The 115,343-nt window shown below is 69.3% G+C and carries 95 protein-coding genes and 1 riboswitch (1 of these 96 running past the window's edge); of the genes, 67 read left to right on the top strand and 28 right to left on the bottom strand.

The annotated features are described in order from the left end of the window. The 11 genes from uraD to alc form a co-directional block, all read left to right on the top strand. Positions 1-462, top strand: partial view of a 2-oxo-4-hydroxy-4-carboxy-5-ureidoimidazoline decarboxylase gene (uraD, locus tag JK358_RS18905; RefSeq protein WP_201949058.1) — the 3' portion only. Its footprint begins 36 nt before the window's first position; 462 of the gene's 498 nt are visible here — the last part of the coding sequence; its start codon lies beyond the left edge, outside the window; the stop codon is at positions 460-462. Beyond that, complete coding sequence (uraH, locus tag JK358_RS18900; RefSeq protein ID WP_201949057.1) at positions 459-791, top strand: hydroxyisourate hydrolase; 333 nt, start codon at positions 459-461, stop codon at positions 789-791. Before uraD ends, uraH begins: the two co-directional genes overlap by 4 nt. A gap of 5 nt (positions 792-796) precedes the next feature. Then, entirely contained in the window at positions 797-1,702 is a 906-nt protein-coding gene (pucL, locus tag JK358_RS18895; RefSeq protein WP_201949056.1) for a factor-independent urate hydroxylase, read from the top strand. Between the two features lie 15 nt (positions 1,703-1,717). Further along, positions 1,718-3,112, top strand: coding sequence for a nucleobase:cation symporter-2 family protein (locus JK358_RS18890; RefSeq protein WP_201949055.1), 1,395 nt, complete (start codon positions 1,718-1,720; stop codon positions 3,110-3,112). A gap of 122 nt (positions 3,113-3,234) precedes the next feature. Continuing rightward, a complete protein-coding gene (locus tag JK358_RS18885; protein ID WP_201949054.1) occupies positions 3,235-3,615 on the top strand; it encodes an allophanate hydrolase-related protein in 381 nt (126 codons plus the stop codon). Then, complete coding sequence (locus tag JK358_RS18880) at positions 3,612-4,409, top strand: hydroxypyruvate isomerase family protein (protein WP_201949053.1); 798 nt, start codon at positions 3,612-3,614, stop codon at positions 4,407-4,409. Before JK358_RS18885 ends, JK358_RS18880 begins: the two co-directional genes overlap by 4 nt. Next, the gene (locus tag JK358_RS18875) at positions 4,406-5,281 is read left to right on the top strand and encodes an NAD(P)-dependent oxidoreductase (protein WP_201949052.1); all 876 of its coding nucleotides are present in this window, start codon (positions 4,406-4,408) and stop codon (positions 5,279-5,281) included. The genes JK358_RS18880 and JK358_RS18875 overlap by 4 nt, the downstream gene beginning before the upstream one ends. Then, positions 5,278-5,463, top strand: coding sequence for a hypothetical protein (locus JK358_RS18870; RefSeq protein ID WP_201949051.1), 186 nt, complete (start codon positions 5,278-5,280; stop codon positions 5,461-5,463). The genes JK358_RS18875 and JK358_RS18870 overlap by 4 nt, the downstream gene beginning before the upstream one ends. 1 nt (position 5,464) lies before the next feature. Then, positions 5,465-7,267, top strand: a complete 1,803-nt coding sequence (gene gcl, locus JK358_RS18865) for a glyoxylate carboligase (protein WP_201949050.1) — start codon at positions 5,465-5,467, stop codon at positions 7,265-7,267. Then, the gene (locus tag JK358_RS18860) at positions 7,264-8,439 is read left to right on the top strand and encodes a glycerate kinase (protein WP_307817617.1); all 1,176 of its coding nucleotides are present in this window, start codon (positions 7,264-7,266) and stop codon (positions 8,437-8,439) included. The genes gcl and JK358_RS18860 overlap by 4 nt, the downstream gene beginning before the upstream one ends. A gap of 11 nt (positions 8,440-8,450) precedes the next feature. Next, positions 8,451-9,476 carry an allantoicase gene (alc, locus tag JK358_RS18855; RefSeq protein WP_201949049.1) on the top strand — a complete coding sequence of 342 codons (1,026 nt, stop codon included), beginning with the start codon at positions 8,451-8,453 and terminating at the stop codon, positions 9,474-9,476. A gap of 133 nt (positions 9,477-9,609) precedes the next feature. Here alc and JK358_RS18850 read toward each other — a convergent pair whose 3' ends face one another. Beyond that, entirely contained in the window at positions 9,610-10,707 is a 1,098-nt protein-coding gene (locus tag JK358_RS18850; RefSeq protein ID WP_307817616.1) for a lycopene cyclase family protein, read from the bottom strand. Between the two features lie 92 nt (positions 10,708-10,799). Here JK358_RS18850 and JK358_RS18845 point away from each other — a divergent pair, with 92 nt between their 5' ends. Beyond that, complete coding sequence (locus JK358_RS18845) at positions 10,800-11,741, top strand: hypothetical protein (RefSeq protein WP_201949048.1); 942 nt, start codon at positions 10,800-10,802, stop codon at positions 11,739-11,741. A gap of 195 nt (positions 11,742-11,936) precedes the next feature. Then, positions 11,937-12,902 (top strand): TerC/Alx family metal homeostasis membrane protein, encoded by a 966-nt coding sequence (locus JK358_RS18840; protein WP_201949047.1) that lies wholly within the window; start codon positions 11,937-11,939, stop codon positions 12,900-12,902. A 67-nt stretch (positions 12,903-12,969) separates the two neighbouring features. Here JK358_RS18840 and JK358_RS18835 read toward each other — a convergent pair whose 3' ends face one another. Continuing rightward, positions 12,970-13,731 carry an SDR family oxidoreductase gene (locus tag JK358_RS18835; protein WP_201949046.1) on the bottom strand — a complete coding sequence of 254 codons (762 nt, stop codon included), beginning with the start codon at positions 13,729-13,731 and terminating at the stop codon, positions 12,970-12,972. A gap of 58 nt (positions 13,732-13,789) precedes the next feature. Between JK358_RS18835 and JK358_RS18830 the strand changes: the two genes are divergently transcribed. The 7 genes from JK358_RS18830 (at position 13,790) to JK358_RS18800 (ending at position 19,625) form a co-directional block, all read left to right on the top strand. After that, complete coding sequence (locus JK358_RS18830) at positions 13,790-14,848, top strand: ATP-binding cassette domain-containing protein (RefSeq protein ID WP_232851536.1); 1,059 nt, start codon at positions 13,790-13,792, stop codon at positions 14,846-14,848. Beyond that, entirely contained in the window at positions 14,845-15,624 is a 780-nt protein-coding gene (locus tag JK358_RS18825) for an ABC transporter permease (RefSeq protein WP_201949045.1), read from the top strand. The genes JK358_RS18830 and JK358_RS18825 overlap by 4 nt, the downstream gene beginning before the upstream one ends. A 92-nt stretch (positions 15,625-15,716) precedes the next feature. Beyond that, on the top strand, positions 15,717-16,880 hold the full coding sequence (locus tag JK358_RS18820; protein ID WP_201949044.1) for a sensor histidine kinase: 1,164 nt from the start codon (positions 15,717-15,719) through the stop codon (positions 16,878-16,880). Continuing rightward, a complete protein-coding gene (locus JK358_RS18815; protein ID WP_201949043.1) occupies positions 16,877-17,539 on the top strand; it encodes a response regulator in 663 nt (220 codons plus the stop codon). Before JK358_RS18820 ends, JK358_RS18815 begins: the two co-directional genes overlap by 4 nt. Positions 17,540-17,733: 194 nt before the next feature. Beyond that, complete coding sequence (locus tag JK358_RS18810; protein ID WP_201949042.1) at positions 17,734-18,198, top strand: lipoprotein; 465 nt, start codon at positions 17,734-17,736, stop codon at positions 18,196-18,198. Between the two features lie 159 nt (positions 18,199-18,357). After that, the gene (locus JK358_RS18805) at positions 18,358-19,395 is read left to right on the top strand and encodes a LacI family DNA-binding transcriptional regulator (protein WP_232851535.1); all 1,038 of its coding nucleotides are present in this window, start codon (positions 18,358-18,360) and stop codon (positions 19,393-19,395) included. Positions 19,396-19,415: 20 nt separating this feature from the next. Beyond that, positions 19,416-19,625, top strand: coding sequence for a hypothetical protein (locus tag JK358_RS18800; protein ID WP_201949040.1), 210 nt, complete (start codon positions 19,416-19,418; stop codon positions 19,623-19,625). Positions 19,626-19,686: 61 nt separating this feature from the next. On the opposite strand, the gene JK358_RS18795 is transcribed toward JK358_RS18800, so the two are convergent. Continuing rightward, the gene (locus tag JK358_RS18795; protein WP_201949039.1) at positions 19,687-20,286 is read right to left on the bottom strand and encodes a TetR/AcrR family transcriptional regulator; all 600 of its coding nucleotides are present in this window, start codon (positions 20,284-20,286) and stop codon (positions 19,687-19,689) included. A 64-nt stretch (positions 20,287-20,350) separates the two neighbouring features. On the opposite strand from JK358_RS18795, the gene JK358_RS18790 reads away from it, so the two are divergent. Then, the gene (locus JK358_RS18790; protein ID WP_201949038.1) at positions 20,351-21,208 is read left to right on the top strand and encodes an alpha/beta fold hydrolase; all 858 of its coding nucleotides are present in this window, start codon (positions 20,351-20,353) and stop codon (positions 21,206-21,208) included. A 142-nt stretch (positions 21,209-21,350) separates the two neighbouring features. On the opposite strand, the gene JK358_RS18785 is transcribed toward JK358_RS18790, so the two are convergent. After that, positions 21,351-21,521, bottom strand: a complete 171-nt coding sequence (locus tag JK358_RS18785; protein ID WP_201949037.1) for a CsbD family protein — start codon at positions 21,519-21,521, stop codon at positions 21,351-21,353. A gap of 144 nt (positions 21,522-21,665) precedes the next feature. Here JK358_RS18785 and JK358_RS18780 point away from each other — a divergent pair, with 144 nt between their 5' ends. Genes JK358_RS18780 through JK358_RS18770 form a run of 3 tightly spaced genes read left to right on the top strand, consistent with a single transcriptional unit; the run spans position 21,666 to position 23,909 of the window. Next, positions 21,666-22,274, top strand: a complete 609-nt coding sequence (locus tag JK358_RS18780) for a class I SAM-dependent methyltransferase (RefSeq protein WP_201949036.1) — start codon at positions 21,666-21,668, stop codon at positions 22,272-22,274. Positions 22,275-22,309: 35 nt separating this feature from the next. Next, positions 22,310-23,440 carry a trans-sulfuration enzyme family protein gene (locus JK358_RS18775; RefSeq protein WP_307817615.1) on the top strand — a complete coding sequence of 377 codons (1,131 nt, stop codon included), beginning with the start codon at positions 22,310-22,312 and terminating at the stop codon, positions 23,438-23,440. Positions 23,441-23,468: 28 nt separating this feature from the next. After that, complete coding sequence (locus JK358_RS18770; RefSeq protein WP_232851583.1) at positions 23,469-23,909, top strand: transglutaminase-like domain-containing protein; 441 nt, start codon at positions 23,469-23,471, stop codon at positions 23,907-23,909. Positions 23,910-23,927: 18 nt separating this feature from the next. Here JK358_RS18770 and JK358_RS18765 read toward each other — a convergent pair whose 3' ends face one another. Next, positions 23,928-24,149, bottom strand: coding sequence for a hypothetical protein (locus tag JK358_RS18765; protein ID WP_201949034.1), 222 nt, complete (start codon positions 24,147-24,149; stop codon positions 23,928-23,930). A 74-nt stretch (positions 24,150-24,223) separates the two neighbouring features. Here JK358_RS18765 and JK358_RS18760 point away from each other — a divergent pair, with 74 nt between their 5' ends. Continuing rightward, positions 24,224-24,937, top strand: coding sequence for a cutinase family protein (locus JK358_RS18760; RefSeq protein WP_201949033.1), 714 nt, complete (start codon positions 24,224-24,226; stop codon positions 24,935-24,937). 25 nt (positions 24,938-24,962) lie between these two features. Here JK358_RS18760 and JK358_RS18755 read toward each other — a convergent pair whose 3' ends face one another. Further along, complete coding sequence (locus JK358_RS18755) at positions 24,963-25,910, bottom strand: alpha/beta fold hydrolase (RefSeq protein ID WP_201949032.1); 948 nt, start codon at positions 25,908-25,910, stop codon at positions 24,963-24,965. A gap of 301 nt (positions 25,911-26,211) precedes the next feature. On the opposite strand from JK358_RS18755, the gene fabD reads away from it, so the two are divergent. The 14 genes from fabD (at position 26,212) to JK358_RS18685 (ending at position 39,776) form a co-directional block, all read left to right on the top strand. Then, positions 26,212-27,183 carry an ACP S-malonyltransferase gene (gene fabD / locus JK358_RS18750; protein WP_201949031.1) on the top strand — a complete coding sequence of 324 codons (972 nt, stop codon included), beginning with the start codon at positions 26,212-26,214 and terminating at the stop codon, positions 27,181-27,183. A gap of 32 nt (positions 27,184-27,215) precedes the next feature. Next, the gene (locus JK358_RS18745) at positions 27,216-27,656 is read left to right on the top strand and encodes an acyl carrier protein (RefSeq protein WP_201949030.1); all 441 of its coding nucleotides are present in this window, start codon (positions 27,216-27,218) and stop codon (positions 27,654-27,656) included. Then, positions 27,653-28,930 (top strand): beta-ketoacyl-[acyl-carrier-protein] synthase family protein, encoded by a 1,278-nt coding sequence (locus tag JK358_RS40370; RefSeq protein ID WP_307817614.1) that lies wholly within the window; start codon positions 27,653-27,655, stop codon positions 28,928-28,930. Before JK358_RS18745 ends, JK358_RS40370 begins: the two co-directional genes overlap by 4 nt. Beyond that, positions 28,927-30,225: a beta-ketoacyl-[acyl-carrier-protein] synthase family protein gene (locus JK358_RS18735; RefSeq protein WP_232851534.1), complete on the top strand. Its 1,299-nt coding sequence runs from the start codon at positions 28,927-28,929 to the stop codon at positions 30,223-30,225. The genes JK358_RS40370 and JK358_RS18735 overlap by 4 nt, the downstream gene beginning before the upstream one ends. A 14-nt stretch (positions 30,226-30,239) precedes the next feature. Further along, a complete protein-coding gene (locus JK358_RS18730) occupies positions 30,240-31,370 on the top strand; it encodes a 3-oxoacyl-ACP synthase III family protein (protein ID WP_307817613.1) in 1,131 nt (376 codons plus the stop codon). Then, entirely contained in the window at positions 31,360-31,800 is a 441-nt protein-coding gene (locus JK358_RS18725) for an ester cyclase (RefSeq protein ID WP_201949029.1), read from the top strand. The genes JK358_RS18730 and JK358_RS18725 overlap by 11 nt, the downstream gene beginning before the upstream one ends. Further along, complete coding sequence (locus tag JK358_RS18720) at positions 31,797-33,002, top strand: FAD-dependent oxidoreductase (protein WP_201949028.1); 1,206 nt, start codon at positions 31,797-31,799, stop codon at positions 33,000-33,002. The genes JK358_RS18725 and JK358_RS18720 overlap by 4 nt, the downstream gene beginning before the upstream one ends. Before the next feature lies 1 nt (position 33,003). Then, positions 33,004-33,714, top strand: a complete 711-nt coding sequence (gene ubiG / locus JK358_RS18715) for a bifunctional 2-polyprenyl-6-hydroxyphenol methylase/3-demethylubiquinol 3-O-methyltransferase UbiG (protein ID WP_201949027.1) — start codon at positions 33,004-33,006, stop codon at positions 33,712-33,714. 14 nt (positions 33,715-33,728) lie between these two features. After that, the gene (locus tag JK358_RS18710; protein ID WP_201949026.1) at positions 33,729-34,559 is read left to right on the top strand and encodes a class I SAM-dependent methyltransferase; all 831 of its coding nucleotides are present in this window, start codon (positions 33,729-33,731) and stop codon (positions 34,557-34,559) included. A gap of 105 nt (positions 34,560-34,664) precedes the next feature. Continuing rightward, on the top strand, positions 34,665-36,482 hold the full coding sequence (locus JK358_RS18705) for an AfsR/SARP family transcriptional regulator (protein WP_201949025.1): 1,818 nt from the start codon (positions 34,665-34,667) through the stop codon (positions 36,480-36,482). 94 nt (positions 36,483-36,576) lie between these two features. Continuing rightward, positions 36,577-37,257, top strand: a complete 681-nt coding sequence (locus JK358_RS18700; protein ID WP_201949024.1) for a DsbA family protein — start codon at positions 36,577-36,579, stop codon at positions 37,255-37,257. 143 nt (positions 37,258-37,400) lie between these two features. Further along, positions 37,401-38,069 carry a hypothetical protein gene (locus JK358_RS18695; protein ID WP_201949023.1) on the top strand — a complete coding sequence of 223 codons (669 nt, stop codon included), beginning with the start codon at positions 37,401-37,403 and terminating at the stop codon, positions 38,067-38,069. Positions 38,070-38,119: 50 nt separating this feature from the next. After that, entirely contained in the window at positions 38,120-38,743 is a 624-nt protein-coding gene (locus JK358_RS18690) for a carbonic anhydrase (protein ID WP_201949022.1), read from the top strand. A gap of 7 nt (positions 38,744-38,750) precedes the next feature. Then, positions 38,751-39,776, top strand: a complete 1,026-nt coding sequence (locus JK358_RS18685) for a GAF domain-containing protein (RefSeq protein ID WP_201949021.1) — start codon at positions 38,751-38,753, stop codon at positions 39,774-39,776. 462 nt (positions 39,777-40,238) lie between these two features. On the opposite strand, the gene JK358_RS18680 is transcribed toward JK358_RS18685, so the two are convergent. Beyond that, entirely contained in the window at positions 40,239-41,414 is a 1,176-nt protein-coding gene (locus JK358_RS18680) for an FAD-dependent oxidoreductase (RefSeq protein WP_201949020.1), read from the bottom strand. A 57-nt stretch (positions 41,415-41,471) separates the two neighbouring features. After that, complete coding sequence (locus JK358_RS18675; RefSeq protein WP_201949019.1) at positions 41,472-41,978, bottom strand: flavin reductase family protein; 507 nt, start codon at positions 41,976-41,978, stop codon at positions 41,472-41,474. Positions 41,979-42,153: 175 nt separating this feature from the next. On the opposite strand from JK358_RS18675, the gene JK358_RS18670 reads away from it, so the two are divergent. From JK358_RS18670 to mbp1, 10 genes are all read left to right on the top strand, one after another. Next, complete coding sequence (locus JK358_RS18670) at positions 42,154-42,720, top strand: RNA polymerase sigma factor (protein WP_307817612.1); 567 nt, start codon at positions 42,154-42,156, stop codon at positions 42,718-42,720. Next, entirely contained in the window at positions 42,717-43,304 is a 588-nt protein-coding gene (locus tag JK358_RS18665; RefSeq protein WP_201949018.1) for an Asp23/Gls24 family envelope stress response protein, read from the top strand. The genes JK358_RS18670 and JK358_RS18665 overlap by 4 nt, the downstream gene beginning before the upstream one ends. Continuing rightward, positions 43,301-43,681: an Asp23/Gls24 family envelope stress response protein gene (locus JK358_RS18660; protein WP_307817611.1), complete on the top strand. Its 381-nt coding sequence runs from the start codon at positions 43,301-43,303 to the stop codon at positions 43,679-43,681. Before JK358_RS18665 ends, JK358_RS18660 begins: the two co-directional genes overlap by 4 nt. After that, the gene (locus JK358_RS18655; protein WP_201949017.1) at positions 43,678-43,992 is read left to right on the top strand and encodes a hypothetical protein; all 315 of its coding nucleotides are present in this window, start codon (positions 43,678-43,680) and stop codon (positions 43,990-43,992) included. The genes JK358_RS18660 and JK358_RS18655 overlap by 4 nt, the downstream gene beginning before the upstream one ends. Then, positions 43,989-44,477 carry an Asp23/Gls24 family envelope stress response protein gene (locus JK358_RS18650; protein ID WP_201949016.1) on the top strand — a complete coding sequence of 163 codons (489 nt, stop codon included), beginning with the start codon at positions 43,989-43,991 and terminating at the stop codon, positions 44,475-44,477. Before JK358_RS18655 ends, JK358_RS18650 begins: the two co-directional genes overlap by 4 nt. A gap of 27 nt (positions 44,478-44,504) precedes the next feature. Then, complete coding sequence (locus tag JK358_RS18645) at positions 44,505-44,693, top strand: hypothetical protein (RefSeq protein WP_201949015.1); 189 nt, start codon at positions 44,505-44,507, stop codon at positions 44,691-44,693. Then, entirely contained in the window at positions 44,690-45,025 is a 336-nt protein-coding gene (locus tag JK358_RS18640) for an Asp23/Gls24 family envelope stress response protein (RefSeq protein WP_201949014.1), read from the top strand. The genes JK358_RS18645 and JK358_RS18640 overlap by 4 nt, the downstream gene beginning before the upstream one ends. Next, positions 45,022-45,363 carry a hypothetical protein gene (locus JK358_RS18635; RefSeq protein WP_201949013.1) on the top strand — a complete coding sequence of 114 codons (342 nt, stop codon included), beginning with the start codon at positions 45,022-45,024 and terminating at the stop codon, positions 45,361-45,363. The genes JK358_RS18640 and JK358_RS18635 overlap by 4 nt, the downstream gene beginning before the upstream one ends. After that, positions 45,360-45,929 carry an alkaline shock response membrane anchor protein AmaP gene (locus JK358_RS18630; RefSeq protein ID WP_201949012.1) on the top strand — a complete coding sequence of 190 codons (570 nt, stop codon included), beginning with the start codon at positions 45,360-45,362 and terminating at the stop codon, positions 45,927-45,929. The genes JK358_RS18635 and JK358_RS18630 overlap by 4 nt, the downstream gene beginning before the upstream one ends. Before the next feature lie 73 nt (positions 45,930-46,002). Continuing rightward, positions 46,003-46,245, top strand: a complete 243-nt coding sequence (gene mbp1 / locus JK358_RS18625) for a microaggregate-binding protein 1 (protein ID WP_201949011.1) — start codon at positions 46,003-46,005, stop codon at positions 46,243-46,245. A gap of 62 nt (positions 46,246-46,307) precedes the next feature. Here mbp1 and JK358_RS18620 read toward each other — a convergent pair whose 3' ends face one another. After that, complete coding sequence (locus JK358_RS18620; RefSeq protein WP_201949010.1) at positions 46,308-47,696, bottom strand: DoxX family protein; 1,389 nt, start codon at positions 47,694-47,696, stop codon at positions 46,308-46,310. 459 nt (positions 47,697-48,155) lie between these two features. On the opposite strand from JK358_RS18620, the gene JK358_RS18615 reads away from it, so the two are divergent. From JK358_RS18615 to JK358_RS18600, 4 genes are all read left to right on the top strand, one after another. Continuing rightward, positions 48,156-49,856 carry a fatty acyl-AMP ligase gene (locus JK358_RS18615; protein WP_201949009.1) on the top strand — a complete coding sequence of 567 codons (1,701 nt, stop codon included), beginning with the start codon at positions 48,156-48,158 and terminating at the stop codon, positions 49,854-49,856. After that, positions 49,853-51,202, top strand: a complete 1,350-nt coding sequence (locus tag JK358_RS18610; protein ID WP_201949008.1) for a MupA/Atu3671 family FMN-dependent luciferase-like monooxygenase — start codon at positions 49,853-49,855, stop codon at positions 51,200-51,202. Before JK358_RS18615 ends, JK358_RS18610 begins: the two co-directional genes overlap by 4 nt. A 23-nt stretch (positions 51,203-51,225) precedes the next feature. Continuing rightward, a complete protein-coding gene (locus JK358_RS18605; protein WP_201949007.1) occupies positions 51,226-79,755 on the top strand; it encodes a non-ribosomal peptide synthase/polyketide synthase in 28,530 nt (9,509 codons plus the stop codon). Between the two features lie 94 nt (positions 79,756-79,849). Beyond that, entirely contained in the window at positions 79,850-80,797 is a 948-nt protein-coding gene (locus JK358_RS18600) for a glycosyltransferase family 2 protein (protein WP_201949006.1), read from the top strand. A gap of 10 nt (positions 80,798-80,807) precedes the next feature. Here the strand turns inward: JK358_RS18600 and JK358_RS18595 are convergent, their stop codons facing one another. From JK358_RS18595 to JK358_RS18585, 3 genes are all read right to left on the bottom strand, one after another. Continuing rightward, positions 80,808-81,824: a fused (3R)-hydroxyacyl-ACP dehydratase subunits HadA/HadB gene (locus JK358_RS18595; RefSeq protein ID WP_201949005.1), complete on the bottom strand. Its 1,017-nt coding sequence runs from the start codon at positions 81,822-81,824 to the stop codon at positions 80,808-80,810. Between the two features lie 67 nt (positions 81,825-81,891). Continuing rightward, positions 81,892-82,872 (bottom strand): AurF N-oxygenase family protein, encoded by a 981-nt coding sequence (locus JK358_RS18590; protein WP_201949004.1) that lies wholly within the window; start codon positions 82,870-82,872, stop codon positions 81,892-81,894. 32 nt (positions 82,873-82,904) lie between these two features. Continuing rightward, positions 82,905-84,050, bottom strand: a complete 1,146-nt coding sequence (locus tag JK358_RS18585) for an acyl-CoA dehydrogenase family protein (RefSeq protein ID WP_201949003.1) — start codon at positions 84,048-84,050, stop codon at positions 82,905-82,907. Between the two features lie 105 nt (positions 84,051-84,155). Here JK358_RS18585 and JK358_RS18580 point away from each other — a divergent pair, with 105 nt between their 5' ends. From JK358_RS18580 to JK358_RS18560, 5 genes are all read left to right on the top strand, one after another. Then, entirely contained in the window at positions 84,156-84,827 is a 672-nt protein-coding gene (locus tag JK358_RS18580) for a TetR/AcrR family transcriptional regulator (RefSeq protein WP_307817610.1), read from the top strand. Further along, positions 84,824-86,182, top strand: coding sequence for a TIGR01777 family oxidoreductase (locus JK358_RS18575; RefSeq protein WP_201949002.1), 1,359 nt, complete (start codon positions 84,824-84,826; stop codon positions 86,180-86,182). The genes JK358_RS18580 and JK358_RS18575 overlap by 4 nt, the downstream gene beginning before the upstream one ends. Positions 86,183-86,360: 178 nt before the next feature. After that, positions 86,361-87,587 (top strand): PP2C family protein-serine/threonine phosphatase, encoded by a 1,227-nt coding sequence (locus JK358_RS18570; RefSeq protein ID WP_201949001.1) that lies wholly within the window; start codon positions 86,361-86,363, stop codon positions 87,585-87,587. After that, complete coding sequence (locus JK358_RS18565; RefSeq protein ID WP_201949000.1) at positions 87,584-89,203, top strand: sensor histidine kinase; 1,620 nt, start codon at positions 87,584-87,586, stop codon at positions 89,201-89,203. Before JK358_RS18570 ends, JK358_RS18565 begins: the two co-directional genes overlap by 4 nt. Further along, the gene (locus JK358_RS18560) at positions 89,200-89,640 is read left to right on the top strand and encodes a response regulator (RefSeq protein WP_201948999.1); all 441 of its coding nucleotides are present in this window, start codon (positions 89,200-89,202) and stop codon (positions 89,638-89,640) included. The genes JK358_RS18565 and JK358_RS18560 overlap by 4 nt, the downstream gene beginning before the upstream one ends. A gap of 4 nt (positions 89,641-89,644) precedes the next feature. Here the strand turns inward: JK358_RS18560 and JK358_RS18555 are convergent, their stop codons facing one another. The 4 genes from JK358_RS18555 to JK358_RS18540 form a co-directional block, all read right to left on the bottom strand. Further along, positions 89,645-90,475 (bottom strand): RNA polymerase sigma factor SigF, encoded by an 831-nt coding sequence (locus JK358_RS18555; protein WP_201948998.1) that lies wholly within the window; start codon positions 90,473-90,475, stop codon positions 89,645-89,647. 120 nt (positions 90,476-90,595) lie between these two features. Then, the gene (locus JK358_RS18550) at positions 90,596-90,943 is read right to left on the bottom strand and encodes an STAS domain-containing protein (RefSeq protein WP_201948997.1); all 348 of its coding nucleotides are present in this window, start codon (positions 90,941-90,943) and stop codon (positions 90,596-90,598) included. Between the two features lie 79 nt (positions 90,944-91,022). Beyond that, positions 91,023-91,181: a hypothetical protein gene (locus tag JK358_RS18545; protein WP_201948996.1), complete on the bottom strand. Its 159-nt coding sequence runs from the start codon at positions 91,179-91,181 to the stop codon at positions 91,023-91,025. A gap of 120 nt (positions 91,182-91,301) precedes the next feature. Then, the gene (locus tag JK358_RS18540; RefSeq protein ID WP_307817609.1) at positions 91,302-92,291 is read right to left on the bottom strand and encodes an anti-sigma factor RsbA family regulatory protein; all 990 of its coding nucleotides are present in this window, start codon (positions 92,289-92,291) and stop codon (positions 91,302-91,304) included. 141 nt (positions 92,292-92,432) lie between these two features. Here JK358_RS18540 and JK358_RS18535 point away from each other — a divergent pair, with 141 nt between their 5' ends. Further along, positions 92,433-92,858, top strand: coding sequence for an ATP-binding protein (locus tag JK358_RS18535; RefSeq protein ID WP_201948994.1), 426 nt, complete (start codon positions 92,433-92,435; stop codon positions 92,856-92,858). Between the two features lie 9 nt (positions 92,859-92,867). Here the strand turns inward: JK358_RS18535 and JK358_RS18530 are convergent, their stop codons facing one another. Beyond that, entirely contained in the window at positions 92,868-93,305 is a 438-nt protein-coding gene (locus tag JK358_RS18530; RefSeq protein ID WP_201948993.1) for an ATP-binding protein, read from the bottom strand. Between the two features lie 241 nt (positions 93,306-93,546). Here JK358_RS18530 and JK358_RS18525 point away from each other — a divergent pair, with 241 nt between their 5' ends. Genes JK358_RS18525 through JK358_RS18515 form a run of 3 tightly spaced genes read left to right on the top strand, consistent with a single transcriptional unit; the run spans position 93,547 to position 98,686 of the window. Next, complete coding sequence (locus JK358_RS18525; RefSeq protein WP_307817608.1) at positions 93,547-94,155, top strand: PAS and ANTAR domain-containing protein; 609 nt, start codon at positions 93,547-93,549, stop codon at positions 94,153-94,155. Between the two features lie 8 nt (positions 94,156-94,163). After that, positions 94,164-94,547: an STAS domain-containing protein gene (locus JK358_RS18520; protein WP_201949381.1), complete on the top strand. Its 384-nt coding sequence runs from the start codon at positions 94,164-94,166 to the stop codon at positions 94,545-94,547. Next, complete coding sequence (locus JK358_RS18515) at positions 94,547-98,686, top strand: SpoIIE family protein phosphatase (protein ID WP_201948991.1); 4,140 nt, start codon at positions 94,547-94,549, stop codon at positions 98,684-98,686. Before JK358_RS18520 ends, JK358_RS18515 begins: the two co-directional genes overlap by 1 nt. A gap of 35 nt (positions 98,687-98,721) precedes the next feature. Here the strand turns inward: JK358_RS18515 and JK358_RS18510 are convergent, their stop codons facing one another. The 10 genes from JK358_RS18510 to JK358_RS18465 all read right to left on the bottom strand — a co-directional run bounded on the left by JK358_RS18510 (position 98,722) and on the right by JK358_RS18465 (position 108,419). Continuing rightward, positions 98,722-99,336, bottom strand: a complete 615-nt coding sequence (locus JK358_RS18510; protein WP_307817607.1) for an HD domain-containing protein — start codon at positions 99,334-99,336, stop codon at positions 98,722-98,724. 188 nt (positions 99,337-99,524) lie between these two features. Further along, positions 99,525-100,403, bottom strand: coding sequence for an alpha/beta fold hydrolase (locus JK358_RS18505; RefSeq protein ID WP_201948990.1), 879 nt, complete (start codon positions 100,401-100,403; stop codon positions 99,525-99,527). Continuing rightward, on the bottom strand, positions 100,400-100,990 hold the full coding sequence (locus JK358_RS18500; protein WP_201948989.1) for a TetR/AcrR family transcriptional regulator: 591 nt from the start codon (positions 100,988-100,990) through the stop codon (positions 100,400-100,402). The genes JK358_RS18505 and JK358_RS18500 overlap by 4 nt, the downstream gene beginning before the upstream one ends. An 87-nt stretch (positions 100,991-101,077) precedes the next feature. After that, entirely contained in the window at positions 101,078-101,290 is a 213-nt protein-coding gene (locus JK358_RS18495) for a hypothetical protein (protein WP_201948988.1), read from the bottom strand. A 126-nt stretch (positions 101,291-101,416) separates the two neighbouring features. Then, the gene (locus JK358_RS18490; RefSeq protein ID WP_201948987.1) at positions 101,417-102,055 is read right to left on the bottom strand and encodes a (2Fe-2S) ferredoxin domain-containing protein; all 639 of its coding nucleotides are present in this window, start codon (positions 102,053-102,055) and stop codon (positions 101,417-101,419) included. Next, complete coding sequence (locus JK358_RS18485; RefSeq protein WP_201948986.1) at positions 102,052-102,840, bottom strand: ABC transporter ATP-binding protein; 789 nt, start codon at positions 102,838-102,840, stop codon at positions 102,052-102,054. Before JK358_RS18485 ends, JK358_RS18490 begins: the two co-directional genes overlap by 4 nt. Next, positions 102,837-103,964: a FecCD family ABC transporter permease gene (locus JK358_RS18480; protein ID WP_232851533.1), complete on the bottom strand. Its 1,128-nt coding sequence runs from the start codon at positions 103,962-103,964 to the stop codon at positions 102,837-102,839. The genes JK358_RS18485 and JK358_RS18480 overlap by 4 nt, the downstream gene beginning before the upstream one ends. 86 nt (positions 103,965-104,050) lie before the next feature. Beyond that, positions 104,051-105,049, bottom strand: a complete 999-nt coding sequence (locus JK358_RS18475; protein ID WP_201948985.1) for a FecCD family ABC transporter permease — start codon at positions 105,047-105,049, stop codon at positions 104,051-104,053. Beyond that, a complete protein-coding gene (locus tag JK358_RS18470; protein ID WP_201948984.1) occupies positions 105,046-106,083 on the bottom strand; it encodes an ABC transporter substrate-binding protein in 1,038 nt (345 codons plus the stop codon). The genes JK358_RS18475 and JK358_RS18470 overlap by 4 nt, the downstream gene beginning before the upstream one ends. Positions 106,084-106,112: 29 nt before the next feature. Continuing rightward, a riboswitch (cobalamin riboswitch) is annotated at positions 106,113-106,307 on the bottom strand. A 57-nt stretch (positions 106,308-106,364) separates the two neighbouring features. Further along, positions 106,365-108,419, bottom strand: a complete 2,055-nt coding sequence (locus JK358_RS18465; protein WP_232851532.1) for an AMP-binding protein — start codon at positions 108,417-108,419, stop codon at positions 106,365-106,367. A 349-nt stretch (positions 108,420-108,768) separates the two neighbouring features. Between JK358_RS18465 and JK358_RS18460 the strand changes: the two genes are divergently transcribed. Beyond that, complete coding sequence (locus JK358_RS18460) at positions 108,769-109,167, top strand: DUF4189 domain-containing protein (RefSeq protein ID WP_201948983.1); 399 nt, start codon at positions 108,769-108,771, stop codon at positions 109,165-109,167. 325 nt (positions 109,168-109,492) lie between these two features. Here JK358_RS18460 and JK358_RS18455 read toward each other — a convergent pair whose 3' ends face one another. Next, positions 109,493-109,798 carry a hypothetical protein gene (locus tag JK358_RS18455; protein WP_201948982.1) on the bottom strand — a complete coding sequence of 102 codons (306 nt, stop codon included), beginning with the start codon at positions 109,796-109,798 and terminating at the stop codon, positions 109,493-109,495. 413 nt (positions 109,799-110,211) lie between these two features. Here JK358_RS18455 and JK358_RS18450 point away from each other — a divergent pair, with 413 nt between their 5' ends. The 4 genes from JK358_RS18450 (at position 110,212) to JK358_RS18435 (ending at position 114,852) form a co-directional block, all read left to right on the top strand. Further along, positions 110,212-111,801: an amidohydrolase gene (locus tag JK358_RS18450; protein ID WP_201948981.1), complete on the top strand. Its 1,590-nt coding sequence runs from the start codon at positions 110,212-110,214 to the stop codon at positions 111,799-111,801. A 12-nt stretch (positions 111,802-111,813) separates the two neighbouring features. Further along, positions 111,814-112,782, top strand: coding sequence for a 50S ribosomal protein L11 methyltransferase (locus JK358_RS18445; protein ID WP_201948980.1), 969 nt, complete (start codon positions 111,814-111,816; stop codon positions 112,780-112,782). Between the two features lie 493 nt (positions 112,783-113,275). After that, positions 113,276-114,244: an alpha/beta hydrolase gene (locus JK358_RS18440; protein ID WP_201948979.1), complete on the top strand. Its 969-nt coding sequence runs from the start codon at positions 113,276-113,278 to the stop codon at positions 114,242-114,244. A gap of 101 nt (positions 114,245-114,345) precedes the next feature. After that, positions 114,346-114,852 carry a hypothetical protein gene (locus tag JK358_RS18435; protein WP_201948978.1) on the top strand — a complete coding sequence of 169 codons (507 nt, stop codon included), beginning with the start codon at positions 114,346-114,348 and terminating at the stop codon, positions 114,850-114,852. Positions 114,853-115,343: the final 491 nt, after the last annotated feature.

Here is a 115,343-nt window from a genome sequence, read left to right as displayed (position 1 = left end):
GGCCTCCTCCGCCCCACCCTGCTCGACTGCTGCGATGCCCCCGATTGGGTTGACGCCCTGCTGAACTCGCGGCCCTACGCGAACCTGGACAGCCTGCTCACCACCGCCGACAAGGCCGCACGAGCACTCACCCCGGCCGATGTCGACCGCGCGGTGGCGGCCCATCCACGCATCGGTGAACAGGCTCCCGGCGCGAGCCGAGGCTCGTCCTGGTCGCGGGAAGAGCAGTCCGGCATCGAAACCGACGTGGCGACCGTCGCGCACCTGAAATCGGCGAACCGCCTGTACGAGAAGCGATTCCACCGCGTCTTCCTGATCTGCGCGACCGGCCTGTCCACCTCGGAGATCCTCGCGACGCTGCTGCTGCGCCTGTCCAACGACGAGGCCACCGAGGCCGAGGTGGTGGCCGTCGAACTCCGCAAGATCGCCCTGCTGCGGTTGCGACGGGTGATCGTCGAATGAGCGCCGTCACCACCCACGTCCTCGACGCCGCCCTCGGCAAGCCCGCACAGGGCCTGCCGGTCCGCCTGGAACACCTGGGCGACACCACTTCTCGCGTGCTCGCCGAAGCCGTCACCGACGCCGACGGCCGCATCCGCGACCTCGGCCCCGACGCCCTCGAACCGGGCCGCTACCGCCTGAGCTTCGACGTCGAGACCTACTTCGCCGCCACCGGGCAGCGCCACTACTTCGCGGCCGTGGACCTCACCTTCACGCCGCCCGACAGCGGACACCACCACGTCCCGCTGCTGCTGAGCCCTTTCGCCTGTTCCGCCTATCGAGGGAGTTGATCGCCATGGCCATCCAGCTGGGAGAGAATCAGTACGGAAAGGCCGAGAACCGGATCGTGCGCGTGTACCGGGACACCGACCGGCACACCATCCGGGATCTCAATGTCTCCAGTGCCCTGCGCGGCCGCTTCGAGGACGCGCACATCACCGGCGACCAGAAGGACATCCTGACCACCGACACCCAGAAGAACACCGCCTTCGCCTTCGCCAAGGAGAAGGGTGTGGAGGCGATCGAGGATTTCGCGCTCACCCTGGCCGATCACTTCATCTCCCGCACCCCCGGCGCGGACGGCGCGCGCATCGAGATCGAGGAGTACGGCTGGAACCGGATTCCGATCGACGGTGCGGGGCACGATCATTCGTTCATCCGGGCGGGCGGCGAGGTGCGCACCACCGTGGTGAACATGGACGGCTACGGCAGCGACCGCAAGGCGCACGTGGTCTCCGGCCTGAAGGACCTGGTGCTGTTCAAATCCACCGGATCGGAGTTCCACGGCTACTTCGAGGACAAGTACACGACCCTCGAACCGACCAAGGACCGCATTCTCGCCACCTCACTGGTGGCCCGCTGGCGCTACGACCACACCGACGTGGAGTGGGACAAGTCCTACGCCGCCATCCGCACGACCCTGCTGCGGCAGTTCGCGGCCGTGCACTCCCTGGCGCTGCAGCAGACGCTCTACAGCATGGGACGCGCTGTGCTGGAACAGTTCACGGAGGTCGCCGAGATCAAGTTCTCCGCGCCCAACAAACACCACTTCCTGGTCGACCTGAGCCCATTCCACGTGGAGAACAACGGTGAGGTGTTCATCGCCGCCGACCGGCCCTACGGCTTGATCGAGGCCAGTGTGCACCGCGACGACGCCTCCGACGCCGGCTCGGCGTGGCACGCGGTACCCGGATTCTGTTGAGCGCGAGGCGGTTCCATGAAAATCTTCACGTACCGGCATCGTCCCGGTCCGGAGGATGAGCGGTATCCGCTGCCGCAGCTGGTCGCCTACGGGGCACAGCACATCCTCACCATGTACGGCGGTGTCATCGCACCGCCCCTGATCGTCGGCGGCGCGGCCGGACTCTCGGCCGGAGATATGGCGCTGCTGGTCACCGCGGGCCTGTTCGTCTCGGGGCTCGCGACACTGTTGCAAACGCTGGGCATCGGCAACTTCGGCAGCAGATTGCCCATCGTGCAAGGGGTTTCGTTCGCGAGCGTCTCCACCATGGTGACCATCTCGCAGAGCGACGGGCTGCGCTCGGTATACGGTGCGATCATCGTCGCCGGGGTGATCGGGCTCCTGCTGTCCTCGGTCTTCGCCCATCTGGTGCGGCTGTTCCCGGCGGTGGTCACCGGCACGATCATCACGGTGATCGGGCTGTCGCTGCTGCCGGTGGCATTGCGCTGGGCCATGGGCAACGACTCGAAACACCCCGAGTACGGGTCGATGGGCAATATCGGCTTCGCGGGCCTGACGCTGCTGGTGATCCTGGTGATCAGCCGGGTCTTCCAGGGCGCGGTCTCCCGGCTGTCGATCCTCATCGGCCTGGTGGTCGGTACGATCGTCGCGGCGCTCGCCGGGCACGCCGACTTCTCGAAGGTCGGCGACGCGAAACTGGTGGCGCTACCGCCGATCCTGCCCGTGGGCGCACCGACCTTCGAAGTCGGAGCCATCGTCGCCATGACCATCGTGATCCTCGTGATCATGACCGAGACCACCGCCGACATCCTCGCCATCGGCGAAATCGTCGGCAGCGACGTGGATTCCAAGCGTGTTGCCGCGGGCCTGCGCGCCGATATCGCCTCCACGACCGTGGCGCCGCTGTTCGGGACCTTCCCGTGCAGCGCCTTCGCACAGAATGTCGGCCTGGTCGCCCTCACGGGTATCAAGAGCAGGTTCGTGGTGGCCATGGGCGGTCTCGTCCTGCTTCTGCTGGGTCTGGTGCCCGTCATCGGTGCGGTGGTGGCCGCCATCCCGTACCCGGTCCTCGGCGGCGCTGCCGTGGTCCTGTTCGGATCCGTTGCGGCAAGCGGCATCCGGACCCTCGCCCGGGTCGACTACCACGACAACCTGAATATGGTGATCGTCGGCGTAGCGCTGGCCTTCGGCGTGATTCCGATTGCCGCACCGCAATTCTGGGACGCGTTCCCCGAATGGATTCGCGTCGTCATGCATTCCGGAATCAGCGCGACCGCCGTCGTGGCCATTCTGCTCAACCTGCTGTTCAACGAGATCACCCTCGGCAATCGCGCGGGCGCCTCGGTCTTCGCCGCGGCGGAGGACGAACGCGACGGTCTGGGTGAACGGCTCGACGACGACATCCGCTGAACCCGGCTGGATGAATCTACGAAATCGGCCCCGAAACGCCACGAACCTTTGGTGCTGACATCGCTATCGCAGGCGGTGTGACCCGCACCATAATTTCGGCCGACGGGGAGGAAGGAACTCGTATGCCTCTCATTTTCCTGAACGGTGGCGCCATGCGCGGCGGACCGCTCAACCATCTGCTGGCGGGTGCACCGTTCGCGGGCGAGGTGACCACCGCGCCGCAATATCGGTTCTACTCGGTCGGCGACCGGTTCCCGGGCCTGCATCCCGTCTCCGACGGCGGCGCGCCCATCACCGGCGAACTGTTCGACGTGCCCATGGAGGTGCTGCGCACCAGCCTGCTGCCGGCCGAACCGCCGGAACTGGAGTTGGGCGTCATCGAACTCGACGACAACCGGTCGGTGCTGTCCATGGTGCTGCGCCGCCCGCCCGTCTCGTATCCACAGCTGATCGACATCACCGAATTCGGCAGCTGGACGACGTATCGCGAAGGAACACGATGAAATACACGACCGGGGGTGCGCCCCGGAAATTCGATGTCAATTGTTCGATTCTCTTCACCGACCTGCCGTTGCTGGAACGACCGGCGGCCGCCAAAGCGGCCGGATTCGACGGCGTGGAATTCTGGTGGCCCTTCGGCGGCGACCCGGTACCGGGCGACAAGGAGATCGACGCCTTCGTGCGGGCGATCGGCGACGCGGGCGTCGAACTCATCGGGTTGAACTTCATCGATCTCATTCCCGAAGGGCGCGGACTGGTTTCCGTACCGGGAGAGCAGAACCGCTTCCGCGACAATATCGACGTCACCGTGGGAATTGCCGAACGCACCGGCTGCACGGCGCTGAACGCGCTGTACGGCAATCGGATTCCCGGTGAGAGCCCGGAGAAGCAGGACGAGCTGGCACTCGAGAACCTGGGCCTCGCCGCCCGCGCCGCCCAGCGGATCGGCGCGACGGTACTGCTCGAAGCGCTGAACTCGATCGAGTCACCGGCCTATCCGATCGTGTCCTCCGAACACGCAGTGCGCGTGATCGAACAGGTCGGGCAGCCGAATGTGCGCTTCCTGTGCGACCTCTACCACCTGGCGCGGATGGGGGAGAACCTCACCGGCGTCATCGACAGCTGGGCCGGGTACCTCGGCCACGTGCAGATCGCCGACTCACCGAACCGCGGGCGGCCCGGCAGTGGCGAACTCGACTTCGAGGCCCTGTTCGGCGCGCTCGACGCCGCCGGATACGACGGCTGGATCGGCCTGGAATACAAAGACCCCGAACTGGATTGGGAGTGGATCAAGTGAGCACCATCGGATTCGTCGGACTCGGCATCATGGGCGGCCCCATGGCGGGCCATCTGGTGCAGGCGGGCCACGATGTCACCGGCTACGACCACAGCCCGGCCGGGGTCGAGAAGCTGAAGGCCGCAGGCGGCAATGCGGCGGGCAGTGCCGCGGAAGCGGTGCGCGACAAGGACATCGTCATCACGATGCTGCCGCAGGACGAGCACGTCCGCGACGTCTTCGGCACGGTGCTCGAGCACGCCGCCCCCGGCACGCTCTATATCGACTTCTCCACCGTCACCCCGGCCACCTCGGAATGGACTGCGGCCGAAGGCAAGAAGAAGAACCTGCGGGTCCTCGACGCGCCTGTCAGCGGTGGCGAGCCCGGCGCGGTGAACGGCACGCTGTCCATCATGGTCGGCGGTGCGGAAGCCGATTTCGACGCTGCCGAAGCCGTATTCGACGCGGTCGGCAAGACCATCGCCCTGGTCGGCCCGAACGGCGCGGGCCAGGTCGTGAAGGCCGCCAATCAGCTGGTCGTCGGCGGTATCTACGCCCTTGTGTCCGAGGCGATCCTGCTCATGGAGAACCTGGGCGCGGACGCCGCCAAGGGCCTCGACGTGCTGGCCGGCGGCCTGGCCGGCAGCAAGATCCTCGACCTGAAGCGAAAGTCCATGCTGGAGCGCAGTTTCCAGCCCGGCTTCCGCATCGACCTGCATCACAAGGATATGGGCATCATCCTGGCCGCCGCCCGGCAGGCCGAGGTGTCCATCCCCATGGGCGCGCTCACCGCGCAGTTGATCGCCGCCGCGCGCGCCATGGGTCACGGCTCCCTGGACCACTCCGCGCTACTGCTGGTCGCGGAGGCGCTGTCCGGGAAGGAACGGGCATGACGACAGCGGTACCCCGGCTGGTGTTCGGGCACACCGGCTGCGCTGTCGGTGTGCCCGAGGGGTGGGTGGTGGAGCGTTGCACGGTGCAGCCGATCGAAGGTTCGGGCCTTTCGACCGGTGTCGCCCCGCAGCTCCACCACCCTGCCCGCAAGACATTGACGTACGCGACGGAAGGGGCCTGACATGGCACGCATGCGGACCGTGGACGCCGCGGTTCTGATCCTCGAAAAAGAAGGCGCGACACAGGCATTCGGCCTGCCCGGCGCGGCCATCAACCCGTTCTACAGCGCCATGCGGGCGCACGGCGGGATCAAGCACATCCTGGCCCGGCACGTGGAAGCCGCCTCGCACATGGCCGAGGGGTACACGCGCGCCGCGCACGGCAACATCGGGGTGTGCATCGGTACCTCCGGCCCCGCGGGCACGGACATGATCACCGGGTTGTACTCGGCGAGCGCGGATTCCATTCCGATTCTGTGCATCACGGGTCAGGCTCCGGTGGCCAAGCTGCACAAGGAGGATTTCCAGGCCGTCGACATCGCCTCCATCGCCGCGCCGGTGAGCAAGTGGGCGGTCACGGTCATGGAGCCCGCGCAGGTGCCGGGCACCTTCCAGAAGGCGTTCCACCTCATGCGCTCCGGGCGACCCGGACCGGTGCTCATCGATCTGCCGATCGACGTGCAGCTCGCCGAGATCGAATTCGATATCGAGAGCTACGAGCCCCTCGAAGTGCACCGCCCCGCCGCCACCCGGTTGCAGGCGGAGAAGATCATGGCGCTGCTGGCGGCCGCCGAACGGCCGCTGATCGTGGCCGGCGGCGGCATCGTGAACGCCGACGCCGCCGATCTGCTCGTCGAATTCGCCGAGCTGACCGGCATTCCCGTGGTGCCGACACTGATGGGCTGGGGCACCATCCCCGACGATCACGCCCTGCACGCGGGGATGGTCGGACTGCAGACCTCGCACCGCTACGGCAACGCCACCATGCTGGAGGCCGACTTCGTGCTCGGCATCGGCAACCGGTGGGCCAACCGGCACACCGGCGGCGTCGAAACCTACACCAAGGGACGCACTTTCGTGCACATCGACGTCGAGCCCACGCAGATCGGCCGGGTGTTCGCACCGGACTACAGCGTGGTCTCCGACGCCGGTGCGGCGCTGGGCGTACTGCTCGAGGTGGCCTACGAGCTGTCGCGCGACGGCTGGCTGCCCGAGCGCGGCGACTGGGCGCAGCGCTGCCGCGATCGCAAGCGAACCCTGTTGCGCAAGACCCACTTCGACGCGGTGCCGATCAAACCGCAGCGGGTGTACCAGGAGATGAACGCGGCCTTCGGACCCGACGTCCGCTACGTCACCACCATCGGGCTCTCACAGATCCAGGCGGCGCAGCTGCTGCACGTGTACAAGCCGCGGCACTGGATCAACGCCGGACAGGCCGGGCCGCTGGGCTGGACGCTGCCCGCGGCGCTGGGCGTGGCCACCGCCGTGCCCGACGAGACCGTGGTCGCGCTGTCGGGTGACTACGACTTCCAGTTCCTCATCGAGGAATTGGCGGTCGGCGCGCAGTTCAACATCCCGTACATCCATGTGGTGGTGAACAATTCGTACCTCGGGTTGATCCGGCAAGCGCAGCGGCAGTTCGATATGGACTACTACGTGCAGCTGTCCTTCGACAACATCAACAGCCCCGAGGTCGGCGGCTACGGTGTCGACCACCTGCGGGTGGCGGAGGGACTGGGCTGCAAGGCGATTCGCGTCACCGAACCCGACCGGATCGGTGCGGCGCTGGACGAGGCCAAGAAGCTCATGGCCGAATTCCGGGTGCCGGTGCTGGTCGAGGTGATCCTCGAACGCGTCACCAATGTCTCGATGGGTCTCGAGATCGACAGCATCAACGAATTCGAGGAGCTCGCGGACAGCACCGAGGACGCACCCACGTCCATCGCCGCGCTGGCCGCCTTCGAATCCGCCGGGAGCACACCGTGATTCACGGTCGGCGGGCGTCCGGGCGCGGCTGGCAGGAGGGCCACATCCTGGTGGCCCCCGACAAGTTCAAAGGCTCGCTCACCGCCCCCGAGGTGGCCTCGCACCTGTCCGCCGGACTGCGCCGGGCCCGCCCGGACATTCCCGTGGTGACGGTCCCGGTCGCCGATGGCGGGGACGGCACCGTGGACGCCATGGTCGCCGCCGGCTTCGCCGGACTGCAGACCGGCGTCACCGGGCCGGTCGGGAATCCCGTGGCCGCCTCGTTCGCGATGAGGGGCGAGACGGCCGTGGTGGAACTCGCCGAAGCCTCCGGGCTGCGGCGACTACCCGGCCGGCCCACCCCCGTCACCGCCCGCACCGCCACCAGCCTCGGCACCGGTGAGCTCATCCGCACCGCGGTCCTGCGCGGCGCGTCGCGAATCGTGCTGGGGCTGGGCGGAAGTGCGTGCACCGACGGCGGGGCGGGCATCCTCACGGCCCTGGGTGCGCGCCTGCTCGACGGCGACGGGCAACCGTTGCCGCCGGGCGGGGTGGCCCTGCAGCGGCTCGAGCGCATCGATGTGGACGGCTTGATCCGGATACCGATCGTGGTCGCCTCCGATGTGGACAATCCGCTGCTCGGGACCCGCGGTGCGGCACACGTCTACGGGCCGCAGAAGGGCGCGGCCCCGGACGATGTGGAGGAGCTGGAACGCGGCCTCGCCCGGCTCGCCGAGGTGGTCCGCCGCGATCTGGGCGTGGACGCGTCCTCCCGGCCGGGCGCGGGGGCGGCCGGGGGAGTCGGCTACGCCGCCCTGGCCGTCCTCGGCGCGCGCATCGAGCCCGGAATCGACCTCGTGCTGCGGGAACTCGATTTCGACAGGCGGCTCGCGGGAGCCCGGCTGGTGATCACCGGCGAGGGCTCCCTGGACCGCCAGACCCTGCAGGGCAAGGCCCCCATGGGCGTCGCGCGGGCCGCCGCCCGCGCCGAGGTGCCGGTGATCGCGGTGTCCGGGCAGCGCACGGTGACGCGAGAAGCCCTGCGCCGCTTCCGGATCGAGGACGCCTACGCGCTCACCGATATCGAACCCGATCCCGAGCTGTGCATGCTGCACGCCGCGGATCTGCTCGAGCAGTTGGCCACCCGCATCGCCGTCACCAGGCTCGGAGACCTGCCCGTACGAAACCCCTAGTGAGAGAAGATATGTCGGATTTCACCACCCTTCCCGATCTGGCGCTGCGCAGCTACCGCGCCGCCGTGGTCGCCGCCAGCGACGAATCCTTCGAAGAGCGCGAAAACCTCATCCACCCGTGGGAACCGCGCTTCTCCGCCGAAACCTTCGGCCCCAAGGGGCAGGAGTACGACGGCTGGGAGACCCGGCGGCGCCGCAGCCTTGGGCACGACTGGGCCGTGATCCGGCTCGGCATGCCCGGCGTCATCCGCGGGGTGGTGATCGACACCGCGTGGTTCAAGGGCAACTACCCGCCCTTCGCCTCGGTCGAAGCGGCGCGGATCTCCGGGTATCCGACTGTGGCGGAACTGGATTCGGCCGACTGGGTGGAGATCGTGCCGCGCAGCCCGCTCACCGGGGACACCCGGCACGAGATCCCGGTGGCCGACGAGCGCATCTTCACCCATGTGCGGCTCAATATCCATCCCGACGGCGGTGTGGCGCGCCTGCGCGTGCACGGTGAGGTGACGCCCGATCCGGCGCTGCTGACCGGGCTGACCATCGACCTGGCCGCGCTGGAGAACGGCGCGGGTATCACGGGCTGCTCGAACTGGTTCTACTCCGCGCCGAACAATATGCTCGCGCCGGGACTCGCCCGTAATCAGGCCGAAGGCTGGGAGACCGCGCGGCGTCGCGACGACGGGAACGACTGGGCCGTGGTTCGGCTTGCGGCGCAGGGTATTCCGGATCTCATCGAGCTGGACACCACCAACCTGGTATTCAACTCGCCGGGGGAATTCCGGGTGCTCGGCATCGACCATGCCGGTGATGACGCGCTGCCGCCCGCGGACGGGGACGAGTGGTTCGAACTGCTGCCGCGCACCAGCGTTCAGCCCGACACCCCGCATCGCTTCCGTCTGGCGCAGGACGCACGACGCCCGGTTACCCACGTGCGCGTCGACATCTACCCCGACGGTGGCATCGCGCGACTGCGAATCCTGGGTTCGCTCAGCGTATCCGGTGCCGAAGCACTGACCCGCCGATGGAATGCGCGCTAGCGCGCCACGGTGATGAACTCCGATCTCGGTCAGCGACAATGATGGCGTCTACCGGCTGAGATCGGCTGGTAGCGGCGACCGATTCCTTGTCCGGTCGCCGCTACCTTTATGTCAGGGTTCGAAAAGGCTTGGGTCACAGGCCCATCGAGGCCGCCGCGATGGTCCGGCGCAGCCGCCACGGCACCGCCCGGAACAGGGCCGTCATGGCCGCAGCGGTACCGCGCAGGTCGTCGCGACCCGAGAGATAGGCGCGCTGCCGGTCGACGGGCAGGGCGAAGAAGGCGTCGAAGAACACCGGCAGCTGTGCGGGCGGCAGCGCCAGCAGTGCACGGAGTCCGGCCAGGCGCAGCCGATGCACAGCTCGGGCCGATGCGGGCCACAGCGAGTCGCCGGACACCATCGCATCCGTCAGCCGCAGCGCGGCCGCCACGCTGTATCCCGTGGCGGGATGGGTGAAACCGCCTGCCGCACCGAAGGTCCCGACTCCTGGTCGGCCGCCGTGCACCGGGAACCGCACCCGTTCGATCTCCTCGTCGCCCGTGAGTTCTATTCCGCGCGACCGCAATCGGTGGCCGAGGCGCTCCTGGAGTTCGCCGATGCCGAGTGCGGGGCGTCCCGCCAGGCAGGTTTCCTCGAACAGCATCCGGTCGTCGTCGAGCGGGATCGCGTAGAGGAACGAGCGCGGGTGGTCCTCGGCCGCGCCGTTGTCGAGCCGCCAGTCCATGAACAGGGTGTCCGAGTCCGCGCACCGCGTGCGTTCGACCACGACCCCGAAGGCCGTTTGCTCGGCGAGGGCGGGGGAGCGCTGTAGGCCCCGCGCGTCGACGATCCGCCCGCCCGGCAGAACCGCGCCCGAAGCCAAGCGCACGGACGGTAGATCCAGCGTCGACCCGGACCGCGACGGCGGCGCGATCGCGGTCACCCGGTCGCGCACGACACGCGCACCGGTGAGGTCGAGTGAGTCCTGCAGCCGTGTCGTATCGAATACGACGTAGCGGCGATCCAGTTCGGCGCGGTCGAGAGCCCAGACGACGGGGCGCGCCACGTCGACGGCAATGGCCGTCGACTGCAGCCAGCCGGGAAGTTCATCGGCCCATGCCCCGTATGTCGCATTCCATCGCCGTGTCGGTTGCGGATCGATCACCGTCACCGATAACCCATGGGCGAGTGCGCGATGGGCCAGGGCCCGCCCGGCCGGGCCCATACCGCAGACGACTAGATCGGAGGTCACCTCGTGATTGGATCATGAAGGCCGACCGTCCTACGCTTTGGTAACGACTGTCCGGGTCGGGAGGGTCCGGCACGGTGCGAAAGGTTGACTACATGACGTATCCCCCCGGACCGCCGCAGGGTCCCGGCTACGGCGGAGATCCCCATGCCCACGGGCAGCAGCCACCGGAGAACCCGACCTGGTGGGATCAGCCCGCGACACCGCCGCCCGCGGAGTATCCGGCCCAGCAGGGCTGGCCGGGGCAACCGGCCGACCAGTCCGGCGGCTGGCAACAGCAGCAGCCCGGATGGGACGGACAGCAGGGATATGGGCAGCAGGGCGGCTACCAGCAGCCCGGCTATCAGCAGCCCGGCGGTGGCTATCCGCAACCGCCGAAGAAGTCCAACACCGGCCTGATCGTGGGCATCGCGGCCGCCGTGGTCGTGGTGCTCGCGGCGGTGGTCGGCGCAGCGGTCTTCGTAACCCGCGAGGACAGCGGCGATCAGGCGATCGCCACCTCGACGACCACGACCACCTCGACGTCGAGCAGTGCGCCCACCACGACGAAGTCCACCACCACGACCTCCAGGTCGGCACCGGCGGGCGCGAAGTTCTCCTACACCGAGTACGGCAACTTCTGGAACTTCAAGCTCGGCGACGTCGCCCTGCAGGCCGACTGGGTCAAGGGCAACGACTACAACGACTGCGGCAACTTCGAAGAGGCCGGCAAGATGACCGGACTCGGCTGCCAGTACGGCTCCGAACTGGTGTGGAAGGCCGAAGGCGGTGAGCTCATGCTCACCCAGTTCGTGCTCACCATGTCCGACGCCGCCAAAGCCGAAGCCGCCAGTGGCCAATTCGACGACGGCGACCTGAAACTCCGCCCCGGCAGCTACATTTCGGACTTCGAGACCGGAAAGTGGAAGGACGGCAGCGAGAAACAGTTCCTCGTCGTCACGGTCGCCACCGCCACCACCGCGGTCCCGGTCGAAACCGTCGAAAAGTACCTGCGCTACCGGCACAGCGACACCCTCGGAGCGCTGATCTTCCGCTAGCGTCGCGCGGCGAGACGATCCGGGCGCGTGTTCCGTGGCCTCGGCTCACCGTGATCGTTTCGGTGAGCCTTGGGCATTCACTGGCTTAAATTTGGGAATTCCTTTACCTTGGTGGCGGCCCCCCGTAGCCTCGAGCGCGGTGGGGCCGATCCCGTTTGCTGGTGTTGTAGCGATCTGCCCCCGGAGGCGTACGCAGTGGATGTTTCGTTAACCGTTTGGGTGCTCACCGTCGTCGGCTTAGGGGTGCTCATCGCCGCCGACTTCTTCATCGGCCGCAAACCCCACGACGTGTCGATGCGCGAAGCCGGCATCTGGACGGTGGTGTGGATCGCGCTCGCGGTCGCCTTCGGCCTGGGCCTGCTCGCCTTCGGCGAAGCGCAAGCCTCGACCGAGTTCTTCGCCGGATTCATTACCGAGAAGTCGCTCAGCGTCGACAACCTGTTCGTCTTCGTGCTGATCATGGCGAAGTTCTCGGTGCCCTCGCACCTGCAGCAGCGTGTGCTGCTGTTCGGCGTGCTCATCGCCCTGGCTCTGCGCGCGGTCTTCATCGGCGCGGGCGCGGCGATGATCTCCAGCTTCTCGTGGGTGTTCTACATCTTCGGCGCATTCCTCATCTACACCGCGTGGAAGCTCATCAAGGAGGCCAGAGCCGAGGAAGAGGACGAGGAGTTCGAAGAGAACCGGCTACTGAAGTCCATCGAGCAGAAGTTCGGTGTCGCCGACCGCTACCACGGCACCAAACTCTTCATCGAGAGCAACGGCAAGCGGGTGCTGACCCCGCTCATGGTTGTCATGCTCGCGATCGGCACCACCGACATCCTGTTCGCCCTCGACTCCATCCCGGCGATCTTCGGCCTGACCCAGGACCCCTACATCGTCTTCACCGCCAACGCCTTCGCGCTGATGGGCCTGCGCCAGCTGTACTTCCTGCTCGGCGGACTGCTGAAGAAGCTCGTGCACCTCAGCTACGGCCTGTCGGTGATCCTCGGCTTCATCGGCGTCAAACTGGTGCTGCACGCACTGCACGAGTCCGGCGTGGACACCCCCGAGATCTCCACCCCGCTGTCTTTGGGCGTCATCTGCGGCGTCCTGGTGATCACCACCATCACCAGCCTCCTCGCCTCCCGGAAACAGGCGGCAACCGAACCCGCCGACCGCTGAGACAGATATCGGCGGGGTCGTGGCGCAACGCCGCGACCCCGCCGATATGCTTGTCCTACAACTCGATTCAGATGCCGCCGGTAGCCAGCAGGCCACCGTCGACGCGCACGGTCTCCCCGGTGATCCACGCCGCCTGATCCGACACCAGGAACGCCACCAGCCCCGCCACGTCCTCCGGCGCACCCAGCCGCTTCATCGGATACGCATTGGCCGCCGCCTCTTCATCCGCCGAGTACAGCGCATCCGCGAACTTGGTCTTCACCACGCCCGGCGCCACCGCGTTCACTCGAATCGTCGGCCCCAACTGCCAGGCCAGCTCCTCGGTCAGCCGAATCAACGCCGCCTTCGAAGCCCCATACGCCCCGATCACGCCGGTAGACCGAATCCCGGCCACACTGGCCAGATTCACCACGGCCCCACCGTGATCCCGCATCCACGCCTTGTAAGCCTCCTGCACATACCCCAGCGCAGCGACCACATTGACGTCGAAGATCTTCCGCACGGCATCCAGATCAGCATCCATCAGCGACCCGTACACCGGATTGATCCCCGTATTGTTCACCAGAACATCCAGTGACCCGAACTCCGCCACAGCGGTGGCAACCTGCGCGGCCCGAGCCTCCGTATCCCCCGAATTCCCGGCCACCGCAACAACTTTCCCGCCACCCAGGGCGCGCAGCTTCTCAGCCGCCTCGTCCAGAGCGTCCTGCTTGCGCGCCGTGATCAGCACATTCGCGCCGCGCCCCACCAACTCCGCGGCCACCGCGAAACCGATACCCCGGCTCGCCCCACTGACCAGCGCGCCCTTGCCCTCGAGATCATTGCTCATGTGACGGCACGCTACTTCAGTCATTGTCTTGGATCGAATCTGCCCCGGAATGGGGTCCATGCAGTCACGTGATGCCGATAGGTGTATCCGTGTCGAGCCGAGGCCGATTGTCAGCGGTGGCGAGTCGCGCGTGATCACCTGTACGGGGGATATCCGAATGCCGCTCCGTGGAGTGATGTGCGGATACCCGGCACGGACCTACGGTCGAATCGTGATCGACGCGCAGGGTTTGACCAAACACTACGGCCGGACAGCAGCCGTCGACGAGGTGAGCTTCCGCGTCGGTCCGGGCCGAGTGACCGGATTTCTCGGCCCGAACGGATCGGGGAAGTCGACGACCATGCGATTGATTCTGGGGCTCGATACGCCGACGCGCGGCACTGTGACTGTTGGTGGGCTGCGATTCCGGGATCTGGCGCGGTCGCTGCATGTCGTCGGGGCGGTGTTGGATGCCGGTGATGTGCTCGCCGGTCGCACGGCTGCGGCACATCTGGCAATGCTGGCCGCGGGCAACGGCATTCGGCGTCAGCGGGTCGATGAAGTGCTGGGCGTGGTGGGGTTGGCCGATGTCTCCGGGCGACGGGTCGGCGGGTTCTCGCTGGGGATGCGTCAGCGACTCGGAATCGCGGCGGCGCTCCTGGGGGATCCGGGGGTGCTGATTCTGGACGAGCCGATGAACGGATTGGACACCGAGGGCATTCGTTGGATCAGGCGGTTGCTGCGGTCGATGGCCGACGAGGGCCGCACCGTGCTGCTGTCGAGTCATCTCATGAGCGAGATGGAACTGGTCGCCGACCACCTGCTGGTGATCGGGGCCGGCCGACTGCTCGCCGACGAGCCGATCGGTGAATTCGTCTCTCGCCGTGGCGAATCCGTGGTGCGAGTGCGCGGGGAAAGGCTGAATGTGCTGTCGGCTGTTCTGGGTGCGCGAGCCGATATTCATGGCGAGATCGGCGTCGTGCGCGGGGTTTCGGCGCGTGAGATCGGCCGGTTGGCGCTCGAACACGCCATTGTGCTCGAGGAGTTGACTCCGGTGCAGGCGTCGGTGGAGGACGTGTTCACCGAACTCGTGGCCGCACACCAGCAGTACCGTCATCAACACTGGGAGAACGCATGACGACCCCGCTGCCATCCATCCACACCGGCGAGATCGTGCGCGACCTGATGCGGTCGGAGCTGATCAAAATACGCTCGGCCCGCACGCTGCGACTGTTACCCGTGCTGGCACTGATCATTCCGCCGCTGCTCGCCGCGGTGGTGGGCTCGACCGGCAGCCTGGAACCCGAGGACACGGTGCTCGGTGCGGCGCTGACCGGCACTTCGATGGCGCTGGCGGTGGTCGGGGCCTGGAGCGCGCTGATCGTCACCACCGAGTTCGGGTCCGGCACCATCCGGCCGGTACTGGCGGCGTCGCCGCGGCGCGATCTGGTACTGGCCGCGAAGGCGCTGGTGGTCGTGCTCGTGTCGATCCCGCTCGGGTTGGTCGCCACCACTGCCGCTTATCTCGTCGGCCGTGCGGTGATCGAATCGCCGGAATACGCTGCCGGACAGGTATTTCCGGGAATTCTCGGGATAGTCTGCTGTTTCCCTGCGGTCGCGCTGTCGGGTGTGGCTTTCGGTGTGCTGCTGCGCAATTCGGCCGGCGCGGTCGCCGTGGTGGGCGGGTATCTCATCGTGCCGCAGATCAGCGCCGCGCAGGCTTTCGGTGATCTGCACAAATGGCTGACGGTGGGTGCGCCGAGCGCGGTCGTGGCAAAGCTGTCGCAGAGTTCGGATGCCGCACCGCAGATCATGGGAACATTGGGCGGCTGGCCGCGTTTGGCAGTCGTGGTAGCGGGCGCGCTCGGCGCATTGTCGATGGCCAGGCGGGTGTTCGACCGCATCGACCTGTGAGCCCGAGGTGGCAACCCCTGCCGGAAACCTGTGAGCCACACTCACTTTCGCCGCGGCAGACTGACTGCGAGGAGGAGAGACCGGTTTCCGACATGGGCACAGGCGTTTTCGAGTTGACCGCAGCGGATGTATCCCGTCCCCGCTGGGGGCGAGCGGGCGTGTCCGCGATCCTGGTGCTGTTCGCGGCGGCGATGTTCGCGATAGTTCTCCATACCCTGATGTCGGACACCGGGTTGTCGAACCGGCAGGCGATCGGACTGGCCTTGGCCCAAGCCTTGGCGCTCGTGGTGGCGGCCCGGCTGCCCTCCCCGGCCTGGGCGGGGTCTATTACCGCGATCGTGCTGGCCTCCTGGTGGACCGAGACCTGGTGGGTCGACGCGATGGGCAACAGCTACCTGCTGGTCCTGGGCATGCTCGCCCTCCACGCGCCGGTGCGCAGCCTCCTTGTCTACTGGGTGGGAACTGTGGTGATCGCGGTCCTGCTCGCCGCTGCGCTTCGCCCGCCCGCATGGCTCGCCGATCTGGTCGAGGTCACGGTGTTGGCGGCGCTCGTGCTGGTGGCCGGCGCGGCTCTGCGCGCGCTGGCGGCCGCGCAGAGCCGACTGCGTGCTGAACAGCAGGCGGTCCGGCGGGAACAACAGCGGGCCGCGTTGCTGGAGGAGCGGACCCGGATCGCGCGAGAACTGCACGATGTGGTGGCACACCATATGTCGGTGATCGCGATTCAGGCCGAAGCCGCCCAATACCGTGAACCCGATACCGCGCCACAAACTTTCGCCGCTATCCGCGACAGCGCTGCGACCGCGATGGGAGAGATGCGCCGGATTCTCGGCGTGCTGCGCTCCGAGGACACCGGTGCGGCGCCACAACCTTCCGTGCCCGACATCCCCGCCCTGATCGAATCGGTGCGCGCCACCGGCACACCGATCGAGCTGGACATGAACGGCGACTTCTCGGCCACCCCCGCGGGTATCGGGTTGACGATGTACCGGATCGTGCAGGAAGCGTGCAGCAATGCCGTCCGGCACGCACCGGGCGCACCTCTCACCGTGCGAATTCACCGAGATGACAGCCACATTCACCTCGACCTCGACAACCCCGCGACAGCCGGATCCGGAGCGACGCCAGAAGCCGGACACGGGCTGATCGGCATGCGCGAGCGGGCAGCGGCGTGCGGCGGAACGCTCACCGCCGACATGATCGACAGCCAGTTCCGGGTCCACGCCAGCCTGCCCATCGAGGAGCCGCGGCCATGAGCGTTGTCCGCATCGTGGTCGCCGACGATCAGCGGCTCGTCCGTGAAGGGCTGGTGGTACTGCTCGACGCCCAGCCCGGCTTCGAAGTCGTCGGCCAGGCCACAGACGGACTCGAAGCCGTTACCGCGGTCGAACAGCTGCATCCCGACATCGTGCTGATGGATGTCCGCATGCCCGGCGTCGACGGACTGGAAGCCACCCGCCGCATCGCCGCGACCGGCAGCAACGCCCGAATCATCATGCTCACCACGTTCGATCTCGACGAATACGTCTACACGGCACTGCGATTGGGTGCCAGCGGATTCCTCCTCAAGGACGCTTCAGCGCACCTGCTCGCCGAAGCCGTCCGAGCGGTCGCCCGCGGCGACGCCATGCTCGCCCCCACGGTGACCCGCCGGCTGCTCGGGCAGTTCACCCGCCGCCCCGCGGCACACCGGGCGGCCGACGCGTCGCGGCCCACCGACCTCACCGCCCGCGAAACCGAGGTCCTCATCCACGTCGCGCGCGGCCTGTCCAACGCCGAGATCGCGCACGAACTGGTGATCTCGGACCAGACCGTCAAGACGCACGTGGCCCGCATCCTCGACAAACTGCGGCTACGTGACCGCACCCAGGCCGCCGTCTACGCCTACGAGACCGGACTCGTCCAACCCGAATGACCCGGCGAGCAATCGCGGACCGACAGATCCGCAGGGCCACCGGCACATCGTCGGAAATCCGCAGATCACGGTGGGTACTCATCAATGTGTGCTGTACGTGCCGACCCGGGGGACATTGCATCTGCGGTTCGAGGTCGGATCCATGGAAAGGTACGCTGAATTCCGCACAGTCGAGCCCGATCTCGGAGGTTGGCATGCGGCGCTTCATGATCGGGCTGGCGGTCATTGCCGGGCTCTTCGCACTGTCGGGATGTGGGCCCGAGTACCAGCGGATGCGGTTCGGGGAGATGGCCCAGGTGCCCGGCACCGAAGGCCATATCAACCTAGCCGTAATCCGGATCGAGGCCGGTAGCAATGCCGACCTCGCCGCCCTCGAGGACGCCTCGCAGTACGCCGGGCAGACCCCGTACTACGTGCACTATGCGCAGGTAGGCGCCGGTGCCGCCGATGGCGACTTCAGGGCGTACCAGGGCGACAACCAGCTGGCCCGATTGACCGTGCCGGGCGACTTCGACAAGTGCCTGCCGGGAGAAAGCCCGACCGCGGACGACCAGCGGGTCGAGGGCTGCATGATCTTCCTCGCCGACTCGGGCACCGGCCGCCCGGACCGCGTGGATCTGGCTGTCGATCACAATTATTCGGGCGCCCGCTGGACCTGAAGCGCCTGGTCGAAATCTCTCTCCGTCGTTCCGGGATGACGAACGATGGTTCTGATGATGCGCTTGCCCTGCGCATTGGCCCGCAGTCTTCTGTATCGTTTTAGTAGAACGATACAGAAGACGGTGCGGAGGAGCTCACAGGTGTCTTCGGGAGCGACTATGAAGTCCGTTGCCGCCGCGGTCGGCGTCTCGATGTCGACAGTGTCCAACGCCTACAACAAGCCGGATCAGCTCTCGGCCGACGTCCGTGAGCGGATTTTCGCGGCGGCGCGCGATCTCGGCTACTCCGGCCCGCATGCCGCGGCGCGTTCACTGCGCAGCCGCCGTGCCGGCGCGATCGGCCTGCTTCTCACCGAGCAACTGTCCTACGCGTTCTCCGACCCGTTCGCGGTCGGGCTGCTCGCGGGGCTGAGTGAGATCGCCGAGCGGACCCGCACGGGGCTGCTGCTCATCCCGTTGGCCCGTTACGAACCGGGGGCGGACGAGGAAACCATGCACGAATCGGTCGAAACCATGCGCAATGCCGTCGTGGACGGCGTCGTCGGCTACTGCGTCGACGCCGGACATCCTGCCCTCGAGGTGATTTCGCACCGCGGCTTGCCGTTCGCGCATACCGAAGACCACATCGCTGCTGGGCGACGCGTGCTGATCGACGAGGCGGAGGCCATGCGTGGACTCGGCGAGTACCTGGCCAGACTCGGCCACACCCACATAGCGATGGTGGTCGACTCCGGGCGGGCCACCACCGTGCCGCACGAGATCACCGATGCCACAGCGCTGTACAACAACGCGCGAATGCGGATGCAGGGCCTGCGGGAGGGGATCGGGGCAGACGCTCGTCTGACGGTTGTGTCGGGCGGGCACAACTCCGTCGAATCCGGAATCGCCGCCGCCGCAGTGGCTCTCGATCGCCGTGATCGGCCGACCGCGATCGCCGCCGGAGGCGATGTGCTCGCGTTCGGTGTCATCGAGGCGATGCGGCAGCGGGGCTTGGAGCCGGGACGAGACATTTCCGTCACCGGGTTCGACGACATTCCGGCCGCGGAGAGCATCGGGCTCACCACCGTCCGCCAGCCGATTCGAGAGAAGGGCCGCCTCCTCGGCCGCATGCTCCTGGATCCGTCCTATGCCGAAGACCGCGTCGTCCTACCCACTGAACTGGTCATCCGCTCCAGCACCGGCCCGATGCGGAGCTGACACTCGTACAGGAGATCTACATGCATCCCATCGCCGGCCATCTGGCCGTCAAAGCCCTACGAGCCCAAGCCAATTCGGCCTTGCCCATGGCTCCCGTCCTACCTGATGCGCCGCCGCGCGAGGCCCGCCTGCGCAAACACGTCGCCGCATTCCTGCGCGGCTCCGCCGAGCGCCGAACCCGCCTGGCCAACCGCCTCGACCCCGGCGTGGACCAACCGATCCCTTGCTGACCGCTACCCGGATCTGAATGAGATACGTACCCCGCACGCCGAATTCGACTCCCGAGCGGCCTCAGGTGCAGTCGAAGAGTCGGTCGAGGTAGTAATCGATGGCCACCAGCGCGGCCTGAGGATCGATAACGTCGAAGTCGAGCAGCGGGGTGAAGCCGGTCAGGGCGAGCAGAAGGTTCGTCTCGATCGCCGGTTCACGATCCGGGGGGAGGTGGCCGTCGGTGATCGCCTGCCTGATCAGGCGTTCGGTGAGTGCTCTGCCGTCATGGAGTCCGAGGCGGGCCTGCTCGTGCAGCTCCGGGTCGTGGAGTGCCTCGAGGGTGTAGGCGGCGCTCATCCGGCTGGTGGCGCGGGCGTCGGGGTGCAGGGGGAGCATCTCCGTGAGTGTCACTCGCAGCACGTCTCGCGGGTGTGGAGGTGAGCCGAGACGGTCGAGGCCCTGGGTGACGCGCTGTGCGGTCTGTTCGGCGGCGAATTCCATCGCGAAGACGAGCATCGCTGTCCGGGAACGGAAGTAGTGCTGGACCTGTCCCAGGGAGGCATCCGCCTCACGGGCGACCTCGCGCATCGTCGCGCGGGACCAGCCTTGTTGTTCGACTACTCGCCACAGGGCGCGCGCGATGGTTTCGCGACGTTCTCGGTGGTCGACCTGTTTCGGCACCCGAACCCCTTCCCTTCGTTTCCATACATCTGACATAATACAACTGACTTGCAAAGGAGATGCGATGAGTACCTTCGCCACCCCTGAGCTGGAGGCAACATATTTCGGGGCCTACGACGCGGTGCTGGCCCAGTGGCCGGTAGCGGTCGAGACGGCAGATCTTCCGGGCCGGTACGGAACGACACGGGTCACCTCCACCGGCCCGGCCGCGGCGCAGTCGCTGGTCCTGCTGCACGGATACGGTGGCACGGCCGGGATGTGGTACCCGGTCGTCGGTGCGCTGGCCGAGGAACATCGCGTGCGAGCCGTGGACACCATGGGCGAGCCGGGCCGCAGCCGGCATACCGGCGCGGCCTTGACCAGCATGGACGATCTCGTGGACTGGCTGGCGGAAACCTTCGATCTGCTCGGGCTTCCCGCGGCCGACCTGTGCGGCCAGTCCCTGGGCGGTCACCTCGCGCTCCGGTTCACCCTCGCCCATCCCGACCGGGTGCGACGGCTGGTCCTGCTCGACCCGCCCCTGGTCTTCGCCGGGCTCAGTCCCGAATTCGAGGAGCTGGGCCGAAACCGCGACCCGCACCCCACCTTCGAGGCAGCCCGCGCGATGCTGGCACCGGGCAGCCCCGGCAGCGGACCGGCGCACGTGGAGGCCTACCTCGATCTGCTCGCGCACGGAGCCGCACACTTCCCGGCCTCGCCGATCGTCTATCCGCACCTGCCGGATGGGCTGACCCAGCTGCCGGTCCCGACCCTCGTCGCACTGGCCGGGGCGAGCCAGGTGCACGATTCGGCGGTGGCAGCGGCGGCCGCGCGGCGTGCCGGGGCCCGTACCGTGGTCCTCCCCGGTGCCGGGCACGGCCTGCTGGCCGATGTCGACCCCGTCCGTAGCCTCGTCCTGGAACACCTCCGGCTGCACGACTAGGCGGCCCCGCCCGCCCGGGTACAGGCGTCGCCTCACCTCGCGAGGGTGAACCCAGCGACGCGACCAGCGTTTCGGGTTCTCACCCTCTCGAGGTGAGCGCTGCAGACGAGTGGATGCGCCTCGATAGGCGTCCCTGTTCCGGCTAGGTGCCGAACTTCTTCTTCACCTTGTCGACGGCGTCGCCGACGGCTTCTTTCACGTCATTGGCGGCATCTTTCAGCCCGACGGCCAGCTGATCGCCCTTGCCCTCGGCCTGCAGAGCCTCGTCGCCGGTGAGGTTCCCGGCGGCCTCCAGGGAGAGAAACGAGCACATTCTTCAGACACCCGAATCCCTGAATCATCACGCAGCAGGCTGTGAGACAGCGGTCACAGCTACATCGGGTCCGGCTCGGTGGATCGCTGTCGGTGAGCCGGTGGCACAGTGGAGCGGGACCGGACCGAGCGAGGAGGATCAGACGTGAGTGGACGTACCCCGAGTCAGTGGGAGGAACTCACCGCGGCCGACCCGGCGCATTCGACCTGGTACGTGGAGCGTTTCCGGGCGCTGGCGGCTCAGGGTACCGATATCTCCGGTGAGGCGCGCATGGTCGATGCGATGCTCGCGCGCGGCAGCCGAGTGCTGGACGCCGGCTGCGGTCCGGGCCGGGTGGGCGGCTATCTGCACCGGGCCGGTCACACGGTGGTCGGGGTCGATGTCGATCCGGTGTTGATCGCGGCCGCGGAACAGGATCATCCCGGCCCGACCTGGCTGGTCGGCGATCTTGCCGAACTGGATCTCCCGGGACGTGGGATCGCGGCGGAGTTCGATGTCATCGTGTGCGCGGGCAACGTCATGACATTTCTGGCGCCATCCACCCGCGTAGCGGTCCTGCAGGGATTCGCCCGCCACATCGCGCCCACCGGTCGGGTGGTGGTCGGCTTCGGCGCCGATCGTGGATATGAGTTCGCGCAGTTCCTGGCCGACGCGGCGCAGGCCGGGCTGCACTGCGATGTGCGCCTTTCCACCTGGGATCTGCGCCCGTTCACCGACGAATCCGATTTCCTGGTGGCAGTGTTCTCCCGATAGCGAGGCTGACCTTCAGCTGAGCTGGGTTCCATGTCGTGGCGGCTGACACAATCGCGGGCATGATCAAGGACCTCGATCCCTCCACCGTCGTCGTGCACGCCGGACGACCCGAACGCGTACCGAATGCGCCGCTCGGCGAGTCACCGGTGTTCAGCTCGACCTACATCGCCGGCGGCGACCGCGGCTACGGGCGGTTCGGCAATGACGCGTGGGCGGCGTTCGAGCAGACTCTCGGCGAGCTCGAAGGCGGTCGCGGGCTGGCCTTCGCCTCCGGCATGGCGGCCGCCGCGGCGATCTGTGACCTGGTTCCCGTCGGCGGCCGCGTCGTCGCCCCGCGGCACGCCTACAACGGCGTCCTCGGATTGCTCGACCAGCAGACCTCGACCGGACGGCTGCACGTGCAACGCGTCGACATCGCCGACACCGCCGAGGTGTCCGACGCCGTCACCGGCGCGGACCTGCTGTGGATCGAGTCGCCGACCAATCCGGCGATGGAGGTCGCCGACCTACCGGCAGTGTGCGCGGCGGGCCGGGCCGCCGGTGCGACCGTCGTGGTCGACAACACCTTCGCCACGCCGCTGCTCCAACAGCCGCTGGCCTGCGGCGCCGACGCGGTGATGCACTCGGCCACCAAGTTCATCGCCGGCCACTCGGACGTCGTCCTGGGCGCGGTCGTCACCGCGAACGACAACCTGTGGGCCGCCCTGGAATCCAGACGCCGCGGCCTCGGCGCGATCCCCGGACCGATGGAGGCCTGGCTGGGACTGCGCGGCCTGCGGACCCTCGCCCTCCGGCTGGACAGAGCCCAGTCCAACGCCGCCCTGCTCGCCGAGCGTCTGCTCGCGCATCCCCGCGTCAGCCGGGTCCGGTACCCCGGGCTGGCCGACGACCCGGGCCACGCCCGCGCGGCGGCCCAGATGTCGGGCTTCGGCGCGATCCTCGCGATCGAGCTCGGCGGCGACGCCGAAGGCGCACAGCGAGTCTGCGAGAGCACCACACTGTGGGTGCACGCCACCAGCCTCGGCGGCGTCGAGTCGATGCTCGAGCGCCGCCGCCGCTGGCCCATCGAAGTGCCGACCATTCCCGCCGACCTGATCCGGTTGTCCGTGGGCATCGAGCACCCCGACGATCTCTGGACGGACCTGGAGCAGGCCCTGAAGGCTTAGAGCTTGCAGAGAACGGCCGGCGGTGCCGATGCGATCGTCAGAAGCCGACCGGAATCCCGGAGATCGCGGCCTCTTCGATCACCGGGCGTCGGATGTTCTCGCCCAGCGAGTCGGCCTCTGCTACGCGAAATCTCATCTGCTTGCCGCGATTCTGCGAGGGAACGGAATTCCCACCGCACTGTGCTATCAGCGCTTGATCCATGGTGATGGCTACGTTCTGCACGGTCTGGTTGCCGTACACCTCGAGGGCGCCTGGCACCGGCAAGACCCGCGCGGCAATCGTGCCGATGTTGCGGCGGAATTCTCACTGGATGAGGAACGGCTCGCATTCCCCGTCGATCCTCGACTCGGCGAGGTCGACTATCGAGAGCTGTACCGCACCCCAGCCGGGTCCGTCGTCGACGCGCTGTCGAACGCAACCGACATACTCGCGATCTATGACCGGGGCCTGCCGTCTCAGCTCGCGTGATCCGTGTATGGAGGCGGTTCAGAACAATCGGTCGTCCGGAGGCTCCGGTACGGGTGTTGTGGTCGTGGGTAGGAGCGTCTTGTTGATGCCGTCCTGGATCGCGTCGATCTGGTCCTGTACCACTGCGGCGCGGGCCACCAGCTCGACGCGGTCGGGTTCGGTGAGGCTTTCGGCGCCGAGCTTCTCGACGACGCATGAGAGCAATGACCGTAAGTCCTCCAGCTTGCTGTCTGATTCCACGGGACGTCACCCTACTTGCGAATACTGCCGAGGAGCACTGGCGGTGTGGCCGCTGATCGCAATAGATTGGGCGCATGCACGGACGATCTCGAATTCTGTTGTGCTCGACCGCAACTGTCGCCGCGGCGCTGGCCCTGCCGGTTCTTCCGGCGGTGTCCGCGGAGTCGTCCGCCGGTCCGACCGGTTGTGCGCAGGTTCGCGTCGTCACCGTTCGTGGGACGCTCGAACCGCAGAGTGGCAGTCGGCTGTTGACCCCGCTGGCCGACCGGATCGCTGCGGACTCCGGCCGTGGCGCGGTGGTGACAGAACTCGAATATCCCGCCTCGATGGTCCCCGACAGCCCGGTGCGCGGCGTCGAGAACCTGACGGAATTGGTGAACCAGGCCGCGGCGGACTGCCCGGATCAACGGCTCGTCCTGCTCGGCTATTCGCAGGGCGCCCGGGTCATCGGTAATACGCTGCGCACGCCGAGCGCGTTGACGGACGTGGCTGCCACACGGATCGACGCCATCGCGTTGTTCGGCAGTCCACTGTTCAACGGCGGAGACTCCTTCAACCGCGGCGACTACGATCCCGCTCTGTCGGGCACGGCCGCACTGCCCGTCGGCGCGCTCGGCGAATTCACCGACCGTGTGCGCTCCTACTGCGCGACGGGCGACCGTGTCTGCCAAGGTGGCGATCCGGCCGCCGGATTCGGAAATGCGTTGAGCCCTGGCCATTTCGCGTACTTCGTCAACGACTACCGCGACCAGGCGGCGGCGTTCGTTCACGAGCGGCTGGACTCGTGATCGGCCTTTGACTCGAGAAGCACCGTCAGGCGGCTGCGAGTCTTGTGCGCGGGCTCGCGATATCGCTCGCCCGCGCGATGAGGCGCAGCAGCGCGTCGGAGACCTGCGCCGGCTGCTCCATGATCACCGAGTGCCCCGCGCCATCGATCAGAACCAGGTCCGAATAGTCGACCGCGGCGGCCATCGCGATGGAATGCGACGGCGGGGTCATCAGGTCGGCGGAGCCGCAGAGCACCAGGGTGGGGATCTTCGACAGGACATTCAGGGCGGCGGTGCGGTCGTAGGAGGTGAACGCGTCCAGGAAGGCGGCCATCGGCACGATCGGGGTCTGATTGTGGATCGCGTTCGCGAGGGTGAGAACCTGCGGGCTCACCGTGCGTTCGCCGAGTTCCGCCGCGCGCACGATCGGCGCGAAAGCCTTGCCCGCCAACTGCTTCGCGTGATGCATAAGGCCCGGAGCCCATCGGACCGCAGCCTGGAACAGTGAGATGACGGGGTGGCGGAGGAACCGTCCGAGCCCGGCGTCGCCGATCCCGCTCGCCGCGGTCGCGATGAGCCCCATCCCGACGATGCGGTCGCCGACCTCGTGCGAGTTCTGGCCGACGTAGGTCAGTGCGCTCATCCCGCCCATCGAATGCCCGACGAGGACAACGGGACCGTCGGGCGCCACTGCCTCGAGCACGTCCCGCAGGTCGTGCCCCAGCCGCTCCAGGTTGTAGGTATGCCGCGCGGCCACTTCCGAATCACCGTGCCCGCGATGGTCGTAGCACACGATCCGGACCTGCGGGCACTCCCGCCGCAGCGCATCGCGCACCTGCACCCAGGATCCGCTCCGCCCGCAATGTCCGTGCAGCAGAACGACTGTCAGTGCGGCATCGCGGGGCCCGGACACCTCGACCGCGAGTCCCACCCGGTCTTCGGTGCACACCGTCACGGTCCGGGGCGTCGAGTGCGCGATCGCGGCGACTGACATCGGACCTCCCATTGGTGTGCTGGACACCTCCTACTATCCGTTGCGCCGGCCCGCGGAATCAGACCCCCGAGTACTACCCGGCGCGGACCAAGGTGGAACAAATCCCCACCTAGGTGGCACCCGGGTCGCAGGCTGACATCGCCTTCAGCGGGTTGGTGGTGCGTACCTATCACGCCGAGGTTCCGCCCCGGGGAGTACGAGATCAGTGCGCGATCGCGCACCACCCTGTTGCGCAGGGTGTTTAGATCCGCTCGAGGTCGGCTCGAGGACTGCGCCCAGAGGCGGGCGACAGAGTCGGGACATGACTTCCAGCCTTGCTTCCACCACCTCGGCGGTGCCGTCGCGGACGCGGCGGGTGCTTGCCATGTTCCCCGGTCAGGGATCGCAGCGGGCGGGAATGGCGGCTCATCTCATCGAGGAATACGCGGACGCCGCACGGGTTTTCGACCGTGCGGGGGAACTGCTGGGGGTGCCGCTGGCCGAGCTGTGCACAACCGGGTCGGTCGAGGACCTCACCCCGACCGAGGTCGCCCAGCCCGCCATCGCGGTGACCGGCCTGGCGACCTATGGGGTGCTGCGGTCGGCGGGCGTCGAGGTGGACGCCGTGGCCGGGCACAGCCTGGGCGAGTACGCGGCCCTGGTCGCGGCGGGGGTGCTCGGATTCGACGACGCGGTCCGGCTGATCGGAGTGCGCGGCACGCTGATGGCCCGGGTGGCGCAGCGGACGCCGGGGGTCATGGTGGCGGTCTCCGGGCTCGAAGCCGAAGTGCTGGAACGATTGTGCGCCGAGACGAACGGGATCGCGGAGGTCGGCAACTACAACGAACCGCATCAGTCCGTGCTCTCCGGGGAGAGCGCGGCGGTGCGGGCGGTCGCCGAGCGTGCCCGGACGGCCGGGGCCGAGCGGATAGTCGAGTTGCGGGTGGACGCGCCGTTCCACTGCTCGTTGATGCGGGTGATCGAGGCGGAGTTCACCGCCGCCACGGCCGAGATCGATTTCTCGGATCCGGTTGTGCCGCTGTTCAGTTCGGTCACCGGCGCGCCCGTGACCGATGGACCGCAGGCGCGTGCGCTGCTGTGCAGGCAGCTGGCGGCGCCGGTGCGCTGGGTGGCCGTGCTGGGGGCGGCCGCCCGGGCGGGGATCACCGACTACCTGGAGGTCGGACCGGGGCGGGTGCTGAGCGGTCTGACCTCTCGCACGGTGGCCGAGCCGACCGTGCGCAGTACCAACGACGGCCGCCGGTTGGCGGCGGTCGTGCGGGCCTACCGCTGAATTCTGTTTCCCTACACAAGATTAGGACCATCATGACTGGAAATGCCGACGATCTGACGGCGCTGGTGCTCACCTCCATCTCGGACGCCATCGGGGTCGAAGAGGACGAGATCCGCATGGATTCCACCCTGATCGACGAATTGGGCGCGGAATCGATCGACATGCTCGATGTCATGTTCCGCATCCACCGCGACTCCGGGGTGGACATCTCGGTCAACGATGTCGCCGCCATGCTGCAGGGCGGCATCCCGGACGACGAGTTCGGCGACGAGGACGAGGTCGTCACCGAGGTGGGTCTGGCGCACCTGGAAAAGGTGCTGCCGCAATTCGATCGCAGTCAGCTGAACGGGCGTCCGCTGCGGGGCGAACAGGTGCTGGGCCTGGTGACGGTGGGCAACCTGGTGGATCTGGTGCATCTGCTGGCGGCCCGGCAGCAGGTCGAACAGCCGGCCGAGGCGGGAGCCGCCCAGTGAACAGGCGCGTCGTCATCACCGGGATGGGCGCGGTCACGCCCCTCGGGGTCGACGCGCCGACCACCTGGGCGAACCTCATTGCCGGGCGCAGCGGAATCCGGCGGTTGACCACCTTCGACAGCACCACGTTCCCGGTGCGCATCGCCGGTCAGGTTCCCGAGGAGTTCGATCCCGCGTCCGCCATCGCCGCGCAGGCGGACCGCCGCTGGGTCAACCGGCCCGGCCTGTTCGGCCTGGCGGCGGTGACCGAGGCGATCCGCGATGCGGGACTGGCGGATTCGGCGCCGGGCAGCTATGACCCGGATCGCCGCGGTGTGGCCATGGGCGCCAGCGTGGGGCGTCCGAGTGTCGAACTGCTGCTGCGAATCGCCCGCGCCCGCAGCGACTCCGGACGATCGGACGCGTTCGTCACCCAGGCCCCCGGCGAAGTGCTGACCGGTGATCAGAATGTGCCGCTCAATGCCATGGCGCGCCTGCTCTGCGCCACCGGGCCGATGGTCGGAATCCATACGGCCTGTGCGGGTTCCGGGCACGCCCTCGGCGAGGCCTTCCGGCTCGTGCAGGAGGGCGATGCCGACCTGATGGTGGCGGGCGGCTACGACTCGCTGACCGCGTGGGCCGATATCGTCGGCTTCGGCGTGCTGGGCGCGCTCACCGACAAGTACAACGATGCCCCGCAGGCGGGTTCGCGGCCCTTCGACGCGCACCGGTCCGGATTCGTGCTCGGTGAGGGCGCGGGCGCGTTCGTGCTGGAGGATCTCGACTCGGCGCGTGCGCGCGGTGCGCGGGTGCACGGCGAGATCCTCGGCTTCTCCTCCACCCTGAACGCCTGGCGCATCACCGATTCCCCGCCCGACGGTGCGGGAGCCACCGAGGCCATGGAGGGCGCGATCGCCGAATCCGGCCTGGGCACAGGCGGAATCGACTACGTGGTCGCGCACGGCACCGGGACGCCGGGCAACGACCTGTCCGAAACCCGGGCCATCAAAAAGGTATTCGGCGACGACGCCTACCGCCTGGTGGTCAGTTCCCCGAAGTCCATGGCCGGGCATCTCACCGCGGCGTCGGCGGCCCTGAACGTGGTGGCGGGTCTGGGCGCCATGCGGGAGTCCCTGGTGCCGCCCACCATCAACCTCGACACTCCGGACCGCGCTTTGGATCTGGACTACGTACCGCATACGGCGCGGGCCATGCCGGTGCGCGCGGTGCTGGTCAACGCCCTGGCCTTCGGTGGCTCCAACACCAGCCTCGTCCTCGGAAAGGTCGGCTCATGAGCACACGGCGTGTGGTGATCACCGGAATCGGCCTGGTGACCGCGCTCGGGGAGGGCGTCACGGCGACGTGGGACGCGATCGTGGACGGACGCAGCGGGGTCGCGCCGCTGCGCTCCTACGACACCGCACCGCTGCGCACCCGGATCGGCGCGGAGATCCCCGACTTCGACGCGGCGCGCTACATGAAAGCGCGCACAATTCGAATGTCCACGCGCGGTGACCAATTCGGTATCGCTGCCGCCGCACTCGCGCTCGGCGACGCGGGGCTGGACACCGATGCGCTGGGCATGCGCGCCGGGCTGTATCTGGGCGGCAACAAGGACGTCTGCGATCTCGACCCGCTCATCGCGGGCATCGTGGGCATCCGCAATGTGGACAGCGCGTCCAGCATCCGGCTCATCGGCGAACTCGCCCCGTCGATGATTCCGCCGCTGATCTACGTCGAGGGCCTGCAGAGCGCCGCCTGCTTCCACATCTCGCTGATGTTCGGCATTCGCGGCCCCAACGCCTACTACGCGGGGGCCGCCGACGCGGGCGCGATGGCCATCGGCCGGGCCATGCGGGCGATCCGGCGCGGCGAGGCCGATCTCGCCGTCGCCGGTGGCTGCGATGACGCGACCACCTGGTGGGCCATGTCCAAGATGGACGGCCTCGGCCTGCTGACCCGCCGAAACGAGCTGGGGGAGCGGGCGTGCCGGCCCTTCGACCGCGACCATGACGGCGCGGTCCTGGGCGAGGGCGGGGTGGTGCTGGTCCTGGAGGAGCGTGAACACGCCCTGGCGCGTGGCGCGCGCTGCTACGCCGAGATCACCGGCGTGGGATCGGGCAACGACAGCGTGCGCGCGCCGGGCTGTGCCGCCGACGGGCGCGGCCTGGTGCGCGCGATCGCACAGGCCCGCACGGACGCCGCCGCCCTGCGCGATATCGACGCCGTGCGCGGGCCGTTCGACCGGGTGCTCGCCCACGGCTCCGGGACGCCCTCCGGTGACCTTTCCGAAATGCGGGCGCTGCGAACGGCTTTGGGCGTCGAGGCGGAAAAGCTCGCGGTCACCAGTTGCAAACCGCAGGTCGGCCACCTGGTCGGCGCCGCCGGTGCGATGAATGTCGCCGCGGCCGCCCTGTCGCTCTACAGCGGCGTCGTCCCGTCGACGCTGAACCACTCGACCGCCGCACCCGGGTGCGATCTCGATGTCGTCGCGGGCTCGGCGCGGGAAACCCCCGCGGGCCGCGCCCTGGCCCTGGCGCGCGGCGTCGAAGGGCAGGCGGTCGCCGTCGGCCTGGCCGCAGCAAGCTGAAAGGACCTGTCCCCGTGTTGAATACCTCATCGGACACCCGTCACGTGTCCCTGCTCGCCACCGGCGCCCACCTACCCGGCGATCCGATCGGCAACGAAACCCTGGCCGCGCTGTGCGGCGAACTACCCGCCGACATCCTCGACGAGATCCAGGTGCTGCGCCGGCACTGGCTCATCGATCCCGCCACCGGCGCACATCGGATCGGCACCTCGGGCATGGCGGTGGCCGCCGCGCGCCAGGCCATCGCTCGCGCCGGGATCGACGCCGCCGACATCGATCTGCTAGTGCTGTCCACGGCCAGCCCGGAGTATCCGCTGCCCGCGACCGTCACCTACGTCCAGGAGCAACTGGGGCTGGAACGCTGTGCCGCCATCGAATTCCGGGCGGGCTGCGTCGGTGCGGTGCAGGGGCTCGACTACGCCCGCCGGCTGCTCGCCGACGGCACGTACCGGACCGCGGTCGTGATCGGCGCGGAGGCCATCTCGCCACTGTTCGCGCCGCTGTTCATCGGCCAGGATCCCGGCGCGCTGCGGTTGCGCGACCTGCTCACCGTCTACACCTTCGGCGACGGCGCGGGGGCGCAGATACTGCGTGCCGGAGAGCCCGGAAGCGCTGATCCCACAGGCGAATTCGCCTTCGCCACGCAATGCCTGGGCGGCGCGCGCAAACCGGGCATGCAGATCATCGGCGGCGGCACGCACGCGCCCGCCGCCGAGCAGGTGCGGCGCAAACGCCTGGTGGAGATGAAACTCGACGTGTCCGGCACGCAGAAGTTCGGCCCCCGGGTTTTCGCCGCCGGGCTGTCGGATCTGCTGTCCAGGTCCGGACTGGCGGTGGCCGACCTCGACGCCTGCGTGGTGCCCGAGGGCAATGCCGAGTACTTCGCCAAAGAGTTCGCCGCAGCCGGTGTTTCAGCCGCCGATCAGGCCGCGCTGGCCAAGAGCATGGTGGAGAACCTGGCCGATGTCGGCGCCACCGGTTCGGCCGCCGTGCCGATCGCGCTGGACGCCGGATGGGTGAGCGGGCGCATCCAGCCGGGCGACACGGTGGCGCTGCTGGCCGTCGAAGCCAGCCGCTACCTGTACGCGGGGCTCACGCTGACCTGGGAAGCGCCGACACCGAACGGAACCGCCCATGTCGGCTGAGCGCAATCTCGCGGTGGTGCGCGAGGTGTACGACCGCTTCGTCAATCGCGGCGAGTTCGAGGTCTGCGATGTGCACTACCGCACCGACGTGGTCGACCACGGCGGTCTGCCCGGCGCGCCCGACGGGATCGCGGGCGTCAAGTACACGATCGCCGGACTGCGCCGCGCCTTCCCGGATCTGCACGTCAGCATCGACGCCGCCAGCGCGCACGAGGACTACGTCGTCATCCATTGCACCTGGCGCGGAACGTTTCTCGGCGATCTGCTCGGCGTGCGGCCGACCGGGGAGCCGGTCGAGTTCCGGGGCGTGGTGGTGTGGCGGCTGGAGGAATACCGCATGGCCGAGCGCTGGGCCATCGGTGTGGACAACGGCATGATGGCGGCGCTCGGGCTCGGATTCTTCGGCAGGAAACGGAGGAAGCGGGGATGAGCGCACGGCCGAGGGTCCTCATCGCGGGCGGCGGAATCGGGGGCTTGGCCACGGCCCTGGCCCTGCAGCAGGCCGGCATCGCGAGCAGCGTCTTCGAACGCGCCGAATCCCTGCGCGACGGTGGCGCGGGGCTGCACATCTGGACCAACGGCGCCCTGGCTCTGGCGCGCCTCGGCGTCCTGGATCGGGTGCTGGAAACCGCACCGGTGCAACGGATCTGCCACTTCGGCACCTGGCGCGGCGAACTGTTCGGGCAGTGGCCGGTCGCCGACTTCATCGATCGCTACGGTGCGCCCACGGTGGCGATCCAGCGGTCGGCGTTGCACGCGGTGCTGATGGCGGCCCTGGCCGCGGGCCACCCCGCCGTCACCGTGCGGTCGGGGGCCGGGGTGGTCGGGCTGGCGCAGGACGGCGCTGGGGTCCGGGTGGAGCTGTCCGACGGCGGCACCGCGCACGGTGATCTGCTCATCGGCGCGGATGGGGTGCACAGTACGGTGCGCTCGCTGCTCTTCGGGCCGTCCGCGCCGCGCTACAACGGTCATATCGCCTGGCGCGGCATCGCCGAACTCCGGCATCCGCTGATTCCGTCCGGCAGCTTCTACGGATTGTTCGGTCCCGGAACCCGTTTCGCGTTCTATGACGTGGCTCCGGGCCGGGTGCACTGGATGAGCGTGGCCAACGGACCGGCGGGTGGCCGGGATACCGGTGACGTGAAAGCCCTCCTCGCACAACGCCATCGGGGCTGGATGCCGCCGGTCGCGGATATTCTGGCCGCCACGCCGGAGTCGGCGATCATCCGCAACGACGTCTTCGACCGCAAGCCCGATCGGCGCTGGGGCCGCGGACGTGTGACGCTGGCGGGCGATGCGGCGCACCCGATCACCTTCAATATCGGCCAGGGCGCGTGCCAGGCGCTCGAGGACGCGCTCGTGCTCGCCGAGCATCTGGGTGGCGCGGTCGATCTTGTTGTGGCGCTGCGGAATTACGAATCCGAGCGGCGCCGCCGCACCGCGCCCATGCAGCGGATCGCCTATGTGATCGGCCGGGCGGGAGCCGTGGAACATCCGCTGCTGATCCGCACCCGCGAGACGGTGCAGCGGGTGGTCTGGCCGAGGCTGGCGTATCGGATTGCCGAGCGCAAACACATTTCCTACGGTCTGCGCTGGCGTGAGCCCGCCGCAACCCTCGAGAGGCGAGTCTGACATGAGTGAGAGCAGTATCGACAACCACTTCTTCGGGCAATTCGCCGAATCCTGGTGGGCGGAGGATTCGCAGATGAGCGGTCTCGCCTCGTTTCAGGGTCCACGCTTCGCCTTCTTCGACAGGCAGGTGCGCGAGTGGGCCGGGAAACGGGTCCTCGATGTGGGGTGCGGCGGTGGCTTCACCACCGAATTCCTCGCCGCGCGTGGCGCTCTCGTCTCCGGGGTGGATCCCTCGGAGCGCCTGATCGAGGCGGCTCGCCGTCATGCCGAACAGACCGGGAAGAGTATCGACTATCGGGTCGGCAGTGCGGAGGCCCTGCCGTATCCGGATGCGTCCTTCGACATCGTGACCTGTGTGGACGTCCTCGAGCACGTGGTGGACCCGGCGCGGTCGATCAGTGAGATCGCGCGGGTGCTCGCCCCCGGTGGGGTGTTCTGCTTCGACACCATCAACCGCACGCTGCGGGCCCGGGTCATCATGATCTGGGTGCCGGAGCATCTGATGAAGACCGGCACCAAGGGCGCGCACCTGTGGCGCGACTTCATCAAACCCGCGGAACTGCACGCGTATTTGGACGCCGCCGGACTTCGGACCCTCGGAAAGCTGCGTGGTCTCACCATTTTCGGCAAGCGGCACGGAAAACTGCTGATGCGCGAGACCGGCGATCTTTCCTGCACCTATATCGGCGTGGCGCGAAAGACGGAGAACTGACAGGAATGCGGGATATGACCGATCCATCGCTGGATATTCTCGACGTCTCGGATACCGCCATCTGGATGGCGGCCTATCGAGCCGAGGAATCATCGCGGGCCGACGCGCTTTTCCGCGATCCGATCGCGGAACGGCTGGCCGGAAAATTGCGCGCGGCGGTGCTGAGCGCCAAAGTCGCGGTTCCCGGCAGCCGTAGCGGCTGGCCGCCGGTGGTGCGCACGAAATTGATCGATGATCTGCTGGCGCGGTCCTTCGCGGCGGGTTGTGATCGGGTGATAAACCTGGCCGCGGGCTGGGACACCCGGCCGTACCGGCTCGAACTGCCCGCGGATCTGCTGTGGTTCGAGGCCGATCTGCCGCGGATCGTCACCGCGAAGAATACGGCGCTGGCCGCCGACGAACCCGGGTGCCGTCTCCTCCGGCAACCGGTGAACCTCACCGATCCGGACGCGTGCGAGGCCTTCGTCACGGCCGCCGTGGCGGGTGCGCGACAGCCGCTCGTGATCACCGAGGGCCTGCTCCAATATCTGGAACCCGCCCAGGTGCAGACCCTGTCGGACATCCTGTACATCGCCGGAATCGACTGGTGGATAACGGATCTCTGGACACCGGTCATGCTGCGCCTGGTCAATCGGACCATGGGGCGCCACCTCGGTGACGCGCAGTGGGCCTTCGCGCCGTCCGACGGCGCCGGCTTCTTCCACGGGTGGACCGCCGCGGACGAGGAGTCGATCTTCCGCGCGGCCGCGCGGTGGCGGCGCTCGCCCCGGTGGTTGCGCCCGGCACGCGCGTTGCCCGCCGGCGTGCTGCGCTCCGGCGTCGTGCGGTTGCACAGACCCGAATAATGGTGGCGCACAGGACATGCCACGCTTCGGCTCGCGTGCTAGGGTCGGCGGCACCAAATGAACAGCGGTGTTCACGGATTTGATTTCCCGATTTCGGTGGAGTACGTGATCGAATTCAAACTTCTGGGGTCCGTGGACCTGGTGGTGGACGGCAGGACCGTCGATGTGGGCCCGGCCAAACAGCGCGGGATCCTCGCCGCGCTGCTCGTCGAACCCGATCGTCCGATATCGATGGATGTTCTGGTCGACCGGGTCTGGGACGCCCCACCGGAATCGGCCCGGAATTCCATCTACACCTATATGACCCGGCTGCGCCGAATTCTGCGCACGGCGACCGCGCATTTCGAGACACCCGTCGATATCCACCGCGATCACGGTGGATATCGGGTGCTCGCTCCCGTCGGCGCGGTCGATCTGGCCGGCTTCCGCGAACTGGTCGGCCGGGCCCGCGCACTCCGCGCCGACGACCCGGTCCGGTCCCGGCTGCTGACCCAGGCGCTGGGCATGTGGCGTGGGGAACCCCTGGCCGGGGTGGACAGCGACTGGGCCCGGCGTTTCCGCGACAGTCTGGCTCCGCTGCGGCACGAGGCCATCACCGAATGGGCGGACGCCGAACTGCGGCAGGGCCATCACAAACTGGTGGCCGACGGGATCCGCGAGGCGCTCGTCGAGAGCCCGCTGGCCGAGGATCTGCACGAGCGGCTGCTCGAGGCGTATCACCTGGACAACCGTGGTGCGCAGGCGCTCTCGCACTACGACCGGATGCGCCGGACCTTCGCGAGCGAGCTGGGCGTCGACCCGAGTCCGCGCCTGCGCGCACTGCACGGCCGCCTCCTGGGCGGGCAGTCCGCGCCGGAAACCGCACCCGTGGTACCGATCTCGTCCCGCAGACGCTCGGATGCGCTGGTGCGCGAGACATCTCCGGCCCACACCTGGTTCCGCGGCCGCGCCGCCGATATCGAGCGGGTCCGGCACGCGCTGTCCGAGGACACCGGGCACGGCATCCGCCCGGTGCTGATCACCGGCGGACCGGGAATCGGCAAGTCCGCCCTGGCCTCCCGGGTGGCCGAGCTGACCTACGACCGGTTTCCCGGCGGTGTCGTGCAGGTGAGTCTGGGCGGGTGCACCGCCACGCCCGTGGATCCGATCGTCGTGCTGGAGCGGCTGCTGCGCGATCTGGGCGAGCCGGTGCCCGCCGATCCGGCGGCCCGCGGTGAACGCTTCCGGGCCGCGGTGGCGCGGCGGCGCATGCTGGTCGTGCTCGACGACGCCGCCTCCGATGCGCAGATCGCCCCGCTGCTGACCTCCGACCCGAATGGCGCGACCCTGATCACCAGCCGAATCGCGGTGGGCACCACGAGTGTTCGCCGTGTGGTGCTGCGGGAGCTGCCCATGTCGGAGAGTGTCGAGGTCTTCGAGGCGGTCCTGGGCGCGGACCGGGTGCGCGCCGAGGAGTGGGCCACCAGCGCGCTGGCCCGATGTTGTTCGGGCATACCGCTGGCACTGCAGGCGGTCGCGGCCCGACTGGCCGCCCGCCCGCGCTGGACCATCACCCAGCAACTCGCCCGGCTGTCCGACGAGGACCGGCGGCTGCGCGAATACAGCTACGGCACACTGGATATCAGCCACAGCATCGATGTCTCCGTCGATCGGCTGACACCGTGTGCCACGGCCGTCCTGCGCCACCTGGGAGCCACCCTCTCACCCCGGGAGCTGTTCACCACGGTCACCCTGCCGGGTCTGGCGAACGGAGCCGGGGCGGATGCGCTCGACGAACTGGTGGACGCCCACCTGCTGTCGGTCGTGCGATACGCCGACGGCACGCGACCGGACTACACCATGCTCGAGATCCATCGCCTGTACGCCAAGCGGCTTTCGCGCCGGGACGCCGTGGCCGACCCGGCCGAGGCGCTGCTCGCCTGACCAATATGATCCACGCGAACCAGGTGTTGTCGTGGAGGGGAGTGGTGTGGTGGGAACGGCGAGCGGTGGTCGATCGCTACGGACCGTACTGCTGGTGGGTGTGGCAGCCGTGGTGGTTGTCGCGCTGGGTGTGGTCGTGGGTGTGCTGGCCGGCCGGAGTTTCGGCGCCGAGGTGGCGGGTCCCGCGCTGCCCGCGGGGTTCGATCCCAGCGGTCCGGTGCCCGCGGGCGCGACCGCCAACGGGGCCATCCGGGTCGGCGCGCCGAACGCGCCCGTCACCGTCCGGGTGGTGGCGGACCTGCAGTGCCCGGCGTGCAAGCGATTCGAGGACGTCAACGGGGCGCTGCTGGCCGAGGTGGTGGGCAGCGGCCTCGCCGCGGTCGAGTACAACATCGTGACGTTCCTGGACCGCGCCTCCGTCGACAAGTACTCCTCGCGCGCCGGCAATGCCTCGTACTGTGTTGCGGCGCACGGTACCTCGAACTATCAGCGGTGGCTCGAGGCCATGTTCGAACAGCAGCCCGCCGAGGGCGGATCCAGCTTCTCCGACGACGCCCTGATCGCCGTCGCCGAGCAGGCCGGATATCGCGATCCCGCTGTCGCGCAATGTATCACCGCGCGCACCCACGACGCCTACCTGCGTGCGCGCACCGCGGAGATCCTCGCCGGTGACGTTCAGGGGACGCCGACGGTCTTCATCAACGGCGTGAAGGCCGACAATCGCGCGGTCGCCACCGAGGCCGGTTTGCGCGCGGCGATCGAGTCCGCGCGCTGAGCGGCGAAACCCGTACCGCGAGCGGCATTGTGGGCAATTCCGGCATTTGCTCGCGGAATCGGAATGAAATTCGGGCATCCACCCCCGGGCTTCGAATCGGTGGGTAGCATCTCGCGGTGGCCGCTCGATAGTGAGGAATCTTTGTGAATTCACCGCGGAACGAGTCCCTGTCCTTCCCGCCGGCGGAGCCGCCCCCGTTTCCCGATGTGCCGCCGGTCAAGAAGACGATGCCGCGCCGCAAGCTGGCCGCGCTCGTGGGCGCGCTGCCGCTGGGCGCGGTCGCCGTGGGCTCGGTGTTCCTCGGACGGGATTCCGAATCCGGTGCGGGACAAGGCGGTTCCGCCGCGGCGACCCCGGCGAACGACTTCGGCGCGGTCCCCACCAGGACCGCGCCCGCGGCGGGCACGGCCCCGGAGATCGCACGGATCGGCAGCCGTCATATCGCGGCGCTGCACGCGATCCACAACTACATGAGTCATATTTCCACCTACGCGCCGAACACCCTCGACGACTATTTCGCGGGCGCGATCGCCGCCACGACGGGGGCCTGCCGCCAGGAATTGATCGATACCAAATCGGCCACCCAGAATTATCTGTTCACCACCAACAGTCGCAGCGAGGTGCTCGAATTCAATTGCGGGCTACGCGCGATCACCGGCACCACCGCCCTCGGCGTCGGATACGTCAAGCAGTCGACCTCGAGCGACCTCGACCCCACCCCGGCCGTCTCCCTGACGGCCACGGTGGTGACGGCCGAGGAGCAGCCCGACGGCCGCTGGTTGGTCAGCGATATGAAGCGGATTTCCACCTAGCAGCGAACCTCACATCGCACCGTGTCCGATTCATGTGCAGGATAGGAGTCATGCCCCACTCCAATCCGATCAGTGCCTGGAAGTCTCTCCGCGAGGGAAACGAGCGTTTCGTCAAGGGCGAACTGCAGCATCCCGGACAGGGGGCAGCCGATCGCGCCGCGCTCGCCGCCGGTCAGCAACCCTCCGCCATCCTCTTCGGCTGCGGTGATTCGCGGGTCGCGGCGGAGATCATCTTCGATCGCGGACTCGGTGACATGTTCGTGGTCCGCACCGCCGGTCATGTCGTGGACAGCTCGGTGCTCGGCTCGATCGAATACGGCGTGCAGGTCCTCAACGTCCCGCTGATCGTGGTGCTCGGTCACGACAGCTGCGGCGCGGTGCGGGCCACCATCGACGCCCTCGACAACGGCGAGGTACCCGGCGGGTTCATCCGCAGTGTCGTGGAACGCGTGACCCCCTCCATCCTGCGCGGCCGCCGTGAGGGCCTCACCACCGTCGACGAGCTCGAGGCTCGCCACGTCGAGGAAACCGCCCGCCTGCTCATGCAGCGCTCCACCGCCATCTCGCAGCGGGTCATGGCCGGTGAGCTCGCCATCGCCTGCGTCACCTACAACCTCGCCGACGGACAGGCCAAGCTGAACAGCGTCTTCGGCAATATCGGCGAACTGGTCTAGCGGGCGGATGGCCGATCTCGACCTGCTGGTGGAACTGGTCGGCGGCAGCGAACCCCAGGTGGTCGCTGCCGACGGGCGTCCACGTGAGTTCCGGCGGATCTCGTCGGTGCTGCGCGGCAAGGAGAAAGCGCTCGTCGAAGGCCTGATCCGCGAGGTCGAACGCGGCGCGCAGCCGACCGTCCGCGTCGGTGACACCGGCACGACCTACCTGGCCGTGCCGGTCTGCGGACCCGACGGCGGGGTGAACGCCGTGCAGATCGTCTCCGGCGCGGATCCCGCGAATTCCACCAAGGCCGCACCGTGCGCGGTCGGCTACTGGGAGATGGTCGCCGACAGCGCGCCGCGTCTGCACGTGACCACCGGATTCCTGGACATCATCGGGGTGCCGGATGCCGAACGCGATCGAGCCGTCTATGGGCCACTGGACTTCTTCCAGCGCGTCGCCCGGACCACCGATCTCGTCCGGCTCTGGGAGAAGCTGCTCGCCGCCGGCCCCGGCGATGTCGCGTCGGGGACGGTCGTGATCCGCAAAACCGATGGGGCCGTGGGTGTTCTGCTCTACGCGCAGCGACATATGACCACCGAGTCCGGCTCCCGGGTGCGGGTCGTGCTGCAGGATGTGAGCGCCGCCGCGGATCGCGCCGAGCTCGGCCTGGATCTGCTGGATGCCAGTGTCGCCATGGCGATCACCGACACCACCGAGATGTTCGGGGCCATCGTGGAGACCCGATGGCCGACGCCCTGCGCGCTGCAATGGCTGACCGGCTATCCGAAGTGGGCCGGTCACGGCGTCTCGACCGGCCAGACCCCCGGCCTGCATCCCGAGGACATCATGCGGGTTCCGGCACTGCTGGCCCAGCTCGCCGAGGAGGGGATCGTGCGGTCCACCATGCGCACCCGCAGCAAGTCGCTGACCGGCGGCTGGGTGCATTCGCGATTCGTCGGGCGCATGATCGACCCCGCCGTATCGACCTCGATCTGCCTCATGCTGGTGCACGCGGAACCGCTCGGAGTCGAGTCCGAGGACGGGTGACGCCTCGCCGGGCGCACCGGCGGCGTCGATTGCGATCGCTGAGCCGATCGCTTAGTGTCAGGTCACTCCGTGTGTCCACTTCGAGGACTGGCCCCTCTGGCCACCCTCCCGGACCGGCGGAAGACCCGCGCAGGCTCCGCCGGAGCCTTGTAGACGCCCCCCGCTGGGGCCCTGCCCGCGCTTGTTCCGGTACCAGGCTGTTTCGTCATGCCCCGGTGCCGACCGAGCAAGAGGCAGCATGCGCGCATTCGAAGTTCTTCGCCTACTTCGCGATTCGTGGTTACGACCGCTGATCGCGTCATTCCGGGCGCTCACCTCCCGCAGGTCTCCTTCGGAGGCACCGGCGGACACGGCGCGTGGAGGGGACGCGCCGTATCCGATTGCGAGCGCCGTCCTCCTGTCGTCGTCGTCCGAATGGTGCTCAATGCCGCGTGCCGTCTGGACGGCGACGGCGGGTAGGGGCTAGTTGTTGGCGCGCTGGATGGACCGCTGCACGAGGGTGCGCAGGCCGGGGAGTGCAATGGCGCGGAGCATGAGTTCGGTGGCCCGCACATGCGCGCGGGAGGGCGGTGCGAATCGGCTGATTCCCTTGCGCGCCAATGCTTGTCGCTTGAGTACTTCGGGGCGAATGGCCGCCTCCCACGCGGTGAGCGCGGCCGAGAGGTCCTCGGGCCGAGCGGCGATCGCGGCACCGAGCCGATCCGCGCCGTCCAGTGCGAGCGCCGCGCCGTACCCGGCGAATACCGTGACGCACCAGGCGGAGTCGCCGAGCAGCACGATGCGGCCGTGGCTCCACCGGTCGGTGACGATCTGGCCGACCGTGTCGAAGTAGGCGATGGCCGGATCGGCCGCGACTTCGCGCAGCGCGTCGGCGACGCCGCCCCCGAGGTCGCCGAAGGCCCGCTCGAGCGCGGCCGAGGGGCCGAGGGACAGTTCGGATTTCGGTTCGGGGGAGCGGTAGGCGAAGAACGCGGAGGACCGGCCGGGGCCCAGGTTCATGACCGCGGCGGTTCGTCCCGGCCCGAGGAAGGTCGTGCCGACGCCGGACGGTACATGGTCCGGCAGGTGTCCGAGCGGGAAGGCTGCCACCGTATGGCCCAGGTCCACCAGATGCTCGGTTTCGGGGCCGAAGACCAGCTCGCGCAGGCGGGAGTGCACGCCGTCGGCTCCGATGAGGAGAGCGGCGCGCAGCTCGGTGCCGTCGGTGAGGGTGATGTCGACGCGGTCGGCGTGCTGGTCGACCGCTTGCACACCGGCGCCGAATCGGATGTCGGCGTGGTCGGCCACCGCCTCGTACAGTGCGGTCTCGAGATCGCCGCGGAACAGGGTCAGCGCCCGGTCGCCGACCGCCGCCTGTGCGACTGCCGCTGGGATGGTGAGTTTTTCGCGTCCGTCCGGGTGCACCAGGATCGAGGTGAAGAAGCCGATGTCCCGTGGTCTCAGCGCGGGCAGCAGGCCCAGTCGCTCGGCGGCGTCGAAGCCGGGCCCGTGCAGATTCACCAGGTATCCACCGCTGCGCCGGGCGGGAGCGCGCTCGATCACGGTGACGTGCCAGTTCTGCTGGAGTAGTCGCAGGGCGGCGGCCAAGCCCGCGATACCGGCGCCGAGGATCACGACGTGCTGCTGTTCATTCCGCATATCGTCAACTAGTAGTTGACGATGCGGTACTCGTCAACCGTTAGTTGACGGAAGAGGTTAGCCTGTAGGTTGCCCGGGTTCGAGGTCGGCGACATCGTGGTAGCGCAGACCTCGCGTGGCGGGCGTGGGATCCGAGGCGGCGGTGGGGCTCAGCACGAATCCCTGGTGATCGCCGAGATCCGTGCGCGCCAGGACGCGACCGGTGAACCACGCCGCCGCACCGGCGAGGATCGGGAGCCCGTGCGGGCCCGGCCGCCAGTCGCAGTGCTCGAATTTGTTCAGGTCCGCGCCGGTTTCGCTGCCGAACAGCTGGGCCAGGGCGAAGCCCTCCTCGCCGAGTAGATGAACGGCGAGATGGCGGGCCTGGGCGGCGACGGTGAAAGTGTCGTTCGCCGTGGACAATCCGACGAGGAACCGGCGCGGCTCGATGCTGACCTGCGTCGCGAAGCCGACCAGACATCCGGCCTGCCGCTCGCCCGCGGTCGCCGTGACGATCCAGATCGGGGCGTCCGCGCGGGCGACGATCGCGTCGAAGGACTGGTCGATGTTCTTCGCGAAACCCATGGCACCTCCGAGTCCCCACTGTACTGATCCGGGCCGGGTGTTCCCGGGTGCGTTCGTTTGCGCGCCGACTGGCCGGGAATGCCAACCAGCAAACAGTGAGACAACGATCACTGATAATGCTGCGTGAGGATCCTCGAGCATCCGTGTCTATAGAACGGAATGGTTAGGAGGCGGTGTGACCAGTACGGAATTCGGCCCGGCGGCGGAACTCGATGACGCCACGCTGGTCGACCGGGCGCGCGACGGCGATGTCCGGGCCTTCGAGCAACTGGTCATCCGCTATCAAGGGGCAATGTTCCGGCTCGCGGATCGGATGCTGGCGGATCGCGCGGAGGCCGAGGACGTGGTGCAGGACGTGTTCCTGACGGCCTGGCGACGCATGGGCCAGCTGCAGGACGACGCCGCCTTCACCGGATGGCTGTACCGGGTCACCACCAACCGCTGCCTGAACGTGCTGCGCGCCCGGACACCCGCGGCGGAGGTCGATCCCGAGACCACGGAGTCGGTGCGCACCGATACCCGCCCCGACCATGCCGTGCAGGTCAACGGTCAGCTGAAGGCGCTGACCGCCGCCCTGGGCGAGCTCACGCCCGAGCAGCGGGCGTGCTGGCTGCTGCGCGAGGTGCACGGCCGTTCCTATGAGGAGATCGGCGAGATCGTCGGCGCGAATGTGACCGCGGTGCGTGGGCGGATCGCCCGCGCCCGGGTGCAGCTGGCGGAGGTGATGAAGGCGTGGCGATGACGGATACGACAGTGACCGACGAGGACTACCTGCTGCCCTGCGGGCGCGGCATGGAACAGGTGTGGCGTCGGCTGGACGCGGTGCAGCAGGGCCGCGCCGACGCGCACGAGGCGCGCTGCGGCGACTGCCGGGCGGCCCGCGAGAGCCTGCTGGCCCTGCGCGCGGCCACCCAGGAATTGATCGACGAACCCGATCCGCCGCCCCCGGATCTGTTCGGGCGCATCATGTTCGCGGTGCGCGCCGAGGTGCGGCGCGGTCAGACCCTGCTGCTGCCGACCGAGCCCGCGGGCTCGGTGCAGATCAGCGAGGAGGCGGTGGCGACCGTGATGCGCTTCGCCGCCGACACGGTCCCCGGGGTGCGCGCGCGGCGCTGCAGGATCCGCAGCGTCGGCACGGGTCCGCAGGGCGAGAACATCATTCAGGTCGCCATGTCCATCGCGGTGCGGATCGGCGAGGACCATCTGGACGGCATCGTGCCGCAGGTGCGGCAGCGGGTGGCCGCCGCGGTATCGGCGCGGACGGGCCTGCTGCTGGGTCGCCTGGACGTCACGGTGGCCGACGTCTATCAGGAGAAGGACAGGTGACGGCGCTGTCGGATCGCGAGTTCATCATCTCCGACGCGGTGGTCGCCGGAGTGGCCGCGCGCGCAACGGCGGAGGTGCCGGGTGTGGTCCGGCTCGAGGCGGGGCTGCGCGGCCTGGTGTCGGCCTTCGCCCGCAGCGGCAAACAGCTGCTGGGCGTGCAGAATTCGGCCGCCAAGGCCGATGGTGTGCGGGTGCGCCGCACCCCGGCGGGCGCGCTCGCCGTGCAGGTGGACGTCTCGCTCGGGGCCGACTGCCGCGCGGCCACGGTCGGCGCGGAGATCCAGCGGGCGGTGATCGAGGCCGTACGCGCGCAGACCGGCGTCACCGTCGACGAGGTGTCGGTGACCATTCTCGATATCGAACCGGGGGCGCAGTGACCGCGAAAGCGGAAGTGATCGACAGCATCGTCAGCGCGATCGAGGAGGTGGAAGGTTTGCATCCCGCAACGGGTTTCGGGCTGGACGCGGTGCCGTGGCTGCCGCGTGGCGGTAAGTCCTACGCGGTGGACCTCACCCCGGCGCTCGTCGAGATTCGGGTGGCGGCAAGCGAACTGCCGATTCCGCCACTACTGGAAAAGCTCGGTGGCGCGGTGCGCGCGCTGCTGCAGGAGACCGCCTGGGCCACCGCGACGGTGCGCCTGGTGGTCGAGGAGTTGTACGACGACACGGAATCCAGGAGGAAGTCATGACCGGAACAGCTACCGAGAAGTCGGCCGGCAAGACCGTCCAGAGCGACCAGAAGCCTGCCGCGCGTAATGGTTCGGCCCATCCGGAGGGCCTGGTGACCGATCAGGGCACCACCTCGATCGCCGATATCGTGGTGCAGAAGATCGCCGGGCTCGCGGCCCGCGAGGTGCGCGGCGTGCACGCCCTGGGCGGCGGCGCGGCACGGGCCTTCGGCGCGCTCCGCGATCGCATCCCGGGCGCCTCGGCCAGTGTGGGACAGGGTGTTTCGGTGGAGGTGGGGGAGAAGCAGGCCGCCGTCGATCTGGAACTGGTGGTCGAATACGGGGTGGCCATCGCGGAATTGGCGCGGGCGGTGCGCCGCAATGTCATCACCGCCATCGAGCAGATGACCGCCCTCGAGGTGGTCGAGGTGAACATCAATATCAATGACGTCTACATCCCCGAGGACGACGAGGAATCCGCCCCCGCCGGCAATCGCGTGCAGTAGCAAGCCCATTCGAGGAGGGTGTCGCAGATGAACGCCACTACGCTCGGTCTGTTCACGGGTCTCGCGCTCGGATTCGCCGCGGCCTTCGGCGGATTCGGCGCCTTCGCCATCGTGCTGGTCTTCGCGGTCGCGGGCCTGCTGATCGGCCGCTGGCTGGACGGCTCCATCGATCTGGCCGGCTGGGTGCGCGCGGTCCAGGAACGGAGCAGGCGATGACCGTCGCACTGGACCTGCCCGGCACCACCACGGTCGGCGAGCGGGCCGTGCGCCGGATCGCGGCCCGCGCCGCCACCGAGGTGGACGGGGTGCTGCCGCAGGTCGACGTGTCGGCGGTGGTGACCACGGACACGGCCGCGCTGCGGGTCCGGCTGCCGGTGCGCTATCCGCTGCCGGTGGCCGCCGTCACCGAATCCTGCCGCGCGCATCTGATGGCGCGGGTGGCCGAACTCGCCGGATTGCGGGTCACCGGGGTGGATATCGCCGTCTCCGCCATGGTGGTCGAATCTGTCACGCCCGCAGTGGAATCCGGTCGCCGGAGGGTGCTGTGATCCGGCGGCCGCGGCGGGTGGGCACGGCGACCGCGCTCGCCGCGGCGCTGCTGGCGCTGTCGGTCGCGACCATCGTGTCGCTGGTCCAAAGGCTCTCGGGTGCACGGCAATTCGTCTCCTACGACACCGTCGCCACCCGGCTGCACGACATCCATTGGGGTGACACCGTGGTGCTGACCGCGGGGATCATCGTCGCCGCGCTCGGCCTGCTGCTGCTCGCGCTCGCGCTGACACCCGGTAGAGCCGTGGTGGTCCCGCTGGAACCCATGGACGGCAGTGACGCCGGTATCGATCGGCGCAGTCTGCGCCGGCTGTCCGAGAGCGAAGGCTCCCGATGACGGCCGTCAACCGCCCGGCGCGGCTCAATCGGGTCCTCATCGGCCTGATCGGCCTGACATTGCTGGTCACGGGCGGTGCGCTGGTCGCGGCCCAGCGCGGCTGGATCAGCGGCCTGCACCGTTCCGAGGCCCTCACCCCGGGGACGGCGGAGCCGCCGCGCTGGGTGTTCTACGCGGTGATCGCCGCCGCGGTCGTGGTGGCGTTCCTGTGCCTGCGCTGGCTGGCCGCGCAGTGGTTCCGCATGCCCCGTGCGGTGCAATGGCAACTGGCGGAATCGGATTCGACCGGTGCGACCACGCTGTCCTCGGCGGTGGCGGCCGCGGCGATCGCCGCCGATATCGAATCCTTCGATACCGTGAGTTCGGTCACGGCCTGGCTCACCGGCCCGGCCCGCAGCCCCGAACTGCATCTGGTGGTCACCGCCCTGCCTGCCGCCGACCTGTCCGGCCTGCGCAGACGCATCCTGGACGAGGCGGTGCCCCGGCTGCGAGAAGCGTTGTCGGCCGGGGAGATTCCGGTGAGTACGGAGCTGCGGCTCGCCGCCGATCGGGCTCGCGTCCGCTGACCCTCCGTTTCGGACATCGACTGCCGGGTAGGCCTCAGAGGTCCATGAAATCCGATTGTCGGAGGTACATCGCATGTCCGAGCACGACAAGAATGGAGTCCGGGAAGGCCTGGAAGGTGTGGCCGAGGGCGTGAAGGGCAAGGCCAAGGAAGCCGCGGGCGCCATTCTCGGCAGCGACGATCTGCGCGAGGAGGGCCGCGCCCAGCAGGACAAGGCCCAGTCGCAGCGCGATGCCGCCAAGCATGAGGCGGAGGCGGAGAAGGATCGTGCCGCGGCCCAGGCTCAGGAGGCGCGTCAGCGCGCGCAGCAGAGCTGATAGTTCCGGATCGCGGGGCCGGCGCCGATCGGGGCGCCGGCCCGCCGCGTGGGCAGGGCTGGTCAGCGGGTCAGTGTGCCGGTGTAGGGATACTCCTGGATCCAGTGGAATCCCCTGCTGCGCAAGGGAAATGTGGTGGGGTCCAGGTGCTGCAGGGAGATGGTGGCCGGGCGGCCGTCGACCTGGCCGCGCAGGGTGAGCCGGTCGGGTTCGGGTTGTTCGAAGGTGAATGTGTAGGTGTAGGCCGGTAGGCGGCTCGGCGGGGCCGAGTCGGAGTGGGGCGGGCCGGTCAGGGTGAGGGTGCTCGTCGCCGGGTCGACGATTGCGTCGGCGGGCACGAAGCTGCCGTCCATCTTCTGGAAGGCCGTGGTTCGAGTGTCGAATACCAGTCGCTGCCAACGGGTTTCGTCCGTCGTCAGCGGTGGTAGCGGCTGGCCGTCCAGGGTGAACTCCCGGACGGTCCAGATGCCGTAGAGCGGCGGCTCCGGGACGCCGCCGCCTTCCTGGCGGTAGCCCTGCGCGGCCATCAGCGCGCCGCCCGCCAGCACCCAGAGACCCAGTGCGGCGCTGATCGTGGCGGCGATGCGGTTCGCCCGGCGGCCGCGGAACAACGGCGGCTGGGTGGCGGGTGCGGAAGGTCGTTCCAGCACAAGGATGTTCGCGAGCCGCCGGGCCTGGGGCGCCAGCACGACCAGGCACATCAGCACCAGATGGAACGACAGCAGTTTGACCGGGACGTCGAAGGTCATGTTCAGCACGAAGACCTGGAGCAGGCTGACCAGGCTCAGCAGCGCTCCGGCGGTGGCGGTGCGGGGGATGAACAGCAGCAGCCCGGCGACCACTTCGGCTGCGCCCAGCAGCATTTCGTACACCGGGACGGACCCGACCTGATTCCACAGCACCGCGGTCGGCCCGAAATCCCCGTACGGCGTCAGCAGCGTGACCAGCGTGGGTCGCGGCATCTGCAGCGGGATCACCTTGGCCATGCCGTAGAACAGCATCTGCCCGCCGAGGCAGAGCCGGACGGCGGTGAGGAACCATCGGTACAGCCGGTCGTAGCGTGGTCGCCGCCGATCCAGGATCGACCAGACGGCGGTGATCGCCACGGCGGTGACGAGTACGCAGAACACGAGTACCCAGATCGCCGCCTGATCGCCGCTGTAGGACTTGCGCAGCGGGGCCACCTCGGTGCGGAACACGGTGGTGCTCACGGTCCGGACGACGTCGTCGATCGAATCCAGCTGCCCGCCGAGGGTATCGGCCGCCAGCAGCACGAACAGCGGTCCGGTGAAGACCAGGACAAGCTGCGCGAAAAGCATGCAGAGCAGCCCGAAGTAGGCGAAACAGAAGCGGAATGCGATGCGCGTCCAGGGTTTCCAGGGTCGTCGGCGGTGGTCGGCGGGGGTGCTGTCGTCCTCGTGATCGAGAACCTCTGTGGCAGTGCTCGACATCTGTGCCTCACCCTCCCGAGGAGAAGTCGGACGTGCGGAGCGACCCGGCGCTGATGATGCCATCGCGTGGCGGCGTGCCGGGGGAGGACACGCGCGAAACGCCCGGTCGGTACCCGACACGCGGGACGTTTGCCCGATTTTTGCTGTGTCCTCCGGCGGACTCTGCGAGGATGCGTATTGGACTGTTCTTTCAGCTGCTTACTTCGTCGGAGGATCCGGGAGGAGCCAGGCGCATGCATGCACTGCGAAGGAACTCGCGGGACCCTTGGGGGCGGGTCGTCCCGGCAGTGCTATCGCCACCCAGCAGACGGTCCCCGGCTCGTATGTAGCCGTCCGATTCCGGCATCGGCCGCCACCGTTTCACTTCTCATCCGGACGCCCGGCGTCCGCGGCGCGCCGCCGAATGACTCTCAGGTAGGGCAGCAGCTACGCCCTGTTGTTTCCGATGCGGAGGTGTCGATGGATCTCGAGTGTTCAGCGCAGTACCCGCCCACCCTGGTGGAAGCCCTGTCGAGGCGGGTGACGCAAACCCCGCGCGAGCGGGCCTACCGATTCTCGCACTATCGGCAGGACGACGAGGACGTCGATTACGGGCAGCTATGGGAGCGGGTGGGCGGTCTGGCCGCCCAGGTCCGGGCGGCGACCGCGCCCGGGGACCGGGTCGTGCTGCTGTGCCCGCCGGGCCCGGACTTCGTCTACGCCTTCTTCGCGTGCATGGTGAGCGGCCGGGTCGCGGTGGCGGCGCATCTGCCGATGTCCGCGCAGCAGGTGGAGACCCTGCGCGCGATCATCGCCGACAGTGGCGCGGTGGCGGCCATCGCGCCGCTGGCGATCGTGCCGCTCGACCAGGCGTCGCTGGGACCGGATATCCGGATCATCGACAGTGGTTCGGCCGCCGCGCTTTCGGGTGCGGACCCGCTCGCCGGGCCGCCGCCCGGCCCGGACGACATCGCCTTCCTGCAGTACACCTCCGGGTCCACGGGCATGCCCAAGGGCGTCACCGTGCTGCACCGGAACCTGATCGACAATCTCGGCCGGATCGCCTCGAAATACGCTATGGGACAGCGGACTTCGATCGTCTCCTGGCTGCCGCCCTTTCACGACATGGGACTCATCCAGGGCGTCCTGCTGCCCGCGTTCCTGGGTGGTCGCGCCACCCTGCTGTCGCCGATGACCTTCCTGCGCGACCCGCTCATCTGGCTGCGCGCCATCTCCGGGACTCCGCACGTCGTGGCGGGTGGCCCGAACCTGGCCTACGGCCTGTGCCTGAAGCGAGTGTCTCCGGCCGCCGCGGCGGGGCTGGATCTGAGCGGGTGGGAGCTGGCCTTCGTCGGCGCGGAACCGGTGGATCCGGTCATCCTGCGCCGGTTCGCGGAGATGTTCGCGGAGAACGGTTTTCGCGCGAGCAGCCTCACCCCCATGTACGGCCTGGCCGAGTCCACACTGTTCGTGAACGGCGGACCGGCCGGTGCGGGCGCGCGGTCGCGCCACTTCCGCACCGCCGAGCTGGAACAGGGCGTCGCCGTCGTGGACACCGAGGGTCGTGAGCTGGTGAGCATGGGGCCGGTGCGCGATTGCGAGCTGGCCATCGTGGACCCGCGGACGCGACAGCGCTGCGCCGGGAATCGGGTCGGCGAGATCTGGCTGCGCGGCCCGAGCGTGACCGCCGGATATTGGCGCCAACCCGCCGCGAACGAACGCGCGTTCGAGGCGACGATCACCGACGGCGACGGCGCGCACTACCTGCGCACCGGCGATCTGGGTTTCGTTGCGGAGGGCGAGCTCTACATTTCCGGACGCATCAAGGAATTGATGATCGTGCACGGTCGCAATATCTTCCCGCAGGACGTCGAGCGCACAATTCTGTCGAATCATCCTACGTTTCGACCCGGAGGTTGCGCGGTATTCGCTGCGCAGATCGACAACGAAGACCGCGTAATGGTCGTGCAAGAGCTCAACGAGCCACCGGCACAGGACACCGCCGCGGCGCTCGAAGGCTCGATTCGCGACGTGGTCAGCCGCGCCCACGCCATCAGCGTGCATCGGATCATCTTCGTGGGCAAGGGTGAAGTCCCCAAGACCACCAGCGGCAAAATCCAGCGTCAGCGTTTGCGCGCGGAGTACTCGTCCCCGGCGTTATTACAGGAGAGCGCGAAATGACCAGGTTCGTAGGCGATGTCACCGTGCTGGAATATTTCAGCGGCTGGGTTTCCGATCGGCTCGAGCGTGACGCGGTGGATCCGCACGCGCCGCTCACCTCGCTGGGATTGAATTCGGTCCAGGCGGCGGAATTGATGACCATCCTGGAGGAGCGCTACGACACGGAGATCACCGCCGAACAGATCTTCGACGGGCTGAGCCTGGCCGAGGTCGCGGAACTGGTCGGAATGCGCGGCGGCACAGACATATCCGTGCCGATGGTCGATTCCCCGCCGCCCCCGGCCGCACTGCCGTCCCGCGAGCTGGCCTTCAGCCTGCTGTTCTTCTCCAGCGATGCGCAGCGCCGGGCCGACAGCCGATACCACCTGCTGCTGGAGAGCGCCCGCTTCGCGGATCGGCACGGCTTCCACGCGATGTGGTTGCCGGAGCGGCACTTCCACTCCTTCGGCGGCCTCTACCCGAATCCGGCCGTGCTGGGTGCGGCGCTGGCCGCGACCACCGAGCGAGTGCGCATCCGCGCGGGCAGTGTGGTGCTGCCGCTGCACAATCCGGTCCGGGTCGCCGAGGACTGGTCGGTGGTCGACAACCTCTCGAACGGGCGGGTCGATATCGCCTTCGCAACCGGTTGGAACGCAGACGATTTCGTGCTGGCCGACCACAACTACGCCGATCGCGTCGAGGTCACCCGCTCGGGTATGGAGACCGTGGCGAGACTCTGGCGCGGTGAGCCGATCTCCCTGCCCAACGGTGCGGGCGAGCAGCGCTCGGTGCGGATCTTCCCGGCGCCGATCCAGCCCGCGCTGCCGGTGTGGCTGACGTGCAGCGGCGGCATCGAACGGTTCGAGATGGCCGGGGCGCTGGGGGTCAATATCCTGACCGCCCTGCTGTTCCAGGAAGTGGACGAGCTGGCCGAGAAACTGAGCGCCTATCGCAGGGCGCGCGCCGAGCACGGCCACGGCAGTGCGGACGGCACCGTCACGGTCATGCTGCACACCTTCGTCGGCGACACCGACGCGGCCGTGCGCGCAACCGTCGAAGCGCCGTTCAAGCGCTACCTCGAGGATTCGGTCGACCTGTGGCGGCGCGGCTCCGAGGCGCTCGAGAATCTGGACGAGAAATCGCGAGCCAAGGTGCTGGACTTCGCATTCGAGCGCTACTACCGCAACAACGGCCTGTTCGGCACGCCGGATTCCACGCTGCCGATGATCACCCGGCTGCGCGAGATCGGCGTCGACGAGATCGCCTGCCTGATCGACTTCGGCATCCCCGACGCCGAGGTGCTGACCGGGCTCGGCGCACTGGCCGAACTCAGCGCCAAGGCGCGCACCGTCCACCTCTCCCAGTAGTTCTCCCCGACGCAGGAGCATCATTGACCGGGCACCGTTCGCTTCCCTTTCCGCTCTCGGCCGCACAGCAGGGAATCTGGTTCGCACAGCAGTTGATCGGTGCCACGCCGATAACCAACGCCCTGTGTATAGACCTGCGCGGTGACCTCGATGCCGAGTTGCTGGCGGAATCGTTCTGGCGGGCGGCCGACGAATTCGGGGCGGGACGCCTGCGCGTACTCGAATCCGAGGGCACGGTGCTGCAGGCCGTGGACCGGCCGCTGGACCGGACGGTCGAGCGACTGGATCTGCGCGCCGCCGCGGATCCGGTGGCCGCGGCCCGGGAGTGGATGGGCGAGGAGTACGGCCGCCCGGTCGATCTGCAGCGGGATCGGCTGATCACCACCGCGCTGCTGCGAGTGGCCGATGAGCGCTGGTTCTGGTACGTGCGCGGCCATCACATCGTCATGGACGCCCTGGCCGCCATGGCGCTGCTGCGCCGGGTGGGTGAGCTGTACACCGCCGCGGTCGAGGGCCGCGAACCGGCCGCCGTCCGCGTCCGGGAGCTGGCGGATCTGGTGGCGGAGGACGAAAAGTACCGTGCCTCCGAGCGTTTCGCGACCGACCGGGAGTTCTGGCAGGCTCGGCTGGCCGATCTGCCCGCCCCGGTCAGCCTGGCCGGAAAGACGGGTCAGGCCGACGCGCACCCGATCTCGGTGAGCGGCGACCTCCCCGCGGCGGCCGGTGCGCTGCTCGACGCCGCGGTCAAGGCCACGTCGGCGAATCAGGCCGCGCTCATCCTGGCCGTGTTCGGCCTGTTCCTGGGCCGCATGACCGATCACGAGGATGTCGTGCTCAGCCTGCCGGTGACCGCCCGCGTCACCACCGCGGCCATGCGTTCGGGCGGCATGCTGGCCAATACCGTGCCGTTCCGCGTGACGGCGGGGCCGGAGGTCACCGCCGGTGCGCTGATCCAGGCCACGCATCGGCAGCTGATCGAAGTGTTGCGCCGGCAGCGGTACCGGCAGGAGGACATGTTCCGCGATATGGGCCGGCTGACCCCGCAGACGCAGGTGTTCGGGCCGTACGTGGACATGATGATGTTCGATACGCGAATCATGCTGGGCCCCCTCACCGGACAGTGGGAGGTGCTGACTCCGGGCCTGGTCTCGGATCTGTCGGTGAGCGTCTACCCGGGTACGGATTCGGGGGCGACGCGGGTGGACTTCGTCGCCAACCACAATCTGTACTCGGCGGAAGAGCTTGCGCGCCACCATCATCGATTCCTGCGCTTCATGGAATCGTTCCTACACGCGGTGAGCGCCGACCCCGCCACCCCGATCCGCGACATCGCCCTGCTCGAGCCCGGGGAACGCGAGCGTGTGGTGCGGGAGTGGAACGATTCCGCGTCGGCGACCGATTCCGGCGTGACCCTCGTCGACGCCTTCGCACGGCAGGCGGCGGCGACCCCGGATGCCGTCGCCGTCGTCGCCGGTGCGGAGCGCATCACCTACCGGGAGTTCCAGGCGCGGGCGACGGAGTGGGCGAGCGTGCTCGCGGCGCACGGTGCCGGTCCGGAAAGCATTGTCGCGGTGGCCCTTCCGAAGGGCATCCCGTTGCTCACGGCCATGCTCGCGATTCTGCGGACGGGTGCGGCGTATCTGCCGTTGGACCCGGCCTCGCCGTCGGACCGGATCGCCTACATTCTCGCCGACGCCGCGCCCGAACTGGTGCTCGTCGACGACTCCACCGCTGACCTGGGTGCCACCGTCGCGGTGCCACGACTGCACATCGACGCCATCGGCCGTGGCAGCGCGCATTTCGCACCGGTGCGCCCGCGTCCGGACAACCTCGCGTACGTCATCTACACCTCGGGTACCACAGGAAATCCCAAGGGCGTCACCGTCACTCACGCGAATGCGGTCGCCCTGTTCGCGGCCACCCGGCCCTGGTGCGAATTCGGTCGCGACGATGTCTGGGCGTGGTGTCATTCGCAGGCGTTCGACTTCTCGGTCTGGGAGATCTGGGGTGCGCTGCTGCACGGCGGACGGGTGGTCGTGGTGCCGCGCGAGGTGGCGTACTCCCCGGCGGACCTGTGGCAGCTGGTCGTCGACGAGGGCGTGACCATCCTGAACCAGACGCCGTCGGCGTTCTACACCCTGATCGAGACCAGGCGCGGGATCGACGACGAACGGTGCGCCCTGCGCCTGGTGGTGTTCGGCGGAGAAGCCCTGGACCCCAGGCGGTTACGCGGCTGGCCGCTGCTCGACCGCCCCGGCGGACCGGCGCTGGTGAACATGTACGGCATCACCGAGACCACCGTGCACGTCACGAAACAGCCGCTGACACAGGACCACCGCAACGGGGAGCCGGGTGTCAGCCCGATCGGCGTGCCCCTGGCGAATCTGCGGACCTACGTGCTGGATTCGTGGCTGCGGCCGGTACCGGTCGGCGTCGCGGGCGAACTGTATGTGGCGGGCGATCAGGTCTCGCGCGGCTACCACGATCGCGCGGGCCTGACCTCCGCGCGGTTCGTCGCCGACCCCTTCGACGCGGCGGGCAGCGGCGGAAGGCTGTACCGCAGTGGCGATCTCGTGCGTTGGAACGAGTCCGGCGTGCTCGAATATCTCGGCCGTGTCGACGAGCAGGTGAAGATTCGCGGCTACCGCATCGAACTCGGCGAGATCGAGGCGGTGGCGGCCGCCCAGCCCGCCGTCGCCCAGGCCGTCGTCACCACCCACAGTGCTGCCGCCGCCGATACCCAGCTGGTCGCCTACCTCGTCCCGGACCCGCAGCACGCTCCCGCGGCGGCGACATGCCTTCGGCTGCAACGTGACGGCGCGATCGGCCCCGGCGAACTGCACGAGCTCCCGAACGGTATGCCGATCGTCGGCCGCAACCGGTCCAATATCGAATTCCTCTACCAGGAGATCTTCGAGAACGCCGAGTACTGCCGCAGCGGCATGTCCATCCCGGAGTCGGGCTGCGTGGTCGATGTGGGCTCGCACGTCGGCATGTTCTCGATCTTCGCCAAGCGCACCTCGCCCGCGCTGAAAATCTATGCGGTGGAGGCGATGCCCGAGCTGCGCCGCATGTACGCCGCCAACTCGGCGCTGCACGATCTGGACGCCACCCTGGTGCCGTGCGCCATCGGCGCGGAGACGACCACCGACATCTTCACCTACTACCCGGAGATGTCGGTGCTGTCGGGCCGCGGCACCGACAGCACCGTGCAGCGCGAGATCCTGGAATCGTTCATCCATCACGAATTCGAGGCGGAGAGCCGGGATCTGGGCGACGGCCTGGTCGATCAGCTGATCACCGACCGGCTCGACTTCTCCCAGGTCGAGGTGCCGGTCCGCACCCTGTCGGGGATCATCGACGAGTACGGCATCCCGCGCGTCGACCTGCTCAAGATCGACGTCGAGGGCAGTGAGCTGGACGCCCTGCGGGGTATCGAGACCCGGCACTGGCCGCTCATCGACCGCATGGTGATCGAGGTCCACGATGTCGAGGACCGCCTGGCCTGCGTGGAGAAGCTGCTCGGCGAGCACGGGTTCACCGTCGAATCCCAGGTGTCGCCCAATGTGATCGGCACCGACCTGCATATCGTCTACGCGATTCGCACTGTGCTGCAGTCGGATTCGGAGACGCGCGCCGCCGGGGTCCGGCCGGAGCTGCTGCGGCCGGACGAGACCTGGTGTGCGCCGGGCGTACTCGGCAGGCTGCTGCGCGAGCGCCTCGGCGAGCGGCTGCCGGGTTACATGGTGCCCGAGGTGGTGATGCTGCTGGACGCCCTCCCCTTGACGGTGAACGGCAAGATCGACAAGGCGGCGCTGCCGGAACCGGTGGTGGCGCGGGCCTGCTATCGCGCACCCGCGACCCCGCTCGAGGAGATCGTGGCGACGGTGTTCGCGGAGGTTCTCGGCGTCGAACAGGTCGGTGTGGACGACGATTTCTTCGCGCTGGGCGGCAATTCGCTCTCGGCCACCCGGCTCGCGGCGCGGCTGACCGACGGTGTCGGCGTACCGGTGGCGGTGCGCGACGTATTCGAAGCCTCGATGGTGCGGGGCTTGGCCGAACTGCTCGCCGCCCGGGTGGCCGACACCGGAGAGGTGTCGTCGGGGCCGATACTCGGCCGGCGGGAGCGCCCGGCGCGGGTGCCGCTGTCCTACGCACAGCAGCGCATGTGGTTCGTCAACCGCTTCGACCCCGAGTCGGTGGCCTACAGCATTCCGATGGTGTTGCGGCTGACCGGTGCGCTGGATCCGGCGGCCCTGTCGGCGGCGGTGTGGGATCTGCTGTCGCGCCACGAGGTGCTGCGCACCCGGTACCCGGACGTGGATGGCGTGCCCTGTCAGCTGGTGGTCCCGGTCGAGGAACTGAGCGACTGCGCCGATGTGGATCTGACGCCCCGCGCGGTGACCGCCGCCGAGGCGGACAGCGCGCTGGCGGCACTGGTGGCGGTGGGTTTCGATGTGGCCGAACGGATTCCACTGCGGGCCCGGTTGCTGGCGCTCGGGCCGCAGGACCACCTGCTGGTGCTGGTCGTGCATCACATCAACGCGGACGGCTTCTCCATGGCCCCACTCGCGCGTGATCTGGGCGCGGCCTACGCGGCGCGCTGTGCCGGGACGCGACCGGAGTGGCCGCCGATGCCGGTGCAGTACGCCGATTTCGCGCTGTGGCAGCGGGATTCGCTGGGGGAGGTCGCCGACCCGGATTCGGTGCTGGCACGGCATCTGCGGTACTGGGCCGAGCGACTGCGCGATATCCCCGAGGTCTCCGGGTTGCCGACGGACCGCCCGCGTCCCGCCGTGGCGTCGCACCGGGGCGCGAAGCACCGCTTCGTGCTGGAACCGCGCGTGGCCGAGGGCTTGCACGCGCTGGCCCAGGCGCGTGGCGCGACGGTGTTCATGGTGTTCCACGCGGCGCTGGCGGTGGTGCTCTCCCGCCTGTCCGGCAGCGCCGATATCGCGGTGGGAACGCCGGTTTCGGGCCGTGGCTCGGCCCTGCTCGACGACGTGATCGGCATGTTCGTCAATACGGTGGTGCTGCGCACCGACATCGACGAGACGCTGCCGTTCACCGATCTGCTGGCGCGGGTTCGCGAGGTCGACCTGGATGCCTTCGCCCATGCGCAGGCCCCGTTCGAGCAGGTGGTGGAGGCGCTGGATCCGCCGCGCAGCCAGGCCCATCATCCGCTGTTCCAGGTGATGCTGGCCTTCCACAACCTCGACGCGGTCCGGTTGGACCTGCCGGGCCTGGCGGTGGCCGCCTCGGGCGCGGAGACCGGTATCGAGCGCTTCGATCTGACCTTCACGCTCACCGACGCGTGCGATCGCGACGGCACCATGCCGGTCGAACTCGGTTATGCCACCGATCTTTTCGATGCGGAAACCATCGCCGCCCTGGTCGCCCGCCTGCAGCGCGTACTGCGCGCGGTGACGGTGGATCCCGCGGTTCCGGTGCACGACATCGAAATCCTTTCCAGCTCGGAGCGGCGCGCGCTGGTCCGTGAATGGGGCCTGGCGGGTCTGGACGCGCCCGCGGGCACGGTGACGCTGCCCGATCTGCTGGCGGCGGCGGTGGCCGCCAACCCCGGCGGGGACGCGGTGGTGGACGGCGAACGAAGCCTGTCCTATCGGGAGCTCGATGAGCGGTCGAATCGCTTGGCGCGCTTGCTCATCGACGGGGGAGCGAGTGCCGAGTCGGTGGTCGCGGTCGGCGTGCCGCGTTCGCTGGAATGGGTGCTCGCGGTGTGGGCCATCGCCAAGACGGGCGCGGCCTTCCTCTCGGTCGACCCGGCGCATCCGTGTGAGCGCAACCAGTACGTGTGCGCGGATTCCGGTGTCCGCCTGGGTATTACGACATCCGAGTTCGAGTCGGAGCTTGCGGCGGAGGGTGCGATCTGGCTCGCGCTGGACGATCCGGCCGTGGCCGCCCGGATCGAGGCGCAGCCGACAACCGCTGTCACCGACCGGCTCCGGCGGGCCGCGCTGCGCCCGCAGAACCCCGCCTACATGGTGTACACCTCCGGGTCGACCGGGCGGCCCAAGGGCGTCGAGGTCACCCATGCCGGACTCGCGACACTGATCGCCGACCACCTCCGGCGCTTCGGCGCGGACGCGGACTCGCGGGTGCCCGCGGTCGCCGCGCGCACCTTCGACGCGGCCATTCTCGAACTGCTGCTCGCGGTGTCGGGCGCGGCCGTGCTCGTGGTGGCGCCGGCGGAGGTGTACAGCGGGCAGCCGCTGCGGGATCTGCTGCGCGAGCAGCGCATTACGCACGCCTTCCTGACCCCCGCGGTCGCCCTGTCGATCGAGCCCGCCGGTCTGGACACGCTGCGCGTGGTGGCGACCGGTGGCGATCAGTGTGGGCCACAGCTGGTTTCGCGATGGTCGGGCACCGACACGGCCGGGCGGCGGCGGGTGCACAACCTGTACGGGCCCGCCGAGGCCTCGATCTGGGTGACCGGCGCCGAACTCGCGCCCGGCGAGCCGGTCGGCATCGGCGGACCGATCCCGGGTATCGGCGCACTGGTATTGGATGCGCGGCTGCGGCCGGTGCCGGTGGGTGTGGTGGGTGAGCTGTATCTCTCGGGAGCCGGTGTGGCACGCGGATATCGCGGCCGGGCGGGGTTGACGGCCTCCCGCTTCATCGCCGATCCGTTCGGCGGACCGGGGCGCAGGCTCTACCGCACGGGGGATCTGGTGCGCTGGACCGGAGCCGGAACAGGTTCGGGGACAGGCGCACTGGCCTATGTGGGCCGCGCCGACTTCCAGCTGAAGCTGCGCGGACAGCGGCTGGAACCCGGCGAGATCGAGGCCGTGCTGTGCGGGCTGGACGAGATCGCGCGGGCCGCCGTGATCGTGCACTCGCCCGGTGCCGATGCCGCCGCCGGTGCGCGTCTGGTCGCCTACGTGGAGGCGGTGGCGGGCAGTACGGTGGATCCCGCGGCGGTCCGGGAAGCGCTGGGCGCGCGTCTGCCCGGGTACATGGTTCCCGATGTGGTGATGGTGCTCGCGGAGCTGCCGCTGACCGGCACCGGCAAGGTCGATCGCCGGGCGCTGCCGGAACCGGAGTTCGCGCCGCGGGAGTTCCGGGCGCCGTCCTCGCCGGTGGAGCAGCTCGTGGCCGAGGTGTTCGCCGAGGTGCTCGGCGTGGAACAGGTTGGCGCGGACGATGATTTCTTCGCCCTGGGCGGCGATTCGATCGTCTCGATCCAGGTGGTGTCGCGGGCGCGGGCGCGCGGTGTGGTGTTCGGTCCGCGTGATGTCTTCGAACAGCGCACCGCCGCGGGTTTGGCGCGGTGTGCGCGTACGGCCGACACCGCGCATGTCGTGGCCGAACTGCCCGGCGGCGGCCTCGGCGAGATGCCGCTGCTGCCGGTCGCCCGGTGGATGACGCAGTGGGGCAGGGGCTTCGATCATTTCGAGCAGCACATGATGCTGCCGATGCCGGCCGGTATCGAGTCGTCGGCGGTGATCACGGCGCTGAACGCGGTGCTGGATCGGCACGACATGCTGCGTTCTCGCCTGGTGCGCGACACGAGCGGCGAATGGTCGCTGACGGTCGACGCCCCCGGCACGGTGGATGCCGCCGCGCTGCTGCACCGGCGAACGCTCGGCCCGGAGATCGCCACCGACACCGTGGACGGCCGCGAACGTCTGGCGGAAGTGGCTGCGGCGGAATTCGATTCGGCCGTCCGCGCGCTGGATCCGCGCGGCGGCGCGATGGTGCGGTTCGTGTGGCTCGAGCCCGCCTCCGAGACGCCGGGACGACTGCTGACGGTGGCGCACCACCTGGTGGTCGACGGCGTCTCCTGGCGGATTCTGCTGCCCGATGTGCTGCGCGCCCTCGACCAGGCGGTCGCCGGTACGCGAGCGGGGCTCGACCCGGTGGGCACGTCGATGCGGCGCTGGGCGCACGGATTGGTCACCGCCGCAACCGAACCCGCGCGAGTGGCGGAACTGGGCCGGTGGCAGTCGATGGTCTCGGGTCCGGATCCGGTGCTGGGCGGCCGGGAACTGGACCCCGCAATCGATACGGCCGCGACCCTCGAGCAGGTGGACGTGGTATTGCCCGAATCGGCGACCCGGTCACTGCTGTCCCGCGTTCCGGCGGCGTTCCACGGCAGCGTGGACGACGCGCTGCTGGCGGGTCTGACTGTGGCGCTGCGCATCTGGCGCGCACGCCGGGGTATCGACGAGTCGTCGGTGCTGGTGCGGCTGGAAGGGCACGGCCGCGAGGAAGCCGTGGTCCCCGGCGCGGACCTGTCGCGGACGGTCGGCTGGTTCACCTCCCTGTACCCCGTGCGGTTCGACCTCGCCGGAATCGATGTCGCCGAGGTGGCCGCCGGTGGGGAGGCGGTCGCGGCGGCGGTGCTGTCGGTGAAGGAGACGCTGCGGTCGATCCCGGACAAGGGCATCGGCTACGGCCTGCTGCGCTACCTGAACCCGGACACGGCGGGCGCGTTGCCCGATCGCATGCCGGGCCGTGTCGGCTTCAACTATCTGGGCCGGGTCACCGGCCTGGATCCGTTGGTGCACAGCGGGATCGACGGCGGTCCGGGCGTGCGGACGGCCGTGGACCCGGATCTGCCGGTGACGCTCGCGATCGACGCGTCCGCCCTCGTGCTCGACGACTGCCTCCACACCAGCTTCCGCTTCCCGCGCACCCTGCTGAACTCGGCGGAGATCACAGAGCTGGCGGACCTGTGGTCCCAGGTGCTGACCGCGATCGTCGCGCACGCCGAAACCCCCGGTGCGGGTGGGCATTCCCCCGCCGATTTCGGGCTGGTCGCCGTGACACAGTCCGAGGTGCACGCCCTGGAACGGGCGTATCCGTCGATGACCGACGTGTGGCCGGTGACCCCGCTGCAGGCCGGTCTGCTGTTCCACACCGGACTGACCGCGCCCGCCGAATCGGATGCCTATGTCGCACAGTTGGTGCTGCGACTCGACGGCCTGCTGGACGGTGAGCGGCTGCGCGCGGCCGCGGCCGCGCTGGTGGATCGGCACGCGATCCTGCGCACGGCCTTCACCACCATCGGTGGCGGTGCAGCGGTCGCGGTGGTGTGCGGTGACGTCGAATCGTCCTGGGAGCAGGTCGATCTCACCGGCCGCCTCGATCCTGACGCGGCCTTGGCCGAAGTGGCCGCCGCGCAGCGGACGATCCGGTTCGATCCGTCCCGGCCGCCACTGCTGCGCTGGGTGCTGGCCGAACTCGGCGGCGACCGGTGGGCGCTGATCCTGACGAATCACCATCTCATCCTCGACGGCTGGTCCTACCCCCTGCTGATCACCGACCTGTTCACGCACTACGCCGCGGGCGGCGCGGGCGCCGCGCCCGGTTCGTATCGAGACTTCCTGGCGTGGTTGACGACTCGTGATCACGACGCGGCCGCTACGGCCTGGAGCCGGGCCCTCGACGGTGCCGAACCGACGCTGATCGCGGGTCCGGCTGTAACCGGCGCGGGCGCGGTGGCCGAGGAATGGCTCACCGTCGACGACACCGCGGCGCGGGAGCTGACCGCGGTCGCGGCCGCCGCCGGAGTCACCGTGCACACGGTGCTGCAATCCGCCTGGGCGCTGCTGGTGGCCCGGCTCAGCGGTCGCACCGATGTGGTGTTCGGTACGGCGGTATCGGGCCGCCCCGGCGAATTGCCCGGCGCGGACAGCACTGTCGGCCTGTTCGTGAACACGATCGCGACCCGCATCCGGCTGGATCCGGCCGAGACCGCCGCCCAGCTCTGGACGCGCATCCACGGCGAACAGGCGGCGCTGCTCGATCACCAGCACGTCGGGTTGTCCGATATCCACGAGCTCACCGGGCACGACAGCCTGTTCGACACCGTCATGGTGCTCGAGTCGTATCCCGTTGACGCGGACCATATCCGCACGCTCACCGACAGCCGCGACCTCGAACTCGCCGGGGTCACCGCGACCGACTCCACGCACTACCCGCTCACCTGCAGCGTCACCGTGCAGGGCGGGATGCGGATCCGGCTGCAGTACCGGCCCGACGCCCTCGACGCCGCCACCGTCGCACGGCTGGCCGTACGCCTGGAACGGATACTGCGTTCCGTCACAGTCGATCCGGGCCGCCCGGTGCGGGCGATCGAGCCGCTGTCGGAGACCGAGCGGCGACTGCTGCGCTGGGGGCACGGCCGCGCCGCCGATCTCGCGGCCGCCGCGACGACGCCCATGACGACCCTGCCCGAGGTGCTGGCGTCGGCCGTGGCGGTCGACCCCGACGGCGAAGCGGTGGCCGACGGTGACCGGTGGCTCTCCTACCGCGACCTCGACGAGCGTTCGAACCGGCTGGCGCGCTTCCTGATCGGCGCGGGCCTCGGCCCGGACTCCCCGGTCGCGATCGGCGTACCGCGGTCGCTGGAATGGGTGCTCGCGGTGTGGGCGATCGCCAAGACCGGCGCGGGCTTTCTCTCCCTGGACCCGGCGCACCCGCTCGAGCGCAATCGCTTCATGTGCTCCGATTCCACAGTGCGCGTGGGCATTACCCTCGCCCGGCACGCCGGAGCACTGCCGCAGGACGGTGTCACCTGGCTGGTGCTGGACGATCCCGCCACGGCGGCTGGAATCGAGGCCGGCGCAGCCACGCCGATCGGCGACGCGGAGCGCCACGCCCCGCTGCGCCCGGACAGCACCGCCTACGTCGTCTACACCTCGGGTTCCACCGGCCGGCCGAAGGGCGTGGAGGTCACGCACACCGGCCTGGCGGGCGTCTGCGGCGGGCAGCGGCACCGCCTGGGCGTCCACCCCGCCGCCCGGGTGCTCGGCGTGGCCGCTCGCACCTTCGACGCGGCGATCTTCGAACTGCTGCTGGCGGTTTCGGGCGCGGGCACCCTGGTGATCGCGCCCCCGGATGTCTTCGGCGGCCCGGCACTGGCCGAGCTGATCCGCACCCGGCGCATCAGCCACGCCGTGCTCACCCCGTCCGTGGCGGGCACGCTGGACCCCGTCGGCCTCGACGATCTCGAGGTGCTGACCGTCGCCGGTGAGGCGTGCCCGTCCGCCCTGATCTCCCGGTGGTCGCGCACCGATGCCGCCGCCCGGCGGCGCGTGCACAACCTGTACGGCCCGGCCGAGGCGACCATCTGGGTGACCGGGAGCGCGGAACTGCGCCCCGGCGACCCGGTGACCCTGGGGTCGGTGCTCGGCGGCATGTCGGCGCTGGTGCTGGACACATGGCTGCGTCCGGTGCCCGACGGCGTCACCGGTGAGCTGTATTTGTCCGGACCCGGTGTGGCACAGGGCTATCGGGGCCGGGCGGGACTGACCGCCGCACGGTTCGTCGCGAATCCCTTCGGGACGGCGGGGGACCGGTTGTACCGCACGGGCGATCTGGTGCGCTGGAACGTGGACGAATTCGATTCGGACGCCGGGGTTCTGGTCTTCGCGGGCCGCTCCGACCACCAGGTGAAGGTGCGCGGGCAGCGCATCGAACTCGGCGAGATCGAGTCGGCCCTGTGCGCCCTGCCCGGGGTCGAGCGGGCGGTGGTCCTTGTGCACGCGCCGGATACCGAAACCGATGCGCGGCTGGTGGCCTATGTCGCTGCCGGGACGGGCGGCGAGCTGAATCCGGCCGAGGTGCGGCGTGCGGTGGGGCAGCGCCTGCCCGGATACCTGGTGCCCGATGTCGTCATGGTGCTGGACGAACTGCCGCTGACGATGAACGGCAAGCTGAACAAGGCGGCCCTGCCGGAACCGGCGACCGCGCGGTCCAGCTACCGGGCACCGTCCACGCCGATGGAGGCGATGGTCGCGGACGTGTTCGCCGAGATACTGGGCCTCGACGGCGTCGGCGCGGACGACGGCTTCTTCGCCTCGGGCGGAAACTCGTTGTCCGCCACCCGGTTCGCGGCCCGCCTGGCCGAACGGCTGGACAGGGCGGTGAGCGTCCGGGACGTGTTCGAGGCGGCGACGGTGACGGAGCTGGCCGCACTGCTGAGCGCGCGTGCCTCGGATGCGGCGGCGGTCGGACCGCGCCTGCGCCCGCGGGTGCGACCGGAGCGGGTGCCGCTGTCGTTCGCGCAGCAGCGCATGTGGTTCGTGAACCGCTTCGCCCCCGAGACCGCGGCCTACAGCCTTCCGCTGGCGCTGGCGCTGTCCGGTGACCTGGACGTCCCGGCGCTGTCGGACGCGCTGTGGGATGTGCTGGCCCGGCACGAGGTGCTGCGGACCCGGTATCCGGATGCGGAGGGCGTGCCGTACCAGTCGGTGGTCCCGGTGGCGGAGCTGACCGCGGCCGTCGATGTGGATCTGTCGCCCCGGCACGTCGAGCCGGGTCGTGGCATCGCAGCCGTATCCGCAGTGATGTCCCCGGGATTCGATGTGGCCGAACAGGTTCCGCTGCGCGCACGACTGCTGCGGGTGGACCGGGACGCACACATCCTGGTGATGGCGGTGCACCACATCGCCGCCGACGGCTTCTCCATGGCCCCGCTCGCACGTGATCTGGCCACCGCCTACGCGGCCAGGTGCGCCGGGCGGCACCCGGATTGGACGCCGTTGCCGGTCCAGTACGCGGACTACACGCTGTGGCAGCGGGAACTGCTGGGCTCCGCGAACGATCCGGAATCGGTGCTGGCACAGCAGCTCCGGTACTGGAGCGGGCAATTGCGGGAGCTGCCCGAGGCCCTGGAGCTGCCGACCGATCGCCCGCGCCCCGCCGTCGCGTCGCACCGGGGCGCGACCCACCGATTCGCCGTGGACGCGGAGACCGCCGCCGCACTGCACGCCCTCGCCCAGGAGCGCGGCGCGACGGTGTTCATGGTGTTCCACGCGGCGCTGACGGTGGTGCTCGCCCGGCTGTCCGGCAGCACCGATATCACCGTGGGCACACCGGTTTCGGGGCGTGGCTCGGAGCTGCTCGACGATGTGGTCGGCATGTTCGTCAACACGGTGGTGCTGCGCACCGGCGTCGAGGAGTCGGCGACCTTCGCCGACCTGCTGACCCGGGTCCGCGCCGTGGATCTGGACGCCTTCGCGCACGGTGAGGTGCCGTTCGAACAGGTCGTGGAGACGCTGGACCCGCCGCGCAGTCAGGCGCACCATCCGCTGTTCCAGGTGATGCTGGCCTTCCACGATCTCGATCCGGCCGATATCCGGCTGTCCGGCGTGGACGTGACCCCGTACCCCGTCGAGCTCGGCGTCGAACGCTTCGACCTGTCGCTGACCCTGTCCGGCAAACCCGCCGCCGACGGCACGATGCCGGTCGACATCGGCTATGCCACCGACCTTTTCGACCCCGCCACGATCACCGCCCTCGCGGCCCGCCTGCGTCGGGTACTGCGCACGGTGACCGCCGACCCCACTGTCCGGGTGCGCGACATCAACCTGCTGGCACCGGACGAACGCCGGTCGCTGCTCCAGAATCTCCAGCGCGCGGACGCTGTCGAACCCGCCACCCTGCCGATGCTGCTGGCTGCCGCCGTGGCCGCCAACCCGGACGGTGTCGCGGTGCTGGACGGTGACCGCCGGATCTCCTATCGCGAACTCGACGAACACTCGAACCGGCTGGCGCGCTTGCTGATCCATCGTGGCGTCGGACCGGAATCGGTGATCGCCCTCGCACTGCCGAGGTCGGCGGGCTGGGTGTCGGCGGTATGGGCCGTCACCAAGGCGGGCGGCGGATTCCTGTCCCTGGATCCGGCCTACCCGATCGAGCGGAGCCGGTTCCTGTGCGCCGATTCCGATGCACTGCTGGGCATCACGACCACCCGGCACGCCGCGAACCTGCCGGACACGGTCACCTGGGCGATCACCGACGACCCGGCGATGGCCGACGAGATCCAGCGGTTCTCGTCGTCGCCGGTGACCGACGCGGATCGACACGGCACGCTGCGGCCGGGCAATACCGCCTATGTCGTCTACACCTCGGGTTCGACCGGCCGTCCGAAGGGTGTGGCGGTCGCACACGCCGGGCTGGCCGCGGTCGCCGCCGCACAGCGAGACCGGTACGCCCTCGACGCCTCCGCGCGGGTATTGGGCGTCTCCGCACGTACTTTCGACGCGTCCGTACTCGAACTGCTGCTCGCCGTGCCGGTCGGCGCGACCCTGGCACTCGCCCCCGAGGAGGTGTACGGCGGACGGCCGCTGGCCGAGTTCGTGCGCGATCTCGGGATCACGCACGCCTTCCTCACCCCGTCGGTGGTGGCCTCGATGGAGCCCGAGGGCCTCGACGCGCTGCGCGTCCTGACGGTCGGCGGTGAGGGCTATTCGCCGCGGGTGGTGGCACGGTGGTCGCGGACCGATACCGCCTGCGCCCGTCGATTCTTCAACACCTACGGGCCGACCGAGACCACCGTCATGATGACGATCAGCCGCGAGCTGACCGGAGCCGATCAGCTCGACATGGGTTCGGGCATAGCCGGTATGGGCGTCGTCGTGCTGGACGCGTCCCTGCGCCCGGTGCCGCTCGGCGTGGTGGGCGAGCTGTACATCGTGGGATCCGGTGTGGCGCGCGGATATCGGGGCCGACCGGCGCTGACCGCCGCGCGATTCGTGGCGAACCCCTACGGAACGGGGGAGCGGCTCTACCGCACCGGTGACCTGGTGCGCTGGGTCGCGGACGAATCCGGCACGGACGCACAGGTTCTGGTGTTCGCGGGCCGCTCCGACTTCCAGGTGAAGGTGCGCGGGCAACGACTCGAACCGGGTGAGGTCGAGGCGGCGCTGTGTGCGCTGCCGGGTATCGATCAGGCCGTCGTCGTCGTGCGCCCGGCCGGCGACAATGCCGCTGCCGGTGTGCGTTTGGTGGGCTATGTGGTCACCCGTGCCGGTGACGCCGTCGACCCCGGCGCGATCCGTGCCACGCTCGGCGAACGCCTGCCCGGGTACATGGTGCCCGATGTGGTGATGGTGCTCGATGACCTGCCGTTGACGAGCAGCGGCAAGGTGGATCGGCGGGCGCTGCCGGAGCCGGAATTCGCTGCACGGGAGTTCCGTGCGCCGTCCTCGCCGGTGGAACAGCTGGTGGCCGAGGTGTTCGCCGAGGTGCTGGGCGTGGAACGGGTCGGCGCGGACGATGATTTCTTCGCCCTCGGCGGTGATTCCATCGTGTCGATCCAGGTCGTGTCCAAGGCGCGGGCGCGCGGTGTGGTGTTCGGTCCGCGCGATGTCTTCGAACAGCGCACCGCCGCGCGACTCGCACGCTGTGCCGGGTCGGCCGCTACCGAGCGGGCCGAGACAGTGGCCGAGCTGCCCGGCGGCGGGGTGGGCGCCGTGCCGCTGCTGCCGGTGGCCCTGTGGATGACGGAGTGGGGCAACGGCTTCCAGCGTTTCGAACAGCACGTGGTGCTGCGGATGCCCGCGGGCCTCGACCGGGCACAGCTGCTCGAAGCGATAGGCGCGGTGCTGGATCGGCACGACCTGCTGCGTTCCCGGTTGCGGCGCAACGAGTCCGGCGACTGGGAGCTCGAGGTGGCCGCGCCCGGCGGTGTCGATCCGGAATCGGTGCTGCACCGGCGCACGCTGCCGGCCGAGCTCGAGCCCGATACCGACACCGGCCGCCGGCAGGTGGCCGACTTCGCCGCCGCAGAGCTGGATTCGGCGGTGGCACAGCTGAATCCGGTCGGCGCGGCCATGGTGCGCTTCGTCTGGCTGGACTCGGGCCACGAGGCCGGATGGCTGCTGGTGGCCGCCCATCACCTGGTCGTCGACGGCGTCTCCTGGCGGGTGCTGGTGCCGGACCTGCTGTCGGCGGTCGAGCAGGCCCGGGCGGGGGCGGCACCGGCGCTGGAACCCGTGGGAACCTCCATGCGCCGCTGGGCGCACGGACTGCGGACGGCGGCCGCCGAACCCGCGCGAGTGGCGGAACTGGGGCTGTGGCGGTCCATGATCTCCGGTCCGGACCCGGTCTGGGGCGGCCGGGAACTGAATCCCGACATCGACACCGCCGAAACGCTCGAGCAGGTGAGTGTGGAGCTGCCGGAGCCGGTGACACGATCACTGCTCACCACCGTCCCGGCGGTGTTCCACGGTGGCGTCAACGACGGGCTGCTCGCCGCTGTGGCGGTGGCCGTGCGGATCTGGCGTGCTCGCCGGGGTATCGACGAGTCGTCGGTACTGGTGCGGCTGGAGGGCCACGGCCGCGAGGAACAGGTGCTGGCGGGCGCGGACCTGTCGCGGACGGTCGGCTGGTTCACCACCATGTTCCCGGTGCGGTTCGACCTGTCCGGCATCGATCCGCACGCCGTAGCCGCCGGTGGGGACGCCGTCGCCGCGGCGGTGCTGTCGGTGAAGGAGACGCTGCGGTCGATTCCGGACAAGGGCATCGGCTACGGCCTGCTGCGCTACCTGAACGAGGAGACGGCGAGCCTGCTGCCCGATCACCTGCCGGGCCACGTCGGATTCAACTACCTGGGCCGGGTCGCCGCCGCCGATCTCGAAACCGCCGATCCACACGGCGGATTGGGCGAGCTCACCGTGGCGCCGGATCCCGCCATGCCGGTGACGGTCGCCGTCGACATCTCCGCGGTCGTACTCGACGATCGGATGCGGGCCACCTTCCGGTTCCCGCGCACCCTGCTCGATCCCGCCGAAGTCGAAGAACTGGCGCGGATCTGGTCGCAGGTCTCGGCGGCGGTCGCGGCTCACGCCGAAACCCCCGGCGCGGGCGGACATTCGCCGTCGGATTTCGACCTGATCCCGGTGACCCGGTCCGACCTGACGACGCTGGAACACGCCTATCCGTCGCTGTCGGACGTGTGGCCGGTGACCCCGCTGCAGGCGGGCCTGCTGTTCCACGCCCACCTGGCCGACGCCGACGCCGAGACGGATGCCTATGTCGCACAACTGATTCTGCGGCTTTCCGGCGATCTCGACCTCGACCGGCTGCGGGCGGCGGCCACACGTCTGCTGGCCCGGCACACGGGCCTGCGGACCGCGTTCACCACCACCGGAACCGGCCGGAACGTGGCGGTGCTCTGTGAGGATGTCGAGATGCCCTGGCGGGTGGTCGACCTCACCGGTGACCACGATCCCGAGACGGCGCTGACCGAACTGGCCGGGCGCGAGCAGGCGAAGCCCTTCGATCTCGCCGTACCGCCGCTGCTGCGGTGCACCGTGGCGGCCCTGGAGCCCGGCCGATGGGCGCTGATCCTCACCAACCATCATGTCATCCTCGACGGCTGGTCCTACCCGCTGCTGATCACCGACCTGTTCGCCGAATACGCGGGCACCCCGGCCACACAGACGCCCGGCTCGTATCGGGATTACCTGGCATGGTTGGCATCTCGTGACCACGAGGCCGCACACGCCGCCTGGGCGACAGCGCTCGACGGCGTCGAACCCACCCTCGTGGCGGGCGCAGCCGGCTCCGACAGCGCGGCGGGCACCGTCGCGGATCTGTCGATCGCGCTCGACGCCGCCGACACCCGGGCACTCGTCGCGGCGGCTGCCGCGACCGGCGTCACCATGAACACGGTGCTGCAATCCGCGTGGGCGCTGCTGATCGCAGGGTGCACCGGGCGCACCGATGTGGTGTTCGGCGCGACCGTCTCCGGGCGTCCCGGCGAACTGCCCGCCGCCGCGCACACCATCGGCCTGTTCATCAATACCGTCGCGACCCGGGTCCGGCTCGACCCCACGGAAACCGTTGGCGGCCTGTGGACCCGGCTGCACGACGAGCAGGCGGCACTGCTCGAGCATCAGCACGCCGGGCTGCGGGAGATCCACACGCTCACCGGCTACGACCGGCTCTTCGACACCCTGATGGTGCTCGAGTCCTACCCCGTCGACATGGACGACATCCGGCACACCGTGGGACACGGCGACCTGACCGTCACCGGCATCACCGCCGCCGACGCCACGCACTACCCGCTGTCCTGCACCGCTGTCCTGCGCGACGAGCTGCGCATCCGATTGCAGTACCGCCCAGACCTTTTCGAGGCCGCTGCCATCGCGGAGCTCGGCGAACGACTGGGGTGGACACTGCGGGCACTCGCCCGCGACGGCGCTGTCCCGGTGCGCGACCTGGAGACGATGCCGGCGACCGAGCGGAACCGGCTCGTCCACGAATGGGGACGCTACGGTGCGGCCGCGGCGGATCTTGCTGCGGCGGACGATCATTCACCCGCGGCGGCCACCACGACACTGCCCGCCCTGCTGGCGGCGGCGGTGGCCGCCGCGCCGGACGGGGACGCCGTGGTCGACGGCGACCGGCGCATCTCCTACCGTGAACTCGACGAGCATTCGAATCGGCTGGCCCGCCTGCTGATCGAACGGGGGGTGGGACCGCGAACCGTGGTCGCGCTCGCCGTTCCGCGTTCGCTGGAATGGCTGCTCGGCGTGTGGGCGGTGGCCAAGACGGGCGCGGCCTTCCTGTCGGTGGATCCGGCCCATCCGGCGGAACGAAATCAGTTCGTGTGCACCGATTCCGGGGTTCGCTGCGTCCTGGCCCGCGCCGACGCCGCACTCGACCTGCCCGGGACGGATGTGGTCCACCTCGACCACCTCGACCTGTCGTGGTTCTCCGCTGCGCCCGTGACCGATGCCGATCGCCGGGGGACGCTGCGCGCGGGCCACACGGCGTACGTGGTCTACACCTCCGGTTCCACCGGCCGTCCCAAGGGCGTGGACGTCACCCACGCCGGACTGGCCGCCCTCGTGGCCGACCATCGGCGACGGTGTGCGGTGGGCCCGGACTCCCGGGTGCTCGCCGTGGCGGCCCGGACCTTCGACGCCGCGATTCTCGAACTCCTGCTGGCCGTGCCCGCGGGCGCGGCGATGATCATCGCGCCCGCCGACGTGTACGGCGGGCAGCCCCTGCGGGATCTGCTGCGCGGCAACGACATCACCCATGCCTTCCTGACCCCGGCGGTGGCCCGGTCGATCGACCCCGCCGGCCTGGACACGCTGCAGGTGGTGCTGACCGGCGGCGACCGCTGCGAGCCGCAGCTGGCCCGGCAGTGGTCGGGCACCGATACCGCCGGAACCCGTCGCGTCCACAACCTCTACGGTCCGGCCGAGGCCACCATCTGGACGACCGGCACCGCCCTGCTGCCGGACGGACAGGTCAGCATCGGCGGCCCGATCGCGGGCACGAGCGCGCTGGTGCTGGACCCGTGGCTGCGGCCGGTGCCCGAAGGCGTGGCCGGTGAGCTGTACGTGTCGGGTCCCGGTGTGGCACGCGGTTATCGGCATCGGCCGGGACTGACCGCGACCCGGTTCATCGCCGATCCCTTCGGCGCGTCCGGTGCCCGGCTGTACCGCACCGGCGACCTGGTGCGCTGGATCCGCGTCGAATCCGGCGCCGGGACAGCGACTCTGGAGTTCGTGGGCCGCGCCGACTTCCAGGTGAAGGTGCGCGGTCAGCGTCTGGAACCGGGCGAGGTGGAAACCGCGCTGACCGCCGTGCCGGGCGTGGCGCAGGCCGTGGTCGTCGCCCACGCCGAGAATCCCGAGAACGGCCGTGCCGGTGTGTATCTGGTGGGCTATCTGGTGGCGGAACCCGGTTTCGTCCTGGACGCGGAGGAGGTCAGGACGGCCGTCGCCGCGTACGTTCCGGGCTACATGGTGCCCGACGTGGTCATGGTGCTCGACGCGCTGCCATTGACCACCAGCGGCAAACTCGATCGCCGGGCACTGCCCGAACCCGGGTTCGCGCCCCAGGAGTTCCGGGCCCCGGCCACGGCGGTGGAGGAGGTCGTGGCGACCGTCTTCGCCGAGGTGCTCGGGGTGGATCGCGTCGGCGTGGACGACGACTTCTTCGCGCTCGGCGGTGATTCGATCGTGTCCATCCAGGTCGTCTCGCGGGCGCGGGCGGCCGGAGTGCTGTTCGGTCCGCGCGATGTCTTCGAACAGCGCACGGCCGCACGACTGGCGGCCTGCGCGCGGGTCGCCGAACCGGGGGAGACCGGCCCCGGACTGGCCGAACTGCCCGGTGGCGGGCTGGGCGAGATGCCGCTGCTGCCGGTGGCGCGCTGGATGGTGGACTGGGGCAACGGTTTCGACCGATTCGACCAGCACGTGGTGCTGCGCCTGCCCGACGGCGTCGGCGAGGCCGCGATGACGGCGGCCCTGGGCGCGGTGCTGGCCCGCCACGACATGCTGCGTTCCCGCCTGTGGCGCACCGGATTCGGTGACTGGTCGCTGAAGGTCGCCCCGGCGGACGACTCGGATGCCCCGGCGCTGCTGCGCCGCATCGTCCTCGCCCCCGATATCGATGTCGAGAGTGTGACCGGCCGGGCGCTGGTCACCAACACGGTGTCGGCCGAACTGAATTCGGCGCTGGATCGGCTGGACCCGGCCGGCGGAGTCATGGTTCAGGTCGTCTGGTTCGATCCGGCCTCCGAGGCACCGGGCTGGCTCGCGGTCGTCGCGCACCATCTGGTGATCGACGGGGTGTCGTGGCGGGTGCTGGTGCCGGACCTGATGTCCGCACTGGACCAGGCGCGTTCCGGCGTCCCGGTACTGGAGCCCGTGGGCACGTCCATGCGGCGCTGGGCGCACGGATTGGTCTGCGCCGCAGCCGAACCCGTGCGGGTCGCGGAACTGGCACTGTGGCGGTCGATGACGGCGGGCGTCGATCCGGTGTGGGGCGGTCGCGAACTCGATCCCGGTATCGATACGGCCGCCACGCTCGATCAGGTCGAGGTGACGCTGCCCGAGGCGGTAACGCGGTCACTGCTGTCCCGGGTGCCGACGGTGTTCCACGGCGGCGTCGAGGACGGACTGCTGGCGGGTCTGGTGGCGGCCGTGCGGATCTGGCGGACGCGCCGGGGTGTCGACGAGCCGTCGGTACTGGTGCGGCTGGAGGGCCACGGTCGCGAGGAGCGCGCGGTGCCGGGTGCGGACCTGTCGCGGACGGTGGGCTGGTTCACCACCATGTTCCCGGTGCGGTTCGATACGGCCGCAGTGGATCTCGACGAGCTCGCCGCCGGTGGACCCGCCGTCGCGACCGCCGTGCTGGCGGTGAAGGAGACGCTGCGGTCGATTCCGGACAAGGGCATCGGCTACGGCCTGCTGCGCTACCTGAACGAGGACACGGCGGGCGCGCTGCCCGACCGGATGCCTGGCCGTATCGGGTTCAACTACCTCGGCCGCGTCACGACCGCCGACATCAGTTCGGGCGGACTGGACGGCGGGCTGGGCGATCTCGAACTCGCACCGGATGCGCAGACGGCGGTCACGCTCGCCATGGATGTGAGCGCGATCGTGCTCGAGGACCGGCTGCGCACCACCTTCCGCTTCCCGCGCACGCTCCTCGACAGCGCGGAGGTCGACGAGCTGGCGCGACTGTGGGTCGAGACACTCACCGCGATCGCGGCGCACGCCGACTCACCGGACGCGGGCGCGCATTCGCCCTCGGACTTCGGCTTGGTCGCGGTGACTCCCGGCGACGTCGCCGCCCTCGAACGCGCCTATCCCGCACTGTCCGACATCTGGCCGGTGACCCCGCTGCAGGCGGGGCTGGCCTTCCACGCCCAGCTGAGCGCCGCCGCCGGTACCGACGTGGATGTGTATGCGGCACAGGTGATTCTGCGTCTCGCCGGTGCGCTGGATCCGCAGCGCCTGTTCGCGGCGGCGTCGGCGGTCCTGCACAGGCACCCCTCGCTGCGGACCGCGTTCACCACGATCAGCGGCGGCACGACCGTCGCCGTGGTGTGCGACGACCTCGAATTGCCCTGGTGCACGGTCGACCTGACCGGCCACCCGGATGCCGAGACGGCGCTGACCGAACTGGCCGCCGCCGACAAGGCCCGCCGGTTCGACCTGGCGACCGCGCCGCTGCTGCGATTCACGGTGGCGCGCATGGCGAACGACCGGTGGGCGGTGATCCTGACCGACCACCACGTCATCCTGGACGGCTGGTCCTGGCCGCTGCTGATGACCGACCTGTTCGGCCACTACGCCGACGGCGGCGTCACCGCCGCCCCGACCGGTTCGTACCGAGATTTCCTGGTATGGCGGGAATCTCGTGACCGCGAGGCCGCGCGCACGGCGTGGTCCACGGCGCTGGCGGACGTGGAGCCCACGCTCATCGCCGACGGTCTCGGCGCCGGAGCGGTGGTCGACCACGCGATCACCCTCGATGCCGCCGAGACGCGGGAACTGCTGGCGGCCGCGGCCGCCGCCGGCGTCACGGTGAACACCGTCCTGCAATCGGCGTGGGCCATGCTGGTGGCGCAGGTGACCGGCCGGACCGATATCGTCTTCGGCACCACCGTCTCCGGTCGCCCCGCCGAACTGCCCGCCGCCGACCGCACCATCGGCCTGTTCATCAACACCATTCCGACCCGGGTCCGCCTGACACCCACCGAGACCCTCGGCGACCTGTGGGCGCGCATCCACGACGAGCAGGCCGCGCTGCTGGATCACCATCACCTCGGCCTCGCCGAGATCCAGGCGCTCACCGGCAACGACACCCTGTTCGACACGACCCTGGTATTCGAGTCGTATCCCGTGGACGTGCACGGTATCCGGCAGCTCACGAGTGACGGCAGCCTGGAGCTCACCGACGTGGCGGGCGCGGATTCCACGCACTATCCGCTGTCCTGCACCGTGATTCTGCAGGACACGCTGCGAATCCGGTTGCAGTACCGGCCGGAGGTGCTCGCCGCCTCGACCGTGACAACGCTGGGGCGGCGACTGCTCGAGCTGCTCGGCGCGGTGTCGCGGGAACCGGGCCTGCGGGTTCGCGACATCGGCCTGCTGTCGGGGACGGAACGCGCACGGCTACTTCGCGACTGGGGGCACCGACCGGAGATCCACTCGGCCGCGTGGACATTCGCGGCCGGTGCGCCCCTGCCGGTGCTGCTGGAGTCGGCGGCGGCCGCGCATCCGGAGGCCCTCGCGCTGATCGAGGGATCCCGCCGGATCACCTACCGGGAGCTCGACGAACGGTCGAATCGCCTGGCGCGCTTCCTGATCGACCAGGGCGCGGGGCCGGAATCGGTGGTGGCGATCGGTGCTTCGCGCTCCGCGGAATGGGTGCTCGCGGTGTGGGCGGTCGCCAAATCGGGTGCGGCCTTCCTGACCGTCGATCCGTCCCACCCCGTGGACCGCAATGCCTTCGTCTGCGCCGATTCCGGTGTGCGCGTGGGTATCACGGTGAACCGTTACGCTGACCGGCTGCCCGTGCCGGACCTGACCTGGCTCGTCGTCGACGCCCCCGAGGTCGAGGCGGGCATCCGGCGGTACTCCTGCGCCCCGGTGCTCCCCGCCGACCGGCGCGGCGTCCTGCGGACCGCGGACACCGCCTACGTCATCTACACCTCGGGGTCGACCGGACGCCCCAAGGGCGTGGAGGTGACCCACGCCGGACTGTCGGCCCTCGCCGCCGCACACCACGCCGGCTACGACATCGACTCCGAATCGCGGGTATTGGGTGTCGGCGCACGGACTTTCGACGTGGCCATGCTGGAACTCCTGCTGGCGGTGTCGGCGGGAGCGGTGCTGGTGCTCGCGCCCGACGACGTGTACGGCGGTCGCGCACTGGCCGAGCTCATGCGCGATCAGCGCGTCACCCACGCCTGGATGACACCGGCGGTCGCCTCCTCGCTGGACCCGGCCGGTCTCGACGAACTCCGGGTGGTCTGGGTCGGCGGTGAGCATTTCGCACCGCAGCTGGTGACGCGCTGGTCGCGCACCGATGCGGCGGGCAGGCGCAAGTTCTTCAATTCCTACGGTCCGACCGAGACCACCGTCATCACCGCGGTCAGCCCGGAACTGCGCGCCGGGGATCCGATCAGCATGGGTGCGGGCATCGCGGGTCTGCGTCTGGCGGTGCTGGATTCGTGGCTGCGACCGGTGCCCGCGGGAGTGGTGGGCGAGCTGTACGTGGCGGGATCCGGTGTGGCGCGCGGCTATCGGAGCCGCCCCGGACTGACCGCCGCACGATTCGTCGCCGATCCCTTCGGCGAGCCCGGACAGCGCCTGTACCGCACCGGCGACCTGGTGCGGTGGGTCGAAACCGAAGGCGCTGCACCCGGTTCGGTCACCGGGGTGCTGATGTACATGGGCCGCACCGACTTCCAGGTGAAGGTGCGCGGGCAGCGACTCGAGCTCGGTGAGGTCGAGGCCGCCCTGTGCGAGCTGGACGGCATCGCTCAGGCCGTGGCCGTGGTCCATACGCCCGAAGGCGCCGATGCCGCGGGCGCGCGGCTGGTGGCCTATGTCGCCGCCCCGGAGGACATCGTGGACCCGGACGCGGTGCGCCGGGCGGTCGGCGAGCGTTTGCCGAGGTACATGGTGCCCGATGTGGTGACGGTGCTGGCCGAACTGCCGTTGAACAGCAGCGGCAAGGTGGACCGGCGGGCCCTGCCGGAGCCCGTGGTCACGGCGCGGGAATTCCGCGCGCCGTCCACGCCGGTGCAGCGGGCCGTGGCATCCGCTTTCACCGAGATCCACGGCGCGGCACGGGTGGGCATGGACGACGACTTCTTCGCGCTGGGCGGGAATTCGCTGTCGGCCACCCGGCTTTCGGCACGCCTGGCCGAAACACTGGGCGTGCCGGTGGGTGTGCGGGACGTCTTCGACGCGTCGGTGGTGGGAGAGTTGGCCGCTGTGCTCGAATTGCGCACGGCGGGAGCCGCATCGGCCACCGACGTACCACGCCTGGAACGGCGGGTCCGCCCGGAGCGGGTGCCGCTGTCGTTCGCACAGCAGCGCATGTGGTTCGTGAACCGCTTCGCCCCCGACTCGGCGGCCTACTGTATTCCGCTGGTGCTGCGGCTGACCGGTGCCCTGGACGCCACCGCCCTGGCGGCGGCGCTGCGGGATGTGCTGGCACGCCACGAGGTACTGCGGACCAGGTACCCGGACGTCGACGGTGTGCCCTTCCAGCTGGTGGTGCCGGTGGAGGACATGGCCGAGGCCGCGGACACGGATCTGACGCCGGTGCCGGTCTCCGGAAGCGGTCTCGTCGACGCCGTGTCGAGTGTGGTGCTGGCGGGTTTCGATGTGGCCGAACGGATTCCGCTGCGCGCCCGGCTGCTGGCGGTGGGCCCGGATGATCATGTGCTGGTGCTGGCGGTCCATCACATCGCCGCCGACGGGTTCTCGATGGCCCCGCTGGCCCGCGACCTGGGGGCCGCCTACACGGCCCGGTGTGCCGGGGCGCCACCGAATCTGCCGCCGCTGCCGGTGCAGTACGCGGATTACACGCTGTGGCAGCGAGATGCGCTGGGTGCGCTCGGCGACTCGGAATCGATGCTCGCACAACAGATCCGGTACTGGAACGAGCGATTGCATGAGCTGCCGGAGCTGCTGGAGCTGCCGGCGGATCGCGCCCGCCCCGCCGTCGCATCGCACCGCGGAGCGCGCCACGCCTTCACCGTGGAGCCCGAGCTCGTCGCGGACCTGCGGCGGGTGGCGCACACGCACGGCGTCACGCTGTTCATGGTGTTCCACGCGGCCCTGGCGCTCGTGCTGTCGCGGTTGTCCGGCAACACGGATATCGCGGTGGGAACACCGGTTTCGGGTCGTGGGTCCGCGCGGCTCGACGACGTGGTCGGCATGTTCGTGAACACCGTGGTGCTGCGGACCACGATCGACGAATCGGCGCCGTTCGCGCAGCTGCTGTCCGAGGTCCGCGGCGTGGACCTGGATGCCTTCGCGCACGGGGAGGTGCCGTTCGAACAGGTGGTGGAGGCGCTGGATCCGCCGCGCAGTCAAGCCCATCATCCGCTGTTCCAGGTGATGCTGGCCTTCAACAACCTCGATGCCGTCGAACTCGCCCTGCCCGGCCTGACCGTGCGCACCGTCGACGCCGACACCGGGATCGAGCGCTTCGACCTGACCGTCACCTCCAGCGGAACCCCCGACGACACCGGCGCGATCCCGGTCGGCATCAGCTACGCCACCGACCTCTTCGACGCGGCCACCATCGACCTCATGGCACAGCGGCTGCGCACCGTCCTCCGCGCCGTCGCGGCCGACCCCGGAATCATGGTGCGGGACATCGACATACTGTCGACCGTCGAACGCGACCGCCTGACCGACTGGGGGCGCAACGACCGGGTCGCGGTGGCGGCCGGAACAACACTGCCGAACCTGCTGGCGGCGGCAGTGCTGGCGCAGCCCAACGGGGACGCCGTGGTGGACGGCGAGCTGCGACTGTCCTATCGAGAACTGGACCAGCGATCGAACCAGCTGGCACGGGTGCTCATCGCACACGGCGTCGGCCCGGAATCGGTGGTGGCCGTGGCGGTGCCACGATCGGCCGACTGGGTGCTCGCCGTCTGGGCGACCGCCAAGACCGGCGCGGCCTTCCTGTCCGTGGACCCCGCGCACCCGCTCGAGCGAAATCGGTTCGTCTGCACCGACTCCGGCGTCTCGGCGGGCATCACGACGGCACGCCACAGCGCCGCGCTGCCGCAGGACGGACCGGCCTGGCTGGTCCTCGACGATCCGGCCGCAGCGCAACGCATCGAGCGGCAGCCCGGCACCACGATCACCGACCGCCCCGGCGCGCGACCGGAGAACACCGCGTACGTGGTCTACACCTCGGGCTCCACCGGCAGGCCGAAGGGCGTCGAGGTCACCCACACCGGACTCGCGTCCCTGGTCGCCGATCATCTGAACCGGTGCGAAATCGATTCCAGCGCACGGGTATTGGCGGTGGCCGCGCGCACCTTCGACGCCGCGGTCCTGGAACTGCTGCTGGCGGTGGCCGCGAGCGCGACCCTGGTCATCGCTGCGGCCGATGTCTACGGCGGGCAACCGCTGACCGAACTGATGCGTGCCCGGCGCATCAGCCACGCCTTCCTCACCCCCTCGGTCGCGGCCACGCTGGACCCGGGCGCGCTGGACGAGCTCCGGTCCCTCACCACTGGCGGTGAGCAATGCTCGCCGCAGCTCGTGCACCGCTGGTCGGGCACCGACAGCGCGGCCCGCCGCCGGGTGCACAACCTGTACGGCCCCGCCGAGGCGTCGATATGGGTCGCCGCCGCGCAACTGGAATCGAACCGCCCGATCATCCTCGGCGGCCCGATTCCCGGCATGACCGTGCGCGTCCTGGACGCGTGGCTGCGCCCGGTGCCCGCCGGTGTGGTGGGCGAACTGTATGTGTCGGGTCCCGGGGTGGCCCGGGGCTATCGCGGACGCACCGGACAGACCGCCTCCCGCTTCATCGCCGACCCCTTCGGCGCGCCGGGCGAACGCCTGTACCGGACCGGCGACCTGGTGCGCTGGACCGTGGACCAATCCGGTTCGGGCGCAGCGGCTCTGGTCTTCGCGGGCCGCTCCGATCTCCAGCTGAAGATCCGCGGACAGCGCCTGGAACCGGGTGAGGTCGAAGCCGCCCTGACCGCCGTCGAAGGCGTCGAGCAGGCGGTGGTCGTCGTCCACGAGGGCTCGGCCCCCGACAGCGCCCGCGCCACCGCACGTTTGGTGGCCTATGTGGTGGCCGGGGCGGGGCGGCAACCGGATCCGGCGGCCCTCCGGCGGTCGGCGGCCGAGCGACTGCCCGCCTATCTGGTCCCCGACGCGATCGTCATCCTCGACGGGCTCCCCTTGACCAGCAGCGGCAAGATCGACCGGAAGGCGCTGCCCGCGCCGGACCTCCGACCGCGGACGTTCCGGGCACCCGCCACACCGATGGAGGAAACGATCACGGCGGTCTTCGCCGAGGTGCTCGGAGCCGAGCGGGTCGGGGCCGACGACGACTTCTTCGCCCTCGGCGGCAACTCGCTCACCGCGGTGCAGGTGGTCTCGCTGGTGCGGACACGCACGGGCAGGCAAATGGACTACGGCAGGCTCTTCTCCGACGCCACACCCGCCGCCCTGGCCCGCGCGCTGGAGTGCGACCAGGACACCCTGGGCGTCTCGCTCGGCGTGCTGACGCCGCTGCGGTCGTCGGGCACCCGCGCGCCGCTGTTCTGCGTGCATCCCGGTGGCGGTCTCGCCTGGGTGTACGGCGCACTGGCCGGGCATCTCGATCTGGACCGTCCGGTCTACGGCCTGCAGGATCCGTACATCGTCGCCGACGAGCCGCGACTGGAATCGGTTGGCGCGTATGCCGATCGGTACGTCCGCGAGATCCTCGAGCGCTTCCCGGACACCACCTACAACCTGCTCGGCTGGTCGCTCGGCGGCCAGATCGCCCACGCGGTGGCCGTGCGCCTGCAGGAACTCGGCCACACCGTCGGACTGCTGGCCCTGGTCGACGCCACCCCGGAATCCGGTGCGGCACGCGACGCCGAGCCCACCCGGCAGGACGTGGCCGAGGCCGTCGCCCGCATTCTCGGCGGCTGGCACGATGTCCTCGAACTCGACACCGTGCCGGAGATCGATCGGCTCGAGGAATTCAACGCGCTGGTCGCGGACCGCATCGCCCGCGCCGGAATGCTGGAACCCCGGCAGATCGACCGGGTCCTGGAGAGTTTCTCGCAGCCGCTCCCGTACACGCCGGGCCATTTCACGGGCGACGCCGTCCTCTTCACCGCCGCCCGTGAATCCGACCGCGACCACCTCGCCGACACCTGGCGCGCCCACATCTCCGGTCGCATCGAACAGATACCGCTCGACGATTGGCACACCGGCATGCTGAAACCCGACAATGCCGCCGTCATCGCACCCCTGCTCGAATCCCGCCTGCGCCCGTGAAACACGTTGGCGGCCTGCGTTTTCGGTCTCGGATTGGCTATCGTGAACTCCGCATCACGATGCCGGCCCGTGACCGAAGACGAGGTTCACCAGCATGACCCACCCTGTGTTCAGCATCCTGACCGTGGTCGGCGGGCCCGAGGCGGGGCTGTCCGATCTGATCGACTCGGTGCGCGCCCAGAGCTTCGGCGACTGGGAACTGATCGTCGTCGACTTCTCGGGCACTGCGCGGGCGGTGGCCGAAAAGTACGGCGACGAGCGAATTCGGTTGGTGCACACCGATACCCCGGGGTTCGGGGACGGTGTCAATCTCGCCGTGACCCTGGCCCGGGGAGCGGTCTACACGGTGGTGCGCCCCCGGCACACCCTGCTCCCCGCGTTCTGTGAACGGACCTTCGGTCTACTCGAGGCGCATCCCGAGGTGGATGTCGTCGCCGTGGACGCGGTCGGCTTCGACGCGAGCGGCGTACGCGACACCACCACGTTCCGGGCCCAGGGCGGCGTCACCACGGAACCCGGATTCGACCACGCGGTCACCCTGGCCGCATTCGTGGCGGGTTCGGTGCTCTACTATTCGGCCGCCATCCGGTCGGCCGCGTGGCGGGCGGGCGGCGGCTACCCCGACGATCTGCCGACCGTCGAGGGCTTGCTGCTCTTCGCGCGAATGCTGGCGCACGGCAGCGATATCCGCGTGCTGCCCGAAACCCTGGCGGGCTATCGCGTGCCCGAGGACCCGGCCGTGCACCGGGTCTACCAGGACAGCGTGCAACTCGCCTTCGCCCGCATCGGCGAGCTCACCGACGATCCGGAGGTGCGGCGGATCGCCGCGGGCAAGGCGCGCGACATCCGCTTCCATCAGGCCATGGGGCGAGCGCGCGAAGCGCTCGCCCGCTCCGACGCGGCCGCCGCACGCCAACAGGTGGGCATCGCCCTGCGCCAGCGGTTCGCGCTGAAACCGGCTGCGGTGTACGCCGTTCTGACCATCGCCCCGGGTGGGCTGCGCCTGGCGCAGTCGGCGAGGAACCGCCTGCGCGCGGCGTGAGGTCGCGGTCTCAGACCATCAGGACGGCGGCGGTCGCGCGGCCGAAGACGCGGCGGCCGTTCTGGGTGGCGGTGAGCGCGACGGTCGCGATCCCGCTGTCCCGGCACAGGGCCATGATCTTGCCGCCGAATTCGAGCGTGCTGACCGTGCCCGGGACCACGGTCAGGGGACCGCTCCAGCGCACCGTGTACTGGCGCAGGGCGCGGGGATCCCCGGCCCAGGACACGAGATAGCCCGCGCCCAGGCCCATGGTCAGCATGCCGTGCGCCACCACGCCCGCGCCCAGTCCGGCCAGTGCGGCGGCGGGCTCGTGCCAGTGGATCGGATTCGGGTCGCCGGACAGTCCCGCGTAGTGCACCAGATCGCCGTAGGTGACCCGGTAGGCGCGGGCCGGCAGGTGATCGCCGACCGCCACGCGCGGACGGCTCGCCCGGCGCAGACCGTCGGAAATCGATTGCGGGACAGTGCGAGCCGGGAGTGCCACACTGTCGAGCGCCGCCCGCGCCGGTGTGCCGACACCGTCGCGCAACACCGTCTCGTTCAGGTCGGCGAGCTGCTTGCCCAGATCGCCCCCGGCCGACCGCGCGATCAGGCTGGTGTGGCTGGTGACCGCCGCCCGGCCGTCCTGATCGGCGATGTGATTGGTGACCTCCAGCAGATCGCCGCCGAACGCCCGGCGATGCGACTGCAGCGCGATCGTGCTCGTCAGCCGATCGCCCACGCACACCGGACGGTGGAAATCCAACTGCTGCTGGGTCTGCACGGCGACGGTCAGATCGCAGTCGGTCAGCAGGGTCGCCAGCGCGGTCTGCGCCGCGCCGCCGAGCAGTGCCGTGAACGTCGGCGACGCCAGCAATCCGGGCAGCCCGCGTTCGGCGGCGGCCGCGTCGTCGCGGTGCAGCGGGTGATCGTTGCGCACCGCGCCCGCGAAGGCGCGCACCTGCTCCCGGCCGACCTCGTAATAGTCGGCGAGCCGGAAGGCCCGTCCGACCATCGACTGCATCGTGTCGTCGAGGGCGATAACCACTGCGTCTCCTTCGCTGCTGAGGTCGGTGTCTCAACGAAGTCGTAGCAGAGCGCCCGGCGGACTGGTGTCAGGCAAAGGTGGTGCGGTCGGGTTCGCTGCGGTAGCGCGAGGGCGCGCCGTCGATGTGCAGCAGCCGCCACAGTCGCCTGGTGACCGGATTCATCAGGCCCAGGTCGGTCGCCAGCCGGCGCATATCGCCGAAGTAGCCGGACAGGATGCGGCGCGAGGTGGGCGACTGCCAGTACGCCTCGTCGAAGACCGCGTCCGGAATGCCGAACTCGCGGGCGAAAGACCGTGGCGGAACGGTGATCTCACCGGCCAGCCAGCGCATGGCGATGGGGAAGGCCACCCCGCACACCTGCTTGAACACCGGATTGGTGCGCGCGAGGTGATCCTTGAGGAACTCACCCGCGAAGGAGATGTGCCGGGCCTCCTCGGCGATGTGGATCTGCATGCAGCGCAGCACCGCGGGCGGGATGTCGGCGCCGTTGCGGATGATCTCCTTCTGCAGATGATCGATCGGCTCCTCGCCGCCGAGGATGCCGATGAACAGGATCAGATGCGCGTAGCCGCCGAGCACGCCGATCAGCGGAGACAGCATCCGGAAATGCTTGCGGCCCGGCGGCACATCGTCGCCGATGCGGTTCACCAGCTCCTGGAACATCTGGATGTGATTGCATTCCTCGGTCATCTCGTGCATGCAGTACCGGAACTCCGGGGAGCCGTTCGGCAGCTTCATGACGTACTGCATCATGCCGCGGATCAGGATGGACTCGAACATGAGACCGACCTTGATGGCGTAGGCCATCCGCCAGCGGCCGATCTCGATCTGCCGATGCCGGGGCAGCTCCCGGTACCAGCGGGTCGCGCCGAGTGGATCGTAGGCGGGCAGCACCCAGCGCGGATCGTCCCGGTCGATGGCGAATTCCGGGGAATCCCAATCGATGTCGAGGTAGGGATCGAAGTTCACGTCGACCGAGCCCTGGGACAGGGTGGCCAGCGTGTCGAGGTAGGAGAGTTCCGATCTGCTCGGCTCGGCCAACGTCATTGTCGTCTCCTTCGAAGTAGGTCCGGCCGCGCTCACAGCGAGCGGGCGATGATTTCCTTCATGATTTCGTTGGTGCCGGCGTAGATCTTCTGGACGCGGGCGTCGGTCCACATGCGCGAGATGGGGTACTCGGTCATGTAGCCGTAGCCGCCGAACAGCTGCAGGCATTCGTCGGCGGCCCACATGGCTTTGTCGCTGACCCACCACTTGGCCATGGCCACGGTCGGAATATCCAGCTCGCCCTTCAGATGTCGTGAGACGCAGTCGTCGACGAAGACGCGCGCGACGCGGGTCTCGGTGGCCACCTCGGCGAGGGTGAACTTGGTGTTCTGGAAGGCGAAGATCGGCTTGCCGAAGGCGTGCCGGTCCTTGGTGTAGGCGATCGTCTGCGCCAGCGCCGATTCCATCCCGGCCACCCCGGCGACCGCGATGATCAGGCGCTCCTGCGGCAGCTGCTGCATGAGCTGGATGAAACCCAGATTCTCCTGTGCGCCCAGCAGATTCGACACCGGGACGCGAACGTCGTCGAAGAACAGCTCCGAGGTGTCCTGGCCCTGCTGCCCGATCTTGTTCAGGACGCGGCCGCGCCGGAACCCCGCGCGGTCGGCCTCGACGAGCACCAGGGAGATTCCGGCGGCCCGGTTCTCGGGATCGGTCTTGGCCACCACGATGATCAGATCGGCCTGCTGCCCGTTGGTGATGAACGTCTTCGCGCCGTTCACGACGTACTCGTCGCCCTCGCGAATGGCCTTGGTCTTGACGTTCTGCAGATCCGAACCGGTCCCCGGCTCGGTCATGGCGATCGCGCCGACCACCTCGCCACTGGCCATCTTCGGGAGCCAGTGCCGCTTCTGCTCCTCGGTGCCGTAGGCCAGCAGATAGTGGGCGACGATGCCGCTGTGCAGGCTCGCGCCCCACGACGAGTCGCCGACCCGGGCCTGCTCCTCGATGAGCACGGCCTCGTGCGCGAAGGTGCCGCCACCGCCGCCGTAGTTCTCCGGCACCGACATGCACAGCAGGCCCAGTTCACCGGCCCGGTGCCACAGGTCGCGGTCCACCTGGTGCTGGGCCGCGAAACGCTCGGCGTTGGGCTGCAATTCCTTCTCGCAGAAGGTACGGGCGAGCTCGCGCAGGGCGCCGAGCTCCTCGATGTGCCAGCTGGGGGTGATCGTCGACATGGTGCTCCCGGCGCAGCATCGGGTACACCATGTACCCGACTCTTGGGTACATGGTGTACCCGCATCGCGCTCCGGCGCAAGCCCCCGGGCCGATACGCTGGACCGGTGGTGCACACAGAAGGCAGGGTGGACAGCCTGCACGCCCGCCGGGCGGCGGCCAGCCGGGGGGATCGCGGGGAAGAACGACGCCGCGAGATCATCACCGCCGCCATCACGGCCATCGAGGAGTGCGGACCCGACGCCAGCACCGGCGACTTCGCCACCCGCGCCGGACTCAACCGCGCGCACATCTACCGGCACTTCGCCAGCAAAGAGGAACTCGACCGCGAGGTCACCCTCACGCTGTACCGGGAACACAAGGCGCGCATCCGCGACGGCATCCGCACCCACGAGACGCCGATGGACGCCATTCGCGGGCCCATCTACCGGCATGTCACCTGGGCGCACGAACATCCGAATCTGTTCCGGTTCCTGGTCAGCCGCCGCTACGCCCGCACCGACGACCAGCCGCCCGGCAGCGAGAGCGCCTTCGCCTTCGAAATCGCCTCGGCCGGAAAGCGTTACATTCCCGGCTTCTACGAACACCGCGACGCCGCCGACGGATTCATCGTCGCCGTGCACGGATTGATCGACGCGTCCATCCAGTGGTGGCTCGACCATCCCCGCGAAACCCGCGAACAGCTGATCGAACGGCTCGCCACGCAGGCGTGGCTGCTGCTGCGCCAGCGACTCGACGAAGTCGGGATCGCACTCGAACCGGACGGTGGTGCGCAATGAGTTTCGAGTACTCGAGTGTCGTGGACGCCCCGCGGGAGGAGGTGTTCGCCTGGTTCTCCCGGCCCGGCGCGCTGCCCCGGCTGGCCCCGCCCTGGCAGCCGGTGCGCATCGAAGCCGAATCCGGCTCACTGGCCGATGGAACAGCCGTGCTCGGCCTGCCCGGCGGCCTGCGGTGGGTGGCCGAGCATCAGCCGGAGCGCTACGACGCGCCGGGCCGCTTCGCCGATCACATCGGCGGCCGCGGGCTGGCGTCACTGCCCTTGCGCACCCTCATGCGCTGGAACCACCTGCACGATTTCGAGGCCGTCGACGCCGGGCACACCCGGGTGATCGACCGCGTCGACACCCCGGTGCCCGCCGCCCTGCTGCGGCCCATGTTCGTCTACCGGCATCGGCAGCTCGCCGACGACCTGCGCGCGCATCGGACCGCCGCCGCCCAGGGATTCGGCCCGCTGACCGTCGCGATCACCGGCGCCTCCGGCCTGGTGGGCACCGCACTGTCGGCCTTCCTGAGCACGGGCGGCCATCGCGTGATCCGGTTGGTGCGGCATGCGCCGCGGCATGCCGACGAACGCCGATGGGCCCCGGACGATCCCGATCCGGCACTGCTCGACGGGGTCGACGCGGTCGTCCATCTGGCGGGAGCCTCCATCGCGGGCCGGTTCACCGACGCGCACCGGCGCGAGATCCGCGACAGCCGCATCGGCCCCACCCGCGCCCTCGCCGAACTCATCGCCAAGGACGCGGGCACCCCGCGAATCCTGGTGTGCGCCTCCGCGATCGGCTACTACGGCGCGGATCGCGGTGACGAACTCCTCGACGAGACCTCCGCGCGCGGCGACGGCTTCCTCGCCGAGGTGGTGGCCGACTGGGAGAACGCCACCGAACCCGCCGCGGCCGCGGGCGCCCGCGTGGTCACGGTGCGCACCGGCCTCGTGCAGTCACCCAGCGGCGGCACCCTGCGCCTGCTGCGCCCGCTCTTCACCGCCGGGCTCGGCGGCAAACTCGGCAGCGGACGACAGTGGCAGTCCTGGATCGGCATCGACGACCTGATCGACACCTACCATCGCGCACTCTGGGATACCGAGCTCGCGGGCCCGGTCAACGCGGTCGCCCCGAACCCGATGACGAATGCCGAATACACCCGCGTACTCGCCGATGTCCTGAATCGCCCCGCGGTACTTCCGGTTCCGTCCTTCGGCCCGCGCCTGCTGCTGGGCTCCGAAGGCGTCCGGGAACTGGCTCTGGCCAGTCAGCGGGTGCTGCCCGGCCGGCTGCTGGACGCACGACACCACTTCCGGCACCCCACCCTGGACGCCGCGCTGCGGCACGTCCTCGGCCGCGCGCGGGACTGACGGCGTACGGCGGCGAGCGGCGGTGCTCCCGGCATCGGCGGCGGCACTGCGTCTCGCGCACCGATACGCCGTGCCGGGCGACCACCTCGGAGGCGATCCGGGCGTTCGAATCGCGGTTCTCCCACTACGCTTCGACAACGGTGCACTCGGCGCGGGGCCGAGGCAAGGGAGTGCGACGATGAACTTCTGGCCAGGGCCGCCCGATGTGACGGGGACCGTGGCGGCCGGGCGGGCCCGCCGGCCGATGTTGCTGCTGGTCGAGGACGACCGGGGTGACGCACTGCTGGTGCGGGAGTTGGTCGCCGACGCGGCGCCCGACGCCGAGTTGACGTGGGTGCGGTCGGTGGCGCAGGCGTGTGAGTACCTCGCCGCGGACACGCCGGACTGTGTGCTGCTGGATCTGCATCTGCCCGACGCCCGGGGGCTGGAGGCGCTGCAGCGGATTCGAGCCGTGAAGGACGCGGTGGCGGTGGTGGTGCTCACCGGGCTGGACCAGGAGCAGGTGGGCTCGGACGCCATGTCGGCCGGTGCGCAGGACTACCTGGTGAAGGGGCGCGTGGAGCCCGAACTGTTCGGGCGCGCGGTGCGCTACGCCATTCAGCGCAAGCAGGCCGAACAGGTGGCCATCGAGCGGCAGGCGCGGGTGCGCGAGAACGCCCGCCTGGAACGGGGACTGCTGCCGACCCCGCTGTTCCGCGGCGAGCCCGGGGTCGAGGTGGTGTCCCGGTATCGCCCCGGCCGTGCGCACGCGCTGCTCGGCGGGGATTTCTACGATGTGGTGCAGGATGCCGACGGGGCCGTGCACGCCGTCATCGGCGATGTGTCCGGGCACGGCCCCGATGAGGCCGCCACCGGGGTGGCGCTCCGATTGGCCTGGCGCACACTGGTTCTCAGTGGCATTTCCGGTCAGCGGCAACTACGCATCCTGGAGGACGTGCTGCTGGCCGAGCGCACCGGCCGGCACACCTTCGCAACCGTCACGACCCTGGTGCTGCGGCCGCGCACCCGCACGGTGCGGGTGCAGCGGGCTGGGCATCCGGGCCTGCTGCTGCGCTCGGAGACCGAGGTGCGGTGGCTGGAGGCGCCGGGCGGTCCGGCGCTGGGATTCCTTCCGGGAAAAGCGGAGTGGCCCACCCATGAGCTGACCGTGCCGCCCGGCACCGGCCTGGTGCTGTTCACCGACGGCCTGTACGAGGGCCATATCGGCGCGGGTGACGACCGGCTCGGGGAAGCGGGGCTGCTGGCGCTGGCGCGCGAGGTGCCCGCCCGCGAACCCGCCGACTTCCTCGACGAGATCATCGCCCGCGCCGAGGCCCTGGCCGAACAGCGCGGGGGACTGGCCGACGATATCGCCGTGCTGTACCTGCGCTGGACCCGCGACACCCGATCCGAGGATCTTCGATGACCACAGCCACCGGCCGCGCCGAATGGATCAGCCGCCTGACGGTCCGGACCTGGCTGCAACTGGTGCTCGGCCTCATGGTGCTGGTGGTGGTGACCGGCTCGGCGATCACGGCGATAGTGCTCAGCGACACCACCCGCGTCTGGAACCGGCTGGTGAACGAGATCCAGCCCGCCGCCACCGAGTCGTATCGGCTGCAGGGTGCGCTGTTCAACGAGGAGACCGGCGTGCGCGGGTACGCCCTCACCGCCGATCCGCAATTCCTCGCCCCCTTCGACGAGGGCGTCCGCGAACAGGAACGCGCGAGCGGCCAACTGCGCCAACTGCTTCGGGACCGGCCCGCGCTGCTCGCCGATCTCGACGCACTGGAGCAGTCGGCGCGAACCTGGCGGCAGAGCTACGCGGATCCGCTGATCGCCTCGGTTACTCCGGGCGTCCCGCAGCCGATCGACCCGGCGTTCACCGCCGGGGGCAAGGTCGCGTTCGATGAACTGCGCGGCCGATTCGCGACCCAGACCGCCGCGCTGGACGCGGCGGTCGCGAAGGGCCGCGCGGATCTCGACCGTCAACGCGCCCTGCGTAATTCGGCGCTGCTGGGCACCGTGCTGGCCTTCCTGCTGACCGCCGCGGCCCTGGCGGTGCTGCTCCGGCGGCTGGTGTGGCGGCCGCTGCGCGAGCTGGAGACCGCCTCGCGCTTGGTCGCGGACGGCGATTTCGGCCACCGCATCTCGGTGCGCGGCCCCGCCGATCTCGCCGTGGTGGCCGAGGCCGTGGAGAGCATGCGCCGCCGCATCGTGGCCGAACTCGACGACTCCCGGGTGAAGGAGGCCATTCTCGCCGAGCAGACCGTCGACCTGGACTCGCAGGCGGTCGAATTGCGCCGCAGCAACGCCGAACTCGAACAGTTCGCCTACGTCGCCTCGCACGATCTGCAGGAGCCGCTGCGCAAGGTGGCCTCGTTCTGCCAGCTGCTGGAGAAACGCTACGGCGAGCAACTCGACGACCGCGCCAAGCAGTACATCGAATTCGCGGTGGACGGTGCGAAACGGATGCAGGTTCTGATCAACGATCTGCTGACCTTCTCCAGGGTCGGGCGGGTCAACGATCACATCGTGACCGTCGGCCTGGACCGGGCGCTGGACCGGGCGCTGGCCGATCTGTCCGAGGCCGCGGCCGATTCGGGGCTCACGGTGCAGCGCCCCGAGCAGCTGCCCGAGCTCGCCGGGGACTCGAATCTGCTGATCATGCTGTGGCAGAACCTGATCGCGAACGCCATCAAGTTCCATCGGCCCGAGGTGGCGCCGCAGATCCGCATCGAGTGCGAAGCCGAGCCCGGTGATCCGGCCGGATGGCGGTTCACCGTCACCGACAACGGTATCGGCATCGCCCCCGAATTCGCGGACAAGGTGTTCGTGATCTTCCAGCGCCTGCACAGCCGGGACGAATACACCGGCACCGGAATAGGATTGGCGCTCGTCAAGAAGATCGTCGAGTTCCACGGCGGCCGGGTCTGGATCGATACCGCCTACGCTGAGGGGGCGCGGTTCCACTTCACGCTCTTCGATGTGGAACCGCGTCCCGGCCACTCAGCCCTGCCCGACAAGGAGCCTGTCGCGTGAACATCGGTCAACCGATCAATATTCTGCTGGTCGAGGACGACGCGGGTGACGAGCTCATCACGCGGGAGGCCTTCGAACACAACAAGATCGGCAACACCCTGCATGTGGCGCGCGACGGCGAGGAGGCGCTGGACTTCCTCTACCGGCGCGGCGCGCACAGTGGCGCGCCCCGCCCCGACCTCATGCTGCTCGACCTCAACCTGCCCAAATACGATGGCCGCCAGGTGCTCGAGCAGGTCAAGTCGGATGCGGAACTGGCGACGATCCCGGTCGTGGTGCTGACCACCTCGGCGGCCGAGGAGGACATCCTGCGCAGCTACGAGCTGCACGCCAACGCCTACGTCACCAAACCGGTGGACCTGGACCAGTTCCTCTCGGTCATCAAGCAGATCGACGAGTTCTTCGTCCAGGTCGTCCGGTTGCCGCGCCAGCTCTGAGACGTCAGGCGATCCGAGCCTGCGGGGCCGGCTCCGCCAGCGCCTGTTCCCGCAGTGTGGTGAGCGTCTTGGTGAGCAGGCGCGACACCTGCATCTGCGAGACCCCGAGCCGTTCACCGATCTGCGCCTGCGTGCGGTTCTCGAAGAAGCGCCAGATCAGGATCTGCCGCTCGCGCGCGGGCAGCGCCGCCAGCAGCGGACGCACGGCCATGGCGTCCTCGAGCAGCCGGTAGCTGGGCTCCTCCGCGCCGAGGCTCTGCACGACCGGCGCTGCCTCGGATTCCCCGTCATCGCCGGTGTAGTCCAGCGAACTGGCCTGATAGGCGTTGCGGGCGATCATCGCCTGGGTGACCTCGACCAGATCGACATCGAGTTCCACGGCGATCTCGCGGGCGGTGGGCATCCGGCCCAGCCGCTGCGACAGCTTCTCGGTGACCGGGCCCAGCTGCTGCTGGAGTTCCTTGGCGCGCCGCGGCACCCGCACCGCCCAGGTGTGGTCGCGGAAGTGTCGGCGCACCTCGCCCATGATGGTGGGGACCGCGAAGGACAGGAAGGTGGCGCCCCGCGTGACGTCGAAGCGGTCCACCGCCTGCACCAATCCCATTCTGGCGATCTGGAGTAGATCGTCGAACGCCTCGCCGCGGCCGGCGAACCGGCGGGCGATGTGCTCGGCCAGGGGTAGACAGCACTCGATGATCTGATCGCGCATCGACTCGCGCCGCGGATCGTCGGCGGGCAGCTCTTCGCGTTCGCGGAACAGCGGCTCGATAGCGTCGTAGCTGTGCGCGGCTTTGCGGCCCTGCCGGGTTCCGGCGACCGTATTCGCCTCGGACATGACGTTTCCTCACTCCCGATCGGATTCGACTGCCGGAGTTCTACCCGTGCGCCGGTTACTCAAACGTGATCGTGATGAGATGAATCGAATTGGCGGAGAGGAATATTGGGCCGGGGTCGCTCACGCGCCGGTGGCGAGGGCCTCGTCGAGCGTGCCGTACACATCCAGCAACCCGTCCAGGCCGGTCAGTTCGACGGGCCGGCGGACCTGCGGGGAGGCGACCACGCGCAGCTTCCGTCCGGCACTGGCCTCCGACGCCTCCACCAGCACACTCAGCCCCGCCGAACCGAAGAAGCCGACCTCGGCGAGATCGAGGACGAGCACGGTCGATTCGGTGGCCAGCGCCTCGGCCACGCCCGCCGACAGTTTCGGGGCCGAGACGATGTCGACCTCACCGGAAACCGACAGCACCACCGCGGAGCCGACCGATCGGGTCCGAACGATCAGCTCTCGCGTTTCGTTGCTCACTTCTCGTAACCTCCGGACACCGAGCACCGCGGGAGCCGCTGCACCCACTGGCAAGCCACCCTACTACGGACGAGCCGGACTAACGGGATGTCGAGGTCTCGTGGCCGTCCGGGAACATGACCTGCTCCCACCACGCGGACAACGGACTCGGCTCGGGCCACGCCACATCGGCGGATACCTTGGGGCGCGCGGTTTTCGGAGTACGGGAACGGCGGCGGGTGCGGACTGTGCTTCTCACGCTGAGCATCTCCTGCGTTTCGAGCCGGAGGCCGAACTTGACCTTGTGTTCCCGTGATGCCCGCATTCAAACATTCGAAACACGGTGCGCCGGTTCGGCTTCGCCGCCGCGCCCGTACCGCTACGCCAGCGGGAGCCGAATGTGCAGGGTGGTCCCGTCGGCGCCGGTATAGCGCCGCACCAGATCGGCGAGTTCGTTGACGATCAGCAGGCCGCGCCCGCCGGCAGTGCGCGGCGCGGCGGGCAGCCGCCCGGCCAGTGGGTCGGCGATATGGCCCGCATCGCTGATCTGACAGCAGAACTGCGCGTCCTCGGCCCACAGTGCGAGAGTGCCCTGTCCGCCGCCGTGGACCACCGAGTTGGTGGTCGTCTCGGCGACCACCAGTTCCAGGTCGATCAGCCGGTCGCCGGTCATGCCCGCGTCCCGTGCGACCTCCACGGCCCGGTGCCGGACCGCGGTGAGCGCGGCCGCGTCGAAGGCGAGCACCGTCGCGGTGGCGGGCGGTGCGGGCGGCGGGCGATTGTAGGCGGCCACCATCGCCCCGGGATCGTATGCGGTGCTGGCGCTTTCCCCGCCGCCGTCGATCAGCGTGGGGTGGGTCGCGTGTGCGTCGGCCAGGATCTCCGGTGTCAGCGCCGAGGTGTCGTAGGCGCACAGGATGGTGACGGCCCGACCGGCGAAGGCCGAGTTGACCAGCGCTTCGTGCAGGACACAGGCGGGATACTCGAGGGCGGAGCGGCCGGGCCAGATCGGTTCGCCGACGATGCGCACCCGGTCGGCGGGGTGGGCGTCGGCGAAGGCGCGCAACACGCCCGGGATGATCCGGCCGGGATTGCGACCGGCCACCGTCATGTCCAGCAGTCGCACCGCGTCGGCGTCGGGGCCGAGTTCGGCGCGCAGCAGGGCCAGATTGCCGGTCGGCACCGAGACCGCGACGGGTTCCCCGCCGTCGAGGCCCGCGCGAATGAAATCGAGTGTGGTGGTCAGGTATTCGTCGCTGTCGCGATAGAACAGCGCCGGATGGGCGAAGGGATCACCGGGGTGTGCCGCCGCGGTGGTCGCGGCTGCCCGGTCGGGGGACTCCGGAGCGGGTTCGGGTCCTGGTGTCACCGTGTCTATCGCTTCCTCGCCGTTATCGCTGCGCGAACTGCCGTCCATGCTACGCGGGCGACCGGTACGTGCCGGGACTCGGCGCGGGCAGGTAATCTGCCCGCGCCGGGCAACGCGCAGTACGCACGAACGGAGAGCGGCATGGATGAGGGCGTCGCACAGGGCGATTCGAAGCCGACGACCATAGGTTTGCGGGTGCCCGCACTGCCGGAACAGCTGGGTATGCTGCGCGCACTCGCGGAAACCGTCGCCCTCGTGGCGGACTTCGCCGTGGACGAGGTGAACGACATCCGGCTCGCCCTCGACGAGGTGGCCATGATCTCGATCAGCGGCGCGGTGCCCGGATCGGTGCTCGAATGCGAGCTGTCCTACGACTCGGCCGGCATGACCGTGCGGGTCGAGACCATGGCCAGCTCCTCCGCCGTCCTGGAGGACGGCGCGCTGAGCTGGCATATCGTCCGGACGCTCACCGATTCCGTGCGCGCCGTGCAGGAACCCTTCGCCATCCCCGCGCGCGGCTATCCGACCCTGGTCGAATTCCATTGGCAACGTGCGGTGCCGCGCTGATCGAGGCCGTCACAGATCGGGCAGCCGGGCCCGGGTGAAGGTGACCTCGATCGGGAAACCCGCCAGCGCGCGGCTGTACGGATGGCTGCTCACCGCCACGCTGTCGGCCAGCGTGTTGAGCACGTGCCAGCCGAACCGATGCACGTCGAGAGCCTGCGCGGTATCGCAGACCGCGTGCACGCGCACCGTCATCGCCTGCTCGTCATAGCTGAACTCGCACACCACCTCCGTGCCCGGCACCGCCGACAACACGAAGGCCATGGCGACCTCGTCGAGGGCCAGGCGGATATCGGTGACCGCGTCGACGCCGAAATCGGCGATATGGGAGACGGCTTCCGCGACCGCCCGTAACAGGGTGAGGTGCGTCGCCTCGGCCGGTACCCGCACCGCGACAGCCGAGCTCTGGGCCGCGACCGCTGTCTCGCGGGTGTCGTCCGGAGCGGGCACGGATCGCACCGCGGCGAGCCGCGGCTGCCTGTGTGGTGACCCCATCATGGTGAATCGCCCCCGAACACTGGTAGACGTTGGTTGTTGTCCGATCTCTCATTACTTCTGCAAATGGCCTACCCCGTCACCAATCGGGGAAACAGGGATCGCGGCAGGTGGGATACTTGCCACCGTGACACGGTCGGCCGAAACTCAGCATGGGGAATCGCCGGGGACAGGCCTCACGGGGGTCGCCTCGGACGTGGGAGCGTTCCGGTTCTGGTACGTCGGACAGCGGTGGGAGTGGTCCGACGAAGTGGCCCGGATGCACGGCTACACGCCCGGCAGCGTGGAGCCGACGACGGAACTGCTGCTCTCGCACAAACACCCCGACGATCGCGCGCACGTCGAGGATCTGCTCGACCGGGCGCTGCATACCGGCGGCTCCTTCTCCAGCAGGCACCGCTTCATCGACACCGCCGGCCGCGAGCACCGCGTACTGGTCGTGGCCGACCGCATGCACAACGACGACGGCACCGTCGCCGGCACGGCCGGCTACTACATCGACCTCACCGACACCCTCGCCGAGAACCGGCAGGAAACCCTCAGCGAAGCCCTGCCCGAACTGTTCGAGGCGCGCGCGGTGATCGAGCAGGCCAAGGGCGCGCTCATGGTGATCTTCCAGGTCAGCGCCGAGCAGGCCTTCCGCATTCTGGTCTGGCGCTCCCAGGAGACCAATACGAAACTCCGCGCCCTGGCCAATCAACTTGTCTCCGAGCTGCATTCGATATCATTTGTCGATCCGGCCGCCCGGAGCCAGTTCGACCATCTGCTGCTCACGGTCCACGAGCGGATCCCTGTGGCAACCTAGACGAGGTGATGGAACCGACCGTGGTGCGTTTGAAGGTCGAGCGTGAGCTCGTGGACGGCGCGGTCGTGGTGCGGGCCGGTGGCGCGGTCGACATGGGGACCGTCGACGACCTGACCGTGGCACTGACCGCCGCCCTGCGATCCACGGCCGAGGGGACCGCCACGCTGGTGATCATCGATCTGCACGGCGTGACCTACTTCGGCAGTGCGGGATTGAACGCCGTCCTGCGCTGTCACGAACGCGGTACGGCCACCGGTATCCCGGTGCGGCTGGTGGCGGACAATCCCGAGGTGGTCCGTCCCATCGAGGTGACCGGACTGGACGCGGTCCTGCGCATGTACCCCACCGTGGACGCCGCGCTGCGGCCACCACGAGAGACCGGACCGGCCTGATGGACCGGGCCCGTCCCGCCCCGCGGACCCCGCTCCCGGCGACCCTCGCCGCGGCGGTACCGCTCGGCGGTGAGACGGGCCGCCGCTTCGCCGAATTCGATTGGGACGCACACCCGCTCGGGCCGCCGCGGGACTGGCCGCCCGAATACCGCACGGCCGTCGCCACCACGTTGACCTCCCGCTTCCCGATCGTGCTGTGGCTGGGAGCCGCGGATCTGTATCTGGTGTACAACGACGCCTACGCCGCGATCATGGGCGACAAACACCCGGCGGCGCTGGGCCGGCCGGGGCGCGAGGTGTGGTGGGACATCTGGACGGAGATCTCACCGATGCTGGCGGGCGTGGTCGAGACCGGCGAGGCCACCTGGTCCAATGATCTGATGCTGGCCCTGGTGACCGGCGGCCGGGCACAGGAGCGGTACTTCACCTTCAGCTACAGCCCGCTGCTCGCGGGCAGCGGCGACGTGCACGGAATCTTCTGTGCCGTCACCGAAACCACCGACCGCGTCCTCGGTGAACGGCGGCTGAGCGTGCTGAACGCGGTGGCCGCCGGAATCATGGAGATGCGCTCCATCGGGGACGCGGTCGAGGCCGCCGTCGCGATCTGCGCGCAGGACGCGGCCGATCTGCCCTTCGTGGCGGTCTACGCCGAGGACTCGCCCGGAACCGATCCGGTGCTGCGCGGGGCGACCGCCTCGGTCCTGGGATTGCTGCCCCGCGAACTGCGGGGGCTCACCGATCGCCGGGCCGCCGCGGGGGTGCGGACGGTGTGGGAGGTACCCCACCTGTCGGCTGTGATACCCGGGCTGGCAACAGTTTTCGGCGAGACGCCGCCGGAACGGGCGCTGGTGCTGCCGGTGGGCGAGGAGCCCGCCGCCGGTGTGCTGGTGATCGGCACAAGCCCCCGCCGTCCGCTCGACGAGCAGTACCGAGCCTTCTGCCAACTGCTGGCCGACCAGCTCTCCTCGGCGTTCTCCGCCATCGCCTCCTACGAACAGCAGCGACGTCGCGCCGATGATCTCGCCGAAATCGACCGCGCGAAAACGGCATTCCTGTCCAATGTCAGCCATGAGTTCCGCACGCCGCTGACCCTGCTCGCCGGGCCGGTCGACGATGCGCTGGCCGCCGCGAACGGCGACGCGGCGCTGATCGAGCAGCTGAACATGGTGCGCCGCAATGCCGGACGCCTGCGGCGGCTGGTGGACGCGCTGCTCGACTTCTCCCGCGTGGAAGCCGGTCGGGCACAGGCGGATCCGGTGCGCACCGATGCCGGGGCCTACACCGCGCACCTCGCGTCCTCCTTCGCCGAACTGTGCGAACGCGCCGGGCTGCGCCTGATCCTGGACTGCGAATCCGTGCAGGCCGATCTCGACCCCGCCATGTGGGAGACGATCGTGCTCAACCTGCTGTCCAACGCCGTGAAGTTCACCTTCACCGGATCCATCACCGTCTCGGTGCGCGCGGTGCCCGAAGGCTGCCGAATCTGCGTGCGCGACACCGGAATCGGCATCGCCGAAGCAGAACTGGGCCGGGTGTTCGAACGCTTCCACCGCGGCGACAACACGCGCGGCCGTACCGTCGAGGGCGCGGGCGTCGGCCTCGCCCTGGTGCGCGGCCTGGTCGAACTGCACCACGGCACCATTCGAGTGGAGAGCCGCGTCGACGTCGGCACGTCGGTGATCATTGTTGTACCCGTGGCGGATTCGCCGTCCCGGGTGCCGGTCGTCGCACCGACACGGGATGGCCGCAACCCCTATGTGGAAGAGGCGGGCCAGTGGGTGGTCGCGCGGCATGTGCCACCGGACGCAGCTCCTGCGGTGTCTGCGGAGACAGCGCCCGACGCGCGCCCGGAGACTTCGCGCGAGGTAGTGCCCGACGCGCGCCCGGAGGCTTCGCGCGAGGTAGTGCCCGACGCGCGCCCGGAGGCTTCGCGCGAGGTAGTGCCCGACGCGCGCCCGGAGGCTTCGCGCGAGGTAGTGCCCGACGCGCGCCCGGAGGCTTCGCGCGAGGTAGTGCACGGCGCGCGCCCGGAGACTGCGCGCGAGGTAGCGCCCGAGGCTGGTCGGGCATCCGCACTCGGGGAGGGTGGCGCATCCGGCCTACCGGCCCTACCGCGCAAGCTGGTGCTGGTCGCTGACGACAATGCCGATATGCGGGCCTATCTGCATCGAATTCTGGTGCAGCGGTGGGATATCGCGCTTGCCGCGGATGGACGGTCGGCGCTGCGGATGGCGCGGGCCCGGCGGCCCGACCTGATCGTCACCGATGTGATGATGCCCGAGCTCGACGGGTTCGGGCTGGTGGCGGCATTGCGCGCGGATCCGCGGCTGCGCGCGGTGCCGGTGGTGATGCTGTCGGCGCGTGCGGGGGCCGAGGCGGCGGGGGAGGGCTACGCGGGCGGCGCGGACGACTACCTGGCCAAACCGTTCGGTTCCCGGGAGCTCGTGGATCGGGTGGCGGCCCGGCTCGCCGCCGTCGAGCGGGAGCGCGCGCAATGGCGCGCCCAGGCGTCCGCCGAAACCGATGCCTCGGCCGTGGCACGGTTGGACGCCGCACTGCGGGCCACCGACTCGGCGCGCGAGATTCTCGACGCCGTACTCGTGCACCACCCCGCGTCGGCCGGCGCGCCGACCGCGGCGATCGGCGTCATCGACACCGGAAAGAGCTGTGTGCGAATACAATTCGCCGACACCGCGCAGCCGGGCGTCGCCCCGCCCCGGCGGACCCTCGCCCTGGACGCCGAATCGGCACTGGCCGAGGCCATTCGCTGCGGCGCGCCGATCATTGTGCGCGACAACGCTGTCGAGGACAGCGGCGGGCGCCGGGGCGAGGCGCCGCCGGGAGCGCGCTCCGGGGTGATCCATCCGCTGCGCGATCCGGACTATCGGATGATCGGGGTGCTCGCCCGCTGGTGGTCGTGTCCCCGGGAATTCCCGGCGGCCGAGTTGCGCCTGCTGGCCGAATCCGCCGAACTGGTACAGGCGGCGCTGCATCGAATCCTCGTGCAGCGGCGCGAACGCCGCATCGCGCTCGAATTCCAGGACCAGCTCCTGGATTTGGACAGTGCGGCCACCAGCGCCGTGGTGGCGGCGGTCTACCAGCCCGCCGAGGAGGGGATGCGCGTCGGCGGCGACTGGTACCAGGCGACCCCGCTGGACCGCGCGGGGCGCGTCGGCATCTCGGTGGGTGATGTGGTCGGCCACGGGCTCTCGGCCGCGGTGGTGATGAGCAGGCTGCGCGCGGCCATCGGCTCGGCCGCCCTCACCACCCCGGATCCGGGCGCGGTGATCGAGATGGTGAGTCAGTACGCCACCACGGTGCGCGGGGCGCACTGTGCGACGGTGGCCTACGCGGTGCTGGATCCGGCGACGGGGGTGGTCGAATACTGTTGCGCCGGACACCCGTACCCCCTGCTGATCCCCGCGGACGGCCCGCCGATCTATTTGGACGACGGGCGACGGCCACCGCTGGGCATCAGCGGGTGGCGCGGTGCGACGCGCAGCGGAGGACATGCCCTGCCGCCCGGCAGCACCGTCCTGCTCTATACCGACGGACTGATCGAACGGCCCGGCGAGAGCCTCGACGAGGGATTCGCGCGCCTGCGCGCTGCCGCTGCCGCCGCCGCGACCCTGCCCACCGCCGCACTGACCGCCGAACTGCTGGAGCGGCTCCGGCCGCCGGGCGGCTACACCGATGACGTCGTACTCCTGGCATTGCGACCGGTCGGTACCACGGCGGACACCTTCACCCTGGCCGTCCCGGCCGCGGCGGGCCAGCTGCCCGTCGTGCGCACCCGCATGCGGGAATGGCTGGCCCGCCACGGAATTCCCGCGCGGCGCAGCTACGACATCCTGCTGGCGGTGGGCGAGGCCCTGAGCAATGCCATCGAGCACGGCAGCGACCTCGACCCGGCGAAGACGGTCTCCGTGGAGGCCGCCCGGCACGCCGCCGGCATCATCGCCACCGTCACCGATTCCGGGTCGGACCGGCCCCGGCCGGGCCACTCCAGCACCGGGCGCGGGCGCGGGCTGACCCTCATGAACGGGCTCGCCGATCAGGTGGAGAGCACACGCAGCCTGCACGGCACCTGCGTCACACTGCGATTCGACCTCGGCGCGGGGGCCGGCGCCGTTCGATGAGCGCCCGGCACAGGCCGCGGCCGGCCGCTATCGCGTCAGACACCCTCGAGCGGATTGTTCCGCAGCCGTTCGGCGATCCCGGCGCGCACCGCACCCGCCGCTGCGCTGTCGGGCTTGCGGCGCGCCTGCTCGGCGAAGCAGCGTGCGAAATCCTCGGCCAGGTCCAGGCGGGGCCATGCCCGCAGCACCTCGGTGCGCAGGCCGGGCGGTACGAGATCGGTTCCGCGACCGGAGATGTCGATGGTGGTGGCCCGCGCCAGCAGATGTCCCTCGGCGTCCATGGCCACATCGACCTCGTCCCACATATGCCGGACGATGATCTCGATCAACCGGTTCCGGCGATCCCGAGACCAGCCCGCACCCGCCGCGAACACCGCGGCCACATGCCCGCCGGCCTCCTCGAACGGCACCGTGTGGCTGTCGAACACCGCCACCAGCCCGAGATCGTGCAGGGCCGCGGCCACATACAGCAGTTCGGCGTCGAAGTCGATCTGCTCCTGCTGCGCCAGCGTCGCGGCCCAGACATAGGACCGCACAGAGTGATTCAGCAGTGCGGGGGAGCTGTAGGCGGTCGCCACGTCCAGCGCCGCCCGCGCCACGGCGGAATCCGGAATGGCCAGGTCGTTCAGGCGTAGCCCATCGCTCGTCACGGACCGATGATAGGGAGCGGCCCGTCGATCACGGGTACGGGGTCGGTTCCGCCGACCTCGGCGGCGACCCGGTCCACGAACTCCGCCGCCGGGCGGGTCTCACCGCCTGCGCGCGGCCGCGCCGCTGGGGGCGCGGGCACTCTGCTAGGGGAGCGCGGGCGCGTCGCTAGGGGAGCGCGGGCGCGTCGCTAGGGGAGCGCGGGCGCGTCGCTAGGGGAGCGCGGGCATGCCGCTAGGGGCGCGGCCACGTCGCTGGTCAGGATGCCGATCAGCTGCCGGGCGAATTCCGGTGCCTCGGTGCGGATTCCATTGTGCGCGCCCGGGAATTCGGTGACACCGAGACCCAGCCGACGGCCGATCTCCACGGCCGGTCGGTAGGGGAGCGCGCCGCGGGTCTCGCGGCCGACGGCCAGCACGAGACGGCCCGACACCGCGGCTAGGGCCGCGTAATCCGGTGTGTAGGAGGTGAATTCGCGCAGTTCGTACTCGATCATGACGGGGCCGTTGGCAGCCAGGCGTTTCCACATCTCGGCGGCGCGGGGCGACAGGTCCGTCGGTGGTGGTGTGGGTTTCATGGCATTGCCGATCCCCGCGGCGAAGCGCGCCCCGGCGGCCGCGACGCCCTCGGTGTGGAAGAGCGCGAGGACCTCCTCCACCATGGCGCGGTGGACGGCGGCGTCGGGCAGGACCGCGAAGCACGGCGGTTCGTGCGCCACCAGGGTGCGCACCTGCCCGGGGTGGCGGGCGAGCAGATCGAGGCCGACGATCGCGCCGCTGCTGGTGCCGCACACCAGCGCCGGTTCCTCGGTCAGATGGGTGAGCAGCCGGTGGACGTCCGCGCTCTGCACGGCGACGTGCTGGGCTTCGGGGCCGTGGTCGAGGGTGCTGCGGGAGTAGCCGCGCGGGTCGAACGAGACCACGGTGAAATGCTGTTCGAGCGTCTCGGCCATACCGTCGAACACGCCCGCGTCGCCGCCTCCGCCCGGAATCAGCAGCAGTAGCGGGCCGTCGCCGCGCACCTCGTAGTAGAGCGTCGCGCCGGGGACCGCCAGTGTCCGCGATCTCATCGTGTTTCCTCCTCGATGGTCGACGGCCACCGCGACAGCGTCAGGTGCAGGGCCTCGAGAATGTGATGCCAGCTGGTGGCCGGTGGCCGGGCGTGTGCGAAGCCGCCCGCGCTCTCCAGCGTCGCGAAACCGTGAAAAGTGCTGCGCAGCAGGCGGCCCGCGTCGGTGGCCGCGTCGTCGTCCAGGTCGTATCCGCGCAGGAGTGCGGCGGTGAGCTCGATTCCGCGCAGCAGCGCCGGTTCGTCGGCCACCTCGGCGGGATCCATGCGCATCTGGGTCGCGCAGTACCTGCCCGGATGTTCGAGCGCGTACGCGCGGTAGGCATCGGCGAAGGCGAACAGCGCGGCCTTGCCGGACCGTCCGGCGACCGCGAATCCGATGCGCTCGTTCAGTTCCGCGCCGGCCAGCAGAGCGACCCGGACGCGCAGGTCGTGCAGATTGCGCACGTGCGTGTACAGACTCGGATCCTTCACGCCGAACGTGCGCGCCACGATCGACAGCGTGAGGTTGTCGAAGCCGATCTCGTCGGCGAGTTCCGCTGCGGCGCGGGCGATTCGGTCGGGGGTCAATCCGGCACGGGGTGACATCCCACCTCCTTTCCTAATATCAGTAGGTTACAACCTAGTGATATTAGGAAACAATGGCGGGTCTGATCACTGCACTGTTGTGCCTGGTCAGTAGCGCGCGTGCCGCCCGGGCGTATTGGTGGGGACCGGTTTGATCGGCCATCCGGTGGGGTCGGACCATGGTGATGCCGCGGGGTCGTCGATGCGCGGCAACGGCATGGTCGGAGCGCCGAGTTCGCGCTCGAGCTGGGCGAGGAAGTCGTCGATACTTCCGTAGTGGGTCAGGATCTCGTCGAGCAGGCGCTGCGCATCGGTTCTCATCGCGATCACCCTCCGTCATCATCCTGGGGTCTGGTCGCCGACCTCGCTGGGTGCTCCGCAGTATCCATCGGGATCGGTGCCGAATCCTTGGTAGCCCTCAGTGTGCGCGAAGATTGGCACGGAATGTCATAACCCTCCGGCGGGCGTACACGGAATTTGCTGAGAGTTGTCCAACTCCTCCGACGGGCTGTGCCAGCGACCGTCCGGATAGGTGATGTAGAGCGGGCCCAGATTGCAGGGCGTGAGGCAGCCGGTGGGGGTGATCAGGGCGTCGGGGTGCTCGCGACGCAACTCCCGATGCAGTGCGGCGGCGCCGTAGACGGTGCAGCGCGGACCACGGCAGACCAGGATGTGCGCGGTATGCTCCGGGATCTCGGACCACGCGGGGCTGCGGAACGCGCGCGGGCTCGCGGTGACCGGAGCGCCCTCGTCGGCCATGCGGGTGCGGATGAGATCGGTGAATCCGCCTGCCGTATCGATACTTTCGGTGATCCGGATATCGAGCTCGCGGTCCCGGGACTCCTTCCAATTCGCCACCGCCCGCGCGATCCAGGTATCCAGGTAGCGGTCGCGGGGCACGGCCAGCGGAATGAGGGTGACCGGCTGATCGGTGCGTGCGGCATCGTCGAGCGCGTCGTGAATGGTCGGCTCGTCCTGATCCAGCAGGGCGTAACCGATTCCGCAGGACCGCGCCAGCCGCTCGACGGAGGCGATGTCGACCCCGGAGGGCGTGGGCCGGGCGACGAGGATGTGACGACGGGTCATGACGTGGACACCGTTCGGGGCGCGGGCACGACCAGCGGCGTGCCGGTCAGCGGATCGGGAATGATGGTGCAGTCCAGGTCGAACACCTCGGCCACCAATTCGGGCCGCACGATATCGGCGGGCGCACCCTGCGCGACGACCCGGCCGTCGCGCAGCGCGATCAGGTGGTCGGCGTAGCGGGCGGCCAGGTTGAGATCGTGCAGCACCGCGACAATGGTGCGGGGCAACAGGTTTCGCAGGAGATCCAGCACGTCGAGCTGATGGGCCAGATCCAGGAAGGTGGTGGGCTCGTCGAGCAGCATCACCTCCGGATCCTGCGCGATGGCCAGCGCGATCCACACCCGCTGCTTCTGCCCGCCGGACAGTTCGTCGATGGTGCGTTCGGCCAGATGCGTGATGTCGGTGGCCGACATCGCCTGCCGCACAGCGGTTTCGTCGTCGGCGGACCACTGCCGGAACCAGCGCTGATGCGGGTGCCGTCCGCGCGCGACCAGTTCGGCGACGGTGATGCCGTCCGGTGCGGTCGGCTGCTGCGGCAGCATCCCGAGCCGCTGCGCCAGCGCGCGGGCCGGATGGTGCGCGATATCCGCGCCGTCGAGCAGAACAGCGCCCGACGCGGGCCGGGTCAGCCGCGCGAGGCCGCGCAGCAGCGTCGATTTGCCGCAGCCGTTGCGGCCCACGATCACCGTGAACCGCCCGGGCGGGAAATCGACGGTGGCGTCGGCGACGACCGGGGTGTCGCCGTAGGCGAGGGTGAGGTCGGTGGTGGTGAGATGTGCGGTCATCCAGCGTGTCCGATTCGGGTGGCGCGGGCGAGGAGATAGACGAGAACGGGTGCGCCCAGGATCGCGGTCACGACCCCGACCGGCAGTTCGGCGGGGAACAACCGGCGGGCGGCCCGATCGGCGCACACCACCAGCAGCGCGCCCGCGGCGGCCGCGGGCGCGAGCGCCGAGCCGCGTTCGGCGAGCAGTCGCCGCGCGATCTGCGGGGCGACCAGGGCGACGAAGGCGATCGGCCCGGCGGCGGCGGTGGCCAGCGCCGCGGCGGCCGAGGCCAGCACGATGAGCCCGGTCCGGTGCGGGCCACGCTGTCCGGCAAGCGAATTCGCGAGTTCGTCACCGAGTTCGAGCAGCGCGAGCGAACGAGCGAACACGATCAGCGGCGGGACCACGACAGCCACCGCCGCCGCGGCGAACCCGACGTGCATCCAGTTCCGGTTGGCCAGGCTGCCGGTGAGCCACATGGCCGCCGTATGCGCCTGATAGATATTGGCCCGGGTGAGAATGAAGGAGATCCCCGACGACAGCATGGCCGTCACGCCGATCCCGACCAGGACGAGCCGGTAGCCGTCCAGCCCGTTCTTGGTGGCCACCAGCACGATCAGCACCATGGCCAGCAGGGATCCGGCCAGCGCACCGCCGACCAGGAGGAGCCCGGTCCCGCCGAACCAGACGCTGACCGCCAGCGCGCCCAGCGACGCACCGGAGTTGATACCGATGATCTCCGGGCTCACCAGCGGATTCGTCGCGATCCGCTGCAGCACCGCACCCGAAATCGCGAAAGCCGCACCGGCACAGAGCCCGGTGAGCACGCGCGGCAGCCGATCGGAGACGACCACGTCGTATTCGATGAGCGTCCCGCCGCCGGCGAGCACCCGCAGCACATCGCCGACCGTCAGCGGGAAGTGCCCGACGGTGAGCGACCACGCCGCCACCGCCAGCGCGGCGGCCGCCAGCAGCCCGGTGATCAGCGCAGAGCGTAGGTGAACGCGAAAAACCATGTGCCACTGCGGAGTGCGCAGCAGGACGGTGCCGCGCGGGAGCACACTCGTCGTAGTCGTAGCCTTATCTGTGGCCGTGGCCTTGGCCTTGGCCGTGGCCTTGGCCTCAGCCTCAGCCGTGGTCATGCCCGTGGTCGCGGCCGTTCGTCGAGTAGCAGCCGGTGCGGGGGTCCGGGAACGGGCCGCCGGAACGGTTTTCGGCCGCATCGGGGTCACAGCGTCGCCACCTTCCGGTTGCGGACCAGATAGAGGAAGAACGGCGACCCCGCGAACGCGGTGACGATGCCGACCTGAATCTCCTGCGGCTGCGCCACGATTCGGCCGAGCACATCGGCGAGCAGCAGCAGCGCCGGCCCGAGTACCGCGCACCAGGCCAGAATCCAGCGATAGTCCTGTCCGGTGAGCGCCCGCGCGATATGCGGAACGACCAGCCCGACGAACGCGATCGGTCCCGCGACCGCGACCGCCGCGCCCGCCAGCAGCACGACGGCCAGTGCGCCACCGGCCCGTACGGCGACCAGCCGGGTGCCGAGGGTGCGCGCCATGTCCTCGCCCATGGCCAGGGCGTTGAGCGTGCGGGCCACCGCGACGGCCAGTATCGTGCCGAACACGATGAAAGGCGTGACGGCCCCGATGGATTCGAGGCTCGCGCGGGTCAGCGAGCCGACCACCCAGAAGCGGAAGTTGTCGAAGGTGGTCCGGTCCAGCAGGGTGATGGCGGTGGTGACGGATCCGCACAGCGCCGTGAACGCGGCCCCCGCCAGCGCCAGCTTCACCGGTGTGGCGCCGCCGAATCCGAGCGAACCCAGCGTGTAGACGAAGCCCGCCGCGACCGCCGCCCCCAGGAAGGCGAACCACACGAATCCGGCCGCCGCCGTCACCCCGAGACCGCCCATGGCGATCACGATGGCAAGGGAAGCACCAGCATTGATGCCCAGCAGCCCCGGCCCGGCCAGCGGATTCCGGGTCAGGCCCTGCATGACCGCGCCCGCCACCGCGAGCGCGATACCCGCCAGCAGCCCGGCGACGGTGCGCGGCAACCGGATATAGCGCACGATCCGATCGGTGTCGGTGCCCTGGAAATCGGTGAACGCCGACACCGCTTGATCGAAGGTCAGCGGATGGCTGCCGACCAGAATCGAGACGAGGCAGACACCGGCGAGCGCGGCGCCGGCCACGAGCAGGCCGGTGCCGCGAACGGTGGTGCTCACCGCCGGAACAGATCCGGATGGATCAGTCCGGCAACGGTTTCGGTGGCATGCGCGATCCGCACCCCGGCCGCCCGATCGGCGAACAGGAACGGATACACGGCCTGCTTGCGCACCGCCGTCAGATTGGCGAAGGCCGGATTACCGGTGAGCTTGTCGACCTGTGGCTGTGCGTCGGTGCGCACGTAGGTGGCCTTGCAGCACAGGCTGGTCAGAATGATGTCGGGGTCGCGCGCGATGAGTTCCTCCGCGCCGATCTGCACATTGCGGCGCTCGGTGCGATCGGCGAAGGCGTTCACGCCACCCGCGGCGTCGATGATCTGGGTGACGAAGTCGAGCCCGCCCGCGACGGTGAAAGACCCGTCGTCCTTGGGGGTTACGACCGCGACGCGGGGCCGCCGCGCATCCTTGACGGTGGTGCGCACCGTCTCGATACGCGTGCGCAGATCGGTCACCACCTGCTCGGCCCGATCGCCGACACCCCACAGCGCCCCGAGATCCCGCAGATCGGCGTACACATTGTCGAATCGCACGGCGGCCGGGTCGATCGCCTCGTCGGCGAGCCCGTCCGCGCTGGGGCACAGCGGGCTCAGCACCCAGGTGCGCACCCCGAGCCCATGCAGGCTGGCGCGGGTTCCGACGCTGTTCTGCGCCGAGGTGGCGAACACCCCGTTGAAGCCGGACAGCACGAAATCCGGGTTCTGCGCGAGCAATTCGTCGCGGCTGGGCAACTTCTCGACGAACTTCGAGCGGGCCTGGGCATCCTGGTATTCGGGCAGCACGGCCGAATCCAGGAAGGCGGTGCCCACCAGCCGATCGGTCACGCCCAGCGCGTGCGCGATCTCGATGGACGGCTGATACGCGGCGTAGATCCGCTGCGGTGGCGCGCCGACACTGATGTCGATCCCGCAGTTGGTGCGCGCGACGGCATTGTCGCCGTCGGCCGCGGCGCCGGGCTTGCCGCCGCATCCCGCCAGTGCGATCGCACAGGCGACCAGCGCGCCGATACGCAGGCGCGCCGAAACAGACGTGGTCACTGTGACCGCCTTCCAGGTCCTCGTGGAACGGGTACTTCGTCGCCGTGGCCGGTCTCCTGGCTGACGGGATGCCGCGCGGCGCGCCTACCTTCCCAGGGCCCAAGTGCCCCAGTGGCTCCGGACGAGCGGGCTCGTCCGGAACGACGCGTCGCTCCCGATCACAGTGGCGAGGGCCGCACCGGTTCCACACCGGTTTCCCGAACACCACGGCCCGGGGAATGTATCAGGACACGGGCGCGGGCGGGTTCGCCACCTTCATCGGTGACGGTGGGAAGCGGATCTCACGATGTGAGCGTGCGCTTGAGGATTTTGCCGGTCGTGTTGCGCGGCAGCGCATTCAGGAAGGTGATGTCGCGCGGCACGGCGAATCGGCTGAGCCGGGAGCGGATGTAGCGGCGCAGCAGTTCGGCGTCCAGGTCGACGCCCGCGCGCGGGACGACGAAGGCGGCCAGCCGCTGCCCGAAATCGCGGTCCGGGACGCCGATCACGGCGACCTCGCGAATGTGCGGGAGCCGGGCGAGCGCATCCTCGACCGCGAGCGGGAAGACCTTCTCGCCACCGGAGATGATCATCTCGTCGCCGCGGCCGCGGACGAACAGCCGGCCGTCGGCATCGAGGTAGCCGAGATCGCCGGTGTCCATGAGACCTTCGTGCCGGCGCGGGTCGGCGGCATTGAGGTAGCCGTCGAAGAGCATGCCGTTGCCGACGAACACCCGCCCGGTCGCGCCGACCGGCACCACCGTGCCGGATTCGCCGACGATGGCGATGGCGGTGCCGAGGTCGGGACGGCCCGCGGTGTCGGGGGCCAGCCGCAGGTCGGCGGGTCCGGCCACGGTCGCCCACGACACCTCGGTCGAACCGTAGAAGTTGTAGAGCACATCCCCGAAGGCGTCCATGATGTCGTTCGCCAGTGAGCCGATCAGCGGCGACCCGCTGCTGGCGATGACGCGCAGCGAGGAGGTGTCGTAGCGGGCGCGCACCTCGGGCGGCACCTCCAGCAGCCGCTGCAGCATGACGGGCACGGCCATCAGCGCGGTGCACCGGTGTTCGGCGATGGCGCGCAGACAGGATTCCGGATCGAAGCGGGCCTGCAGCACCACGGTGGCGCGCAGCGGGGTGCTGATCTGTAACAGGCCCAGACCCCAGCTGTGGAACAGCGGGGAGGCGATGAGCATGCGTTCGCCCATGCGCAGCGGCAGGCGCGACAGCATGGCGGCCACGGTGCCGAATCCCTTGGGGTCCGGGCGCACCGCGACCTTGGGCGCACCCGTGGTGCCGGCGGTGAGCACGATCTGCTTGCCCGGCCGGGGCGGGCGGGGGAAACCGCGGCCGACATCGCGCAGCAGGTCCGCGACCGTGATCCGGTCCGGCACCGCGCTCTCGGATCCGGTGGCGATGCGCACCGTGTCGGCGGGCAGATGTCGTGCGATGCTGTCGAATTCATCGTCGAGGAACAGTGCGGACAGGCGATTGTGCTGCGCGATCTCCTCGATCTGGCGGGCGCCGAGACCGGTGTTGAGCAGTACCGTGTCGACGCCGAGTTTCCCGCAGGCGGCCATGATCTCGACCATGCCGGCGTGGTTGCGGGCCAGCAGGCCGACCACCGCGCCCGCCGGGACGCCCAGGCGAGCCAAACCCTCGGCCATCCAGCTCGACCGCAGGTGGATCCGGCTGAAGTCGTGGCTGCCGGTGTCGTCGATGACGGCGATCCCGTCCGGCGAATGTGCCTGTGCGGCAGCGTATCCACCCTGGAGCGTGAACCCCCAGCGGGCCAGCGCGGCCAGCTGTCGCAGGCTCCGATCCGGGCGCACGAACGGGTTCACCACCTTGGTCGCGGTGACCGTTCGCGCCACGCTCAGCGGAACCGAGCGCAGGGTACCGGAGTTCAGCACCGTCGCGGTGGGTGTCCCGGACAGGTAGTCCGCCATGCGCGTGACGCCCGACCGCAGCCACGCGCTCACCGCGATATCGGCGAGCCGGGCCAGGCCCGGATGCGCCAGACCGAGATCGAACACCGTGACGCCGATCTGCGTCCGGCCCGCCCGCGGGTCGTCCCACAGCCGCACGGACAGGAACCAGTTGGCGTCGAGCCCATCGATGCGGAACCCGGACCCCACGCGAATCACCTTGAGCCCGAACCGGATCTGCCGTACCGGTACCCCGTGCCCGCCCACCGCGATGGTGTATCGCGGTCCGCCGCCATACTCGGTGCTCCGCGCCGCCGTCCCGACGCCGGAGAAGAATCGCGACCATCGCAGCGGATTCGTGAGCAGCTCCCAGAGCTCTTCGCGGGCTCCGGGAACATGGGTACTCACATCGATGATGTCGGAGGTCAAGGCGCAGGCTGTCTTTCGTGTGGCGGATCGTGTCGGGGAAGAGTGACACGAACCCGCAACAAAAGCAATAATTGTCTCAGACGGACGAAGGCGCCTGCTGAACTGGACGTTTGATAAGAAGTGACGTCTGCGGTGTCCGAGCGGCGGATCGCAGAACGGCGTAGAATCCCGCAACGGCGTAATGATCTTGGTCGCGGTCGTCGCGGCGGGCTCCGAGCCACGCGGTCGCATGCTTTCGATGTATCGGCATTGTCGGCCCAGATCCTGGTCCACACGGACACTCGAGCCCCGAGACCGGATCCCTGCACGGGAGAAGACGCTGATGTCGCTGTCACGCAAAGTATTCGGAATGTGCGCTCTGGCGGCGGTCGCCGTGGGCACCCCCGGCATCGCGGCCGCCGAGGCCGGTCCCGACGGCCGGTACTACGGGTCCCTGGCGGCCGAAATCATCGGTGACGATGTAGACGTCATCTGGGCCCTGAACTACCCCAGTTGGGTCGAATCCGATGCCCAGGCCATGTCGCTGTGCGAATCCGCCAACTGTTCGGTCATGGCGCGGTTCAGCAACGGGTGCGGGTCCATCGCGCTCCGCAACGGGGTCCTGATGGGCGGCACCGGATTCACCCGAGGCGAGGCCGAATTCGCCGCCACCTCCGCCTTCGGTCCTCCGGACCTGGTGTCGATGAGCGCGGGTGGCGACCCCAACCCCACCGTGCTGCGCACCGACTGCACCGCCCTCTCCGGCTGACCAACCACGAGAAGAGGTGCGGTGGATCATGGCCGCGTACTCAGTGTGGGTTCGTGTCCTCACCCCTTGTGCGGTCGGAGGTCCACCACAGGTCCCAGCACCCCTTCAGCATGTGTTTCGGCAGATTTTCTGCGTAAACCGGTACCGGGTCCGTCGAGGGCTCGTACCCGATATCGCCTTCCCCGGATCCTTGCCGCTGACCGCCGCATCGAGCTCATCACTCGAGCGCGCGTCGCGCGAAATCGACAGACCAGTTCGATCGTCCGCGGGCATGACCGCCGTCCCGAACGCCGCATCCCTGTATGACCAACCGAGCGGTCAGCGGCTAGCGTGCGTTGGCCGCCGGGGCGAAGGCGGTGATCTCGTGAGCCGCCACCATCGTGTAGGCGCGGGCGAGTGTTTCCAATGCCGCGGCGCCCTCGCTGGCCTGCTCGGCGGTGATGGCCTGGGTCTCGGCGGCAATGGCGGATAGCAGGGCGTCGCGAGCCTCGACGGTGGGGGCAGGCAGTTCGAGGGCGGGGATGGCGATCGGGATGCGCAGAGATGAAATCTGTTCTCCCGCAACGTCCGAGCCTGCTGTTCCACGAACCCGATGTGTCACGTGGTCGTGCACGGCCGAGCGAGGGCGCACGCTCTTCGGCGCTATTGTGCGTTCCCGTCATGCGCGGGCTCCGTGGCAATGTGGTGCGTTCGTGGGCCGTCGCCCATTCCGGCACGCCGAGGGGGTGGGTGTTCGCGGCAGCTGTCGGCCCGAGTGGTGGGAGGGGTCCTCGGCATGGGTTCAACGGTCAGGGCCACGTTTGACGCCGCAATATGGAGTTCGGAGGGCTTTGCTACGATGTTCGCAGCTCAGCGAGCTATTGTATGATCTTGGTCGCGGTAGTGCCCTGTTCGTGTGTGGGCTCATCCTGTTCTGTTTCGCCTTGTCGCGTGGTCGATGAACCAGTTGGTCGCAATCCGAACGGAGTTCGAAGTGGCACAGCAGGCACGATCCGGTCGATTGAGCGGCCATAGCGTCCTGCTCACCGGTGGGCCGATCACACGATGGCAGGTGGGGATGCGCCTGAAGCCGTCGCCGTGCACGGTGACCGGATCGTCGCGGTCGGCGCACGGTCGGACTGCGATCGCGTCCTGGGCGGTGTGGATCAGGTGGTCGATCTCGACGGCGCCTGCCTGACACCGGGTTTCGTCGATCCGCACTGTCATCCCCTGATGCACGGGCAGGTGTGTTCGTGGGTGGACTGCTCGCCGCAACGCGCTCCGGACATCGCGGCCATGATCAAGCTGCTGCGTGCTGCCGCGGCCGGCCAACCCCCGGACACGCCGGTGCGTGGCTTCGGATACGAACCGGGCCGACTCTCCGAAGGACGGCACCCCACCTGTCTGGAGCTCGACCAGGTCGCCGACGACCGCGAGGTCTACGTGATGAACGTGTCCGGACATGGCGGTGTGGTCAACAGCTATGTGCTGCAGCGCAATTCAGTTTCCGCTGATACCGCGGATCCGCCGGGCGGCCGGTTGGGGCGCTTCCCGGACGGCAGCCCCAATGGCGAGATGTGGGACTCCGCCTGCGATTTGATCACCGGCGCCGATGGCGTGAAGCTCGGCCCGCACGCCCCCAACTTCCACCTCGACGACGACCCCGACACCCTGGTGGACAATGTGCTCACCGCGCAGCACGACTTCCTGTCCCACGGCGTCACCTGTGTCGCCGATACTCAGGTGACGCGCCGAGAGCTGAGTACCTACCAGCGTGCCCGCGACTCCGGCCGGCTGGTGCTGCGCGTCAGCGGCTACATCATCTCCTCGTTCCTGCCCGAAATGCTGGCCCTCGGGCTGGGTGGCGCGCTCGGCGACGACCGGCTGCAGATCAATGGCGTCAAGGTCTATGTGGACGGATGTTTCGGCGGCTGCACCTGCTACCTGCCCGAGGGGTACGCACACGACCCGCATCGGCACGGCCAGCTGTACCACACGCCCGACGAGCTCACCGCCTTGATCGGCTCGATCCACCGGGCCGGGCTGCAGGTCGCCATCCACGCCCAATCCGGTGCGGCCATCGGTCTGGCACTCGATGCCATCGCCGCCGCGGTGACCGTGTACGGCCCCCGGCGCGGCGCGCCCCACCGTATCGAACACGTTGCCCTGCCTGCGCATTCGCATCTGCGACGGATGCGGGAACTCGGCGTGTGGGGCGTGCTGCAACCGGCGGATGTTCACCTCACCGGCGACTGGGTACGGGGCATCGTCGGCGACCAGGGCGAAGGGTACGGCCCGGCGGGATGGCTGGCCGGATCCGGTGTGGGGTACGCGCTGTCGTCCGACGCACCGGTGTGCCCGCCGAATCCGATGCTGGCCGTCGCCAGTGCCGCCCACCGCACGACCATCGGCGGCGCGACTCTCGGCGATCCGGACATGCGCCTGGATGTGGCTGCCGGACTGGCCGCCCACACCCGCCACGGCGCCGAAGTTCTCGGCCGACAGCAGGACGTCGGTGCCATTCGGCCGGGGATGTATGCCGATTTCGCTGTGCTGGAATCGGATCCGCTCCACACTCCGCTCACCACGTTGGCAGATCTCGCGGTAACCCAAACCTGGATCGGCGGCCGGAGAGTCTGGTCGCGCGACAGCTGAGGAGGAACTGGCATGACCAGCACGTCCCCCGCTCTCGTCACCGCTCAATCGACCATCCCGCATTGGCATTTCGACATGCTCAACGACACGATCCGCAACCTCGTCTTCCACCAGGCCATCCAATCCGCGGTCCGCCCAGGCGATCTCGTGCTCGACATCGGCACCGGCGCCGGGCTGACCGCGATGATGGCCGCTGCGGCCGGCGCGCAAGTGATCACCTGCGAAGCCCACCCCGTGGTCGCGGAAATGGCCCGACGCGTGATCGCGGACAACGGTGTGAGCGATCGAATCACCGTGCTCGGCAAGCTCTCCACCGACCTGCGGATCGGCCACGACCTGCCCCGGCCCGTCGATGTCCTGATCGCCGAAGTCTTCGACTGCGGCCTCCTGGGCGAAGGCGCGTTGCACACCTTCGCCCACGCGGCCGGACTGCTGAAACCCGGTGCGAAAACCATCCCCGCGCGCGGCACTCTGTATTGCCAGCTCCTCGAATCCGACAGCCTGTGGGGCCTCAACCACGTCGAATCGGCCCTGGGATTCGACCTCAGCGCCTTCAACGACCTGTCGACCGCAGGCTATTTCCCCGCCCGCCGCACCCAGCACACCTGGCGCCCCCTCGCAATGCCCGTCGCGCTGGCCTGCATCGACTTCGACACACCCCAGCCCACACTCAGCCTCGACCGCGCCACCACCATCACCGACGCCGGTGTCCTGCACGGCGCCGCGCTATGGTTCGAACTCGAATTCGACACGGGCAGTGCCCGTCTCGGCAATCCGCCCGGCCAACCCAGCCACTGGCATCAGGCACTCCAAACCCGGCGACCCGCCTACCCCGTGCAGCCAGGAGACACCGTCGACCTGTCGGCCCACAGCGACGGAGACAAACTCACCCTCGATATCCGCCTCCGATCAGCGGCATGGGCGACACCACCGGCACCGCACCCGGACAGCGTTTCGAGCACTCCAACCCTCGCCCAATAGGACTCCACTGCCGGAGCCGAATTCCGCAGGTCAGGCTCAGTAGATCGATGCCTTGGCAGGCCGGGCCCGCCTCGGCCTGCCATCCGCGGTAAGCGCTGCTTCGAACCGCCCGGGTTGCGGCTGGAAGCGGATACTCTGCTGACGGTTTCACGTTCTGCAAGGAATCGATCGAGCAGGTCGAACAGCACTTCGAGGATGTGTGTTCGCCGGCGGAGCCCGCGGTCGGTTCCGAACGCGCGGGTCGCGGCAGAATCGTGCGTTCGCCAGCGGGTGCTGCGGCCTTCCCTGACCGAGCGGTCAATCGGAATGACCTGGCGACGATGTCGGTCCTGCGAGCTCCGTCTCACCTATCAGCTAGGACAGTAACTGTTCTAGCTGTTTCCTAGCGTGGTTGTCGACCGCCGATGCGAGAAAATGGCTGCGTTTCCGCTCGTCATCGGTTTGGTCGGCTCGTTCAGCATCCACTGCTCGATCAGCGAGAGGACCGACAACCATGAGATCCTTCGAAGCCGCGGACCGCTCGGATACCTTCGTGCCGCACGCCTACCCCGAGCCACTCGTCGACCTTGGCGAGGTCCGCATGAACTACGTCGTCGAGGGCGACCCGCAGAAACCAGCACTGCTGCTGATCCCCGGCAATGGCGACTCCTGGTGGACCTACGAGGACGCCATCTCGCTGCTATCCCCGAACTTCCAGGTCTACGCCGTCGACGTGCGCGGGCACGGCCGGTCCAGCTGGACCCCGGGCCGCTACACCATCGACAACGTCGGCAATGATCTGGTGCGGTTCATCGACCTGGTCATCGGCCGCCCCACCCTGGTCGCGGGCAACTCCGCCGGTGGCGTGTTCACCGCGTGGCTGGCGGCCTACGCCAAGCCCGGACAGCTGCGCGGAGTGATCCTCGAAGACGCGCCGTTGTTCACCGCGCAAGCGGCACCGGCATTCGGACCGGGCTCGTATCTGGCGATCGCGCCGTTGCTGGCCGCGCGGCACAAGTGGCTGGGCAATCAATGGTCGATCGGCGACTACGCCGGGCTGATGAAGGCCATGCCAACCGAATTGCCCGCCGACATGGTCGCCGGTATGAGTTTCATGTTCGGCAAGCGCGACACCGGCGATGCCGTGCCGCGGCCGCCGCAGAACATGGGGGAATACGACCCCGAGTGGGCGGGCGCCTGGGCCGACGACTCCGCCAACGCCGGTTGTGATCACGCGGCGATGCTCGCGCAGGTCCGGGTGCCGGTGTTGTTCACCCATCACGGGCGGCAGACCGATCCTGACACCGGCCGCTTGTTCGGTGCGATCACCGACCTGCAAGCCCAGAACGTGTGTCACCTCATCGAATCCGCGGGCCAGCCGGTCACCTATGTATCGCTGCCCGATGCAGCGCACAGCATGCATTCCGCCGACGCGAAGCGCTACGTCACCACCATGACCGAATGGATCGACACCCTGGACTGAATTCAGCTCAGGCCGTGAGGGCCGCGCTGACACCGGCGCGCTCCGCGTTCGGCCGTCGGCGCGGGAGCTCATTTGGGACTTCGGTTTGCGATGCTGACCCCATGGATGAACGAGGCCGTGAGATGCATCCGGCCGTCGCGGCCGCGCTCTCCGTCATGCCGGAGAACGACGGGAGAGCCCGGCTGGTGGGCTCTGTCATCCGGGAGGAAGACGGTGCAGTCGCGGTGGTCGTTCACACCGTCCGCTGGCGCTACGTCGTCGTCATTCTGCGTGAGGCTGACCGATGGCTCGCACCGACTCTGATCATCGGCGAGAAGATTCCTACCCAACCACGACTGGCAACCAACTTTCCCACCATGCCGTTGGCAAAACAGTCGGCAGATATCCGTAGCAGCGTCGACAGCGCTTTCGTGTGGTACGCGGTCGTCGGGACTGCGGCATTGGATGCGGTCTCGGTGCGCGTATCGACGACGCTCGAATCCCGCAATCCCGCGATCGGTGACGACGGTCTGGTACTGGCGTTGGTCCGTGCGCAGCGAGGTGAACGACCGCTCGTCACCATCACGACCCGGGACGGACGTGAGGAGAGTGACTACCAGGAGGATTAGGCCGTACGAGCTGTCACCCGTTGGGGACAACGACAGCCACCGCCCTGAATCCGGATGAGGCTCAGTCGTTCCGGTGCCCGGCCGCAGCGGCGTGACCGTTCCGGTCAGCGCGGTATGCGGCTAGTAGCGGATGTTCTGCACGTCAAGCGTCCGGATACGCTGACCAATGATTGGGACAGGATCGTCGTCGGGACTGAGGAGGTTGATTGTGAGATCGGGCCTCAGCGAAGCCATCGTCGACGAGCTACGGTCACGAGCCCGACGGGGAGATACATCGGCCGAGATAGCTACCTGGTTGATACAGGAGCTTGGGAACACGACGCTCTTCCGGGTTTTCGTTTACTGGCGCGAAGCCTTCGACACGCCAATACGGGTCCTCAAGGGCGCATATGCCTGGGTGGGACTTGGGCAAGGTGGCACGTTGTCCGATGACGAACTGAACCAGATGCTCAGCCCGACTGGTTCCCCGTTTTGGTGACCTCATCGGCAGC

Origin of the sequence: Nocardia acididurans (assembly GCF_016741815.1) — a bacterium.
In the GTDB taxonomy this organism is placed as follows: domain Bacteria; phylum Actinomycetota; class Actinomycetes; order Mycobacteriales; family Mycobacteriaceae; genus Nocardia; species Nocardia acididurans.
Note: the sequence above shows the minus strand (reverse complement) of the source record. Positions and strands in the feature narration are given on the sequence as shown.

Bases quoted from the DNA above. Each gene is read 5' to 3' on its own strand.
- uraH (WP_201949057.1), top strand. From the start codon at position 459: ATGAGCGCCGTCACCACCCACGTCCTCGACGCCGCCCTCGGCAAGCCC.
- pucL (WP_201949056.1), top strand. From the start codon at position 797: ATGGCCATCCAGCTGGGAGAGAATCAGTACGGAAAGGCCGAGAACCGG.
- JK358_RS18890 (WP_201949055.1), top strand. From the start codon at position 1,718: ATGAAAATCTTCACGTACCGGCATCGTCCCGGTCCGGAGGATGAGCGG.
- JK358_RS18885 (WP_201949054.1), top strand. From the start codon at position 3,235: ATGCCTCTCATTTTCCTGAACGGTGGCGCCATGCGCGGCGGACCGCTC.
- JK358_RS18880 (WP_201949053.1), top strand. From the start codon at position 3,612: ATGAAATACACGACCGGGGGTGCGCCCCGGAAATTCGATGTCAATTGT.
- JK358_RS18870 (WP_201949051.1), top strand. From the start codon at position 5,278: ATGACGACAGCGGTACCCCGGCTGGTGTTCGGGCACACCGGCTGCGCT.
- gcl (WP_201949050.1), top strand. From the start codon at position 5,465: ATGGCACGCATGCGGACCGTGGACGCCGCGGTTCTGATCCTCGAAAAA.
- alc (WP_201949049.1), top strand. From the start codon at position 8,451: ATGTCGGATTTCACCACCCTTCCCGATCTGGCGCTGCGCAGCTACCGC.
- JK358_RS18845 (WP_201949048.1), top strand. From the start codon at position 10,800: ATGACGTATCCCCCCGGACCGCCGCAGGGTCCCGGCTACGGCGGAGAT.
- JK358_RS18835 (WP_201949046.1), bottom strand. From the start codon at position 13,731: ATGAGCAATGATCTCGAGGGCAAGGGCGCGCTGGTCAGTGGGGCGAGC.
- JK358_RS18830 (WP_232851536.1), top strand. From the start codon at position 13,790: ATGCAGTCACGTGATGCCGATAGGTGTATCCGTGTCGAGCCGAGGCCG.
- JK358_RS18825 (WP_201949045.1), top strand. From the start codon at position 14,845: ATGACGACCCCGCTGCCATCCATCCACACCGGCGAGATCGTGCGCGAC.
- JK358_RS18820 (WP_201949044.1), top strand. From the start codon at position 15,717: ATGGGCACAGGCGTTTTCGAGTTGACCGCAGCGGATGTATCCCGTCCC.
- JK358_RS18815 (WP_201949043.1), top strand. From the start codon at position 16,877: ATGAGCGTTGTCCGCATCGTGGTCGCCGACGATCAGCGGCTCGTCCGT.
- JK358_RS18810 (WP_201949042.1), top strand. From the start codon at position 17,734: ATGCGGCGCTTCATGATCGGGCTGGCGGTCATTGCCGGGCTCTTCGCA.
- JK358_RS18805 (WP_232851535.1), top strand. From the start codon at position 18,358: ATGAAGTCCGTTGCCGCCGCGGTCGGCGTCTCGATGTCGACAGTGTCC.
- JK358_RS18800 (WP_201949040.1), top strand. From the start codon at position 19,416: ATGCATCCCATCGCCGGCCATCTGGCCGTCAAAGCCCTACGAGCCCAA.
- JK358_RS18790 (WP_201949038.1), top strand. From the start codon at position 20,351: ATGAGTACCTTCGCCACCCCTGAGCTGGAGGCAACATATTTCGGGGCC.
- JK358_RS18785 (WP_201949037.1), bottom strand. From the start codon at position 21,521: ATGTGCTCGTTTCTCTCCCTGGAGGCCGCCGGGAACCTCACCGGCGAC.
- JK358_RS18770 (WP_232851583.1), top strand. From the start codon at position 23,469: ATGCGATCGTCAGAAGCCGACCGGAATCCCGGAGATCGCGGCCTCTTC.
- JK358_RS18760 (WP_201949033.1), top strand. From the start codon at position 24,224: ATGCACGGACGATCTCGAATTCTGTTGTGCTCGACCGCAACTGTCGCC.
- JK358_RS18755 (WP_201949032.1), bottom strand. From the start codon at position 25,910: ATGTCAGTCGCCGCGATCGCGCACTCGACGCCCCGGACCGTGACGGTG.
- fabD (WP_201949031.1), top strand. From the start codon at position 26,212: ATGACTTCCAGCCTTGCTTCCACCACCTCGGCGGTGCCGTCGCGGACG.
- JK358_RS18745 (WP_201949030.1), top strand. From the start codon at position 27,216: ATGACTGGAAATGCCGACGATCTGACGGCGCTGGTGCTCACCTCCATC.
- JK358_RS18735 (WP_232851534.1), top strand. From the start codon at position 28,927: ATGAGCACACGGCGTGTGGTGATCACCGGAATCGGCCTGGTGACCGCG.
- JK358_RS18725 (WP_201949029.1), top strand. From the start codon at position 31,360: ATGTCGGCTGAGCGCAATCTCGCGGTGGTGCGCGAGGTGTACGACCGC.
- JK358_RS18720 (WP_201949028.1), top strand. From the start codon at position 31,797: ATGAGCGCACGGCCGAGGGTCCTCATCGCGGGCGGCGGAATCGGGGGC.
- ubiG (WP_201949027.1), top strand. From the start codon at position 33,004: ATGAGTGAGAGCAGTATCGACAACCACTTCTTCGGGCAATTCGCCGAA.
- JK358_RS18710 (WP_201949026.1), top strand. From the start codon at position 33,729: ATGACCGATCCATCGCTGGATATTCTCGACGTCTCGGATACCGCCATC.
- JK358_RS18690 (WP_201949022.1), top strand. From the start codon at position 38,120: ATGCCCCACTCCAATCCGATCAGTGCCTGGAAGTCTCTCCGCGAGGGA.
- JK358_RS18685 (WP_201949021.1), top strand. From the start codon at position 38,751: ATGGCCGATCTCGACCTGCTGGTGGAACTGGTCGGCGGCAGCGAACCC.
- JK358_RS18680 (WP_201949020.1), bottom strand. From the start codon at position 41,414: ATGCGGAATGAACAGCAGCACGTCGTGATCCTCGGCGCCGGTATCGCG.
- JK358_RS18675 (WP_201949019.1), bottom strand. From the start codon at position 41,978: ATGGGTTTCGCGAAGAACATCGACCAGTCCTTCGACGCGATCGTCGCC.
- JK358_RS18665 (WP_201949018.1), top strand. From the start codon at position 42,717: ATGACGGATACGACAGTGACCGACGAGGACTACCTGCTGCCCTGCGGG.
- JK358_RS18650 (WP_201949016.1), top strand. From the start codon at position 43,989: ATGACCGGAACAGCTACCGAGAAGTCGGCCGGCAAGACCGTCCAGAGC.
- JK358_RS18645 (WP_201949015.1), top strand. From the start codon at position 44,505: ATGAACGCCACTACGCTCGGTCTGTTCACGGGTCTCGCGCTCGGATTC.
- JK358_RS18640 (WP_201949014.1), top strand. From the start codon at position 44,690: ATGACCGTCGCACTGGACCTGCCCGGCACCACCACGGTCGGCGAGCGG.
- JK358_RS18630 (WP_201949012.1), top strand. From the start codon at position 45,360: ATGACGGCCGTCAACCGCCCGGCGCGGCTCAATCGGGTCCTCATCGGC.
- mbp1 (WP_201949011.1), top strand. From the start codon at position 46,003: ATGTCCGAGCACGACAAGAATGGAGTCCGGGAAGGCCTGGAAGGTGTG.
- JK358_RS18620 (WP_201949010.1), bottom strand. From the start codon at position 47,696: ATGTCGAGCACTGCCACAGAGGTTCTCGATCACGAGGACGACAGCACC.
- JK358_RS18615 (WP_201949009.1), top strand. From the start codon at position 48,156: ATGGATCTCGAGTGTTCAGCGCAGTACCCGCCCACCCTGGTGGAAGCC.
- JK358_RS18610 (WP_201949008.1), top strand. From the start codon at position 49,853: ATGACCAGGTTCGTAGGCGATGTCACCGTGCTGGAATATTTCAGCGGC.
- JK358_RS18600 (WP_201949006.1), top strand. From the start codon at position 79,850: ATGACCCACCCTGTGTTCAGCATCCTGACCGTGGTCGGCGGGCCCGAG.
- JK358_RS18590 (WP_201949004.1), bottom strand. From the start codon at position 82,872: ATGACGTTGGCCGAGCCGAGCAGATCGGAACTCTCCTACCTCGACACG.
- JK358_RS18585 (WP_201949003.1), bottom strand. From the start codon at position 84,050: ATGTCGACGATCACCCCCAGCTGGCACATCGAGGAGCTCGGCGCCCTG.
- JK358_RS18575 (WP_201949002.1), top strand. From the start codon at position 84,824: ATGAGTTTCGAGTACTCGAGTGTCGTGGACGCCCCGCGGGAGGAGGTG.
- JK358_RS18570 (WP_201949001.1), top strand. From the start codon at position 86,361: ATGAACTTCTGGCCAGGGCCGCCCGATGTGACGGGGACCGTGGCGGCC.
- JK358_RS18565 (WP_201949000.1), top strand. From the start codon at position 87,584: ATGACCACAGCCACCGGCCGCGCCGAATGGATCAGCCGCCTGACGGTC.
- JK358_RS18555 (WP_201948998.1), bottom strand. From the start codon at position 90,475: ATGTCCGAGGCGAATACGGTCGCCGGAACCCGGCAGGGCCGCAAAGCC.
- JK358_RS18535 (WP_201948994.1), top strand. From the start codon at position 92,433: ATGGATGAGGGCGTCGCACAGGGCGATTCGAAGCCGACGACCATAGGT.
- JK358_RS18520 (WP_201949381.1), top strand. From the start codon at position 94,164: ATGGAACCGACCGTGGTGCGTTTGAAGGTCGAGCGTGAGCTCGTGGAC.
- JK358_RS18515 (WP_201948991.1), top strand. From the start codon at position 94,547: ATGGACCGGGCCCGTCCCGCCCCGCGGACCCCGCTCCCGGCGACCCTC.
- JK358_RS18505 (WP_201948990.1), bottom strand. From the start codon at position 100,403: ATGAGATCGCGGACACTGGCGGTCCCCGGCGCGACGCTCTACTACGAG.
- JK358_RS18500 (WP_201948989.1), bottom strand. From the start codon at position 100,990: ATGTCACCCCGTGCCGGATTGACCCCCGACCGAATCGCCCGCGCCGCA.
- JK358_RS18495 (WP_201948988.1), bottom strand. From the start codon at position 101,290: ATGAGAACCGATGCGCAGCGCCTGCTCGACGAGATCCTGACCCACTAC.
- JK358_RS18490 (WP_201948987.1), bottom strand. From the start codon at position 102,055: ATGACCCGTCGTCACATCCTCGTCGCCCGGCCCACGCCCTCCGGGGTC.
- JK358_RS18485 (WP_201948986.1), bottom strand. From the start codon at position 102,840: ATGACCGCACATCTCACCACCACCGACCTCACCCTCGCCTACGGCGAC.
- JK358_RS18480 (WP_232851533.1), bottom strand. From the start codon at position 103,964: ATGACCACGGCTGAGGCTGAGGCCAAGGCCACGGCCAAGGCCAAGGCC.
- JK358_RS18460 (WP_201948983.1), top strand. From the start codon at position 108,769: ATGTGCGCTCTGGCGGCGGTCGCCGTGGGCACCCCCGGCATCGCGGCC.
- JK358_RS18450 (WP_201948981.1), top strand. From the start codon at position 110,212: ATGGCAGGTGGGGATGCGCCTGAAGCCGTCGCCGTGCACGGTGACCGG.
- JK358_RS18445 (WP_201948980.1), top strand. From the start codon at position 111,814: ATGACCAGCACGTCCCCCGCTCTCGTCACCGCTCAATCGACCATCCCG.
- JK358_RS18440 (WP_201948979.1), top strand. From the start codon at position 113,276: ATGAGATCCTTCGAAGCCGCGGACCGCTCGGATACCTTCGTGCCGCAC.
- JK358_RS18435 (WP_201948978.1), top strand. From the start codon at position 114,346: ATGGATGAACGAGGCCGTGAGATGCATCCGGCCGTCGCGGCCGCGCTC.